We start from the raw sequence: 115,343 nt of genomic DNA, 5'->3' as shown, positions 1-115,343 counted from the left end.
AGATGCTACAATGAACCCTTTATTAACTGAAGAAGAGTTTCAAAAAGAAAAAGAAAAAGCTATCGAAGGCTTAAAATCTAGCGCAAAAAGTGTAGATGCAGTAGCTTCTCGTGTAGGTGGTGCTTTATCTTTTGGTAAAAAACATCCTTATGGTGAGTTTATTACAGAGGAGTCTTTAAATAACATTACATTAGATAATGTTCGTGCTTACTATCAAGAAAACTTTAACCCTAACAATGCATACTTAGTAATTGTTGGTGATGTAGATTTTAAAACCGTAGAAAAGCAGGTTAAAAAATTCTTCAAAAAATGGGATAAAGGTATCGATGTTACTAAAAACATCCCACAACCATACATAAACGTAAACGCTACAGAAATTAACTTTGTAGATATGCCAAATGCCGTACAGTCTAATATATCTGTAACTAGCAATGTAAAATTAGAAATGGGTGATCCAGACTATCATGCTGTTTTAATTGCAAACAAAATTTTAGGTGGTGGTTTTAACTCTTACTTAAACATGAACTTACGTGAGGCGCATGGTTATACTTATGGTGCACGTTCTAGTGTAGGAACAGACCGTTATGGAGCTGCCCGTTTTACAGCTGGAGCACAAGTTAGAAATGCAGTTACAGATAGTGCTGTTGTAGAATCTTTAAAAGAAATTAAAAGAATTAAAACTGAAAAAGTTTCTGCTGAAGATTTAAGAAATGCTAAAGCAAAATACGTTGGTGATTTTGTATTGGCTTTAGAACAGCCTTCTACAATTGCTAGATATGCTTTAAACATTAAGTTAAATAATTTACCTAGTGATTTTTACAAAACGTACTTAACAAAAATCAATGCGGTAACAGCAGATGATGTACAACGTGTTGCAAACAAATACTTTACTGAGCAAAACGCAAGAGTAATAGTAGTAGGAAAAGGTAGCGAAGTCGTTTCTAACTTAGAAAAAACAGGAATTCCTGTTAAATATTTTGATGCTTTTGCAAACTCTGTATCAAAGCCAGTTTTCTCTAAGCCTATTCCTGCAGGAGTAACAGCTCAAACTGTAGTAGACGGTTATATAAAAGCTATTGGTGGTGAAACTACATTACAAAATGTAACTACTTTAGTTCAAGAAATGAGTGCTTCTTTTCAAGGACAAAATATGGCAATGACTCTTAAGCAAAAAAGCCCAAACCTTATGTCTACAGATGTTAGCATTATTGGAATGGGATCTGTTTTTAAACAAGCTTTTAATGGTGAAACTGGTTACATGGCACAAATGGGAAACAAACAACCTATGCCTGCTGAAGCTATCGCTAAATCTAAGGCTAAAACAGCATTATTTGATGAATTAGGTTTAATGGCTAATTCTTCATTAAAAGTATCTTTAGATTCAATTGAAACTGTAGATGGTAACGATGCTTATGTTTTAGTAATTGAAGATAAAGATGGAGAATCTACTAAAAATTATTACGATGTAACTTCTGGTTTAAAAATAAAAAGTGTTTCTAAAGGAAAAGGTCCAGGAGGACAAGAAATTACTCAAGAAAGAACTTTTGGTGACTATAAAGAAGTAAGTGGTATTAAATTTCCACACGTAACTTCTGTACCAATGGGAGGACAAAATGTAGAGCTTAAAGTAACTACAATTAAAGTAAATGAGCCTTTAACAACAGCTGACTTTGAATAAGTAAAAAGCTATTTAATATCTTTATTAAAATCTGAAGTCGAAAGGCTTCAGATTTTTTTTGCTTAATATTTAGATTTAATTTGTTGCTTCTTTTTATTAGCCAAATACACTCCAATTAATATAATAGCAGAAGCAACAATTTGTATAATACTAAAAGATTCTCCATCTAGCAATCCCCAAGTTAAAGCGACAATTGGCATTATATAAGTTACCGAAGATGCAAATACAGGAGTCGACATTTGAACAAGTTTAAAAAACAACACCTTAGCAATAGCAGTACCAAATAAAGATAAAATAGCAACATATAAAATAGACATCCTAAATTCCGGTTGACTAAATGCTTCAGCAGAAAAGAATCCCGTAAAAAACAAAACTATAAGTCCAGGAATTACAATAGGTACATAGTTTCCAACAGCAATCGTTAATGGCTTTACATCTTGTAAATAACGTTTTATAATATTTACGTTAGCAGCATACATTAATGTTGAAGCAATTATAAAACCTGCAAATAAATAATTTTGATGTGGATTTAATTCGGCACCTTTTAATATTAACAAAGCCGTACCAATAAAACCAATTACAACACCAAATACCTGTCGCTTTGTAGAGGTAATCTTAAAAACAGCCATTCCCATTAAAATAGTATTTAATGGTACTAAAGAATTTAATACAGAAACTACAGCGCTATCTATTTCCGTTTCGGCAATTGCAAAAAAGAAAGCAGGAATAAAGGAACCTAAGAAACCCGAAATTACTATCCATTTCCAGTCTGCTTTTTTTATGGTCTTTATGGTTTTAAAACCTACAATAAATAAAAACAAACCTGTTAAAACTGTTCTTAAAGCTCCTAATTGATAAGGATCTAAACCTATTAACGCTTTTTTTATAAGTATAAAACTTGTTCCCCAAATAACAGACAATATAATGAGGTAAGTCCATTTCGATAGTTTCATATAAATAAGGCGTTTATTAGCTTATGCAAAAATCTAATTTTTAACGCAATAAATAGATATAATTGTTAATTTTGTAATTGATAACAGAATAATAAAAATCGATACTCATGAAACGAGCTGTTAAAAATTCTATCGTTAAAGAAATTATTAATAGTAAGCAGCATGTGACAATTAATAAACAATAAAAACAAACTCATGAAAAATTTAAAAAACATATTAGTAATTGCTATCATTACAATTGCAGCATTTAGTTGTAAAAACGAAGCACAACCAGAAGTTAAAACGGTTGAAACTACTGAAACTGCTGAAACAGAAGTTAAAGCTACAAAAGCAGAATTAGATCCAAATGCTACTTATGCTAAAGCAGAATTTAAAATTGAAGGCATGACTTGCGCAATGGGATGTGCAAAAACTATCGAGAAAAAGATGGCTAAAATGGAAGGTGTAAAATCTGCCACTGTAGATTTCGATAGACAATTAGCTATGGTAGAATACGACGAAGCTAAAGTAACACCTGTAAGTTTAGAAAACACAGTTACTAGCGTATCTGACACTTACAAAGTAAAAGATATGAATACTGTTGAATTTTTTTCTAAAGAAGAGAAAAAGGCATGCACTGCAGACTGTAAAAAAGACTGTTGTAAAAACAAAACAGAAGGTGAAAAAGTAGCTTGTGCTAAAGATTGTAAAAAAGCTTGTTGCACTAAAGAAGCTAAAGCATAGTTTCTAAGATTTATAATATAAAAAAAGCTTCAACATAAAGTTGAAGCTTTTTTTATTTAAAATTGCCACGTATTAAAAGTGATAAAAAGCATCTTCTAAATGCTCAATCTTAAATTCTTTATTCTCTTTTACAATAGCAATAATATCAAAACGCACTTCTACATCTAATTTATTTACGGTTACAAACTCATCTGCCGCATTTACCAAACGTTGAATTTGTTTTGGTTTTAAAAAATCTTGAGGATTACCAAATTCTATTGTTGAGCGCGTTTTTACCTCAACAATAGCTAATGTGTCTTTTATTTTTGCAATAATATCAACTTCGGCTTTCTGAAATGTATAGTTTCTCTCTAGAATTTCGTAGCCTTTTTTCAACAAGAAATCTACAGCAAGTTGCTCCCCCTTTTTTCCTAATTCGTTGTGTTGCGCCATAATTCCTGCGTAGGCAGGAATCTCATCCTACAAACTAAAATTTAATGTATTTATATTTTTCGTTTTATTATATGCAATAGCAATCTACTTTTCAAACTTAATTGTTGATTTTGTTTTACTCACTTCTAAATCAATCGTTCGTCCCATAATCATGGCACGATTATCTTTTTCGTGTCCTGCGGGCATTTTAAAAGCAATAGGAAAATCATAGGCGGATAAAGCATCTATAACAAGCTGCTCTACACTAGTTCCCCAAAGCGTAGTATTTTTTCTCATTCTACTCATACCGCCCACAATTACACCTTTACAGTCATCAAAATAACCAGCACGTTTTAAACTTTGTAACATACGGTCGATATGGTATTTATACTCTCCTATTTCTTCAATAAATAAAATCTTTCCTTTTGTATCAATACTTGTATTAGAACCTAACATAGTATGTAATATTGTTAAGTTCCCTCCTACTAATTGGCCAGAAGCTTTACCTTCTCTATTGTATTTAGATTCTTTTAAAGTGTAATTTATAGGTTTACCAAAAATTGAAGCTTTAAAAGTGTCTATGCTTTCTTTAATTTCTTCTTGATTTTTAGGTAAACTTACACACATAATAGCATGAATACTCTCCACTCCTTTAGTATTAATTTGGTTATGTAAAGCAGTAATATCGCTGTAACCAATAACCCATTTGGGTTGTTGTAAAAATTTTGAATAATCTAATTTATCAAGAATCCTCACTGTTCCATAACCTCCTCTTGCACTCCAAATGGCTTTGATATTCGGGTTATCTAAAGCTTCTTGAAAATCTTCGCAACGCTCCAAATCTGTACCTGCAAAATGGTTATCTCTACTAAAAACATGCTTACCAACAACAACATTTAATTGCCAACTTTCTAATAGTTTTTTAGCACGTGTAACTTCGTCTGCTCTGCTTTTTAAAACACCAGATGGTGCAACAATAGCAACAGTATCTCCTGCTTTTAGATAGGGTGGTTGTATCAATTTTGATGGTGTTTTTATGGTTGTGTTCTCTTGAGCCGAAACGTTAATACTTCCGAAGAAAAATAACACAGTAATAATTAATATTTTTTTTATCATAATGTAAATGTAACCGATATTTTACAAAATTAAAATGAAGTACTTATTAAAAAAAGTAGATTAGTCTCATAATATTGAATAAGAGCACTGTTCCATCACTTTTCTACTCAAATCTATAAAAAAACACTCCTTTTTATTAAATCCAAGGTTAAGAATTCAATTTTAAAAAAGGTAATGATTATTTTTGTTGTTAAATTACAAGAATTCATGTCGAAAGATCCTAAAAGATATACCATTACTGCAGCGTTGCCATACACTAACGGACCAATACATATTGGACATTTAGCTGGTGTTTATGTACCTGCAGATATTTACGCACGTTACAAAAGATTAACTGGAAACGATGTTGCTTTTATTTGTGGTAGTGATGAGCACGGTGTGCCAATTACTATTAAAGCAAAAAAAGAAGGTGTTACACCTCAACAAATTGTGGACAGATACCACGCTATTATAAAGCAGTCTTTTTTAGATTTCGGTATTACTTTCGATAACTATTCTCGTACTTCAGCTAAAATTCATCATGATACTGCATCAGAGTTTTTTAAGACTTTGTACGATAAAAATGAATTTGTTGAAGAAGTTTCTGAACAATTATATGATGCTGAAGCAAACCAATTCCTTGCAGATAGATTTGTAGTTGGTACGTGTCCAAAATGTGGTAACGAAGAAAGTTATGGAGATCAATGTGAAAAATGTGGAACAAGCCATAATGCTACAGATTTAATCAACCCAAAATCTGCAATTACAGGAAATGTACCTAGCTTAAAAGAAACTAAACACTGGTTTTTACCATTAAACAAACACGAAGCCTTTTTAAAAGAATGGATTTTAGAAGGACATAAAAAAGATTGGAAATCTAACGTTTACGGTCAATGTAAATCTTGGTTAGACGATGGTTTAAGACCAAGAGCGGTAACACGTGATCTTGATTGGGGAATACCAGTTCCTGTTCCGGGAGGCGAAGGCAAAGTATTATACGTTTGGTTCGATGCTCCAATTGGTTACATCTCTGCAACCAAAGAATGGGCTGCAAGAGAAAATAAAGATTGGGAACCATATTGGAAAGATGAAGATACTAAGCTAGTTCACTTTATTGGTAAAGATAATATTGTATTTCACTGTATTATTTTTCCAGCAATGCTTAAAGCAGAAGGTTCTTATATATTACCAGACAATGTACCAGCAAACGAGTTTTTAAATTTAGAAGGCAACAAATTGTCTACCTCTAAAAACTGGGCTGTTTGGTTACCAGAATATTTAATAGACTTCCCAGATAAGCAGGATGTATTGCGTTATGCTTTAACTGCTAATGCACCAGAAACTAAGGATAACGATTTTACTTGGAAAGATTTTCAAGCAAGAAATAATAACGAATTGGTTGCCATTTTTGGAAACTTTATTAACCGTGTAGTTGTTTTAACTAACAAATATTACGAAGGTATTATACCAACTCCAAGTGAATTATCTACCATAGACGAAGAAACTTTGGCAACAATAAAAGCGTTCCCAAGTGTTATAGAAAGTTCTTTAGAGCGTTACCGTTTTAGAGAAGCTTCTCAAGAATTAATGAACTTAGCGCGTTTAGGAAATAAATATCTTGCCGACGAAGAGCCTTGGAAATTAGTAAAAACTGACGAAGCCCGTACTAAAACAATTATGTATGTTGCTTTACAAATAGCATCGGCGTTATCAACATTATGCGAGCCATTTTTACCATTTACATCAACTAAATTAAAAAATATTTTAAATAGTGATGAGAACAAATGGGAAGACATTGCAACTAAAGAAATATTAATTTCTGCTGGACACCAAATAGGTAAAGGTGAGTTATTATTCTCTAAAATTGAAGACACCGAAATACAAGCACAGTTAGATAAATTAGAAGCTAGTAAGAAAGCGAACGAAGCTGCCAATAAAGTAGCTGAACCACAAAAAGACACTATTGCATTCGACGATTTTACAAAGCTAGACTTAAGAGTTGGCACAATTCTAGAAGCTGAAAAAATGCCAAAAGCTAAGAAACTTTTAGTTTTAAAAGTAGATACAGGAATAGATGTTAGAACCATTGTTTCTGGAATAGCAGAAAGCTTTACAGCCGAAGAAGTTGTTGGTAAAAAAGTAACTGTGTTGGTTAACTTAGCACCAAGAGCTTTGCGTGGTGTAGACAGTGAAGGCATGATTTTAATGACTGAAAACGCAGATGGTAAATTAGTATTTGTAAATCCCGATGATGCAAATGTTTCTAATGGATTAACAATAAGTTAATATATGTTTAGTAAACTATTTCCACTTCTATTTTTGCTCTTAATTAGCACAACCGTTTCTGCACAAAGAAATTGGATTGTTATCGAAACTGGTTTGCAAGGAGAATATTCAAACTTAAAAGATGCTTTGCCTATTATTGATAAAGAATCTGGAAATATTGCTTTCTTCTTAAGAGAAAAAAAGCAAATAACTGTATATTTATATAACCAAAATCAGGAATTAATTTCAAAAGTAGTTATAGACGATATTCCAAAAAAAAGCAGGAGTATCGTCGGTCAATCTATAGAAAATGATAGTTACACTCTCTACTTTAAACGTAATTCCTCATTAAAATTCGGGTATTTAAAAATTGATTTTAAAACTAATACTTTTAAATTGGTTGATGATTTAGATATCAATTTTGAAAAAGAAGAGTATGTAAATAGCTTTTCAGATAAGGATAAATTTTATATTCTAACATCAGTATATAAAACCTCAAAACTTAACCTGTACACCTTAGATAATAATGCTAATGTTACTAACAAAGAGATTAGCTTACCTGAAGAACAAATAAAGTCTGACACAGATTTAGCAGTCAATTTCAACAGTCTTATTTTTGCTTATGCTTCTGAAATTAAGAAAATTGACATTGGAGAGCCGCTGGCTTTAGAGAGTGTAACTGCTCAAACCAAAGTGTTTTATAAAGATGGTAAAATTATATTAACAAACAATTTCTTTGGAAAGCGCACTTATATAATAGACATTAATGTAACAGATGGAGCATTAAAATTTAATGCTGTAGAAAATTTAGGCTTTATTAAGGGTGAACTAAAATCTGGAATTAACTCTTTTATTTTCGACAACCACTACTTTAATGTGTATGCCACTAAAGATAAACTTCTATTTTCTGTTTATACTTATCCAGAAATGAAAATGCTTAAAAGCTATAAAGTTGGAAAGCATGAAACAATAGACTTTAAGAATACAAAAATGATTCAAAAAGTGGGAGATGGTAAATATGGTGTTCGTGTGTTAGAAAACACGTCTCAATATTTAAGAAAAATAGCCAACAAACACTTGGGAGTTGCAGTTTATAAAGACAGTAGTAACTATGTTGTAACTATTGGATCTAGCAAAATTGCTACTGGCGGAACAATGTCGGTTGTTGGCGGCCTGATTGGAGGAGCAATTGGTGGTGTTTTATTTTCTACTTTCGATAATTATAACAAAACAAAATCAATACAAATTAAATGCTTGTTTAATGAGCACTTTAACCATAATTCTAATTTAATTCCTGAAAATGGCTTTGATAAAATAAACGATTTCACAAAAGACTTTAGCCACTTAGATGCTCAATCTGTATTCCGTTATAAGGATGATTATGTTTGGGGATCTTTTAATTACAAAACAGGATTATACAGACTGTTTATCTTCGATTAAGCCTCAATTAAAACAGACCTAACTACCATTAAAACTGTTAGTTAAATATTTATTAATTGAGATTATATTAGCACTATTTATTTATTTTGATTGTACATTGTGTAACACAAAATCAAAAAACTAAACCATGAAAAAAATAATATTACTTCTAGTCGTTACAACCTTCCTATCTTGTGGAGGATCTAAAGTTGTGAGACAATCTCAAAAAACCATTAAAGGTCAATGGCTTTTAAATAACATTTCTTATAGCGAATCTGGTAACTTTAATGTTATGCTACTTAACGACGCTTCTAAAGAGTGTTTTGAAGGTAGTACTTGGTCTTTTATCCCAAACAACAACACTGGTATTTATACTATAAACAACCAAAACTGTACAACTGGCGAAAGAAACTTTGTATTCACAATACAAGAAGTTGACGAACAAACTGGCTTGTATGACTTTTTATTAAAGCCTACCGATGCTAAAAACAAATCTGAAACCAACCAAGGTTTTAGATTAAAACTAGCGCAATTGTCCGAATTTGATATGCAATGGCAACAAACCGTATCTGTAGATGGAAAACCATTTACAATTAATATGAATTTTTCTAAACAATAATAATCATGAATTTAACTATAAAAAAAGTAACAAGTATAGCATTAACTTTAATGTTAGCAATTACATTAACTAACTGTAGTGCTACAAAAAATGCAAATAACAAACAAAAAGGAGGCGTTATTGGCGCAGCTGGTGGAGCCATTTTAGGAGCTATTATTGGTAATAATGTTGGTAAAGGTGGTAACGGCGAATTAGGAGCTGTTATTGGTGGTGTTATTGGCGGTGGTGCTGGTGTTCTTATTGGAAACAAAATGGACAAGCAGGCTGAGAAAATTGAAAACGAAATTCCTGGAGCAACAGTAGAACGTATAGAGGATAAAATTGTAGTAACTTTTGATGAAGACAGTGGTGTATATTTTGATACAGCAAAGTATAATGTAAATACTGCATCTCAAGCGACTTTAAATAAATTAGTAACTATTTTTAAAGAGTATCCAGATACAAACATATTAGTAGTAGGCCATACAGATAGTGTTGGTAGCGAAGAAAACAACATGACACTTTCAAAAAACAGAGCCAATGCTGTAACAAATTTTATTATTAGCAACGGTATAAGTAATGGTAGATTAACAACAAACTGGTTTGGAGAATTACAACCAACTCACGATAATACTACAGCAGAAGGACGCTCTAAAAACAGACGTGTAAATATTGCTATTTTACCAAATGACAAAATGATTGAGGACGCTAAGAACGAGTCTGGAGAAAACTAAAATTCTTTTGCCTTTTTCTTCGGAATAAACCCAAGATTAAATATATTACAAGACCTTATTTTACTTAAAAAGATAAGGTCTTTTTTATGCTTTTAAAATACATATTATTACATACTAGCTTACCTGAATCTTCAGTTAAGAACACTATTAAATTACTTAACGAAGATTGTACAATTCCTTTTATTTCTCGTTACAGAAAAGAAGCTACAGGCAATTTAGATGAAGTTCAAATTGGAGACATTGTAAAATACAAAGAACTTTTTGAAGCCTTAGAGAAACGTAAAAAGGCAATTATTAAAGCCTTAGAAGAACAAGCTGTTTTAACTGAAGATTTAAAATTAAAAATTGAAAGCTGCACAGACTTAATAACGCTTGAAGACCTTTACTTACCGTTCAAGAAAAAACGAAAAACAAAGGCAGAAACTGCAAGAAAAAATGGTTTAGAACCATTGGCTAAAATAATAATGAGCCAAAATGCAAACGACGTAGAGTCTATTGCTTACAAATACGTAAAAGGTGATATTACCTCTGTTGATGATGCATTAGAAGGCGCAAGACATATTATTGCAGAATGGATTAACGAGCGTACAGACATTAGAAATAATCTAAGAAACCAATTAGAGCGACATGCTCAAATTTCTACAAAAGTGGTTAAAGCCAAAATTGAAGATGAAAAGGCTCAAAAATTTAGAGACTATTTCGATTGGTCGGAAAGCTTACAACGTATCCCATCCCATAGACTATTAGCTATTTTAAGAGCAGAAAACGAAGGTTTTATAAGAGTTAAAATTGAAATAGATGCTATAAAAGCATTAGAGAATATTGATAGAAAAATAATTAGAAGCAAAAATGGATGTGCAGACCAAATAGAACTTGCTATTTCCGATGCTTACAAACGTTTATTATTTCCGTCTTTAAGTAACGAAGCTTTAAGTAATGCTAAAGAAAAAGCAGACGAAGCTGCAATTACAGTTTTCTCTAAAAACTTAAAACAATTACTATTAGGTTCGCCAATAGGAGAAAAACGAGTATTAGCTATCGATCCAGGTTTTAGAACAGGCTGTAAAGTAGTTTGCTTAGATGCACAAGGCACTTTATTACATAACGACACTATTTATCCGCATCCTCCAAAAAGCGACAGTATTGGAGCTATAAATAAAATCGCATCATTAGTCGAGACCTATAAAATTGAAGCTATCGCCATTGGAAACGGAACAGCCTCTCGAGAAACAGAAGCCATTGTTAAAAAAGTACCGTTTAAAAACGATGTACAAGTATTTATAGTTAGTGAAGCTGGAGCTAGTATTTATTCGGCATCTAAAATTGCAAGAGATGAGTTTCCTGATTACGATGTAACCGTTAGAGGTTCTGTTTCTATTGGAAGACGTTTACAAGATCCATTAGCAGAGCTCGTTAAAATTGATGCTAAATCTATTGGTGTTGGGCAATACCAACATGATGTAGATCAGAATAAATTACAAAAACAACTGGATGTTGTGGTAGAGAATTGTGTAAATGCCGTTGGTGTAAACATTAATACTGCAAGTGTTCCATTATTAAGTTCTGTTTCTGGAATTGGACCCAAATTGGCCGAAAACATCTTTAATTATAGAAATGAAAACGGTGTTTACAAATCTAGAAATGATATTAAAAAAGTACCACGCTTAGGCGGAAAAGCTTTCGAGCAAGGTGCTGCTTTCCTTAGAATTAAAGAGGCTAAAAATCCTTTAGATGATTCTTCAGTGCACCCTGAAAGTTATAAAATAGTCGAAAAAATGGCTATAGACGAAGGTGTTACTATTCGAGAATTAATTGGTAACGAGGCCATTCTTCAGAAAATAAATTTAAAAAAATATTGTACAGAATCTGTTGGGTTATTAACGCTTGAAGATATTATTAAAGAACTTAAAAAACCAGGACTCGATATTAGAGAAACAGCTAAAGCGTTTAGTTTTAACCAAGATATTAAATCGATTACCGACTTACATTCCGGACAATTATTACCAGGAATAGTAAATAACATAACTGCTTTTGGTTGTTTTGTAGATGTTGGAATTAAAGAAAGCGGATTGATACACGTTTCTAACCTATCGGATAGTTTTGTAAAAGATGTAAATGAGCATGTGCATTTACACCAACAAATTACTGTAAAAGTTTTGGAAGTAGATGTTACTAGAAAACGAATACAATTGAAGCTACATAAAAAAAGCATCAACCCAATTTAAGGTTGATGCTTTTTTTTGAACTAATATTAAATAGCAATTAAGATGCTTTTTTCAAGCTTGCATTTATATTACTATTAATTATGCTGTTCCAGTTTTCTATTCTACGCATTTCGTAATCTTCGGTGTAGCCATCGTCTGTATTAAAGAAATGTAAGGTTACTTCTTCTTTTTTAAAAGAATGAAATGCAATTTTTAAATCTAAATATTCTAATCTTGTTACTTTATCCTTTCCTGTTTTATAGTTTGTAACTAATTCGCAAGACTTAATATCAGATAGTTTTAGGTTAAAAATCTTATGATTATCGTTATTAAACTGAATGTAGGTTAACATGTTATCGTCTTCTGCAAGACCAATAAACTTATTGTTCCAAACCTCCTTTAATTTATAATTGAACCCACTTAATTTAGTGATTTTTTCGGCTTTTTGTTTTGTTTTTGAAGTGTTGTTAAGTCCTTTGTAAACGAATATAAGGAATGGTACGAAAACGCTTGACACCACTAGTATTTCTATTAATGTGAATGATAATTTCATTGTTGTAATTTTTTGATTTAATGTATAGTAAATCAATACTAAATCTTTACGAAAAAGATTAGTATTGCAATAGTTTTAAAAAACTATTGCGCTTACGTAAACCAATGAAATGGGAAAATAATTTCTTTTGTAGTTAAGTTAACATCAATAAGTTCACTCGTTTTTTCATAAACTAAGTAACTCTCTTGCTGCTCTTTGCAAACTCCATTTACTAAACCTAATTGTTTAAAAAATGAAAGATTATCTTCTTGAGAAAGGTTAACCGTGAAATCTATTTGAGAATTTACAATTATACCTTGAGTATTAAAACCAGTACTAGTTTGCACTGTGTTTTGCGGCAAGGTATTTTTAATAGTAATAGCAGTCTCACTTTCTGTAAAAAAGGAAGTAGACAAGCCCAAAAGAAGAGCTATAACTATATACTTAAACTTTGCCATGTTAATACTTAAATTATTAATAAGTACAAAGTTATATTATAATTTGTTAAGGATATGCTAAACTTTTAGCTAAAATAATCCTCTAAAAATTGATCACCTCATTAGTTTAAGAACTTACTTACTAATTAAAAAAACTCAAGACCAAATAGTATGGTCTTGAGTTTTATTTATATAGCCTTAATTTATTAAGCAAAAATTATCTAGTCCAACATACATTTTTCCATAATCGGGAAATGGAATATGAGAATTGGTAATCATAATGTGGTTTATACCAGTTGCAGGAATAATTAAAGTACTAGTATCTATTATAAAAGTTGCAGTAGTCCATGCATTTGTAGTAGAAGATGTTATAGTTACTTCTCCTAAAAACACTGTATTAGTACTACCAAACAAATCTAGATTTGTAGGTGTATTAATACCTGTTGGAGTTGCTGGCAATGTACCAGAAATAGGATGATACACACCGTAAACACCTATTTTAATCGCATTTGAAGCAATTGATTCACTCATGTTAGCATAATCAAAAGTTAGTGTATAATTACCTGTATTAGCATTTATTGGTGCTGTTAATTCGTTAAACATACCTTCTCTATAAGTTGCACTACTTGATGTAGAGTTTTCAATCCACATACCTGCAAAAACACCGCTTGAAGGCGTTGGAGCCGCAAACGAAGAACTTCCAAAGTTTGTTGTTGCAGCATTAAATAAATCGGCTAGACTACCACTTTGCCATAAAGGTTTCCAACTTGTTGCTAAATCAATATCTTCGTCTACAGTTGCATTTGGGTTACCTGTTACAATTTCGAAATCTCCATTCTGTATAAAACCTGGACAAGTTCTTATTACAGGAAATGCTTCTATACATTCACAATCTTCGGTCACTGTTCCATTCAACACTCCTTGGCCAGAAGCATCGCATGCATCTCCAATATTTAATCCTAATTCTGGACATTCGTTTAATATTCCATAGGCGCAATCGTCTTCATTACTACATGAGTAAGTAAATAGTAAAATGGTAGTTATAGTTATTACTTTTAGTCCGGTAAAAAACAGAGATTCTAAATCTTTATTTTTTAATATTATATTTTTTGTGTTCATAGTTTTGTGTTTTAAATAAGCCAAGACTTCTTTAAGAATACGTTTTAAATCTATCTTGGCTTGACATTAATTAATAGCTTCTTTTTTTTCTTTTAGTTATTGAGGGCATATAACTTTAAATTCTGTTCTACGGTTAATTGTGTGTTCGTTCTCTTCACATATTATTCCATCTGCACAACGGTTTAATAGTTCTGTTTCTCCTGCTCCTCTAGCGATTAAACGATCTCTAGAAATTCCTTTTGTCATTAAATAGTTGATTGTTGATTCTGCTCTTTTTTGAGACAGCGTTTGGTTATAAGGGTTGCTGCCTCGAGAATCTGTGTGAGAAGACATTTCTACGCTTATTGTTGGATTATCTTGCATTAACTTAACAACATAATCTAAATCTGGTCGTGCTGCGGGAAGGATATCCCATTTATCAAGATTAAAAATAATGTTATCTAGTTTTATCGATTGACCGCATGGGTTAACACACATTTCTAAATCTATAAATAAAGATTGATTTCTATTGTAATCGCTAGTAGCAACCTCAACTTCATTAGAAAAATAGCCATCTTTATTACCGTTAAGTCCATAAGTTGAGGCTTGTTTTAAATGAAATATAAAAGCTCCAGAATTATCAGACAAAGTATTTTTTTGACCAGGTTTTATTTTATCTCTTAACTTAATATCTACACCTTGAATGCCTTCATTTGTATTACACTCGACCACATTTCCTTTTAGGATAAAGTTTAAATCGCCATATTCGATTACCTTTTGTATGCTATTACCCTCTTTTTTACAAGCAATAAATTCTGCTTTTTCAATTGAAGTTTCCTCTAAAGAAACATCGTATAATTTTCCTTTAACAATATAATCTGCTTCAGCTACATCATTAAAAACAACCACTCCGTAAGAATTTGTTGTACCAGATTGCACAATATTACCGTTTAGATCTGTTAAAACAACATCTGTAAAAGGCAATGTTTCGCTTGTATATTTATCTCTTGCTGTTACTGTTATACCACAACCACAAGTTGCACAACATCTTGGCATATGGTCTTCACCACAAACCTCGCAAACATCTTCCTTTACCTTTTTACTAAACTTATAAGTAATACCAGCAAAAACTCCCACTGAAGAAATATCGCAATCACAGGCTTCTTCTCTTAGGTTAAATCCACCTTGCTCTAAACGAACTCCAGGTTCTCCTGTAGGCCCTGTAAATGCAACGGTGTCATAATATGCCGCTGAGACACCTAATGTTGGGTCTACAAGCTCTTGCGCTCCAAAATGACGCATGTAATAAGCACCTGCATTAATTCCAAAATTATTACTTAGCATATAAGTAAAACGCACTTGCCCTTTAAAGGTAAAAACTCCAGAATCTTTATATCCTGCATGAAAATTTAATATCTCATTTCCTGGATTTGCATTTTCTAACAAAGTTCTTCCGACTTTAATAGATGCCAAACCAAAACGTGTATTAATTTCGGTCTTAAACCGTCCTGTTTTACTTCTAAACTGAGCATTTGGTCCTATACCATAGAAAACTCTTGTAATACCATCTTCAAAAAGATTAGTGGCGATAATTTGTGTTCCTCCAGCATCATAAAGATTATCTGTTTGGAATGTACTTTTTGGCTGGTTTTTAATATAATCAAAATCGAAACCTAGTCCGAAGGTATTCCAATAGTAATCTAAAGACAGGCCTAAATTTAATCCTCCTTTATAATCTATTGCAGGTGTATTATTTTTATAGGTCGGAAAGTCGTAACCAACTCTTGGTGATAGTTGAAAATAATTTGTGTGATTTTCTAATTGTTGTGCGTTAGTAGTAAACGATAAAGCGCATACTAATGCAACAACAAATAGTTTAATTGTGTTTCTTAAATTGTTCATCATTTTAGGTTTTAATTTGTTTATACATTTTTAGATAACTTTAACTGCTATTTTGTTACCTAGTATTACCAATTAATTTTAAAGAGAATTGCCTTAAGCACTTTTACACAACAAATATTACAGAAATAATTACCTATAGATAAAGGTGTTTAATAGCATGCTTTTTTTGATTCGATTATTGGTAATCTTTGGTATATAAACAAAAAAAGCCCACTCTAATGAGTGGGCTTTTTTATAGTAATAAAATATGTTTTATGCTGCTTGAAGAAGTATTAATCCCATTCCAAGGCAAATAAAAGGAAGCGCTATAAGCATAGACATATTAAACTTACGCGATTTCTTTTTATTAAACTTTGCATTCATAACTTTTCTAGTATTACCATTATAACTAATCCAGTTTTTAAAATGAATACCAATAGATAACATAACAAATAGAGTCCAAGCTTTTTCGCTAGACATAGTATCTACATGTAGTTTATTTAAAAAGGCTGCAAAAAAACAACCTAACACAAAGGCTAATGCAATTTGTAAAACTGATATATAAAACAAAGCAATAGTATTAGCTTTTTGCTTATAACGTTCTTTATATTTAGAGAACACGAAATGGAAAATTTGATCGAAAACTGTCATGGCTTATTCTAAAAAAACCAGCTCAACAGAGCTGGTTTTTAAAACTAATTATTATTAATTTTAGTTTGTTCTATTGAGGGCTTAATATTTTAACATTTCCTAAATCTATAGTTGTTGAAACCGTCGCATTATTACTATCATAAACAAATGCAATTACAGCATTTCCTGTTACAGCAGTAAGATCTACTAATCCAGTTTCATCAAATTCATTATCGAAAAAACCTGTGTTTTCAGGAAGAGCAAGAATTTCATCTGCTCCAATTTCTATCCACGTTGCAGCAGAAGGATTACTTCCAGCAACATAATCGTTAGAATAGTATGCTGTTAAAGGTGCTCCATTACTAAAAGCATCAGCAATTTGTAAAACCATTTGTTCATCGTCTTGAGCGTCAAAATTTAATGATGGAGATATTAACCAACTTACCATTTGAACTATTGAACCTCCTGAAAATGCAGATCCTCTTGCATAAAAATCACTACCAAAATCTCCTGCAAACCAAGATGTACTTCCAGATGTATTAAAAACTTCCCAACCTGTTAAACCGTCTGTGAAATCTTCTTCGAAAACGATATCAAAATCATTAATATCAAATGGATCACATCTTTCTTCATTAGTAAAATTAACACTTTCTACATTGTTAATAACTAATACATTGAAGTCGTCTCCAAAATCTCTAGAAAAAATAGCCGAAATATCACCTTTCCCAGGTGCTAAAGGAAATGATTTAAAATCTGCAAACGTACTAGTTTGTAGAGTAATTGTAGCACCTGATTCGCAATTTTTAATAGTTCTAAAACCATCGAATGAATCTGAAGCTTCGCCTGCATAACTATTAGTATTTTCTATTGCACTTTTAATAAACTGTGCATCAGTAATTTTTACTAATGTATTTTCATCCTGCTCTGATAAATCTGAAATGGCAACCGTTTTAGGTATAATTGTAGCAACTTCTGGATCTCTAATTACAAAATCTTTATATTCAAAAGCTTCCAATTGACCTAATGCATCTCCTGTTAACTTACCTAATGTTAATACACCACTAGATTCTCCAACAGCTAAACCATTAAGTTTTACGTATACTTTACGTCCATAATTATAAAAATTAGAAACATCTCTTACATTTATTTCAATTCTTAATCCTCTTCTTGGATCGTCTGCTAAATCATTTTCATCTGGTGAGTTTTGGATAAGAATTTCTTCAAAAAAGTTACCTGTTGCATCACTAGATACTACATAACCTTCTATATATAAAGGAGCATCAAATTCCCAAGTTCCAATATCATCTCCATTTGCTTCTGCATCCTCAAATCTTGAAATTACAGACGCAAAAGTTGTTCTAGTTCCTAATGTCGAAATATCTACTGCTGGTACTAATACTTCTGGCACAGTATAATCATCGTCTTCAACACATGAATTTACTAATAGCATGGTTACTAAACCAAATGCTAAAGCTAAAAATTTATTTATTTTCATAATTAATTGTTTTAATATAATATTTTTCGTTTTCTTTTTCTTAAAATCTGCAATACACATTTACAAAGTAGTTGATACCTCTACCATACCAGTATTTAGAACCAAATACTCTTGTATCATTACTACTATCATCTCTTAATTCTCTGTAGTTTGCATTTCTACCTTGTTCAAAACCACCAGTTTTGTATTCTTTATCTAATAGGTTACCTACACTAGCAAAAAAGCCAATGTACTTATCTCCTACTTTCCAAGATTTTCCTCCAACTAGGTTTACAACCATATACTCATCAAACTCTTCTTGTTTTAACAACTCACTAGCTACTTCTGGATCGTAATCTGTAAAAGCAATACCATCTGTATCTTGATAGAAGTTTTGAGTTCTAGTAATTGGACTAACGTCTACATATGCATTAGAAAAGAAGTTAGCAGTTGCTCCAAACCACCAGTAATCAGGATCTCTATATTCAAACCCTATAGATGCTGCGCGTTGTGGCCCACCTGCTAATTTATAATTCTCAAGGTTTGCTTCTCCAAAAGATACTGTTTGGCTATCTGCAGAAAGGTATAAATTTGGATTATTATCATAAGTATATTGTCCAAAAGAAGCAGCTCCTTTTAACTTAATAGTTGGTGTTAACTGAGCTTCAATACCTAATTCTGCTCCAATATGTCTTTTATCTACTCCTTGTAAAACTTCAGAGATAAATTCGCTTTCAACAGCTGTATTATTTTCATCTGTAAAACCTTGTACACCATCTGCGAAATAGAAAGAAATTTCATTTGCATCTTCAATTTTTGTATAAAAACCAGTTAATCTTGCTTTTACTATTGGAGAACGGAAAATGTAGCTAATATCTGCAGAAGAAATTTTCTCTTCTGTTATGCTTTCTGCACCAGGTATAGCTTCTAAGTTACTTACACCTACATAATCATGATTCGATCTTGAATTTGTGTATGTGTTTCTAATAGATGGAGCTTGTGTTAAATAACCTGCTTTAAAATCTAATAAATGTTTTCCTGTAATTTTATAAGTAAAACCTGTTTTTAAGCCAACGCCTGTAAACTCTAATTTATCACCTTTTCCATAAGAATTATCTTTCACAACAGTTCCAAAATTATCTAATTCTACATTAGCTTCATTTTGAAAGACACCTTCTCTTTGGTAATCTGTTTTTGTAATACTACCTGCTAAGAAAAAGTCTACCTTATTATATTTAAATTGAGCTTGCGCGTATGAAGACAACTCGTTAGCTTCTATTTTATAATGGTATCTAAATTTCTCTCCAACTTGAACTAAACGGTCTGGGTTTAATAAATCGAATTGAAAACCGTCAAAGTTATCAACGTTAGATGCTCCAACAGTACTTCCTAATAGATCAATAATTTCAGCAAAATTATCAGAATTTAATTTCTTATAGTTAATTGCTCCGTTAAAAATAATATTATCACTTAACTCTGTGTTAAAAATTGTATTTACAGTTAACTGTTTATCATCGTTTCTGTCTTCATATAAATTATATGCAGCTGCTTGTCCTGATAAATTTTTAGAATCGTTGGCTACAAATAAATCTGTCCAATTTATTTGCCCATCATTTATAAACTGTTGCTCTGCACCATACGCACCACTAAAATCTGCTCCATCGTCATCTGCTAAAAAATAACTTGGTAAATTTTGGTAATAGGCTGGACTTGGGTTTGCACCTCCTGAGTTATCAATACGACTGTTTCCCACCTTACCAAACTGGTACCCAACATTTGTATTTAAAGCTGTTTTAGATGAAATGTCCCAAGTATGATTTAACATTATAATTGGCTCTTCTACCTCTTTAATACGAGAATTCCTTTTTTCTCCATCTAAATATCCCCAATACTCATTGTACTTAATACCTTTTAAATCGTAAACTTCTTGCGTATTAGCAGAAGACTTACCTCTTCTGTTTGGTGCATATATTGAAGTAAAATTTAAGCTATGCTTATCGTTAATTTTCTTTTCAACTGAAGCGAAAAAGGAATTAGAGTCATATAAAGATGCATCTTGAAAACCTTCGTCTCCCCAACGTCTTCCAACCATAAGTGTGTACGCCCAACCGTCTTCCATTAAACCAGAAGCGTAACTTGCCATTAAACGGTTTGTATAACTTCTATTTGAAGATGAGTAAGTAATACGACCTCCTTTTCTGTAAGAAGATGCTTTAGTATTCATATTTGTTGACCCCAAAAGACCTCCAAAAGTATATGCTGATGGTGAAAGTCCTGAAGATAATTCTTGGTTACGAACAACGTCGTTTAAACCTCCCCAATTACTCCATTGTGGTCTTCCTGTATCGAACTTATTCATTTCAACACCATTAATCATTACAGCTGCATTATCTGAATCTAAACCTCTTACTCTAAAGAAAGAAGAACTAAATTCGAAAGCTGCTGTTCTTTGGAAAATATCTAAAGATGAAGATAATAAACCTGATATATTATCAGAACCACTAGTGTCATCATTTAATTCATCATCAGAAAGAGATATCGTAAACAAGTCTTGTTGACTACCTCTATCAACTTCAAGAGTCATATCTTGAATATCAACAATTTCACCTTCATTTACAACAATAGGATATCTTTTTGTCAAAAATCCTAATTTAGTGATTTTTAGCATTTGCTCACCAAAAGGAACTGCAGTGCTAAATTTAAACTGACCTAAACCGTCTGTAGTTTCAGTTTGCCCTGTTTCTTCAACAGTAATTGTTACATCTGGAAGAGGTTCGTCTGTAACAGCGTCTTTAACGCTACCTTTTACAACCGTTTCTTGAGCGAAGGCTGTAAACACAGAGAACATTCCGAATAAAAAAATAAGTAAATTTTTTTTCATACTAGAAATAATAGTTAATAATAGTTTACACATTAAATAATAGTTATTTAAGGCTTGCAAAGTTACATTATTTATTAGAAACATTTACCTTTGGCAAGAATTTTGAATGCACGCATAACATAAACATAACATTATAACTAATGAAGAATTTAAAACTATGGCTTTCAGTCGCACTTATTACTGCCTTTGTAAGCGCTAATGCTCAAGAGGATAAGAAATATAAAATCCATACTGTTGCTTTTTACAATCTTGAAAACCTATTTGATACTGTAAACGATACAGAGAAAAACGATGAAGCTAGTCCGATGATGGAAATTAAAGCAAATCGTGAAGAAATCTACAAAAAGAAGGTTCATAATATGGCACGTGTAATTTCTGATATTGGTTCTGAAACTACGGGAAACGCACCAGCAATTATTGGTATATGTGAGGTTGAAAATGTTGATGTTGTTGAAGATGTTGCTAACGATCCTTTATTATTATCTCACGATTATGGTATTGTTCATTTCGAATCTCCAGATAGACGTGGTATTGATGTAGGATTAATGTATCAAAAAGATTTATTTCAGCCTATTTCTAAAAGTTCTCATACTTTAAAAATCTATGATGATAATTCAAAGAAACGTGTCTACACTAGAGATCAATTATTAGTTTCTGGTAAATTAGATGGTGACCTTATACATATTATTGTAAACCACTGGCCTTCTCGTAGTGGTGGCGAAGCAAGAAGTCGTTCTAAACGTATGGCTGCTGCCAAACTTAACAAACACATTATAGATTCTTTACAAGTAATAGATCCTTACGCTAAAGTTATTACAATGGGAGATTTAAACGATGACCCTACTAATGCAAGCGTTAAAGATGTACTTAAAGCAAAAGCGAAGAAAAAAAATGTAGCAATAAAAGGTATCTATAATCCTTTTATTAATATGTTTAAAAAACAAGGACTAGGTACTACTGCTTATAGAGACGCTTGGAGTTTATTCGATCAAATAATGGTGACTAAACCATTAATTGAAACCGATTTTTCTTCTTACAGATATTACAAAGCAGGAATTTATAACAAGAATTATTTAAGTAACAAAAAAGGACGATACAAAGGTTATCCTCTTAGAAGTTTTGCAGACGGCGGCTTTACAGACGGATTTAGTGATCACTTTCCTGTTTATATCTTTTTAGTTAAAGAGATAAAATAAAAAATTACTCCATAAATTTAAAACGCCAACTAATTTAGTTGGCGTTTTTTTTATTACATTGTTTTATATGAAATACATTGTATTCCTTTTCTGCTCTCTTTGTTTTATTTCTTTATACGGACAAAAAACTGAAGAAATAACAATAAACAATAACACCATAAAATCTATTGTTATTGAGGATGATGCTATTTTTAAAATTAACATAAACTCAACTAGCATAAAGACTATAAAAATAACTTCTAAAATAGAAGGCGAGTATTCTAAAAGGACTCACATTTTAACCCAAATTAATAACGATATACTTACAATAACATCTGCCTACCCAAAGCTAACCAATAAAACAGACGACAAATTAAATGCACACAAAGTCCATTCTATTGAGATTGTACTTGAAGTTCCAAAAAACCTAAGTCTTTATATTAAAAGCGCAATAGCTTCAGCAAAAATTAGTGGCACTTACAAGAACTTGATTCTAGAATTAAATCAAGGAAATGCTCAAGTTTTAAAATTTATAGGAAATGCTACAATTAATACGCATAATGGTAATATTACTTTAGAAACTAATAATGCGAAAATTAAAGCAAAAACTAAAACAGGAATAATAGAAAGCGAAAAAATAACACAAGCTACAAACAAAATAAAAATAGCTTCTATTAATGGAAATATTAAAATCTATAAAACTAAAAATTAGTCTTATTTTAGCTTCAAACTATTGCGATGTCCTTAAAAAAAGCTTCCTTTTTAATTCTCATTATTTTACTAATCGATCAAATTAGCAAACTATACATAAAAACACATTTTCAGCTTCATGAATCTCTAGAGATTTTTAGTTGGTTTAAAATCTACTTTGTAGAGAATGATGGCATGGCTTGGGGAACCAAATTAAGCGACTTTGCTCCAAGTTTAATAAGTGATAGAACGGCAAAATTATCTTTAACAACATTTAGAATTTTTGCCATTTTAGGTATTGGCTATTGGTTAGTAAACTCAATAAAAAAACACCAATCTAAAACACTACTTTTAGCATTAGTTTTCATTTTCGCAGGAGCTTTAGGGAATATTCTCGACTCTGTTTTTTATGGCGCTTTTTTTAATGATAGCTTTGGACAAGTTGCTTCATTTATGCCTAGAGAAGGTGGCTACGACAACTTATTATATGGCAATGTGGTTGACATGCTTTATTTTCCAATGTGGCAAGGAAATCTACCTAATTGGTTACCCGTTTTAGGAGGTGAAAACTTTATTTTTTTCGAACCTGTTTTTAATATAGCAGATGTTGCAATTGCAACTGGATTTAGCATTCTATTATTCTTTAATAAAAAAGCGTTTCCTAAAAAGGAAGACAATGCTTAGAATTTATAAATATTTTGTGGAGTAACGCAGTAATCTAGTGCTATATCACTTTCTAAAACAGGAAAAACGGCGTCTTCAAGTTCAAAAAAAGACAATCCAATTTTAATAGTTTCTGGCTTACAACTTGCTAAAAAATTATCGTAAAAACCTTTCCCATAGCCTATTCTGTTCCCGTTTTTATCGCAAGCTAAAAGTGGCACAAATACAACCTCTATTTTAGAGTTATTAATTTCTATACCATCTACAGGTTCTGGAATATTGTATTTATTTAATTTAATCTTAGTTCCATCTGTTAATAGAAAATTTTGAAGAGACCTCGTTTCAAAATCACTTTTAGAAATCACTATATTTTTATCTTTCCCAGATAATATACTTAGCAAAAAATCTGTATTTATTTCTTTTAAACTCGCTATAGAAAGAAAAACATGATAGAACTCATAGTCCCAAATTTCTAATTCTAGTAATTTATTTGCAATTTCAAGACTTAAATCTTCAATTGCATCTTCAGTTAATTCCTTTCTAAGATTCTTATATTTCTGTCTTAATTCTAACTTAGTAACCATTGTTATTCTTTTACTAATTTAGTTGAAATATGAAAAAGTGCATCACCTTGATAAACAATTGGAGATTCGTTTACATTAATAATATATCCAGAATTAGAAGTCTTTACAAAATGATTAAACTTACCATAAGGATCTGTAATGTTCCCAATAACTTGTCCTTTTTCTACTTTAGAACCAATAGTGATTGAAGCCTTAAACATTCCAGAATAACTGGCGCGAATCCAACGGCTTTCATTTATAAAAATAACAGCTTTTTTAGGCTCTGAAACTTTAAATTTTCTTTGAAGCATTCCGTGAAAATTCAAAATACGTTTGGCTCCATTTACACCTGTATTTGTAACATCATTGTCTATATGAATAGATTTTCCGCCTTCAAAAAGAAGAATAGGCTTATTTAATTTATTACAAGTATTTCTAAACGATTTATTTACATTTTTAGAATATAAAACAAAAGGAGCTCCAAAAACTTTAGCCGCAATATCCATATCTGGATTACCTTCAATAATTCTTATTTGAGGTGCATTAAATCGCAGTGCTCCTCCGGTATGGAAGTCCATAATAAAATCGGCATGAGGTACAATTTCTGAAACCAAAGAATGTGCTACTCTACTTGCCAGAGAACCAGATTTACTTCCTGGAAACACTCTGTTTAAATCGCGACCATCGGGAAACTCGCGTTCCATATTAATAAAACCAAAAACATTTAAAACCGGAACACAAATTATGGTTCCTGTTTTTGGTTTGTTAATGCCTTTTGAAATAATCTGACGAACAATCTCTACTCCATTAACCTCATCTCCATGAATTCCTGCGGTAAATAAAACAACTGGTCCAGGCTTTTTAGAACGCTCAACAATAATAGGAATATCTACTAGTGTTCTAGTATGTAATTTTGCAACATTAAAGCTAATTTCTACGCTTTGCCCGGGCTTAATAGTTTCACCTAATATGTTTAAATCGTCTTTATTATCAATACTCATAATTAAACGTTTCGTTCAATATAACGAATAATAGTTGATGCAATATCTTTTTTAGTAGCAGCTTCTATACCTTCTAATCCTGGCGAAGAATTAACTTCTAAAATTAAAGGTCCGCGGGCAGATTGTAATAAATCTACACCACAAATACCTAAACCAAGAGATTTAGCCGCTTTTAAAGCTGCGTTTTCTTCTTCGTCTGTAAGCTCTATTATATTAGCACTTCCTCCTCTGTGTAAATTAGATCTAAATTCGCCCTCTTTACCTTGACGCTTCATGGCACCAACCACTACTCCATCTACTATAAAAACACGAATATCGGCTCCTTTAGATTCCTTTATAAATTCTTGGACTATAACACGAGCTTGCAATCCATTAAAAGCCTCGATTACAGATTCGGCAGCATTATTTGTTTCTGCTAATACAACACCTAACCCTTGTGTTCCTTCTAATAATTTAATTACTAAAGGTGCACCTCCTACATATTCTATCATACTTTGCACATCTTTAGCATAGTTAGAAAATACCGTTTTTGGCATTCCCAAACCAGCTCTAGAAAGCACTTGTAAACTACGCAACTTATCTCGAGACCTTACTAAAGCTTGAGACTCTATTGCCGAAAACACTTTCATCATTTCAAACTGCCTTACAACAGCAGTTCCATAAAAAGTTACAGATGCTCCTATTCTTGGAATAATTGCGTCACACTCTAAAGTTCTTCCTTTAAAAATAACTTTCGGATTTTTTTTCTCAATAATAATATCACACATTAATGGATCGATTACCTCTACTTCGTGCTTGCGTTTTTTTGCGGCCTCAACAAGTCGTTTAGTAGAATATAAATGAATGTTTCGGGATAAAATTATTATTTTCATTATTTTAAATTGGTCTATTATTATTATTCAAAAATAGTGTTATTTGATATATTTAGGATTATTTTATTTGAATGTCACTTTTCTTAACATAAGATAAGTTTTTTAAATTAACGTCTACTAGAAACTTTTTAGAAAGAAATTTTCTACCAATTAAAATAGGATATTTCATTTCAGATCTAGTACTTAAAGTAAGGTCTATTTTGTATTTTTTTTCAAAAAGGATAACAGATGTTTTTACAATGTATCGCTTTTGCACCATACCATTACTACTCTTTACTTTAGTTGTAGAGAAGTTTTTAAAAACTATAATCTTCTTATTATAATTTGGATGTCCTTTATCAAAAAACAAACATTTTAGCAAGTTATCCTCTTCCACAACTTGGTGACAATGCATAGAAGATGTAAAAGCTCCTGTGTCTATTTTAATATCTATATCAAATAAATCAAGCGTTGGAAAATCTACTTTATCTATTCTGCCTATAACTTTTTTGGGCATTTTTTTAACTTAAATTAATGCCGCAAAGTAACAAAAAACTTGGATTAAACTAATCTTGCAATCATAATTACTATCTAAAATATTTTTTAAGTATTATCTTTGGGTTAATGGATAATCCTTCGCTAGAAATACAGTTAAAAACCTTACCAAATTCACCTGGTGTGTACCAGTATTTTAATGCTGAAGGCACTATTATTTATGTTGGAAAGGCTAAAAATTTAAAAAAAAGAGTCTCTTCTTATTTTACGAAAACGCACGAAAATGGAAAAACCAGAGTTTTAGTAAGCAAAATAGTTAACATAAAACACATTGTTGTTGAAACCGAAACAGATGCTTTACTATTAGAAAATAACCTAATTAAAAAGCACAAACCACGTTACAATGTTTTATTAAAAGACGATAAAACTTATCCGTGGATTTGTATTAAAAACGAACGTTTTCCAAGAGTATTCCCAACACGTCGCGTAATTAAAGATGGTAGTGAATATTTTGGACCATACACAAGTATGAAAACGGTTAAAACCTTATTAGGTTTAATTAAAGGCCTTTATAAGTTACGAACTTGTAATTACAAGCTTTCTCACGAAAATGTAAATTCAGGAAAATTTAAAGTTTGCTTAGAATACCATTTAGGAAATTGTAAAGGCGCATGCGAAGCTAGAGAAACTGAAGCTAATTACCATAAAAACATAGAAGCTATAAGGGCCATTTTAAAAGGAAACTTTAAAGATTCGCTAGAACAATTTAAACTACAAATGCATTTATTTGCTGAAGAAATGCTGTTTGAAGACGCCCAGAAGATTAAAGAAAAAGTTGAAATATTAGAAAATTACCAAGCTAAATCGACCATAATAAATCCAAAAATTAGTAATGTAGATGTGTTCTCTATTGTAAGTGATGAAATCTACGGCTATATTAATTTTCTTCAAATATCTTATGGTTCAATAATACGCTCGCACACCTTAGAGATTAAAAAGAAATTAGACGAAACAGACAAACAACTACTAGAACTTGCTATAATTGAAATTCGAGCGCGTTTTAACTCAAACTCCAAAGAAATCTACGTACCTTTTTCTGTTGAAGTTGGAGATGAAATAAAAGTAAGCCTACCTCAGCTTGGAGATAAAAAGAAAATTTTAGACCTCTCTATTCGTAATGCAAAATATTATAGAATGGAACGTTTTAAACAAGTTAAGATAACAGATCCAGATCGCCACGTTAAGCGTATTATGGCGCAAATGAAAAAAGATTTACTTTTAGGCGAAGAACCAAGACATATTGAATGTTTCGATAACTCTAATATACAAGGTACCAATCCTGTTGCTGCTTGCGTGGTTTTTAAAAACGGAAAACCAAGTAAAAAAGACTACAGACATTTTAATATAAAAACAGTTGTTGGTCCAGACGATTTCGCATCAATGGAAGAAGTTGTTTATAGAAGATACAAACGCTTACTTGATGAAGATGAACCATTACCGCAACTAATAATTATTGATGGTGGAAAGGGACAATTATCTTCAGCTTTAAAAAGCTTAGACGCTTTAGGCTTAAGAAACAAGATTGCAATTATAGGAATTGCAAAACGTTTAGAAGAATTATTCTATCCAGACGATCCAATTCCACTATATTTAGATAAAAAAAGCGAAACACTAAAAATTATACAACAATTAAGAAACGAAGCACACCGTTTTGGTATTGAACATCACAGAAATAAACGAAGCAAACAAGCGTTAAATACAGAAATGGAAACCATTCCTGGAATTGGCGAAAAAACAATTATAGATTTACTAAAAGTTTTTAAATCTGCTAAAAGAATTGCTAATGCAAAGCTAGACGAGCTTGAAGAGGTTATAGGTGTTTCGAGAGCAGAAAAAATTTATAGTCATTATCATAAAACTGAAAACGATTAAATGAGATCATTTATCATCGCAATATCGCTATTATTCTTTTTAAACACTAATGTGTTTGCTCAAAAAGAATCATCAAAAGAGCCCAAAGTAGGATTGGTATTAAGTGGTGGTGGTGCAAAAGGCCTTGCCCACATTGGTGCCTTAAAAATTATAGATAGCTTAGGCGTACGTATCGATTATATTGCAGGAACAAGTATGGGCGCTATTATAGGATCTCTTTATGCTTCTGGATATTCTGGAAAACAATTAGACTCTATTTTTAAAAATGTAGACTTCGATAAAATATTAAATGACGAAATTCCAAGAGATGCAAAAACCTTTTACGAACGCGAAAATCATGAAAAATACGCCATAGTATTGCCATTCGATCATTTTAAAATGCATCTACCTTCTGCTTTATCTAGAGGTCAAAACACTTTTAATTTATTATCTAAATTAACATTACACGTTAATGACGTAGAAGACTTTAGCAAACTTCCTATTCCGTTTTTTTGCATTGCTACAAATATAGAAACAGGACAACCTGTAGTATTAGACAAAGGCAATCTGGCACAATCTGTAAAAGCTAGTGGAGCATTTCCTTCATTATTTGAACCCGTAACTATTGATGAACAATTATTAATAGATGGAGGCGTAACAAACAACTACCCTATAGACGAACTACGTGCAAAAGGCATGGATGTAATTATTGGCGTAGATGTGCAAGACGGGCTTGCTAACAGAAACGATTTATCTTCTGCTCCAGCAATACTATTTCAAATAAACAATTTTCGTACTATAAATGATATGAAGATTAAAGCACCCAAAACGGACATTTATATTAAACCTGACATTACAAAATTTAATGTTGTTTCGTTTGACGATGGCGCAAAAATAATTGAGAACGGAGAGATTGCAGCTAAATTGAAAATTTCTCAACTAAGTGAATTAGCTGGAAAGCAGACAAAAAAAACACCAAATTTTGTTAAGCTTAAAACACCAGATAGCCTTCAAATAAATCAGATATTATTTAAAGGCTTAAGTAATTACACTATTTCTTATGCCTTAGGAAAATTAAAATTTAAACAAAACGAAAAAATAAGCTATGACCATTTTATTAGTGGCGCTAATAATTTAGTCGGAACAAATAATTTCGACAGTTTTACATACAAACTAGTACCATCCATTAGTAATGAGAATGTTCATGGATACGATCTACACGCAGAAGTTAAAGAAACCAATAAGACTACTTTTTTAAAATTTGGTCTACATTATGATGGCTTATACAAAAGTGCTCTACTCGCTAATATTACGAAAAATCAAATTCTATTTAAAAGTGATGCTGCATCTTTAGATTTAATTGTAGGTGATAATGTAAGATATAATTTTGAATATTATATAGATAAAGGTTACTACTGGAGTGTTGGATTAAGCTCTAGGTATAACGAATTCGACAAAGCTGTCTCTGCTGCCGCTTTACTATCGGACCAAGACGTTACAGCTGCAGGTGTAAACAAGTTAGACATGAAAGTTACAGATGTTACCAACAAAATTTTTGTACAAACACAATACAAAAACGACTTAACACTAACACTTGGAGCACAACATAAACGTTACAAAATAACATCGGAAACTGTTTTACCATCTGCAAACCAGAATAAAACAACATTCGAGAAAAGCGACTATGTAGGTACGTTTGCAAATTTAAGGTTCGATTCTTTTGACAACAAATACTACCCTAATAGTGGTTTATACTTTAATAGTGATTTTAATCTATACCTATACTCATCAGATTACAACAAAAACTTTACTCAATTCTCAACAATAACAGCAAGTTTAGGGTATGCCCACGCATTAACCAATAAATTAAGTGCTCATGTTTCCACTGGAGCTGGAGCAAAAATTAATGGTAAAGACTATGCCTACTTAGATTTTGTCTTGGGTGGCTATGCTAACAACTTTATTAATAATTTTAAAACCTTTTATGGTTACGATTATTTATCTATTTCCGGAGACAGTTTTATTCAAGGCACAATAAATTTAGACTACGAAGTAATAAACAAACACCACATAACATTAGCCGCAAACTTTGCCAATGTAGAAGACAACTTATTTAGCTCAGAAGATATAGATTGGTTTTCACTTCCAGATTATTCAGGTTATGCTTTAGGCTATGGTATAGAAACTTTTTTAGGTCCTATAGAAGCGAAGTGCACTTACTCTCCAGAAACTAAGGAATCTTATTGGTTTTTCAATTTAGGATTTTGGTTCTAAAAATTACATTTTAATAACTCCAAAAAATTCACGATATTTGTTAATGATGAATCACTTTTGGCAAGACATATTAACCTTTTTAAAATTTCTTATTAAAAGAAATCCAGAGTAAACTATACTTTCCTTTTCCGCATTTAATAAAGTAAAAAGTCTAACTTAATACTTTAAATTTTTAATTCAAAAAAACTAAAAAAATGCCGTTTTATCACAAATTAGGAAACATCCCACATAAAAGACACACACAATTTAGAAAAGAAGATGGGTCTTTATATTCCGAACAACTTTTTGGAACCATAGGTTTCGATGGTATGAGCACAAACTCTTACCACGAACAACGTCCTACACAAGTAAAAGAAATAAAAAGACAATACAGTGTTGCGCCTAAAATTGCAAAGAAAAACCACATACAATCTTATCGTTTTAGAGGCTTTCAAGTAAAACCAGAAAATGATTATTTAGAAAGCAGAAAAGCTGTTTTAACAAATAGTGATTGTACAATAATTCTATCTGCACCAAAGTATTCTACAACAGACTATTTTTACAAAAATTCTGATGCAGACGAAATGATTTTTATCCACAAAGGCTCAGGAAAACTAAGAACACATCTTGGTAATCTAGACTTTAAATATGGAGATTATTTAATAATCCCTCGTGGCATAATCTATAAAATAGACTTCGACACCGAAGACAACAGACTCTTTATTGTAGAATCTCGCAGACCAATTTACACTCCAAAACGTTATAGAAATCATTTTGGGCAGCTGCTTGAACATTCACCATTTTGCGAACGCGATATACGCAGACCATACGAATTAGAAACCAATAACGAATCCGGAGATTTTTTAATGAAAGTTAAAAAACAAGGTGACATTTTCGATATGGTATACGCTTCACATCCTTTCGATGTTGTAGGCTACGATGGTTACAATTACCCGTATGCGCTTTCAATTCACGATTTCGAACCTATTACAGGTCGCATTCACCAACCACCTCCAGTACACCAAACCTTCGAAACCGACGCCTTTGTAATCTGTAGTTTTGTACCACGCATGTACGACTACCATCCGCAAAGTATTCCTGCGCCATACAACCACAGTAATATAGATAGCGACGAAGTATTATACTACGTAGATGGCGATTTTATGAGCCGTAACGATATAGACCAAGGTCACATCTCATTACACCCAGCAGGTATTCCACACGGTCCACACCCAGGAACAGCAGAGAAAAGTATAGGCAAAACTAAAACCGAAGAATTAGCAGTCATGGTAGATACCTTCAAGCCTTTAATGGTTACAGAAGAAGCCATGAAAATTGCCGACGAAGATTACCACAAATCGTGGTTAGATCATTAAAATTTGTCATTCCTGCGCAGGCAGGAATCTATTTAAAACAAAAAATATTAGAAGCTATTTCCTGCTTTACACTATATCTTTTTTGAGAAAAAACTAAAAAGGATGCCGTTTCAACTGCGAAGTAATCACTAAACTCCATATAAATAAGAGTCTTGTGAAGTAATCAGGGCTAAAATATTTGTAAGGTAATAGTAAAAACAATATAACAATACCAACTTATTAAGTTGGCTCTCTTTCAACCGAAAGAATAAGACATAAATATTATGAGTAAAAAAGAAGTAAAATCAGTAAACTACGGTTTAGAAAAAATATTCGAAGGCGCACAAGATTTCCTTCCGCTATTAGGAACAGACTACGTAGAGTTCTACGTTGGTAATGCCAAACAAGCAGCACACTTTTACAAAACAGCATTTGGTTTTCAATCTTATGCCTATAAAGGATTAGAAACAGGATCTAGAGATTCTGTTAGTTATGTATTAAAACAAGACAAAATCCGTTTAGTTTTAACAACACCATTAAACAGTAAGTCAGAAATCAACAACCACATCGTAAAACATGGAGACGGTGTAAAAGTTGTAGCACTTTGGGTAGAAGATGCCAGAAAAGCTTACGAAGAAACTACAAAACGTGGTGCTAAATCTTATATGGAACCAACCGTAGAAAACGACGAATTTGGAGAAGTAGTAAGAGCAGGAATCTATACTTATGGAGAAACTGTACACATGTTTGTAGAGCGTAAAAATTATACTGGAACATTTATGCCAGGATTCAAAGCATGGGAAAGTGATTACAATCCAGAACCAGTAGGTTTAAAATATATCGACCATATGGTTGGTAATGTTGGTTGGGGACAAATGAACGAATGGGTAAAATGGTATGAAGATGTTATGGGCTTTGTAAACTTTCTATCTTTCGACGATAAGCAAATTCACACAGAATACTCTGCTCTAATGAGTAAGGTAATGAGTAATGGAAACGGTCGCATTAAATTTCCAATAAACGAACCAGCAAAAGCAGCTAAAAGATCTCAAATTGAAGAATACTTAGACTTTTACGAAGGTTCAGGAGTGCAGCATATTGCAGTTGCCACAGACGATATTATTAAAACAGTATCACAATTAAAAGCTAGAGGAATAGAATTTTTACCACCTCCACCACAAGCATACTATGATGATATCCCTAATCGTTTAGGTGAACATATGGACATGATGAAAGAAGACATTAAAGAGCTTCAAAAACTATCTATTATGATAGATGCAGACGAAGAAGGTTATCTACTTCAAATTTTCACAAAACCAGTAGAAGATAGACCAACATTATTTTTCGAAATCATACAACGTATGGGAGCACAAGGTTTTGGAGCAGGAAACTTTAAAGCGTTATTCGAATCTATTGAGCGTGAGCAAGAAAAAAGAGGAACACTTTAAAATACAATATTTTAAATTATAAAAAAATACCACCTATTCTATAGATGGTATTTTTTTGTTTTATATTTTTGGAATAGTAATTGTAATCTTAAGTACATAAAGCAATAAGCGCTTTAAATTAAAGTGCATTACAATAACTCTATAACTATGAAAAAACTACTACTAATAATACTCGCAATTATTTCTTTAAACCTAGCTTCTGCTCAAGAAAGCGCTTTTAAAGATGGTGAATGGTTTAAATTTAAAATGAGCTATAGCAATTTCTTCAAGGCCGGAAATGCTACATTAGCAGTTAAAGAAACAGAACTGGATGGAAAACCTGTTTTTCATGTTGTAGGCAAAGGCTGGACAACAGGTATGATTAAATGGTTTTTTAAAGTTAAAGACCGCTACGAAAGCTATATAGATGTAGAAAAAATTATTCCATACAAATTTATAAGAAACATAGACGAAGGCGGACACAAAAAGAATATCGAAATAGATTTCAATCACGATAACAAAACCGCATTTGTACACAACAAAAAACACAACACAAAAAAAACCATTGCCACAAAACCTAATGTACAAGACATGGTTTCTATGTATTATTACTTAAGAAACAACATTAATATATCAACATTAAAACCTGGTGACGAAATTAAAACAGATATGTTTTTTGATGAAGAAAATTACGGTTTCAAACTTAAATACTTAGGAGAAGAAACTATAACAACAGATTTTGGTGAAATTGAAGCCTTAAAATTTAGACCATACGTTATGGCTGGCCGTGTGTTTAAAGAAGAAGAAAGTTTATCACTTTGGGTATCAAAAGATAAAAATAAAGTACCTTTACGTATTAAGGCCGATTTGGCTGTTGGCTCTCTAAGAGCAGACCTTGAGGCTTTTAAAGGACTTAAACACCCATTTAAAATTGTAGTAGATAATTAAATGAATATAGATCAAAAAATAACCGACCAGCTAAAAGATAAATACGAATCAATAGACCAAAATGTAAATACACATTTAGAAGGTTTATTACATAGTAAACCAATAGATTATTGGGATTACATTCAAACAGATGCACTTTTAAATCTCCAAGTACAACGTACTGTCTTTCCAGACGAAATGGTGTTTTTAATGTATCACCAAGTAAACGAATTATTATTTAAGATGATTCTTTGGGAAATAGATCAAGTAGCAAAAAAAGAAGATGTCTCTGCTGTTTTTTTCGAAGATAAACTTATGCGTATTAGCCGTTATTTCGACATGCTAACTTCTTCTTTTAATGTTATGAAAGACGGAATGGATGTTGCGCAGTATAACAAATTTAGACACACACTAACACCTGCAAGTGGTTTCCAAAGCGCCCAGTACAGAAAAATTGAATTTGCCTCTACAGAACTTATTAATCTAATTGATAACCGTTTTAGAAAAACCATCGACCGAAATACACCTTTCGAGCATGCTTTTGAGCATTTATATTGGCAGGCTGCAGGAAAAGATTATAAAACAGGAAAAAAAACATATACATTAACAGTTTTCGAAGAGAAATACAAAGACGAATTTATTAGATTTGCGGAGTTTACTAACACGCATAACCTATGGACAATTTTTAAAAAATTACCACAAGCTGTTAGAGACGATCAAGATTTAATTAAAGCAATGCGTCATTACGATTATACAGTAAATATTACTTGGGTAATGGCACATTATAACACAGCAAACCACTATCTTAACATTGGTGGCAAAGCAGTAGAAGCAACAGGAGGAAGCGAATGGGTAAAATATATGCATCCAAAGTATCAAAGAAGAATCTTTTTTCCAGATCTATGGAGTCAACAGGAATTAGAAGATTGGGGAAAAAATGTTTAATAGCATCTATATGCTTTATCTCTATATTAAGCTGTAAAAAAGAAGTCGAGAATAACAATGCTCTTGACACAGCGTTAATTGAAGAGCCAAAAGAAATTTTTGAATTCGGTTTTAATTTAGAAGATTATGTCGTTAAAAAAGATACAATAAAAAACGGTGATACTTTTGGGAAAATTTTAGAGCGAAATAACATTTCTTATCCTAAAATTTTTGAAATAACAGAAAAATCAAAAGATAGTTTCGATGTAAGCAGGAACTTACAATTAGGTAAACCTTACACCTTATTGTGTTCTAACGACTCTCTTCAAACTCCAAAATGTTTTATTTATCAACCAACAAAGGAGCGTTATGTTGTTATAGATTTTCAAGACTCTATTAAAACCTACACTAGTTACAAACCTATTAAGTATGTTGAAAAAACGGCTTCTGGAGTAATTACTTCAAATATTTCTCAAGCAATGAGTGATCAAGGTAAGCCATTCATGCTAGCTTTAAAGATGAGTGACATTTATGCCTGGACAATAGATTTTTCAAGACTTCAAAAAAACGATAAATATAAAGTTGTTTATACTGAAAAATATATAGACGATTCTATTTACGCAGGAATTCACGAAATAAAAGCAGCCTATTTTGAGCACAATAAAGAGCCTTTTTATGCTTTTGAATTTGAAACAGATTCTGTTTTAGGAATTCGCGATTATTTTAGTGACGAAGCAAAAAATTTACGTCGTGCATTTTTAAAAGCACCTGTAAGCTTTAGTCGTATTTCATCTAGATATAATCTTAAAAGACGCATTGCACATTATGGATATCGAGTAAAACCACATAGAGGAACAGACTTTGCTGCTCCAAATGGCACACCAATAATGTCTACAGCAAATGGAACTGTTACAAGATCTGGTTATGGCCTAGGTAATGGTAAATTTGTTAAAGTAAAACACAATGCTACTTATAGCACACAATACCTTCACATGTCCAAAAGAAACGTAAAAGTTGGCGATTTTGTAAAACAAGGAGAAGTTATTGGTTATGTTGGAAACACTGGTAGCTCGTCTGGGAACCACGTATGTTATCGTTTTTGGAAAAATGGAAAAGAAGTAGATCCTTTTAAGGAAAAACTACCTGAAGCTAAACCAATTTCCGATAGTTTAAAAATTGAATTTTTAGAATATATAAAACCTATAAAAAAACAATTAGAACTTTTAGATTATCCTAAAAAAGTTATAGAAACTGATAGTTTAAACACAGAATTTAAAGAAAACAAACTAATCTCATAGAAAACATAGAAAATGGCATTACCGGCAATTAACCCAACAACAACGGCTGCTTGGAAAGCGTTACAAGATCATTTTGACAGCGTTAATCAAGTAGATATAAAAGACCTATTCTCTTCAGATAAAGAAAGAGCAGATAACTTTAAAATTAGTTGGGAAGATTTTTATGTAGATTTTTCAAAAAACCGAATTACAGAAGACACCTTTAAACTTCTTTTAGACCTTGCAGATCAAGTTAAACTTAAAGAAGCTATTGCATCTTACTACTCAGGTGACATTATTAACAAAACCGAGAACAGAGCAGTTTTACACACAGCATTGCGTGGTAAAGAAAGTGATACCGTATTAGTAGACGGTAAAAACGTTATGCCAGAAATTTTTGCTGCTAAAACTAAAATGGAAACCTTTACTAACGATATAGTAAGAGGAAATAAAAAAGGGTATACAAATAAAGTATTTACCGATGTTGTAAACATTGGAATTGGAGGTAGCGATTTAGGACCTGCAATGGTAGTGGAATCTTTGCAGTTTTACAAAAACCATTTAAATACTCATTTTGTTAGCAACATAGATGGCGACCATGTTAGCGAGATATTAAAAAAATTAAACCCTGGAACTACACTTTTTGTTATTGTTTCAAAAACATTTACAACACAAGAAACCTTAACTAATGCTACAACAATTCGTAAATGGTTTCTTAAACATGCAAAACAAGAAGATGTTGCAAAACACTTTGTAGCAGTTTCAACAAATACCCAAAAAGTAAAAGATTTTGGCATAGATGAAGATAATATTTTCCCAATGTGGAATTGGGTTGGTGGACGATTTTCTCTATGGAGTGCTGTTGGCTTAACAGTAAGCCTTGCTGTTGGTTTCGAGAATTTCAATAAACTATTAAAAGGAGCAAACGCAATGGATCTTCATTTTAAAAATGAAGAATTTGACAATAACATTCCAGTAGTATTAGCTTTAATAAGCGTTTGGTACAATAACTTTTTTGGAGCAGAAAGCGAAGCTGTAATAGCCTACTCGCAATATCTAAATCAATTCGCTACCTACCTGCAACAAGGTATCATGGAAAGCAATGGTAAATCAATTGACAGAAATGGAAATAGAGTAAATTACGAAACTGGAACTTTAATTTGGGGAGAACCAGGTACAAACTCTCAACATGCTTTCTTTCAACTTATTCACCAAGGTACTAAATTAATTCCAGCAGATTTTATTGGCTTCGCCGAAAGTCTTCATGGCAATCAAGAGCACCAAGACAAATTAATTTCTAACTACATCGCTCAAACCGAAGCCCTATTAAATGGCAAAACTGAGACAGAAGTATTAAAGGAGTTAAAAACACAAAACTTATCTGATGCTGAAATAAAGGAATTATTACCTTTTAAGGTTTTTAAAGGTAACAAACCTACAAACTCAATCTTCATTAAAAAATTAACTCCGGAAAGCTTAGGAAAGCTAATAGCAATGTACGAACACAAGATATTTGTACAAGGAATTATCTGGAATATTTATAGTTACGACCAATTTGGAGTAGAACTAGGTAAGCAATTAGCAAGCACAATCTTAAAAGATATAGAATCGGGAGATTTCAAGAATCACGACACTTCTACCCAAAATCTTTTAGAATTTTTTAAAAATTTTAGATAATACTTGTTAAAAAGCTTGTTAATAGGTTTATTTTTTCAACATCTAAAAATCAAGCATTTAAACATATCTTCGCAAAGCGAAAATTTGTTAACATTAAGTTAATGTTAAAGGTTTTATTATACCTATTTTTGCAAAAAATTTAACATATATTAACTTTAATCTTACCAAATGAAAAGCACAATTAAAATGTTGTTTTTTGCAGTTACTATTTTAAGTTCTGCAATCACTATGGCTCAAAGTACTGTTACAGGAACTGTACTAGAACCAGAAAGTAATTTACCTTTACCAGGTGTAAATATTTTAGAAGCTGGTACTTCTAACGGAATATCTACAGATTTCGACGGTAATTTCAGCATTGTAACTAAATCTAAAGACGCAAAAATAATTGTGTCTTACGTAGGTTACTTATCTCAAGAGTTTACAGTAACTGGTAGCAAAGACCTTGGAAACATTACATTATCTCCAAGTGAATTTGGATTACAAGAGGTTAACATTATGGCGTCTGTAGCTGTAGACAGAAAAACACCTGTTGCAGTATCTACAATAAGAGCTGCCGACATTGAATTAAAATTAGGAACTCAGGAATTTCCAGAAGTTTTAAAATCTACTCCAGGAGTATATGCTACTAAAAGTGGTGGTGGTTATGGAGATGGACGTATTAACTTACGTGGTTTTCAATCTGAAAACGTTGCAGTAATGATTAATGGTGTTCCTGTAAACGATATGGAAAACGGAGCCGTATACTGGTCTAACTGGGCTGGTTTAGGTGATGTTACTAGCTCTATGCAAGTACAAAGAGGTTTAGGAGCTTCTAAGGTAGCTGTACCTTCTATTGGAGGAACAATAAACATTATTAGTAAAACTACAGATGCAGAAGAAGGTGGAAACATTTACACAAGCTTAGCTAACGATGGTTACAAAAAATTCGGTTTCACTTACTCTACTGGATTAATGGAAAATGGTTTTGCTGCTACAGTATCTGGATCTAAAACAGATGGTGACGGTTATGTAGATGGAACAGAATTTAATGCAGTTTCTTATTTCGTAAATATTTCAAAAGAAATTAACGACAACCACAAGTTATCTTTTACTGCGTTTGGTGCTAAACAGCGTCACGGTCAGAGACAAAACAGAAACACTATCGAAATCTATAAAGAAAGCGAAAGAGGAAGAAAGTTTAATCCAGATTGGGGATACAAAAACGGAGAAGTAACTCACGTTGAAGATAACTTTTACCACAAACCACAAATATCTTTAAACCACTACTGGACTGTAAATGAAAAAACATCTGTATCTACTGCAGCATATGCTTCTTTCGGATCTGGAGGAGGTGGCGGTACAGCCGGAGATGAAAGTTCTAAATTTAATTTAGGAAGTTCAGAATATAGAATAGGAAATTTTGGTCCTATTGATTTAGATAAAATTGTTGACGAAAACATCGCTAATGGAGCTAATGGTTCTACTGCAGCTTTAAGAGCTTCTAGAAACGATCATGTTTGGTATGGTGTTATATCTACATTAAAAACTGATTTAACAGACGAGTTAGTATTTTTAGGAGGTTTAGATTATAGAAACTACAAAGGAATCCACTACCAAGAAGTAACAGATTTATTAGGAGGACAATATTTAGCAGACGATAGCAATGTTAACAATCCTAATGCAGCATTACAGGTAGGTGATAAAAGAAGTTATTCTAATGATGGATTAGTAGGATGGTACGGAGCTTTTACTCAACTAGAGTACTCTAAAGATAAACTATCGACATTTGTATCTTTATCTGCTTCAAATACTTCTTATAAGAGAGTAGATTACTTTAACTATTTAGATAGTGACCCATTACAAGAGACTGACCGTTATAACTTTTTTGGTTACGGAGCAAAAGGAGGAGCTAACTACAATATTGATGATAACCACAATGTTTTCGCAAACGTAGGTTACTTTGAAAAAGCACCACTTTTTGATGCTGTATTTACTCAGTTTGACAATGAGCACATTATTGAAGATGCTGAAAACCAAAAAATTACAAGTTTCGAATTAGGTTATGGTTATAGAAGCGAAAAATTAACAGCTAACGTTAACATCTACAGAACACTATGGAAAGATAGATCTGAAACAGTATCATTCGATCAACCAGATGGTACATTTGCATCTGCTAATGTTTTAGGAGTAAATGCAGTACACCAAGGTATTGAAGTAGATTTAAAATATAAAGCTACAGAAAAATTAACTCTAACAGGTGTTGCTTCTCTTGGAGATTGGAAATGGGATAACAATGTAAAAGATGTTCAAATTTTTAACGATGAACAAGAATTAGTTGAAACTGTTAACTTGTTTATTGAAGATTTACATGTAGGTGATGCTGCGCAAACAACATTTGCTTTAGGTGGTAGCTACAAATTAGCTCCTGAAACAAGATTTATTGTAGATTACAACTACTATACTAACTTATATGCAGATTTCGATCCTAGTGATAGAAATGATGCTACATATACAAAAGATGCATGGGAACTTCCTGCTTACGGTCTTTTTGATACAGCACTTAGTCATGGTTTTGCCTTTGGAGGATTCGATGCTAAATTAACAGGAAGAATAAACAATATTTTTGATACTGAGTATGTTTCTGATGCTAGAGATGGTTCAAATTCTGATGCTCAAACATCAACAGTATATTATGGTTACGGTAGAACATTTAGTGTTGGACTGAAACTTAACTTTTAAAAAAAAACGAAAATGAAAAAAATAGTTTATTTATTAGCCATTATCGGAGCATCAGTTTTAACAGGATGTAATCCCTTAGAAGATATCAATAACGATATCGATTCAAATGCAAAAGCTATCGTTGGAAATGATGAATTTACATTAACAACTGAAGACTACGCAGCAATAGTTGAGCAAGGTGAAGATGAAGATGCAGATTATTATGAAACATTTGAAGCATTTAGCTCTGTTGATGATGCAAAAGACATGTTACCTTCTTTTTTAAGTAACAAATATCCTCTTTGGGGACAATCATCTTCTGTATTAGTTCACTATAACTTATACGATGGTAATCCTTCAGAAGTATCTTCTTTTGTAAATGCAGAAGCATACGTGTTAGCTTCTGAAGATTATACAATCGCAGGTGCCAATGCTTTTTATCAAGATGAAGATCCTGATGCAACAATAGAAGGTCTTTTATTAAATGAAATAACAGCTCCTGAAGCTGGAGATGTTGTTAGAGTTCAATACAAACAATTTACTGAAGAACCAGTTATTGGTTTTGCTCCAATTCAAGAATACAACTTTACAAATAGCTTAGATAGCTGGACTACAGAAGAAGAGTCTGGTGCAGATGCGGTTTGGACAGAAAATGCTGAATATGTACAAGGAAATGGATTCTTTAGTGGTTCGCAAGTAGCTAACGAAGAGTGGTTAGTTTCTCCATCAATTGATTTAACAGGTGAATCAAACTTAAAATTCCAAATTACACATTCAATTAAATACGCATCTGATCTTTCTTTACTTAAGATATTAGTATCTACAGATTATGTTGATGACGTAACAACTGCAACTTGGAATGAAATTACATTAGCTACAGCAGCATCTGAAGACACTTTAGATCCTTCTGAAGATTATGACTTTTCTGCTTACGATGGAGAAACTGTAAACATTGCTTTAAAATATGAATCTACAGATTCTGATGCTGGACGTTGGAGAGTAGCATCAATAGCACTTAAAACTACAGGTATTGAAGGAGACACATTAACAAAGTCTGATTATTACCAATATACTGAAGATGGAACTTGGGAAATTGTTAATGATGTAAAATATTTAACATCTGATGATTATGATTTCATGGGTGAAAACCAAGGACAACCAGGACAATATAACAACTTTAGCGGATCTTTATTAGCTAGCGATTACTTACCTGCATTCTTAAGCTTAAAGTACCCTTTTGCTCAAGAAGAAGATTCTATGTACATAATGTACAAGTATTATGGAGGAAGTGCAGTAGGAACTGTAACAAAAGGTAATTTATATACTGTTATCAATGGTGTATGGACACCAAGTATCGCTTCTTTACAGTTTGGATTTGATAATGGAATTTGGGTTCCAGATAACACTATTAAATACACTTTAGTAACAGCAGACTACTCATACATAGCTTCTCAATTATTAACTGAAGAAGGCTTTGAAGCTGCAGCAGGAAATTTAGATTCTTACGGTAACTTTAATACAGCATCAGGTTCTTCTGGTTGGAGTCCTGAAATGCTTGAAACTGCAATGGGAATATTATTAGATAACCTATATCCAAATGCGGAAGAGGCTCAAAAATATCTTTTAACATTCGATATTTATAATGCAGGAGGTGGAGTACAAGACTTACACCTTATTAAAACAAATGGTGAGTGGGTAACATTTAACTAATACCCAAACTACTATATTTATTAAAAACCGCTTCGTTAAGAAGCGGTTTTTTTATGCCTTAATTATTACTACATTTGTTTTATAACTAATTAAAATATTTACTATGATTAAAATGTTGCACTCTTACTGGGCTTATCTTGTTTTTTTAATGATGATAATTACCACTGTAAATGCTCTAGTTAAACACTTTGGAAAGAAAGAATACGAACCTAAAGATTTTAGAATAGCACTCTTTACACTTATAGTATCGCATATTCAATTACTTATAGGTATTGTATTATGGTTCTCACAGGATTATTTTGGAGAACTCTCTGTAACAGAAGTTATGAACAACAAAGCAATACGATCTAATGCTATTGAGCATCCTTTTGCAATGATTTTAGCGGTTGCTTTTATTACTATTGGCTATTCTAAACATAAAAAGAAGTTAACCTCAGCTGGTAAACTAAAGCCTTTAGCTATATTTTACACACTAGCATTAATTTTAGTTTTAGCAAAAATTCCTTGGAGTATTTGGTTTTAAAAAATAGACTAATAACAAAAAACGCCAACTTAATAAGTTGGCGTTTTTTTTGTTTTGATATATAGTAATTAACTTTTCTGTATGTTTTTGGCTTCTATACTTAAAGTTGCATGTGGCACTAATTCTAGACGTTTAGGGTTAATTAACTTCCCTGTAACTCTACATATACCATATGTTTTATTTTCTACTCTTATAAGTGCATTTTTAAGATCACGAATAAATTTTTCTTGTCTAATTGCTAAAGCAGAATTAGACTCTTTACTATTAACAGCACTACCTTCATCAAAGGCTTTAAATTGAGGCGAAGTATCTTCTGTCCCATTTGTATGGTCGTTCATATACGCACTCTTAATAAGCTCTAAATCACGTTTAGCATGCTCAATTTTATCTAAAATTATAGTTTTAAATCTTTCTAATTCGCTATCTGAATATCTTACTGTATTTTCTATTGCCATAACATTAATTTTTTTTGATAAATAATTTGGTCTCTATACTGTCGAATGCAATATCTATACCGTTATCTAATTGTTCTACAATCTCAAGGCTATCTGTTAATGTTTCAGCCTTAATATATTCTAAATTCGTTTTCACTGCTTTCACAATCTCTTCATTTTCTTGAAGCTGAACAGAAATACGATCTGTAACCTCAAAACCTGAATCTTTACGTAAATTCTGAATTCTATTTACAAGCTCACGAGCAATGCCTTCTTCACGCAATTCTTCAGAAATTGTTACATCTAAAGCAACTGTTAATGCTCCTTCACTTGCCACAAGCCATCCTTCGATATCTTGAGAAGTAATATCTACATCACTACGTTCTAAAGTAATACTTTTTCCATTACACTCGACATCAATCGTTCCGTTTTGTTCAATATTTTTAATATCTTCTGAAGTCATTTTTTGAATCTGACCTGCAATCAACTTCATATCTTTACCAAAACGAGGCCCTAAAGCTTTAAAATTAGGTTTAATTTGTTTTACTAAAATATCAGAAGCATCTTCTAAAAGCTCAACATCTTTAATATTAACTTCACTTTTAATTAAATCTGCTACTGCTAAAATTTCTTCTTTCTGTACTTCAGAACTTACAGGAATCATAATTTTTTGTAATGGCTGACGTACTTTAATTTTCTCTTTAGCTCTTAACGATAATACTAAAGAACATATTGTTTGTGCTGCTTCCATTTTACGCTCTAAGGCTTTATCAATAAAACGCTCATCGCTTTTTGGGAACTCTGCCAAATGTACACTTTCAAAGTTTTCAGAATGTGTTGTATTTGTTAAGTCTAAGTAAAGTTTGTCCATAAAAAATGGTGCAATTGGTGCTCCCAGTTTCGCTATGGTTAACATACAAGTGTATAACGTTTGGTAAGCCGATATCTTATCTTGTTGATAATCGCCTTTCCAGAAACGTCTTCTACTTAAACGTACGTACCAGTTACTTAAGTAATCTTGAGTAAAATTAGAAATAGCACGAGCCGCTTTTGTTGGTTCGTATTCTGCATAATACTCGTCTACTCTTTGAATTAATGTGTTTAACTCAGAAAGTATCCATCTATCAATTTCTGGTCTATCTTCTAATGCAATATCTGCTTCAGAATACGTAAACTCATCAATATTTGTATAGAGTTGAAAGAAAGAATACGTGTTATAAAGTGTTCCGAAAAACTTACGCTTTACCTCTTCTATTCCTTCTAAATCGAATTTTAAATTATCCCATGGATTTGCATTTGAAATCATATACCAACGTGTAGCATCTGCTCCGTAAGTGTCAAGAGTTTCAAATGGATCTGTTGCATTACCTAAACGTTTAGACATTTTCTGTCCATTTTTATCTAACACTAATCCGTTAGACACTACGTTTTTATACGCTACAGAATCGAAAACCATAGTTGCAATAGCGTGAAGCGTGTAAAACCAACCACGTGTTTGGTCTACTCCTTCAGCAATAAAATCGGCTGGGAATGCTTTGTTTTGGTCTATTTTATCTTTATTCTCAAAAGGATAGTGCCATTGTGCATATGGCATAGAACCAGAATCGAACCAAACATCTATTAAATCGCTTTCACGTTTCATTGGTTGTCCGCTTGCCGATACTAATACAATTTCATCAACAATGTTTTTATGTAAATCTATTTTCGCATAGTTTTCTTCAGAATTGTTTCCTACTTCAAAATCTGCAAAAATATCTTCAGCTAAAACACCAGCAGTAACTGCTTTTTTCATTTCAGCTTTTAATTCTTCAACAGAACCAATACAAATTTCTTCTTTACCATCTTCTGTTCTCCAAATTGGTAATGGAATTCCCCAATAACGAGATCGAGATAAATTCCAGTCGTTTGCGTTTGCTAACCAGTTACCAAAACGTCCTGTTCCTGTAGACTCAGGTTTCCAGTTAATGCTTGTATTTAACTCGTGCATTCTACCTTTTACATCGGTAACTTTAATAAACCAAGAATCTAATGGGTAATAAAGGATCGGTTTATCTGTACGCCAACAATGTGGGTAACTGTGCTTATATTTCTCAACCTTAAAGGCCTTATTTTCTTCTTTTAATTTAATCGCTAATTCAACATCTATTGAGCGTTCTGGAGCTTCACCATCTGCATAATATTCGTTCTTAACATACTTACCACCAAACTCTTTCATCTCTGGTCTAAAACGACCTTGTAAATCTACAAGTGGTACTAAGTTATCGTTCTCATCCTTTACCAACATTGGCGGGATTTCTGGAACTGCTTGCTTTGCTACCAAGGCATCGTCTGCACCAAAAGTAGGTGCTGTATGTACTATTCCAGTACCATCTTCTGTAGTTACAAAATCTCCTGCAATTACTCTAAAGGCATCTTGAGGATTATCGTTTGGTAAAGCGTATGGTAATAATTGTTCGTATTCAATACCAACAAGATCTTTACCTAAAAATTCTTTTACAACAAAATATGGTATTTTCTTGTCTCCGTCTTTATACTCTAAAAGCGCTGGTTTTTCTTCAACGCGTTTAAATTTTCCATCAAACTGTTTGTTAACTAAAGCTTTTGCCAAAATAACATTCATAGGTTTGAATGTGTATTGGTTATATGTTTCAACTAAAACATAATCAATTTTTGGTCCAACAGTTAATGCTGTATTACTTGGCAATGTCCAAGGTGTTGTAGTCCATGCAGTAAAATGGATATCGCCTTCATTTTGTAAGAAATCTGGCAATGTACTTTCTATAGCTTTAAACTGAGCAACAATAGTTGTGTCTGTTACATCTTGGTAAGCACCTGGCTGGTTAACCTCGTGAGAACTTAAACCGGTTCCTGCTTTTGGTGAATAAGGCTGAATAGTATAGCCTTTATACATTAGTTTTTTAGTGTATATTTCTTTTAATAACCACCAAACTGTTTCCATGTATTTAGGCTCGTAAGTAACATACGGATCTTCCATATCTACCCAATAACCCATTTTTTGTGTTAGGTTATTCCAAACATCTGTATAACGCATTACTGCTTTACGGCAAGCTGCATTATAATCTTCTACAGAAATGGTTTTACCAATATCTTCTTTGGTAATACCTAATTCTTTCTCTACACCTAATTCTATTGGTAAACCGTGTGTATCCCAACCAGCTTTACGCTTAACTTGGTAACCTTTCATGGTTTTATAACGTGGAAAAATATCTTTAATGGCACGTGCTAATACGTGGTGTACTCCTGGTAAACCATTTGCACTTGGTGGACCTTCGAAAAACACATAAGGTTCTGCGTTTTCTCTTGTAGTTACACTTTTTTCAAAAATGTTGTTTTCTTGCCAGTATGCTAAAATTTCTTCTGCAACGTTTGGTAAGTTAAGTCCTTTATATTCAGGGAATCCTGCGCTCATTTTTTCTAATTTCTTCAGTTCGTAATATCTTCTTATAAAATCAGGTTTAATAAAGCAATATAAGCTATTGCTAATCGTCAAATTACTAAGCATTTGACCTGTTTCTAATAAGAAAAGCGAAATTAAGGAATTTTAGTAAAAAAGAGGTTATAATTAATTAACAGAAATACGCTTCAAATCATTTAATCTTCAACAAAAATTTCATCGTCACACAAATCATTATAAAATTCAACAATTTTTATAGCTCTTTTTTTTGTGTATTTTTCGCTGTTTATTTTACTAACCAAACTCGGGCAGTCTTCGAAGAATTTAGTTGCTTCCTTGTTATAAAAACCATTATTAAGTTTAGTAATTAACTCTTGCTCTGGCTTTTTTATATAATAATGGTTTTTATTTTTTTTAGACACCTCTATATAAGAGCCTCCAAACTTATCGTCATTTGAAAATAACTCTCTTGTAATATAACGATAATAATCAATTGTTTTATAAAGGTTTACATTCCCTTTTTCAATGACTTCTAGTAATAATGGATAAGACAAATCTGCTTTTAAATATTGATACTCACACATTACATCTTTATCAAAACCGTGAAATGTTATAGCTTTTACCATGATATCCTTCCATTCATCAGGATCGTCTTCTAAGGTTAATCTAAACAGTATTATCCAATTATCTTTAATACTTGCGTACCCTTTTAATGATGTTCCATCTCTAAAAAACAAGGTTGCTTCTTGGTCTTGGGCAAGTGCTAAGTTTAGCGTTAAAAAAGACAGTATAAAAAAGAGTTTATTCATAATTCTTATTTAATAAACAATAATAAGAAATATGTTTTTAGCTATTAATACTATTACATAAAAATATCGATTTAATTAGAATTAATTATAGCTTTTTTAGTAATAACAAAATTTGTAGACTTTATATTAAAAATATAAGTTCCTGTTTGTAATTGTATTGGAATTTCAATTCTATTAATTGAAGTATTAACCTCTTGTTCTAATACTGTTTGACCTAGCATATTTATTACCTGGACAGTATTTATCTCCTTGTTTGAAGGATTAGAAATTGTTAAAACTGAATTGTTTTTTACAAATACGGTTAAATTATTATTCTCTTCAAATTCATCGGTTGACAAACTCGTAGGATCTTGTGTAAACACAATACTAAATCGATTTGTAATTTCTCCTAAATCTACAGTTGTTGTATACTTAGCTTCTCTAAGATTATGATATGTACTACCGTCTTTTAAGTAAATGTCTAATAATGGATCTACATTTTCTAAAGCATCTATACCTATTTCTATAATACCTCCATTTACAGTTTTAACTGTTAGTGGTAGCGCTGTTGTAGGTAGGGTTTCATTTGTTCCTTGTATTAAGAATTTATCATTTGCAAATTCCCAATACATATCTTCACTATTACTTTCGTTTATTTTTCCATCGTACCCCCAATTATAGTCGATAGTAGCATTCTCATCAATAGTTAAAAGAATTTGTCTATTATAAGTTTCTGGTGATTTAAAGCCAAATCTAAACTTAGGTCTTAAATCTTCTATAGCAGAATCGTTATTAGTATTGGTAGACTTATTAGTGCTATTTTTAAAAAACCATGAATTTATATTTCCTGTTTCTTTAACAAAAACTCTTTGATCATTTTCAAATTTAATATCTCCAGAACTTGAGCCCTCTACAAAGAAACCTTGACTTACAGGTACGTAACGTTGTGGAGTCTTTATACCAGTCCCTCCCGATCCATCTGTTCCTCCTGTTGTATAGTCATGCTGAATTGCAGGAACTCCTCCAGAGAGATTATAAACTCCATAACCGCCTTGATACTCTAAGGTATTATGTGTTCCTCCTGCAAAATGCTCCCAGAAATAAAGTTCTCCTGTAAGGTTAAGGTTATCTAAAATAAAAGCATTAGCGTCTATTGCTGAAGCGTATGGATTACCAACTAAATAAGTGTTATTTGCACTTATTGGCAATAATATAGTAGCATTATTTGGCTTACCTGTAAAAGTATAATTTTGCTCATTTGAAACAGCTCCAGTTCCTGGTCCTTTCATAGAATAACCTTCTCCTACTTTTAAACTACCAGTTTCAAGTACATGCTCCCAATTATAGTAGTCTGTTGCAAGATTACCATATTTCCATAACCAGTAACGAGCTATTTTAATAGGAGAACTAGTATTATCACCATTATAACCACCAACAAAATCAATTGGTACTGGATTATTAGAATCTGTTCCATCCATCATTACACTCTCTATAGTGTAACTTTCGTTTCCGTCGACTGTTGTATCTGGATTGCTAGAATGTACTGGAGATGAAAAATAATTATAAGTATACAAGTTTTCTGTTCCTTGCTGGTCTCTTTCTAGTTTACCATTAGTACCAACTATTAAATCGCTCTCGTTTGTTTGAATTAATTGAGATTCATTTTCTAAATCTATAAACCCATTTAATTCTAAATACCAAGTGTTTTTAAGTTCATTATCTGCGATTTCTAGTTCTTGATTTGCATCAACAAATAAACCTAATGTTGTATGATTTACAGCAGTATTTACATTGTTTTTTATATTTACAATAGACCAATCTTTATTGTTTACTTCATCTGTAATATCCCAAACATTACCATGAAGCCATGTTGCTGTTGTTGACCAATTTCCATCTACTATCGTTTGATAAGGCATTGGAGCTGTTTGCTCTTGAACGCTTGTAATATTATGAAGTTCTAAGTTATTATTATTTTCGGAATAATCAGATGTTGTATTACTAATTATGTTAGACATTGGGTAATATCCTTTTAAACGACTCCATAATACCTTTTCTGAAGTACTAAAATCTTGAATATTTTTTGGTATAACAGTACCTCTTAAAACTCCTGAGTTATTCTCAATTTCTTGATATACCATTTGTTTTATTTGATCGTTTGTTAATGCAGAATCAAAAATTCTAACTTCATCAATATCTCCTTTAAAATGACCAAAACCAGCTGTGCTTGTATTTGTTGGATATCGTCCTATTGTAAATCCTCTTTGTGAATAAATATGAGGAGTTCCATTAAAATTTTTAGTTAAAAGTTCAGAATTTAATCTTGAATCTGTTGTTGTACCAACCAATTCTCCATTTAAATACAATTTAACTGTTTGGTCTGAAGAATTAAATACTCCTGTTAAATGATACCATAGATCATTTTCTAATTTAATACCTAATGACGAATCTGGCTGAACCTGTATATTAGAAGGATAGTTACTAGAAGCTGTTACTTGATCTTGAGTAATAACATAAAAAGCAGGTGTCCTACCATTAGTTACGTATAACCTCATATTTTCCTGACCTGCAACACTATATAAATTTGGAAGGTTCCCACTTGAAGTATGACCAATTTTTACCCATCCCATAACTGTTCCTGCTGTCCAGTTTTCTATGTAAGGTGCTGTATCTAAATAATCATCTATTCCATCGAAATCGATAGTTGCTGAAGATGGTGGATTAACATTAAAAACATCTCTATAATCTAAATCACCAACTGTAAATAAATCTCCATCTGCATCTGGTAAAACTGCTAAATTAGTTGGATCGTCTATCTCATCGTTATAATCTAAATCATTAACATTAGATCCTTCAAAAGAATCATCTAAACCATCTAAATCTGTATCTACACCACTTGCTACATTAGCCATTCCATTTTCTTCAATATCCAACATTTGATCGTTGTCTGAATCTAAATCTAAATAGTCTGGAGTACCATCTCCATCTGTATCTTCTATGTTTACAAAGCCTTCTCCATAATTATCGTCAACTCCATCATTATTTGCATCTATCATTGATGCACCATTACCACTTGGAGCAATATAACCTATTGTTGTTTGAGCTTCTACATTATCTGGAATACCGTCATTATCACTATCTATGTCAATAAAATCTGGGATATTATCTCCATCTAAATCATTACTACAATTTAAGCCATAACCCGTTGCATACAAAAATGTAGGTCCTTGAACTTTTTGTGTAACCTTAACAGTATTTGTTGCAGACGAATTCCATGTTATTGTATTAAACTGTGGATGAGATGGGTCTATAATTAAATCTTCTAATATTGAAGTTGCTGTACGTTTTCCCTGAATAGAAACTTCTCCGTTTGGAGATATAAAAATTCTTAATGAAATGAATAACGGATTACTATTATTATAATTTATTGACCAAACATTAGAATTACCAGACTGACCATATAAAGAATTATCTGAAGCAAAACGTACTAAAGACTCTCCAGTTGTATATGCCCACGTATTATCAAACTGAATTTCATCAGGCACTAATTTGGTACCGTTTATAATTAAATTAAAACTATTGTCTATCGAAGAAATATCAATTACATAACCACCTGTTGAAGCAGTCAAGTTAAAGGTTTGAGTGTTTCCGTTTGTAACAGAAAAAGCACTAAATTCTACTCTTCCACATTCGTCAAAGTCTAGTATACCATCATTATCATCATCAAGATCACAACTGTTATTTAACCCATCTCCATCTGGATCATTAGTAGTTGCTGTACCTAAAATAGCACCATCTACACAATAATCAATTAGTGTTCCGTCAAAATTTCTACAATCATTATCTAACATTAGAGTTTGTGAACAGTTACCATAAGCAATACAAGCTTTAGAAACATTTGCTAACTCTGTAGAGTTGTTAAAATTTTGATACACATTAGCTTTAGCAGCAGGATTAGTACCTGGATAATACTCCAAATCAAGGTTTGGGCCTATTGTACCACTATTAAAAGTAGCTTTTTGTCCAAATCTTATATATCCAAGTTTAGAGTTACTGGTTGGACCTGCAAAAACGCCATTTGTAACATTAACAGCACTTTTAATTGTCATTTCTCCTTCATTATAAAGATAATCAGAACTTGAAGACATATTCATACCAGAATTAAGATCCATAGTTGCATAATTTTCTAACATACCTCCATTAAAGACAATAGTCCCCGATTCTGTTATAAAAAGTCCAGTATTAATTATCTTTCCTCCATCTAAATCAAATCCTTGTTCTGTAGTTACATTACCACAATTACTAAATATAACATTAGACTTAAAAACAAAACTTAGTCCTATATTCAAATCACCTCTATTTCTAAGGTTAGTTGCACCTTCTAATACTATGTCTTTATTAATATTGAAAGTCCCAAAATTTTCAATGAAATTATTAGCAGAAGGGCTATCAAATTTTAAAGCTCCCATTTCTATTAAGCCATAATTTACAATACTATTAGCTCCTGAACTATTCAAATCAAAATCTACATTTCCAGAGGATCCAGTTTTTAAATATCCCGTTGCCGAAACAAATAAATCTAGTTCACTTTTAAATTCAACAGGTTGAAAAATAATAAAAGAACCCTGTACATCAATATCTACGCTGGTATTTATCGTTGTTACTATAGTACCATTTATAGTTACTGTTATACCTGGTGCAATACAAACCGAACTATTATCATGAAAAGTAACATCGGTAAGTGTTGCATTTGCTGTAAAACAAGTTTTAGTATTACTCGCAAAAACAAAATTGCCTGTTGTAGGACCTACAACATCACAATTATTACATTGTGAGTAAATATTATTTATCAAAAAGAAGAAAAGTACTAAAAAAGCACTCTTAAGTAGTGTTGTATTCATAGGTTAAATCATTAATTTCCAATAGACTTGGGGAGTCAAAGGTAAAAAGCAACCACAATATTAGTTTAAATAACAAATACAAACATTTATTATTCGATTAAATACATAAATTACCGTTTAGTTTATGCATTAACGCATTTTTAAACTAAAAACGACCAACTACCTGATTTAATAATTATTAAGTTGGTTTCGGCAACTTAATTTGCTTAGACACTTTTACACAATAAAGTCTACCAAATCTTCAATTTTAGAAATTAATTGAATTTTTATCTCTGTATCTTTAAGTGATATTTTATTATATTTTGAAACAAAAATAGTTGAAAAACCAAGTTTTTCTGCCTCAAGAATACGTTGTTCCACACGTTGAACTGGACGAATTTCTCCAGACAAACCAACCTCTGCTGCAAAACAATAATTTGAAGGCAATGCTTCGTCTTCGTTTGAAGATAATATAGAAGCTACTACTGCTAAATCTATAGCCGGATCATCTACGTTAATACCACCTGTAATGTTTAAAAATACATCTTTTGCTCCTAAACGAAAACCTGCTCGTTTTTCTAAAACTGCTAAAAGCATATTTAATCGTTTAGCATTGAATCCTGTTGCGCTACGTTGCGGTGTTCCATAAACAGCAGTACTTACCAAGGCTTGTACTTCTATCATTAATGGTCGCATACCTTCTAAAGTTGCTGCAATAGCATTACCTGAAAGTTCTTCGTCTTTTTTAGAAATTAAAATTTCACTAGGATTACTTACTTCTCGCAAACCTGAGCCTTGCATCTCGTATATACCTAGTTCATGAGTGGAACCAAAACGGTTTTTTTGAGCTCTTAAAATTCTAAAAACATGATTTCTATCTCCTTCAAATTGCAACACAGTATCTACCATGTGCTCCAATATTTTAGGTCCTGCTATATTACCATCTTTAGTAATGTGACCAATTAATATAACTGGTGTATTGGTTTCTTTTGCAAACTTAATTAGCTCTGTAGTACACTCTTTTACTTGAGAGATACTTCCGCTAGAAGATTCGATATAATCGCTATGCAATGTTTGAATAGAATCGATAATAACAATATCTGGCTCTAAAGCTTCAATTTGTTTGAAGATATTTTGCGTTTTAGTTTCAGTAAGAATATAACAACTGTCGTTATTAGGATTTATACGCTCAGCACGCATTTTAATCTGTTTCTGACTTTCTTCACCTGAGACATAAAGCGTTTTATATGGTAGTTTTAAAGAGATTTGAAGTAATAATGTACTCTTTCCAATTCCTGGTTCTCCTCCTAAAAGTGTTAATGAACCTGGAACAATACCGCCACCTAAAACACGATTAAACTCGGCATCTAAAGTATCTAACCTTGCTTCTTTACTTGAATCAATTTCTTTAATTCTTAAAGGTTTAGAAGCTCGCGATTTTGTGTTTGAAGGTGTTTTCCAATCGCTCTTTTCTGGTTTTTGAATAACTTCTTCTACAATAGTATTCCACTCTTTACAAGCTGTACATTGTCCTTGCCATTTAGAATATTGCGTGCCACAACTTTGGCAAAAAAACGTAGTTTTAACTTTAGCCATAACTGGTTTTGTTTTACAACTGTATTAACAGCAAAAACACTTTTATTTAGTTAGTTATTTCTTCCGCGAAAGCGAAAAACATATTTATTTAGTATCCGAAATCAGCTTTAATTTGTTCTGAAAGCTCTAAAACATGATCTTTAGTAATACCTCCAATTTCTTCTAAGATGTAAGCAGACTGGTATGTTTTCATAGCTTTTTTTGTAGATCCGGTTTCTTCGTAATAACGTCCTAAATAATAGTTTCCTAAAAGTGTATTTGGATAATGTTTTCTGGCTAACTTTCCTAAAGGCTCGAAATACTCAAACTTTTTAGACTTATTTATTGCTGCCGCAATAGCTCTAAAATCATTTACTAATATTGTTTTATCTATCCCGAATAAATCGTCGATAGCAGCATATTTTTCTTCCAAATAATCTACCGGAGATGTTTCTAGTTTTAAAATAGTGTCTTTATATTCTTGTTTAGATATAGGCTTAAAAACAAAGAAAATACTTTCTAAAGCTTTTGGAATAGCGTATGCAGGAAGAGAATAATGTGTTGGACCGTCGAAATTATCGAAAGCGCTAAGCACGTTTTTATTATCTATACTTTTAATTGCTTTATTTAAAGCTTCTGTTTTAGTTCTAACATCTTTAATATCATTGTTAGACGTTGCTAAATAATAGAATGTTTTAGTTTCAACACCTGATAGTTTTTCGGTTAAAAACATTTGCATATCGGGAGCTAATTCTGGACTTAAACTTACATAAGCATTAAATAAAGGTATTTCTTTAAATAAATAATAATTTATAAAGTTTGCTGTAATACCATGTCCTACTGCTACTTTAAACTTTTCTGTTCTATATGTTTTTTCTATGTAAGGCATTAATTCCATACCTATAAAATCGAAAAAAGCTGCTCCTGTTTCTTCTGGCAAAGAATTTAATAGAGAGTACATAGTATCGCTATCTCTCTTATCGAATTGATTAATTCCAACCACTATAGCTTCTGGAATATCTTCCCAATAAGATGCGTATTCTACATTTCCTGCAACAATTTCGAACATGTAATCACCATCTAAAACAACAACTACTGGATAGCTTTTATCACTGGTATTGTAACTTCTTGGTAATTGAATTTTAACTTCTCTAGCTTCACCTAGTTTTTCGGAATTAAAATTTTTATAAGTGACTTGTGCACCAATAAATTGTGCAGAAAAAAATATAACGAAAAGGTATAATATACGTTTCATAGTAGTATTTATAAAATTAAAATGCAATGTACAAATTATTTCTTTCGATTGTAAATAGGGAGAAATAATAGTGATAAACCTCCTAAAATGATAATCATTACCGTTTGCGAAGTCCACATAATCCATCCAAATGCACGACTTGGGTCTTCTGGCAAGCTAAATAATAAAAAGGCAATAACTATAGCTTCTGGATAAGAACCAATACCTCCATTTGTGGCAGCTATACTAAAACTCGCCAAAATAAAACCTATTAAAACAGCTCCAAAAGGAATAGGATTTAAACCTTGTATTGCATAAGTTGTGACATAGAACATAAGCACATACATACTCCAAATAAAGATAGTATGAAATATGAATGCCCATTTTTTCTTCATTTTAAAAATACTTAAAGCGCCTTCTATTAAACCATTTACAAAGGTTTTAATTTTTATTGCTAACGCAAATGTGCTTCGTTTTATATAGAAAATAAAAAATAAAGCAGCAATGACAAGTATTAAAAAAGCAAAGATAATTTTGGTAGGATTAAACTTTTCGGTTAAAAAATTATAGATAAAATCGAACTCTAAAAACAATGTAATAGCTATAATTACTAACATCATTAAAAGATCTGCAATACGCTCTGCTACAATGGTTCCAAATCCTTTTTCGAAAGGGACACCTTCGTAATTAGTAAGTATAGATGCACGCGCTACTTCTCCAGCTCTAGGTATAGTATAATTTATTAAATAGGTGGCAAATACAGCCATTATACTATTACCTAATTTTATTTTATAACCTAAAGGTTCTAACATAAAAAGCCACCTGTATGCTCGAGATAAGTGACTTAATAAACCAAAAAAAACACCCAATAGGATGTAGGTGTAATCAGCTGTTTTAAAGTAACCTAAAAGCTCTTGAAAAGATAGTTTTGATAGCGAATACCATATTAAAAAAACTCCCAATAAAATTGGGAGCGTGATTTTTAATATTTTAAGTATTGATTTACTCATTTATTATTTCAACAAATTAGTTGCTTCGTCTGGAAACACTAATGAGGGCTTAAATGTTTTAGCCTCTTCTATGTCCATAAAACCGTAAGTAATTAATATAAGTACATCTCCAGGAGAAACTAATCTTGCCGCTGCACCATTAAGCGTTATTTCTCCACTGTTTCTTGGTCCAGGAATGGCATAAGTTTCTAATCGAGCTCCGTTATTATTATTTACAATTTGAACTTTTTCACCTTGTACAATATTAGCGGCATCCATTAAATCTTCATCAATAGTAATACTACCAATATAATTAAGGTCTGCGCCTGTTACTTTTACTCTGTGAATTTTTGATTTTACTACTTGTATTTGCATGGTGCAAAGTTAATTAATTAAGTGCTAAATTATCTATTAATCTAATATCATCTGCATAAGCAGCAACAAACGCACGATACGTTTTAGATTTAGACTTTCTTTTTACTGTTTTTAGAGTTGCAATATCGGCAATAATAAAGTATTCAAGTTCTAAGAATTTGTTTTTTGCAAATTGTTTCTCTACCCACTCTGTTACTTCTTTAGCACTTTTTGTGCCAAATTTTTCTTTGGCAGCGGTTAGTGTTTTAAAAATAAAAGGTGCTGCATTTTTATAATCTGGTTTTAGTCTCTCGTTTCTAGAACTATAAGCTAAACCATTATCTTCTCTATAAATATCACAACCTTTTACAGTAACGGGAATATTATATTTTTGAGCAAGTTTTTTTATTATTGCCAGTTGCTGAAAATCTTTTTCTCCAAAATAAGCAATATTAGGAGTTACAATCTCGAAAAGTCTTTTAACAATAGTACCAACACCATCAAAATGGCCCTGTCTAAACTTACCTTCCATTTCGAATTCTAAGCCATCAAAACTAAAATGTTCAGATTTTGTATTCCCTTCGTATATATCATTAACACTTGGAGCATAAACCAGAATTTTATTAGAAACCGTTTTTAAAAGCTCAACATCACGCTCTAAAGTTCTTGGGTATTTTTTTAAATCCTCTTCATTATCAAACTGCGTTGGGTTTACAAAAATACTAACCACACAAAGATTATTTTCTTGCAATGCTCTTTTTACCAAAGACATGTGTCCATTATGTAAAGCTCCCATAGTTGGCACAAAACCAAAGGTTGTTCCTTTTTCCTTTTCCTTAGAAATGAGGACTTGAATTTCAGATTTATTAGTGCAAACAATCATATTTAATATAAAATTAACGGTTGCAAACATAATATATTAGTCGCAAACTGCATAAAATTTTGTACTTTTGCGTGTTTTTTAATTTCATTTTTTAATGTTGAATTACTTTTTAAGTGTTTCAGCCTAAAAGAAAAAACAGAAAAACCAGAACATAAATCGAATAAAACTAACGTATGAAAGATAAGAGAATATTATATGTGTCGTCTGAAGTAGTACCATATTTACCAGAAACAGAGATTTCTTCAATGTCGTTTGAAACTCCAAGAATGGTAAACCAACAGGGAGGACAAATTAGAATATTCATGCCTAGATATGGAAACATTAACGAAAGAAGACATCAATTACACGAAGTAATAAGACTTTCTGGAATTAATTTAGTGATTAATGATTTAGATATGCCACTTATTATTAAAGTTGCATCTATACCAAAAGAGCGTATTCAGGTTTATTTTATTGATAATGATGAATACTTTAAAAGAAAGGCAACGTTAACTGATGAAGACGGAAAATTGTTTTCAGATAATGATGAACGTGCCATTTTCTTTGCTAAAGGAGTAATTGAAACTGTTAAAAAATTAAATTGGTCTCCAGACATTATTCATGTGCATGGATGGCTTGCTTCTTTACTACCACTATACTTAAAGCAGTTTTATAAAGACGAACCTCTATTTAACGAAAGTAAAATTGTTACCTCGGTATACAATCAAAGCTTTGACGATACGTTAAATAAAGACCTAATTAATAAAGTAGCTTTCGATAACATCGATAAGGATGCAATAAAAATGCTAGAAAAGCCTACTTACAATAATTTAATGAAGGTTGCTATAGACAACTCAGATGCTTTAATAATTGGCTCTAACGAAATCCCTAAAGAACTAGAAGATTACCTAGCAAAAGCAGACAAGCCTGTTTTAGATTATAAAGAAAAAGATGAGTTTGCTGAGGCATACACAACTTTTTATAATGAAAGTGTTTTATAATACACGAAGAAAAATATTTTATGAAAAAAATGATTAAAAGCCTCAAGTCTGTCGCCCTACTTGGCTTAATTTTAGTAATTTCTATATCTTGTGATAACGATTTTACTAATATAGAAAGTAATATTCAAGGTATAAAAAACTTTGAAGCTACAAGTAAATTATTCCCATTTACAGCAAAAACTCAAAATTTCACTCCTTTTTCTGGAGGGTTAAATGATGAAAAAGGTGTACAAACAAATAATTTAAATGGAAAAGTTTTTGGTGTTTACAAAAACCCAACTAATGGTTTTGGTGCAACTGTAGCTAGTGTTATTTCTCAAGTTGCACCGTTAACATACAACCCTGATTTTGGTAACATAAATAGAACTATCGAATCTGTTTGGCTTAACATCCCATATTATTCTACTCTAGAAAGCACAGATGCCGACGGTGATAACACTTACACTTTAGACTCTATTTACGGTGATACAGATCAAGAATTTAAATTATACATCTATAGAAGTAATTATGTGCTTAGAGATTTAGATCCAAGTTCAGACTTTGAAACCACACAATCTTACTTTTCTAATCAAGGAGATTTATTTGAATCTGTTTCAACAGCTGCAGATTTAATTTATACTGATGAAAATTTCAAAATAAGTGCTAGTGAGCATACAGTTTCTGAAATAATTGATGGAGAAGAAGTTATTGAGCGTATCACTCCAGGAATTAGACTAAATCTTTTAGACGCTGGTCCAAATTCTAGTAACAACAATGTTTCTTTTTGGGAAAGTATTTTCTTTGACAATCAAGATAGCGAAATATTAAGTACGCAAAGTAATTTTAAAGATTTCTTTAGAGGCTTAATTATAAAAGTTGTTCCTGTAGACGAAACAAACCCTAACGGAAGTTTAACTTATTTAAATTTCGATTCAGGAAGTATAGTTTTCGATTACACAAATCTTGAAGAAGAAAATGCAGAAGCAGCAGGAGAAACTTACGATACAACAGAATACACTTTAGAATTTAATGGTAATATTGTAAATACATTTAATCAAATTAATGCAGTTGATCATGACGGTGATGAAGACAACCTATACCTACAAGGCACAGATGGATCAATGGCTGTAATAGATTTATTCTCTGGAGACATACAAAATGAAGACGGTGATTTAGTCCCTTCTCTTGATTATTTTGTTAGCAAAAATGGCAAATGGTTAATTAACGAAGCTAACTTAGTATTTTATGTAAACAAAGACCTTGTAGAAGGAGACGAACCTGATCGAGTTACACTTTACGATCTTAAAAACAATGCTCCAATTATAGATTATTTCTTAGATGGAACAACTAACACTGCGCAACCTGAATTTTCAAAAATTTTGTTTTCAGAAACACTAGAAAGAGATTCCGAGGATAATGGAGTAAAATACAAGATTCGTTTAACATCACACATTACAAATATTTTACAAAACGATTCTACGAATGTTAAATTAGGATTGTTTCTAGTAAATAATATTAATGTGACTTCTGGATCTACAATTCAAGGAGTAAATAATGATGATGACGATAGCACATTAGACATGATACCTAGTACAAGTATTTTAAGTCCTAAAGGAACAATTTTACATGGATACAGTGACAATGTCGATACGCCATTAAGAGCAGAGTTTGAAATTTTTTACACAGAACCAGAAAATTAAATATATATGTGTGGTATAGTTGGCTATATAGGCAAAAAAGAAGCGTATCCTATTATTCTTGAAGGATTAAAAAGACTAGAATATAGAGGTTATGATAGTGCAGGAATTGCTTTGTACGATGGAGAAAACATAAAATTATCTAAAACAAAAGGTAAGGTAGCAGATCTAGAAAGTAAGATTAACGAAGGAATGCAAACTAGTGGATCTGTAGGTATAGGTCATACACGTTGGGCTACACATGGAGTTCCAAACGATGTTAACTCTCACCCTCATTATTCTAATTCTGGTGAGCTAGTAATAATTCATAACGGAATTATTGAAAACTACGCTTCAATAAAAAAAGAACTTATAAAAAGAGGATACACTTTTACTTCTGACACAGATACAGAAGTATTAATAAACCTTATCGAAGATGTAAAAAAGAACGAAAAAGTAAAGCTAGGTAAAGCTGTACAAATAGCACTTAACCAAGTTATTGGTGCGTATGCTATTGCCGTTTTCGATAAAAATAAGCCAGACGAAATTGTAGTAGCTAAATTAGGTAGCCCACTTGCAATTGGTGTAGGAGAAGATGAATTTTTTATTGCCAGTGACGCAACACCTTTTTTAGAATACACAAAAAAAGCAATATACCTCGAAGATGAGGAAATGGCTGTTGTGCGTTTAAAAAAAGGAATAAAAATTAGAAAAATTAAAGATGATTCTTTAGTTGCCCCTTACATTCAAGAGTTACAACTTAACTTAGAACAAATAGTAAAAGGTGGTTACGATCACTTTATGTTAAAAGAAATACACGAACAACCTGAAGCTATAAAAGACACTTATCGCGGAAGGATGTTAGTAAAAGAAGGCATAATAAGAATGGCCGGTATAGATGATAATCTTGAACGCATAATTAATGCAAACAGAATTATTATTATTGCTTGTGGTACATCATGGCATGCTGGTTTAGTTGCAGAATATATATTCGAAGACTTAGCTAGAATCCCTGTTGAAGTAGAATATGCATCAGAATTTAGATATAGAAATCCTGTAATTACAGAAAAAGATGTTGTTATTGCTATCTCACAGTCTGGAGAAACTGCAGATACTTTAGCAGCTATTAAATTAGCAAAATCTAAAGGTGCATTTGTCTTTGGTGTTTGTAACGTTGTTGGTTCATCTATTGCAAGAGAAACACACGCGGGAGCTTATACTCATGCTGGACCTGAAATAGGTGTAGCATCTACAAAAGCTTTTACTACACAAATTACTGTACTTACATTGATAGCTCTTAAGTTAGCTAAAGAAAAAGGTACTATTTCTAAATCCGATTTCCAGCTTCATTTACAAGAACTAGAACTTATCCCGAGTAAAGTAGAAAAAGCTTTATTACAAGACGAACATATAAAAACAGTAGCTCAAACTTATAAAGATGCAAAAAACTGTTTATATCTAGGTCGTGGTTATAATTTCCCAGTAGCATTAGAAGGTGCTTTAAAATTAAAGGAAATTTCTTATATTCATGCTGAAGGTTATCCAGCTGCAGAAATGAAACATGGACCTATTGCTCTAATAGATGATCAAATGCCAGTTTTTGTAATTGCTACAAAAAAAGGACACTATGAAAAGGTAGTAAGTAACATTCAAGAAATAAAATCACGTAAAGGAAAAATTATTGGTATTGTAACAGAAGGAGATGAAGATGTAAAACATCTTGCTGACCATGTTATTGAGGTACCAGAAACGATAGAGTCTTTAACACCGTTGTTAACTACCATTCCTTTACAATTGTTATCTTATCATATAGCAGTAATGCTTGATAAAAATGTAGATCAACCTAGAAATTTAGCTAAGTCTGTTACAGTAGAATAACACCTGTTAATACTATTTTAAGAGAATAGGCCTAAATTATCAAATACTTAAAAAACACCGTTTTTTTTATCATTAGTATAAAAAAAGACGGTGTTTTTTTTTATATTTTTATTATGCACGCATAATTTTTGTTAACTTTTTTTTAAGATATAGTTAAAAAACGTATATTGGCTTATATTAAATTAACTAAATCTAAAAAATGAGAACAAACTTATCAATTGTATTGTTGCTGTTTTGCGCGTTTGCTTTTGCACAAACCACAATAAGTGGTACTGTTATGGACAATAATGGAACTCCAATTCCTGGCGCAAATGTTATAGTAACAGGAACATCTTCGGGAAATGTAAGTGATTTTGATGGTCAATTTACATTAAAAACAGATAGTAATCCTCCATTTTCTGTTCAAGCTAGTAGTGTTGGTTTTTCTACAGAAACAATGGATGTAACTTCTAAAAATCAAACATTAAATTTCGTTTTACAAGAAGGTAGCGTTCTTGACGAAGTGGTTCTTTCCGCTTCTAGAACTCCAGAACGTATTTTCGAATCTCCTGTAACGGTTGAACGTTTTGGTCTTAAAGAGATTAAAAACACAGCTTCTGCAGATTTTTACGGTGGATTAGAAAACCTTAAAGGTGTAGATGTAAATACTAATAGTTTAACCTTTAAATCTGTAAATACACGTGGTTTCGCAACATTTGCAAATACAAGATTTATGCAATTAGTAGACGGAATGGACAACTCTACTCCTGCTTTAAATTTCCCAATTGGAAACTTAGTTGGTATGGTTGAAACAGATGTGCAAAGTGTAGAATTGCTGCCTGGAGCTTCTTCAGCTCTTTATGGTGCAAATGCATTTAATGGTGTTTTATTTATGAGAAGTAAAAATCCATTCGATCATCAAGGTGTTAGAGTTTCTTTGAAAAGAGGTATTACTTCTCAAGAAGCTGCAGGAGATAATGCATATACAGATGTTGGAATAACAATGGGACATAAGTTTTCAGAAAAGTTTGCTGCAAAAGTAAATTTTGGATACTTAAAAGGTACAGATTGGCAAGCAACTAGTGAAATAGATAAAATTGATCCAAATAGAACTCGTGCTAATACTAACTACGATGGTATTAACGTTTATGGAGATGAAGTTTCTACAAACATTAGAGCTGCATCAGGACTTGGTTTTATTCCAGATGTTGAAGTAAGTAGAACTGGTTATAATGAAAATACTTTAACAAATTATAATGCTGAAAGTATAAAAGCAGATTGGGGACTCTACTATAGACCAATTGAAGATAACAGTTTAGAAATTTCTTACGTTGGAAAAGTTGGTACAGGTACAACAATTTATCAAGGAACCAATAGATATAACATTAATGGCTTCTTTCAACAACAACACAAATTAGAGGTTAAGAATGATAATTTCTTTGTTAGAGCTTACGAAGTTTCAGATAAAGCTGGTGATTCTTATGATATGGTATTTACCGGAATTAACATTAACAGGTCATGGAAAAGTGATGAAGATTGGTTTGGAGATTACATAGGTAATTATGCAAATATAGAACTAGCTGGAAACCCTCAAGGTTTAACAACACAACAAAAACACGATGCTTCTAGAGCTGTTGCAGACGAAGGTCGTTTTTTACCAGGATCTACAGAGTTTAAAAATGCTTTCAATAGAATTATTAAAGATCCAGATTTAGCTACAGGTTCTCAATTTAGAGATGCTTCTAAATACTTCCACAGTGATGCTAATTACAACTTTAGTCATTTAGTAGATATTGCAGACATTCAAGTTGGTGGTTCTTATAGAAAATATAATTTAAATTCTGGAGGAAGTATATATACAGATTTAGATGGTCCGATTGAATATTCTGAATATGGTGTTTATACTCAAATACAAAAAGATTTAGAACTTAATAATGATATGAAATTAAAATTAACGGCTTCTGGACGTTATGATAAGTCTGAATTATTCGATGGTTTTTTCTCTCCAAGATTATCTGCAGGTTTAACACTTAATAGAGATCATAATATCAGAGCTTCTGTTCAAACAGGATTTAGAAACCCAACTACTCAAGATTTATTTATAGGTCTAGATGCAGGTAGAGCAATATTAGTAGGTTCAGCACCAAGCAACTTAAATAGATATGTTAGAACTTTCGAAGTAAGTACTGCTGCGCAAGGAACAAACCCTGCTCAAGGTGGATATGGCCAACCTGCAACAATTACACAAACAGGTGCAGCCGCTTATAATAATTCTTATTCTGCTAGCTCTGTACAAGATTTCGCTAACACTCAAGATGTAAACTCTTTAAAAGTTGCAAATCCAAACATTATTAAGCCAGAACAAGTAACTTCTATGGAAATTGGTTATAGAGGTAAATTCGATAAATTAATTGTAGATTTTAGTACATACTACAACAAGTATCAAGACTTTATATCTCAAGAAGTTGTTATATCTCCTTACTATGGAGTAGTTGGAGACGGTGCATTATCTGCAGGAGCAATTGCTAATGGTGATTACCAAGCATACAGTGCTTACACAAACTCAGATATAGATGTAAATTCTTATGGTGCATCACTTGGTTTATCTACTAAAGTACTTGATGGTTTTGATTTAAGCGGAAGTTATACGTTTACAAAACAAGATTTTGATAGAGCATCTAATCCAGATTTTCAAACAAACTTTAACACACCAGAACATAAATTTAAGGCTTCATTTGGTCATACAGAGGTATTTACAAACTTCGGTTTTAATGTATCATACAGATTTAGCGATGATTATTTCTGGGAAGCAACTTTTGGAAATGGTATTGTACCAGAATTCCATACAGTAGATGCACAAATAAACTATAAAGTACCAAGTTTAAAATCTGTAATAAAAGTAGGAGCTACAAATCTTACAGGTAGCGAGTATTTTACAGCGTTTGGTACAGGATTTATAGGATCTATGTACTACGCATCATTAACAATTAATAACTTATAAAATGAAGACATTTAAAAACTTAAAATATATAGGGCTTCTAGCAATTGCTGTAAGTTTAACAGCCTGTAATGATGAAGAAGATTTTGAAGAATTCTTAGATGAGCAACCACAACCTACAGTAGTATTACCAGCATTAAACGCAGGTTCTGTAGACTTTTCAAACTATGTTGCCCTAGGAGCTTCATTTACAGCAGGATTTACAGATGGTGGTTTATTTATTGCATCGCAAGAAAACTCTTTCCCAAATACACTAGCAAAACAATTTGCTAATGCAGGAGGAGGAACTTTTACGCAACCTTTAATGTCTGACAATTATGGAGGACTAGCCCTTGGAGGTTCAAGAATTCAAGATCCAAGATTAGTTTTTGGAGGAGCAGGACCAATTCCTTTAGAGGATGCAATAGGCCCAGTAACTGTAGGGACTGATTTATTATCACCTCCGACTGGACCTTTTAACAATGTTGGAGTACCTGGCGCAAAAAGTTTTCATATGATTGCTCCCGGATATGGTAATTTAGCAAACTTATCTGCAGGGTTAGCAAATCCATATGCAGTAAGATTAACAGGAGCAACACCAGATGCCTCAATGTTAGAATTAGCTGCTGCTCAAAATCCAACATTTTTTACACTAAGTGAAGTTGGTGGTAATGATGTATTAGGCTATGCAACTACAGGTGGTGACGGTACAAACCCTATTACACCTAATGCAACTTTTGATTTTTCATTAAACACAATTGTAAATGCTTTAACTTCTAATGGAGCTAAAGGAGCTATTGGTAACTTGCCAGATATTACAAGCTTATCTCACTTTACAACTGTACCTTTCAATCCATTAGATCCAACAGATTCAAGTTTTGGTCCACAAATCCCTTTATTAAACTCAATATTTGGAGCATTAAACCCAATATTTAATGCTGTAGATCCTGCGAGAGCAATTGTTTTTTCTGAAACAGAAGCAAGCGCAGTAGTTATAAAAGATGAAAGCTTAGCAGATATCTCAGGAATAATTATAGCACAATTAAATGCTAGCCCAACATTCCCTGCTTTTATAGCTCAATTTGGGCTACCACCAGCAGCTGCACCATTAGTAGCAAACCTTTTGGGGAACACTTATGGACAAACAAGACAAGCAACCGCAGAAGATTTATTTGTATTACCTAGTTCTAGTGTAATAGGAACCGTTAACACTACTAATGTAGGAGTATTAATGGGTCAAGGTTTACCTCAAGCATTGGCTGGACAATTTTCTGTAGAAGGTATAACTCTACCTTTAGAAGACAAATGGGTATTACTACCTTCAGAACAATTAGAAATAGCTAATGCTACAGCAACTTACAACGCTTCAATTTCAGCTATTGCTTCTGCAAAAGGATTAGCTTTAGTAGACTTAAATAGTATTTTAACACAAGCAACTACAACAGGTGTTCAATTTGATAGTTACAATTTGGATACAAGATTAGTTTTTGGTGGTTTAGTAAGTTTGGATGGTATTCATTTAACAGCTAGAGGTTATGCTTTAATGGCAAATTCTTTCTTAGATGCTATTGATACCACTTACGGTTCTAACTTTAGAGCTTCTGGAAATGTTGCTAAGGCTGATGATTTTGGAGTAAACTACTCTCCTCAGTTATAATAACAACAAAAAAACAACATAATATAAAACGCCTTCTTATTGAAGGCGTTTTTTTATACATAAAAAGCTTGGGAAACAACTTTTATTTTAAATTAAATCCCCTATCTTTGCACGCGAAAACCGAAGGTGTTTTCAAACAATTAAATCGCATAATATTAAATAGATAAGTAATGTCAAAAGTTACAGGTAAAGTTGCACAAATAGTAGGTCCAGTAATCGATGTAGAATTCGGAGCTGGTGCTGAACTTCCAAAAATTTACGATTCATTAGAAATTAAGAAAGCTGATGGTTCATTATTAGTATTAGAAGTACAATCTCACATTGGTGAAGATACAGTACGTACTATTGCTATGGATTCATCTGATGGTTTAAGTAGAGGAACAGAAGTTAATGCTACAGGCGCTCCTATTCAAATGCCAGTTGGTGGTGATGTTTACGGACGTTTATTTAATGTTATTGGTGATGCTATCGATGGTTTAGGAGATTTACCTAAAGCTGGTGATGCTGGTTTACCAATTCACAGAAGCGCACCTAAATTTGAAGATTTATCAACTTCTACAGAAGTATTATTTACAGGTATTAAAGTAATTGATTTAATTGAGCCTTATGCAAAAGGTGGTAAAATTGGATTATTTGGTGGTGCCGGAGTAGGTAAAACTGTATTAATTCAGGAGTTAATTAACAATATTGCAAAAGGACACGGTGGACTTTCTGTATTCGCAGGAGTAGGTGAAAGAACACGTGAAGGAAACGATTTACTTCGTGAAATGTTAGAGTCAGGAATTATCAAGTATGGTGATGACTTTATGCATTCTATGGAAGAAGGCGGTTGGGATCTTCAAAAAGTGGACAAAAACATAATGAAAGAGTCTAAGGCTACTTTCGTATTCGGACAAATGAATGAGCCACCTGGAGCACGTGCACGTGTTGCATTATCTGGTTTAACAATTGCTGAATATTTTAGAGATGGAGCAGGTGAAGGACAAGGAAAAGATGTACTTTTCTTCGTCGATAACATATTCCGTTTTACTCAAGCTGGTTCAGAGGTATCTGCATTATTAGGTCGTATGCCTTCTGCCGTAGGTTACCAACCAACATTAGCAACAGAGATGGGAGCAATGCAAGAGCGTATTACTTCAACTAAAAGAGGTTCTATTACATCTGTACAAGCGGTTTACGTACCTGCAGATGATTTAACAGATCCAGCACCAGCAACAACATTTGCTCACTTAGATGCAACAACAGTATTATCTCGTAAAATTGCAGAGCTAGGTATTTATCCTGCGGTAGATCCATTAGATTCTACTTCAAGAATTCTTACTGCTGATATTTTAGGTGATGAGCATTACGATTGTGCACAGAGAGTAAAAGAATTATTACAACGTTACAAAGAATTACAAGATATTATTGCTATTCTTGGTATGGAAGAATTATCTGAAGAAGATAAAATGGCTGTAGGTAGAGCAAGACGTGTACAACGTTTCTTATCTCAACCTTTCCATGTAGCAGAGCAATTTACAGGTCTTAAAGGTGTTTTAGTAGATATTAAAGAAACTATTAAAGGATTTAATATGATTATGGATGGTAAGTTAGATCATTTACCAGAAGCAGCTTTTAACCTTAAAGGTTCTATTGAAGAAGCTATTGAGTCTGGAGAGAAAATGCTTGCAGAGGCCTAAGCCAAAGCAAGTGCTGAATTTATTTCAGCATCTTATTAATATAAATGAGACTTCTGTTTACACGGAAGCTTTTAAATAAAATTTAAAAGATGTATTTAGAAATTGTATCACCAGAAGCAACTTTATTTAGTAGTGAAGTAGACGCTGTAACTGTACCAGGATTAAATGGAGAGTTTCAGATGCTTAATAATCACGCAGCAATTGTAGCTGTTTTAGCAGAAGGAACTGTTAAAATAAACACACATACACAAAGTCATCTTGTTTTTGATGATTTACATGGTAGTGTTATACCGCATGCTGATGACAATAAGGTTTTAACTTTAAAAATAAAATCTGGAACATTAGAAATGAAAGATAATAAGGCAATCATTTTAGCTGATTAATTTATTACTCACAATAAATAAAAAACGCGAAACTTATGTTTCGCGTTTTTTTTATGCTTAATATTTTGAATAGTATCTTTAAATCTTATTTGTATAAGTTTATTTCTTCCACTCTAAACTCTCCATAATTCTCATAATATCCTTTTGTAGATAATTTGCTGCAGGCAGAATAGAATCGTAATTAGGTTTCGCGTAAAAATAAAGAGATCCTGTTATAAAATGATTAATACTATCGGTTACATAAAACTGTGATTGTGAAGCTGCATTACCACCAACATCGTAAAACATTCCATAAACTTTACGTTCTGGGTTTTCGTAAACAATACCATCTATAACATCGGCTTTTTGCGTATGCTCTTGAGTAAAATTTTGCGCGTTTATAAGATATGTCCTTAATAACTTTTCATTGTGTTCTAGAGCCTTATAAGTAATATAAATCGTCCCTTTAAGGTTGGGATATTCTATATTAATACCATAACTGGTAGTTTCTCCTTTAAGTGTTTTAGTTTTTAGGTTTTTACCTAAAGCATTACGATCGAAAGTAAAAGGCATTTTTGTAATATCTTCCGTTTTGTAAATAGCTTCTGGATATTCTAATGCTAAATAAGCCTTAGGTTTTGGTTTAGGATCTTCGTTACAGGAAACTAATAATCCTAATGAACAAATTGCTAAAACAATATTTTTATAGTTTATTTTCATAAAAATTAGTCTGTGAAATATATAGACTGTTTTAAGGTATAGTTATTTTAACTCTTTTAATTCTTTTTTTATCTAAAGCTTCAATAGTAAATACGTAATCTTCAAAAAGTATTTTACTTGCTTGCCTAGGAAAACTACCTGAAATCTGTAGAATAAAACCTGCAAGCGTTTCGGCTTCACCTTTATTATCTTCAAAAACAGTTTCTTCTTCAAGTTTTAAAATCTTGTAAAAATCTTTTAATGCCGTTTTACCTTCAAATACATAATTATTATCGTCTAGTTTAGAATAATGTACGTCTTCATCATCAAACTCATCACTAATATCTCCAACTATTTCTTCGATTATATCCTCTAAAGAAACCAGACCAGAAGTACCACCATACTCATCTACAACTACAGCTAAATGCACTTTCTTTTCTTGAAATTCCGTCATCAAGTCGTCTAACTTCTTATTTTCAGGCACAAAAAAGGGCTCTCTAAGTAAAGTGGTCCAATCGAACTCTTTAGTTTCTACATGAGGCAATAAATCTTTTACATATAAAATACCTTCAATAGTATCTACATTATCCTTATAAACAGGAATTCTAGAATATCCATTAGTAGTTATTTCATGGATAATTTCGCTATACTTTTGGTCCATATTTAAAGCAAAAATATCTAATCTAGGTCGCATAACTTGCTTTGTATCTGTATTACCAAAAGACACAATACCTTTTAAAATTTTATGCTCTTCTTGCGTAGTATCCTCATCGCTAGTAAGCTCTAATGCTTGAGATAATTGATCTACACTAAGGTTAGATTTTTGTTTACCAAGTTTACTATGTATACCAAGTGTTATTGCTCGCATTGGTAAGCTTATTGGAGAAAAAACAAAATCTAATACTTTTAACGGATAAGCCATAAAAGAAGCAAATTTTAAATTATTTCTACTTGCATAAACTTTAGGTAAAATCTCTCCGAAAAGCAAAATTAAAAAGGTTACAACAACAACTTCTAAAACAAATTTAACAACAGGATTAGAAATCCCTTGAAACATAAAATTCCCTAGAAATGCAAAGAGAATTACAATAGCGATGTTTATAAAATTATTGGCTACTAATATAGTTGCTAATAACTTTTTTGGCCGTTCTAATAGTTTACTAATAATTTGAATAGCCTTACTAGACTGCACATCTTCTTGTTCTAAATCTGCTCTTGTTAATGAAAACAATGCGACTTCGGCTCCAGAAATTAATGCCGAAAAAAACAATAACACAAACAGTAAAATAAAGCCAGAGATTGCAGAAAAATCTATAGCTAAAAATTGTATAAATAAACTCGTGGGTTCAGGGTCCAATGGTTACAAATTAAGATTAAAATGGTAAATCGTCATCACTAGCAGCTTTACCTGCTTGTTCTGTATTATTCTCCACCTGTTTTTGTGGCTCTGCTGGTTGTGGAGCAGCAGCAGCTTGACTGTCTTTTTTAGTTGTTAAAAAAGTGAATTCGCTAGCTTGTATTTCTGTACTGTAACGATCGTTACCAGATTCGTCTTGCCACTTTCTAGTTTTAATTCTACCTTCAATATATACTTTATCGCCTTTAGTAAGGTACTTTTCGCAAATTTCGGCAGCCTTATTTCTTAAAACAATATTATGCCATTCTACGTTAGTAACACGCTCGTTAGTAGTTTTATTTGTGTAAGTTTCGTTTGTTGCCAACGGAAATCTACCTACACAACCTCCACCTTCGAAATAATGCATTTTAACTTCATCTCCTAAATGTCCAATTAACATTACTTTATTTAACGTTCCAGCCATATTCTTATATAATTACAGTGCAAAATTACATTTTTACTATTGATAAACTTAAATTTAATAAAAAAGAAAGACTAATTTAACTTAAAACACTAAAAATTAAAGTTTTCAATAAAATTACCTATTAATATAGGCACAGGAAAATCTTTTATACTTTCTACTGAAACACCTTCTGAGAGCTTTTGGTCTGTACTAACAATCCAAAACTTTGTATATAGATGCTGATGAGAAAGTTTATGCACAATATCTTTCTCATTATATAAAGACACACTAAACTTTTTATTTTTTAATTCTGAGAAATCTTTTAAACTATTTTCAACTTCTGACACTTCTGAAGGCTTCAAGGTTTCAATTAAAGGAAATTGATATAGATTTTGCCAAATGCCTTTACCTTCACGTTTTTCAAGAATTGTTTTTCTATCTGAAGATAACAATACAATAAAGTTGAAGTATTTTTTCTTAACCTTTAAGGTTTTCAGCTTGACTGGCAAATCGGTTATTATACTTTTTTGAAGCGCTACACACTTGCTATTAAAAGGACAAATAGTGCAATCTGGACTTTTAGGCTTACATTGCCTAGCACCAAATTCCATAATTGCTTGATTAAAAGTTGCAGGATCTTTTTTATCTATTAACTCTTGAGCTAAAGCTTTAAATTCCTTAAAACCTTCTCCTTTATTAATAGGAGTAGAAATTCCATAAATTCTTGATAAAGCGCGATAAACGTTTCCATCTACAACCGCAGTAGTTTCATTAAAACAAATAGAAGCAATTGCACTGGCAGTATAATCGCCAACTCCTTTTAATTTTATTATCTCTTTATAAGTACTAGGAAATTGCCCATTTAATTCATTTACTATATATTTAGCCGAAGCATGTAAATTTCTAGCTCTTGAATAATAACCCAGTCCTTGCCAAAGTTTTAAAATTTGGGATTCTTCTGCGTTAGCTAAATCAAAAACCGTTGGGTAATTAGTGGTAAATGCGACGTAATATGGAAGACCTTGGGCAACTTGTGTTTGTTGTAATATGATTTCGGACAGCCAAATAAAATAAGGATTTGTAGTGTTACGCCATGGTAAATCTCTTTTATTAATTGAGTACCAGGTAATTAGTTTTTTAGTTATGTTCATTTATGGAATAAGATTCGCAAACAAAAGTAATTCTTTATAGCATTAAATTTTAATGAATTAGGTTTGAAATATTGAATATTTAATTCCTATATTTGCCAACCCTTAAGAATAGTAATAACACAAACAAGAGAAAGACAATGACTAAAGCTGATTTAGTATCAAAAATTTCTGAGAAATTAGGAATTGAAAAAGGAGACGTTCAAGCAACTGTAGAAACATTCATGGAAGAGGTTAAAACATCTTTAGAAAGTGGTGACAATGTTTACTTACGTGGATTTGGAAGTTTCATTATAAAGAAGAGAGCTGAAAAGACTGGTAGGAATATTTCTAAAAATACTACTATTAAGATTCCAGCACACAATATACCAGCATTTAAACCTGCAAAAGTTTTTGTAGAAGGTGTAAAAACTAATGTTGACGTAAAGTAATTACAACATAAAACGAATTATTAATTTAAAACCAGACATCTTATGCCAAGCGGTAAAAAAAGAAAGAGACACAAGGTTGCAACGCATAAGCGTAAAAAGAGAAGACGTGCTAACCGTCACAAAAAGAAGAAGTAATTCAAAAAAGTAGTTTTTATAACTACTTTTTTGGTTTATTAAAAACAACGTTCTTTGAAAACGAACTTAACTATTATCACGTAAGACCTTGCGTGTAGTCTAAGTTCTTCGGATTTTTATTAAAAAATCCTGTGAATGTCTTATTTATTTAAGACATGATGTATGGCTAAATTTTGCCAAACAAAATAATGTATAATCCATCTGTTATACCTAGTGTATAATAGATTAAAATTAACAGTATGAATAAAGAATTGATTATCAGATCTAATTCTGACGGTGTTGATTTTGCCTTATTAAAAGATGGAAAACTTATTGAATTACATAAGGAAGAAGATAGTAACAACTTTGCTGTTGGTGATGTGTTTATTGCCAAAATACGTAAAGCTGTTCCTGGACTAAATGCTGCATTTGTAAATGTAGGTTACGAGAAAGATGCATTCTTGCATTATCACGATTTAGGGCCAAAAATATCTTCTCTCTTACAATTCACAAAACGTGTAAGCACAGGTAAATTAAATGATTTCTCATTAAAAGATTTCCCATTTGAGAAAGATATTGACAAAGACGGCAAGATTGCCAATGTTGTAAAGTCAAATCAATCAATGTTAGTACAAATAGTAAAGGAACCTATATCTACAAAAGGCCCAAGAATAAGCTCTGAGCTTTCTATTGCTGGTAGATATATAGTTTTAGTCCCTTTTAGCGATCGTATTTCTATTTCTCAAAAAATAGAAGACAAAGCAGAAAAAGACAGACTGAAACGTTTGGTAAAAAGTATTACACCAAAAGGTTTTGGAATTATTGTGCGAACAGTAGCCGAAGGGAAAAAAGTAGCCGAATTAGATAAAGATTTACAAAATTTGTTAGGTCGTTGGACCACAATGTGTAAAAAGCTACACAAAGCAAATCATCCTTCTAAGGTACATGGAGAGTTAAACAAAGCCTCTTCAATGTTAAGAGATATTTTTAACGACTCGTTTACCGGTATTCAAGTTGATGATGAAGCGCTTTACAATCAAATTAAAGATTATGTGCAAGAAATTGCACCAAAAAAAGAATCAATAGTCAAGTTACATCAATCTAACACTCCTATTTTTGAAAAATTTGGAGTCGATAGACAAATTAAAACTGCCTTCGGGAAAACAGTTTCAATGGCTAAAGGTGCCTATTTAGTAATAGAGCATACAGAAGCTTTGCATGTTGTTGACGTAAACAGTGGAAATAGATCTAATAAAGCTAATTCCCAAGAAGAAACAGCCTTAGAGGTTAATATGATTTCTGCTACTGAAGTTGCCAGACAGCTTCGCCTTCGAGATATGGGAGGCATAATTGTAGTCGATTTTATTGATCTTAATAAAGCTGAAAACAGAAAAAAACTCTTTAATCATCTTCGTGATGAAATGAAAGATGACAGAGCTAAACACAAAATATTACCTCCAAGTAAATTTGGATTGATTCAAATTACAAGACAAAGAGTAAGACCTGAAATGAATATTAAAACCAGAGAGGAAGATCCTAATGGTGGCAATAGTACTGAAGAGGTTGAAGCTCCAATTGGAATATTATCTAAAATCAATCATGATTTAGAGGTATTATTAAAAAAAGACTATGGTAAGGTGACTTTAAACACACATCCTTTTATAGCAGCCTTCTTAACAAAAGGCTTTCCATCTATTCGTTCAAAATGGTTTTTTGAACACAAAAAATGGGTTAAAATACAACCCAGAGATGCTTACACATATTTAGAATATCATTTTTTTGATAAAAATGGTGAACCAATAAAATAAAAAAAGTCGCAACTTACGTTGCGACTTTTTTTGTTTATATACTAAAATGAATATTAAAATTAAAGACATAAAAAAACCAGAGAAATTAACTTCTCTGGTTTTTACTTTATAACGCCATGTTAATAATATAGAATACTCTATAAATAGCTTTAAATTATATTTTAACTAGCTTTTTAGCGCTTGACACAGAATTTCCATCACTTATTCTTACAAAATAAACTCCTGCGTTTAAATCGTCTAAATTGTTAATGGTAATTGTTCCTGATTGATTACCTGAAATGGCTTCTTTTCTAATTATTCTACCATGAATATCGAATAAAGTAATTGTTAAGTCTTTTATTGAAGAAGGCTTGTTTATCTTTATTTGAGAGTTAAATGGGTTTGGAGAGATATTAAAAACCTCTAAACTAAGCGCGTTAACACCAAGTGACTCTTCAATAATATTAACTGTATAATCCTCCACTTCACTATCTTGACCAGCCTCAACAACATCTCCACAAGATCCTGATATAGTGTAATATTGTCTAGATGCCACTCTCATTCTAGTAGACCCTACAAGAACACCACTAGGTATTAAAAAAGAATTGGATCTTGGAGATGCTTCTGTGGTTCCTACTGCATCATCCCAAACTTTTTCGTTACTGTCGTCAAAATCTCCATCTTGATTATAATCTATCCAAACTGAAACTCCCGAAGCGTTGTAACTTGTTGAAACTTGCATACTGTAGGTTTCTCCTTTTTTTAAATCTACAGGTGATAAAGATGTATAATCTGTATAAGCTACATTAGTACTAGAAGATGAATTAATAGAAGTACTATTTTCTCCATTTAATAACACATTACTTATATGCCCAGCAGCAACACCTTGTGCATCACAATATGTAATTGCTAATGTTGTAAAATTAGTAACAGTACTATATGCAGATTGTGTACCACCACAATCGCTTAATACTTGAAATTCATAATTTGTAGATAAGGTTAAACTTGTTAAAGTTATACTATTTACAGATGTAGTTTCGGTTAACCATGTGCTTGCTCCTACCTCCCTGTACCTAACCTCGAAAATTGTATTACCTAAGTTATCCCAAGATATATCTGCAGAAACATTAGAAGGAACTACACTAATATTCGACGGCACCTCTAGCGCATTAATTATAACGTTTTGATTTGCTGTAACTACGTTACCATTATCGTTAAAACTCCATTCTACTATATTAGTACCAGAACTATACGTTGTAGGATCTGTAGTTGTACCTGTAAGCACAGTACAATTGTTAGACATAACCTCTGGTGCATCTACTGTAATTGAGCAATAGCTAACAACATCTTCTAATGTTGGACTAGCAATAGGATCTGTAGACAATGGACCAACATACTCTAATTTAACAATAACACCTGGATTTGTAATAGTTACAAAACCTCCTGATGATGGACCAGATGTACCTCCAGAATTATCTGTAACAGCATAAATAGTTAAACCATCTGGAGAAATAGCAATATCTCTGTAACGATCATCAGATGAATGAAGCTCCTCGTAATAATCACCCACTACATCATTTCCATCTGGTGTTAATTTTGCTCTAAAAATAGTTCCTCTTTTTAATGAAGGAATTAATAAAGATCTATCCCAACAAGGAATGTTTCCTGTTTCGTGAATATCTATACTTGAAGGTGCAATACTTGGCCAAGATAAAAATCCTCCTGATGGATCTACATCTGTTGTACTATTATACGTCCCTATTGGAGGTTGAAAATCTGAAGGAGGACCACTAGGAAAAGACTCGAACTCTGTAAACGCAGTCACTCCATTTGGACAATTGTGATCGCTAAAATCACCTGCATTACATCCACCTCCTAAAGAAGACCAGTTACAATATGCATAAGCCATATTATCATAATAACCAGCAATTTCTGGCCAACCATAATTTTTTCCTGCAATAACCTTATTAAGTTCATCATCTACTTTTGCTCCATGTTCAGAATTATAAAGTGTACCATCTTGAGCAAAAATAATTCCTTGAGCATTTCTATGTCCATAAGTATAAACATGACTTTGTACACTATTGAAAATAGGATTATCTGTTGGTATAGAACCATCTGTATTAATACGTAATGTTTTACCTGGGTAACTATCAAAATCTGTTGCAGATGTTGGTAACACTTGAGCTAAAATTGGATCGCAAGCATTATCAAATTGATTAGCGCCTTGATCACCAATAGTATAATATAATTTTAAATCTGGGCCAAAAATTAAACGTCCAGAGTTATGATCTGCACTTCCTGGCATACCTTCAACAATAGAACCATTTACGTTTCCTGTACTTGAATCTTCGGTTAATAATCCTGTAACACTATTATAAAGTAATCTAACAATTCTTGTTTTTAAAGTACCTGCATCGTCATAAGTATAAGATGCAAAAACGTAATTGTTTGTTACTGTATTAATATTGTTATATAAATCTGGATGTATAGCCATACCCATTAATCCTCCTTGCTTAGATGTTGTAATTCTAGAGCTAAGATCTATCATTGTAGAGATAGTACTATTTGCTATATTAAAATTCACTATTTTTTCTCCTATTCGTTCTGTTATCCAAAGATTATCATCTGGAGCATAAGTTATTTCCCATGGGAAATCTAAAGCATTATCACTAGTAATGTTAGTAACAGTCCAATCTGGACCATCGGTTGTAGGAGTTTGCGCATTTATAAATGCTAGGCAAAATATTGCCATAAAAAGTAAAGTTTTTTTCATACTCTGTTTTAATTATTATTTAGAATTAATTACCACTTTTTTAGTTATTGTAAAACTAGTAGACGTTAACTTGAAAAGGTAAGCTCCCGTTTGTAAACGCATTGGGATATTTATTTTACTATCTGAAGTATTAACCTGAGATTCTAAAACTATCTGACCCAACATATTAATTACTTGAATATTATTTATCTCCTTATTTAAAGGGTTGTTAACTGTTAAATTACCATTGCTAGCAAACATAGTTATACTATTATTTTCCTGAAATTCTTCTACAGATAAAAGTGCCGGATCTGGTGTAAATACAATCTCAAAACGACCATCTATAACACCCGACTCTACAGTTACTGTATATGCTGCATTTCTAAGATTGTGATAGATATCATTATCTTTTAAATAGATATCTAAAGTTGGATCTACGTTTTCAAGTGCATCAATTCCAATTTCAATAATTCCTCCATTTACTGTTTTTACGCTTAATGGTAATACTGTTGTATCGGTTGTTTCATTTGTACCTTGTATTACAAATTTATCATTTGCAAAACTCCAAAACATATCTTCAACATTGTCGTCATCAATTTTAGCATCGTATCCCCAATCGTAATCTATAGTTGTATTCTCATCTACAGTTAAAAGAAGTTGTCTTTTGTATGTTTCTGGGGATATAAAACTAAATCTAAATTTAGTCCTTAAATCTTCTATAGCATAATCTTCATTAGTAGTATTATTACTATCATTTCTAAAGAATATAGATTCAGTATTACCTGCTTCTTTAACAAAGATTCTTTGATCATTTTCAAATTTAATATCACCAGTACTAATACCTTCTACAAAGAAACCTTGACCTACAGGAACATAACGACCAGGTGTTTTAAGACTTTGCGCTCCACCTGCTTCATTTCCTCCTGTTAAGTAGTTGTGCTGAATTGCAGGAACTCCTCCAGAAAGATTGTAGAATCCATAACCTCCTTCGTACTCTAAAGTATTATGAGTTCCTCCTGCAAAATGTTCCCAAAAATAAAGTAGCCCACTAAGGTTTAAATTATCTAAAATAAAAGCATCTCCATCCAGTGCCGATGCATATGGGTTACCAACTAAATAAGTGTTATCTGTTGTTATTGGCAGTAGTATTGTACCATTGTTAGGTTTACCCGAAAAAGTGTAATTTTGTTGATCTGTAACTGCTCCTGTTCCAGGCCCTTTCATAGAATAGCCTTCTCCAACCTTAATATCTCCAGTCTCGAATACTTGTTCCCAGTTATAGTAATCAGTAGCAAGATTGCTATATTTCCATAACCAAAAACGAGCCGTTTGAATTGGTGAAGTCGCATTATTTCCATCATAACCTCCAATAAAATTAATAGCTACTGGATTAATAGGATCTGTTCCATCCATCATAACATTACCTACAGTATAAATTTCATTTCCATCTACTGCAGCGTTTGTATCACTAGAATGTACTGGAGAAGAAAAGTAGTTATATGTATATAAATTCTCTGTTCCTTGTTGGTCTCTTTCTAGTTTACCATTAGCTCCTAATACTAAGTCACTTTCGTTAGTTTGAACTAACTGAGACTCACCTGCAAGATCAATAAACCCATTTAATTCTAAATACCAAGTGTTTTTAATTTCGGCATCTGTATTAACTTCAAACTCTTTACCTGCTTCTACAAACAAACCTAATGTTGTATGGCTTGTATCTGTATCTACATTATTATTAATATCTACAATAGACCATGCTTTATTATTTACTTCGTCTGTAATATCCCAAACATCTCCATGAAGCCATGTTGCTGTTGTAGACCATGCTCCATCTATTACTGTTTGGTAAGGTAATGGTGCTGTTTGAAAGTAAATATCTTTAATATTGTAAAGTTTAGCTCCTGTTATTTGATCTATAGCTGGTGTTACTTTATTATCTGTAATATCTCCTTTATAGCCATCCATTTTATAATAACGTAATAAGTTACCTCCAATAGCATTAGCTGAAATATCTTTAGGTATAATTTTACCTTGATTAAAATTTTGGGTTTCTTCTAATTCTTGATAAACCGTTCTTTGTATTTCTTCTTCTGTTAAAGCGATATCGAATACTCTTACTTCGTCTATTTCTCCATGAAAGTAATTTGAATCTGTGTTAGCAAGTCTTCCTATAGTAAAATTAGATGTATCATTATTAACACCTCCAGAACCTGCTGGACTTCCTTGCGCCTCTCCATTTACATATAAAACAGTTTGAGAGCCGTTTGTTGTTGCAGCAACATGTACCCAAATAGCATCTGTAACAAAATCTGTCGATGTTAAAATAGCAGCACCATTTAACATTACAGTAACTGAGCTGTCTGAATCATTAACAATCAAATAAAAATTATTTTGACCTGCTACAATTCTATTAGTATTTAAAGTGTTATCTCCTTCAGATTTTATCCAAGCAGTAATTGTTGCATTTCCGTTAGCAGTAACATTAGCATCTTCTACGTAATCATTTCTTCCATCGAAGAAAAGGCTATACGAATTATCTAAATCTCTAGGCCCACCAAATAAATTATCTTCACTATCAAATGCGCTTAAAAGCCCATCGTTGTCTGCATCTATATTACCATCTACAATACCATCATTATCTGTATCTAGTGCATCATAAAGTGTATTATCTATATCATTACCATCTGCAGGATTATTAGCTGCATCATTACTATCTACATCTAAATAATCTGGTACTCCATCTCCATCTGTATCTAAAGGATACTGGTAACCGTTAGTACCAAGTCCATGATCATCTGCATCTCCATCATCATCATTACTATCTATTATAGCTAAAACGCCGTCTCCATCGAAATCATCATTATTTATTCCGGTACTAATATCTGAACCATCTCCAACTCCATCGCCATCAACATCTATATCTCCATTGCCATCATTTTCTACAGCATCAAAAATAGAATCGTTATCTGAGTCTAAATCTACATAATCTGGAGTCCCATCATTATCTGTATCTAAAGCAGTTGCTGTTTCATATATATCGCTCATTCCATTACCATCTGTATCTGCTCCCGGGCCAATTAAAGCCACTCCATTAGCATCTAAATCTATATCTGCTCCTAAAAAAGGAGGTCCATATTCGTAAATATTAGGAATCCCATCGTTATCATTATCTAAATCGAAAACATCAGCGACACCATCTCCATCTAAATCACATAATGATTGTGTAATATTAATATCATCTATCGCTAAATCGTTACCTAATCCTCCTGGAGAATTGTTAACAAACTGAATTACAAATTCAGACTCATTAATACTGAGTGAAGTACCAAATTCTTTCCAAACAGAATCTACACAATTATTTCCTGAAGTACATCTTGTAATATCACCAGTATCGAATGATGCTAACACCGTAGAATAATCTGAAGTTAAAAAATTAATTGTTATATTAGGGTTTATTCTTGGTAGCTCTCCACCTGAAAATCTATTATCTGCATTATCTATATTAATAGCCCAAAAACTATAATTAATAGGTACGTTTGGTAAAATACCCGAAACTGCTGTTTCATAAAAAACACCCGGATCTACATCACCATTAAATATTGCCATTCTACCGTTTGTATCTCCTGGCGTATGGTCTTCTCCTTTATACCAAGCATAATACCCAAATGTTGCGATGTTTTCTCCATTGGCAGTAACAGCATTATTAGTTGCATCTCCATTGGTTATTGAATAATGTACCGCATATTCTCCATCATTTAAATTTACATCGGCATCACACTCTTCTCCTGTTTGTCCATTTATTCCATCTTCATAACAATACGATGTAGTTACACCGTCTGTATTACCATTAATTGCAATTCTATTTATTCCTGAACCAAAAGTTTCATTTAAAAATTGTGTTTCTACAACTGATGCGTTACTATACATTAAACATTGTAATTGCTCCTCACTATCAGAGATACCATCATTATCATCATCAACATCTATATTATTAGATATTCCATCTCCATCTGTATCTGGATATAACTCTGCTCCTTCACCTATTATAGTATATGTAAATGGGTTTTCATCGGGATCATTACTGTCTATAACAACAACTGCCGTTATATTACTAGTAATAGTACTTGGGTCGAAACTTACAGAAAATGTTTCGAAACCTCCTGGAGCAATTGTTGTTCCTGCTACAGGCTGAGCTGTTACAGTAAAATCTGTACTTGAACCTAATTGCAATGCTACAGGTAAAGCACCTAAAATTAAGTCGTTAGAACCGCTATTAATTATTTTAAAAACTCTTGTTTTAGCTCCTCCGTTGATATCGTAAACTCCAAAGTCTGTAAAACTAGAAAACGTTGTTGTTGTTTGTCCGTTTACAATCTCTGTATTATTACCAACTACAGTAATATCTTGTGGAGCAAATGGATCTAGAGAAATTTTTACTTTATAATCTTCAAAATCTTCAACTACACCTGTTGTTCCACAAGGATCTCCTGGAGACCAATATTGTCTTAAACCAATACGCATGGTTGTTACTCCAGATACTGCTGTTGCAGGCACAATAAAAGACTGTGCTGCGAATGGATATGGGTTTTGATTCTCTTCACCTCCTCCAGCACCGCCAGAACGGTAAACACGTTCACCATCATCGAAAATATCATTTTGATTAAAATCTATATAAGCCACCCAACCTGAACGATGATTATATGAAAACAAATTTTCATTACCTTCTATTAAAATAGAAATATCGTAAGCTTCTCCGTAGTATAAATCGGCAGCTGGTATATTTGTATAATCCTGATATCCTCCACCATCTCCAGAATCATAATTAATATCTACCGTTTCTCCTGGCAATGTAACATTGGTAATATAACGAACGCCATTAGAACTAGACACAGGTGTACAATACGCTCCAGAACTTAATGTTACAAAATTATAAGTTGTAGAATAAGAAGATTCTGCTGCACCACAAGCACTTGAAACTTCTACATCGTACTCTGTTAAATCATCTAATCCTGTTATATTTGCAGTATTAGTAGTTGCTGTTATACTGGACCAAGTTGTAGTACCTGTTTTTCTATATCTTATTATGTAAGTTTCTTCACCTAAAAAATCGTCCCAACTAATTGTTGCTCCAGATTCTGTTATTGTAGAGATTGCAATATTATTAGGTGGTACTAATGCTTCAATAATAACATTTTGAGTTGCTTGTACTGTTTCTCCAGGACCATTATTATAAACCCAAACAATTGAACCACTACTTGTAAATGTAGTTGACCCAGATGAAGAAGTTAAAAAAGTTGGTGTAATTAAATTACATCTAAAAGATAAATCTGCAGGTGTTGGTACCGTATAACTACAATATGCATTTACATCTGGCAGTGTTGGTGCTACCATAGTACCCGAATAATTATTTACTGTAACAGTAGAAATACATGTATCTGTTTGGCCTTCGTTATCGGTTACTGTTAATGTTACATCTACAGGAGTTCCTACATTAGTACAATTGAAAGTGTCAATATCTATAGAATAACTTACAATAGTTCCATCATCTGACGAAGGAAAAAGCATATTATCTACATCCGTAGATACTATAGTTGCGTCACCATTTGAATCTAATTCTATTGTTATGTCTTGGCAATTTGCTACGGGTGGATTTGATGTCGCTACTATATGCGTTAAAAAAGCATCATCTATGTAAATTATTTCGTTACCTCCCGATGAATCAGCAATTAATTCTATATCAAAACTAAAACTTGTTGAGCCATTAGGTATAGATAAAACATAAGCGTTTGCAACACCTGTTCCATTGTTTACATTAGAACCAAAGTTAACTTCACCATTACCACCTTGTATTAATGTAACTGTTGTAGGAACACCATCTATATAATATATTAAGTCTGCTCTATCATTTGCGCTTAAAGCATTATTAGATGCATACCCAAATGAGAACTCAACATTTGTTAGACCTGTTATATCTATTTGATCAAATTCTACTTTCTCTAAATCTTCATAGTAATCTATAATTTCTAGGCTTCTAGTAGGACTAATAAATTTATCTGTAGTGTAACGAATTTGACCATTATTAATAGTGGCCGTAAAATTCCAATTATCACCTCCATTATTAACACCTTGTCCTCCGTTATTAACATTAGTATAACCGGTAGCTATAAACTCATTTTTAACAATAGTCGTTTGAGAAAATACTTGAAATACAAAAAAACATAAAAAGACACTCAACATAAGTGTCCCATAATTAGTTTTATTTTTAGTAATCGCGTGTCTATTAAAAACCGAAAAGCAGATTGATTTCATAATTATTTATTTAGGTACGTTGTTTTTAAAACAGACTATTAATTAATGTGTTATAAAAAACACTTACGCAAATAATTATAATCTAGTTTCAAAAAACTAAGCTAAAATGCGTATTTAACAGACCAATATGTAAATATAGTCAAAAAATAAATTACAAAATCGACGAAGTGCAATTAAAACAGATTAATAACATATTTCGAATTGCTTTTTAACAAATCGAAAAATAATTTTGAAAAAATTAAAAACAAAAAAAGACGCAACATACGTTGCGTCTTTTAAAATAAAAATTATTATAACCTAAGTTATTTAGTTCTTGTTAATTACTACTTGGTCCACCACTCATAATTCTAAACTGAGTTCTACGGTTTAATTGGTGTTGGTCTTCTGTACAATTATCACCACAATCTACTGCTAATTCTCTTTCGCCTTTTCCAGCTCCTGAAATTCTTATAGCATCTATACCTTTAGAGATTATATATTGCACTGTAGTTTTTGCTCTTCTATCTGACAAAGCATCATTATAACGGTCTGATGCTCTTGTATCTGTATGAGATGTTGCATAAATAACCATGTTTGGATACTTTTTCATCGCTTGCACTAAGTTATCCAACTCAAAAGCAGCTTTAGCTGTAATGTTAGATTTATCGTAATCAAAATAGATTGGGTTTAAGACAACACGTTCTACTTCAATAATTTTTTCGATTGGATCTAATGCAATCTCTACTGCTACCTCTTCTTCATTACTACCTTCTATAGACAATTTATTACTTTCGTAATCTGCCATTGTTACTTGTAGCTCTGTTTCTGTATCACATTCTACAATGTATTCTACTACTCCTTCTGCGTTTGCTGTTTTAGTAGACAAGATATTACCTTTACTATCTACTAAAGATGCTGTTGCTCCCGCTAAAGGTGCTTTTGTTTTGTTGTCTAATATTGTAGCTATTATTTGTACATCGCAAAGTGGTTGTATTTTTTTTATCGCATAAATATCATCATCTCCTTTTCCACCTTCACGGTTTGAAGACACAAATCCTTCTCCTGTTTCTTCGTTCATTGAAAATGCAAAATCATCTCCGTTAGAGTTTATTGGTATTCCAACATTTCTAATTGGTGCTAATTTATCGTCAATCTCTTTTGTGTAGAATACATCCATACCACCAAGACCTAAATGACCTGTTGAAGAAAAATAAAGTGTATTATTATCACTTACATGTGGAAACATTTCATGACCTTCTGTATTTACTTTCTGTCCCATATTTACTGGAGAGCCTACTTGTCCGTTATCATCTATAGTTGCTTTGTAGATGTCGTATTTTCCAAAACCACCTGGCATATCACTTGCAAAGTATAATGTACTTCCGTCTGGGCTTACGCTTGGGTTTTTTATAGAATAGTTTCTACTGTTTATTGTTAAAGCTTCTATGTTAGAGAATTTATCTCCACTTTTAGTTGCTTGAAACATATGTAATACACTGTACTTTGTGTTAGATACTGAATCCTTCTCGTAGATGTTTTCGTAAAAACTTTCTCTTGAGAAATATACTGTTTTTCCATCTGGAGAGAATGACATAAGACCTTCGTGGTATTTTGTATTCATTTTATCTCCTAACATTGTTTCCTCTTGATAAGATCCATCTTCAGCTTTTGTAAAAGAATACATATCTAAAAACGGTTGCTCATTCCATCCGTAATTTTTTCTAGAATCGTTTCTTGCTGAAGAGATGTATAATTTTCCATCTTTAATAGTACCTCCAAAATCTGATACAGCCGAATTAATATCCATATTCTGAACATTAAACTTCTTACCACCTTTTAAAATTTTTGGTAAGTAATCTGGATTAGATAAGAACATAACTGCTCTATCGTCTCCTGGGCGCATAGAAGCAAACTTTTTCATTTGAGCATTAGAGATTTCGTACTTTCCGTTTGCTTTTAGCATTTCAGAATACTTATAAATCATTTCTGGCTCTTGAGAAGTTTCTAAGGCTTTTGCATACCACTTTTCTGCTTCTACAGTATTAAATATATTGTAATTAGATTCTGCTAAACGTCCATAAACGTAAGCGTCTGCCTCTCCTTTTTCTGTTAACTTAGTATAGTCCTCTATCGCCTCTACAAATTGATATTTCTCAAAATGTTTATCAGCTTTCTTTGTTGCCTTAGTTTGCGCTGTAACGCTAAAGCTAGTTAGAATGACTAGTGTTATAATTAATTTTAAATGTTTCATCTGGTCGTGTCTTTTGTGTTAGCTTATGTGGTTTAGAAATAACGTGGTGAACGTGATACTTTTTTTGGTAAATCGATATCGAAGTTTATAAAGATCTCGTGAGAAGCATCTGTAACTACGTTTAATTCTGATTGAATAGCATCGTAAGCATAACCAATTCTCATTGATGGTGAAACCATAAAGTTTACCATACCACTAAAAGAATCGTCCAGTCTGTATCCTGCGCCTATTTCTACTACATCGTACATGAATAGATTTAGGTTTACATCGTAACTTATTGGTGCATCGAAAGCAAACTTCATTAAAGCGTGTGGCTTTAATTTAAAGTTTTCTGATAAATCAAACACATATCCTGCAGCTGCAAATAAATGTTCACTTTCAGATCCTATTTTTCTACCATCTCTATCTAAATGTGTTCCATTTAAAATGTTAGGCATTGAAGCAGATAGATACCAACGGTTAGGTTGGTATAAGTATACACCTGCACCTACATTTGCTGTAGTCTCATTAACATCTTGAGAGAAAAATGGATCATCAGCATCTATAGTTTCTACACTTGTTAATCCAATATCGTGGAAAGTAGCTCCGGCTTTTAAACCGAAAGCTAATTTTGTAATGTTTCCTACTGGTAAAGTATAAGAGAAATCTACATAAGCATTGGTTTCTCTTACTGGTCCAACTTCATCATTAATTAACGATAAACCTAAACCTACTCTGTTTCCTACCGGAGAATGTATAGATAAGGTTCCTGTACTTGGTGAGCCTTCTAAACCTACCCATTGGCTGCGGTATAATGCACCTATGGATACACTTTCGCTTGATCCTGCGTATGCAGGATTAATTACATTCATGTTGTACATGTATTGCGTGTACTGCGGATCTTGCTGCGCTTGTACGCCTATAACTACTAGGAATACTATATATAGTATGTTCTTCATCTGTATTATTATTGGTTTCTAGTTGGTTCGATTATTTGTTTTCTCTGTTGACGTATACCCAAGCAGCTTTGCTTTTGTTTCCTTGGTAATCCATTACATAGTAATAAGTTCCTACTGGTAACTCATCGCCATCTGAAGATTGACCATACCACTCGTTTGTATAATTAGTCTTCTCGTAAACCTTAACTCCATTTCTATTAAATATTGTTAAGATTTGAACATCAAAACTACTTAAATCAAATGTATCGTTTAATCCATCGCCATTTGGAGAAATACCTTGTGGTATTACACAAGATTCTAATTCGTAGACGGTTACTTCTTCAGTTGATGTACATTGAGCACCGGCTGCATTAAATGTTACCATTATTTCGTAATCTCCTGCTAAAAGCACTGTGTCTAAAGTAAGTCCTGTTTCTCCAGGAATTACAACTCCTTCATAAAACCATTGTATAGTAACTTCAGATTCTGTATAATTATCTGCAGTTGGCGCTAATATTATAGGTGCATTAGCATTAGGACATACCTCGTAAACGGTACCAGCATCAAAAGTAGTACTTGGAACATCTTTTACTATTATATTAAAAGTTGTTGTCTTATAACAATCTGATGCTGCATTATTTTGTATTCTAACAAAAATTGTTTGTGTACTAGAAGTATTAGAGTATGGAGATACTAGTGCATTTACTCCTGCATCAGCATCTGCTTGAGATGCGTGATAAGTAACTACAAATACCGTTGGATCTTGACCATTAAGAACAACTGAAGTATTTTGCTCAAGGTCGAATTCTTCAACACCATCTCTAGATTCGTCATCACATAACTCTAAATCATTTACACCAGTAATATCAGGAAGCGCTCCTAAAACAACCAATTCGAATGATGTATTAGTACTTGCACAACCAGATCCAGATCCTACTGAATCAACATCTTCTACTCTTACAAAAATTATTGTACCATCTGCAGCAGAATATGGCGAAACTAAAGCGTTATTACCAGTCTGTGCATCGTTTAAAGTTGCATGATATGTTACTAAGAAGTCGTTTGGGTCTTGACCTGGAGCATTTAATATAATGCTTGAAAGTCCATTTAAATTAAAGTCTTCTACTCCATCACCAGATTCATCATCACAGGTTGTAATTGATACTTCATCTTGAGGAACAATATTTACTGTTGCTGATTGATATAAATTAACAACTACCGTTTTAGTATCGTTACCCATACATTGATTATCGTAAGCAGTTACAGCATAAGTATTAGATTCTGTTACTGTAATTGAAGAACTTGTTAAAGTTGTATCTAAAATACCGTTTACATACCACTCGTAAGCATCTGCAAAAGGAGAATCTGCTTCTAAAACAATAGAATCAAATCCACATAAATTAGCTATAGATGGTGTAGTTTCATCGTTATCTTCGTCAATAAACACCGCATCTGCACTAATTATATCTACCTCTATTTCACCACTTAAAGTTCCTGCATTTGGATCTGGGTTATTAGGATCTAAATTTGTCTGGTTTATTTGTATAATTCCAGGATCTTGATCAAAATTAGTAATAAGAACAATATAAATATCTCCTGCCACGGCACCAGTAATTATAAAATTCTCTACAGCTGCTGCAGAATAACTACATGCAAAAACTGGTGTTGAAGGATAATCACCTCCTGAACAGTAATCGTCTCCTGCACTAAATGGTCCCCAAACTGCAAAATCAACATCTAATTCATCTCCTATAGGGTTTCCTAAAGCGTCAAATGCCGTGTTCTGAACCATTTCTATATCTATATCTCCCGAAGTACCAATTTCAACAATACTAAATGTTGGATTAGGAGAAGAACCTAAACAATCTATTGAACCAAGACCTGGAGTAATACCAATAGTATTAAAGGTATATAAATCATCTCCTCCTGGACAAAGATTTTCTGTTGTATCACATGTTATATTTGCTGGTGCTTCGTATGGTGTAATACATATATCGAAAGTTGTTGTTTCTGCATTTGAACCGCCAGAAAATATTCTTATATAATATGTGTTACCTATTGTTAAAGCAGGTGTAACACTTGCTAATTCAGCATCAGTACATGCTATTTCTACTAATGTTCCACAGTCTCCTTCATATAATGCATGGTCTATATTAAAGGTATTACTTCCTTGTATATTTGCTAAAGCTATAAGTTGAAATTCGCTTGTAGCTACAAATTGAAACCAAACATCATCATCTGTATCACCACCACATGTAGGATTAGGAACTCCTGAAGGTGTTGCTTCTAATAATGTTCCTGGTGTACTAACCTCACATAAAAAACTATCGTTTACAACAGCTACTGTTGCGTTACCACAGTTATCATTTGATGGAGGACAAGCTGCTAATTGTAAAGCAGAACTTGTAATTATACAATTTACGTCTTGATCATTACTTACTGTAAAAATAACATCGACATTAAAAGGATAAGGTCCAAATTGAGTTATTCCTGTTGCAGAAACTGATACAGCTGGATTACCTTGGTTATCTTCTATAGAAACTGAAGTTGCGTCTCCTAAAGATGTTACGTCTACATCTACTAAGAATTGATCACCATTAGCACAATCATCAACTACTTGATAAGTTGCTGTTGGGTTTATACAAGTTGCACAAGACACAGTAATATCTAAAGGATTAATGGTAGTACTACTTTGACAACTAATAGAACCATCTGATGCTATTGTGAAAGAAATAGTATCTCCTGTTGATTGAAAAGTTAAACCTCCTAAATCACCTCCGTTAGTATCATTAAATAATTCTGTACCATCAGTATCATAAACAACTAATTCATCACAACATGATTCTACATTTCCAGAATTAATTGTAAAGTTTAATGCCGAGCCATCTGTACTAGTAAATGTAAATACGTTAGTATCGTTACTGTCGTAACAATAGTTAATGTTTTGTGGCCCTACAGCACAATCCACCGCGAAGTTAAGTTGCACATCTGTATTAAAATTATAAGGTCCAGCCCAAACGCTTTGAGTTCCACCACAATCTGCTAGTACATATACTTCGTAAGCAGCAAGTCCAGATAAGCCAGTAGCCATAAATCCTGGCGTATTAGTTACTGTTCCTGGTCCTGTTGGAGCGCCAGTTCCAGCTGGTTGTATTACGTATTCCCATTGTGTTTCTCCACTGTTTGCTGTCCAAGATACATCTGCTGTTGTATCTGTTATATTAATTGCAACAATATTACTTGGTGCAATACAGAAACTACCACAAGTTTCTACTGTAATTTGGTCTAAAGCAATATCTCCTTCAAAACCAATACCTGTAGCTCCATAGCTAAATTCTAAATAAACTACTTGTCCTAAATAAGCATCTAAATTGATTCCTATAGGCACCCATGCTTCCGCATCTGTAGATTGGTAATCTCCAATCCAAGTATATTCTGTAGTAAATGGTCCCGTAGCACTTGTTCCTACATTAACATTTAATGTTCCAATATCTTCTCCAAAAGCATGCATAAAGAATGCTAATTCTGCTCCATCTGTTGCTGTAGTTAAATCTATAGCCGGTGATATTGCTGAAGCTATATCAGATGCATTTCCAGAAGCTTCATATTCTAAATGCGCTCCTGTATTTCCATCGAAAGAATTCGCTGGTCCTGTTCCTCCTGAGTTCCCTCCTGCATTTGTAATTCTCCAGTTACCATTTGAACCATCGAAACCTGTTCCTGTCCAACCTGCTGGATCAACATTTGCGGCATCCCCAAAAGTTTCTGTATATATAGTAGATGATGTTCCACTTGCACAACTAACACCTACTGGTGCTGGCGGTGGCGTGTTTAATGTTGTAAAGTTTACTGGGCCAAAATATTGACTCTGTCCACTACCACAATCTGCTAGTATATAAAATTCGTATACTGTACTTGAAGTAAGAGTAGTCACTAAAGTAGGATTTGTTGTAGTAACAGTTCCTGCTCCTGTAGGAGTTCCAGTTCCTGCTGGCTGAACAACATATTCCCATTGTGTTTCACCATTATTTGCTATCCATGAAACATCTGCAGTTGTATCTGTTATATTAGCTACAACAATATTACTAGGCGCAATACAGAAGTTACCACAAGTTTCTACTGTAATTTGATCTAAAGCCATATCGCCTTCCCAGTCATTACCTGTAGCTCCATAGCTAAATTCTAAATAAACTACTTGTCCTAAATAGGCATCTAAGTTAACTCCTATAGGCACCCATGCCTCTGCATCTGTAGCTTGATAACTTCCAACCCATGTATACTCTGTAGTAAATGGTCCTGTAGCACTTGTTCCTACATTAACATTTAATGTTCCAATATCTTCTCCAAAAGCATGCATAAGGAATGCTAACTCTGCTCCATCTACTGCTGTAGTTAAGTCGATTGCTGGTGATATTGCTGAAGCTATAGCTGATGCATTTCCAGAAGCTTCATATTCTAAATGTACTCCTGCATTTCCATCAAAAGAATTCGCTGGTCCTGTTCCACCTGAGTTTCCACCTGGATTTGTAATTCTCCAGTTACCATTTGAACCATCGAAACCTGTTCCAGTCCAACCTAATGGATCTACATTTGGAGCATCTCCAAAAGTTTCTGTAAATATGGTTGATGATGTTCCACTTGCACAACTAACCCCTAATGGTGCTGGTGGTGGTGTGTTTAATGTTGTAAAATTTATTGGCCCTACCCAAATACTGTTACCATCTGCTCCTGTACAATTTGTTCTTACATAAGCTTCATAAGCTGTACTTGGTGTTAAGCCTGTAACATTGTATGGCATATTATTAGTTGTAGAAACACCTGTATCTGTATCTGCTGGTGTTCCTGTTCCTGCAGCTTGCACTACAATTTCCCATGCTGTTCCAATTCCCGCTACCCATGAAACATCGGCAGTAGACTCACCTAATGTCGTTGCTGTTAGACCTGTTGGACTTGGGCATGTTACATTAAAAACCGATACATCATCGAAAGCTACTCCTTCATCAGGAACAGATCCATCTGATCCAAAAGCAAAACGCAATATTACACTAGATTGCCCAGCTAAACCTGCTAAGGCATTATTAGCTGTTACCCAACCATTAGAACCTCCGCCATCTCGTCCAGTCCATCCTATTTGCTGACCTCCTGGATTTCCGTTTATAGTTCCATCGTTGTACCAGTTACCTGCATCTCCTAACGCCCCAACATTTACCCATGTTGTTCCTCCATCTATTGAAGATTGTAAAACTGTACCATCCCAACTATTTTCTGACTCCCACCAAATACTAAAAGATATAGCAGGTGCTGCTAATGCTGAAAAGTCAAAAACAGGACTAGTAACTGTTGATGATTCTGAATTATTATAATTTCCATTTAAATTTGTTGCCCAAGAATTTGCTCCCGAAGCCGCACTATTTATAACTGCAGAAATCGGTGTTCCCAAAGCCCATGTTCCGTTTGTTGCATTATCTGCAACCCATCCTCCATCTCCCGATTCGAAATCCTCAGAATATGGATAAGTAGTAATTTGTGCATTTACATTGAACCCAAAAAGTATGGTTGCAAACGCCAATAAAAGTGTAATTTTTTTCATCGTTGCTAATTTCTATTAGTATAAGTAATGTACTAAACTAAATAAAAATTTAATCGTAAGTTCTATAAGTTTCTCTTTATAGATTAAATACATTTATTCACGATTAAAAGTGTTAATTTAAAAAATGTTCGATCTCTTTGTTTTTAACATACACAGCTATTTTCTTACATTTTATGGTGCAGGATTTGGTATTGTATTATGGATAGCATTAATAGCATCTAATAGTTCTTTACTTAAATCTATATTTATACTATTAATATTTTCCTTAAGCTGTTCTAAATTTGTTGCTCCTATTATATTACTTGTTAAAAACTCTCTTTGATTTACAAACGCTAATGACATTTGAGCTAAAGACATATTATTAGTTTCGGCCAACTTTAAATATTGCTGTGTAGCTTTTGTTGCTTCTTCACCACTGTACCTTGCAAATCTTGGAAACAGTTTTAATCTTGAATTTTCTGGTGCTGCATTTTTAATGTACTTTCCAGACAGCACACCAAATGCCATTGGAGAATAAGCTAGTAACCCTACATTTTCTCGCATTGATATTTCGGCCATATCTCCTTCGTAAACTCTATTTAAAAGTGAATATGCATTCTGGATTGTTACTGGTCTTGCCAAATTGTTATTTTTAGACTCCTCCAAATAACGCATAGTTCCCCAAGCTTTCTCGTTTGATAAACCAATATGACGAATTTTACCTGTTTTAATAACAGCATCTAAACTTTCCAAAACTTCTTTAAAATTGTCTTCCCACTTATCGTTTGGGTTGTGTTTATAATCTCTAACTCCAAAGGTATTTGTTTCTCTTTCTGGCCAGTGTAACTGGAACAAATCTATATAATCTGTTTGCAATCTTATTAACTCGTTATCTACAGCCTCTTTTATACTTTGCTTACTAAAACCTGTGGTTCTAATATGTGCAGTATAATCTCCGTTTCCAGCAATTTTAGATGCTAAAATTACTTTTTCTCTATTTCCTGTTTTTTTTAACCAAGTACCAATAACCTTACTTGTTGCACCTTGCGTTTCTTTGGTGGCAGGCACAGGATACATTTCGGCAGTATCTATAAAATTTACACCTTGATCTATTGCGTAATCTAGCTGCAAATGTCCTTCGGTTTCTGTATTTTGGTTTCCCCAAGTCATAGAGCCTAGGCAAATTTTACTCACTTTTATATCTGTGTTTGGAAGTTTTGTGTATTTCATAGTTTTAATAAATAGTAATTTTTCTATAAATATAAAAAAGACCTTTCTTTAATAATATAAAGAAAGGTCTAAATGTTTGTTAAGGTATATTCTCGTTTAGAAAATATCTGCTGGTAATCGCGTTAAGGATGGAGGCATTGTTGAAGCTCCTCGCAGAGAGCGACTGCCGAGAGCCTGACCGAGGCAATGCTTTTTTTTTTAGCATTGTCTTGGTAACGCCCAAAAATTAAATTTCGTTTAACAACTTAGAAATCTCATCTAATTTTGGAGTTAAAATAACTTCTATACGTCGGTTTTTGGCTTTCCCTTCTGCGGTATCATTACTTGCAATTGGCAAAAACTCTCCGCGTCCTGCGGCTGTAAGATTTTCTGGATTTATATTATTGTTTTCTCTAAGAATTTCTACAATTGCTGTTGCTCTTTTTGTAGATAAATCCCAGTTCCCTTTAATTTGACCTGAACCAGAATAAGGTGCATTGTCTGTATGACCTTCTATTAAAACGGCAATTTCTGGATTATCACCCAAAACGTTTCCTAATTGTTTAACCGCCTTTTTACCCTCTACACCTACTGCCCAACTTCCAGAGTTAAACAATAATTTGTTTTCCATTGAAACGTACACTTTTCCGTTACGTTGCTCAATGGTAAGACCTTTTCCTTCGAAATCTGTTAATGCGTTTGAAATTGCATTTTTTAAACTAGTCATTGCTGCATCTTTTGCTGCGATAACGCTTTCTAATTCTGCAACTCTATTAGATCGTGCTTCAAGTTCTTTTTTTAATTGTTCTAATCTCGCATTTTCTGAAGCTAATGCTTGCTCCTTTGCTTCTAACTGAGCCAATAGTTCTCTATTTTTTTTAGAATTGGCTGCAATTGCAGATGAGCTATTAGATTCTAAAGCGTCGTAAGATGCTTTAAGGTTTTTGTGTTCTTTAACTAGTGCCTTATAGTTGGCATCTAAAAGATTTTTATCAGCCGTTGTACTATCGAAATCTTCTTTCGTAAATTTCAGTTCGTTATCTGCTTTGGTTTTAGCTTTTAGTAAATCGTTATAATCGTCTTGTAAGCTTCTATTCTCTTTTTTTAATGCAGCGTATTTATCTTCTAAATTTTTATAAACTTTTGGAGACACACATGATGTTGCTACGAGTAATAATAAGGCTATGACTGTGAATTTGTTTTTCATCTTTGGGACTGTTTTTATTTTTTATGCGTTTAAGTTTTCTAATTCTACTAGTATAGGACAATGGTCACTATGTTTAGCTTCTGTTAGTATAACGGCTCTTTTTATTTTTTCTTGTAACGGTTTTGTAACCATTGCATAATCTAGGCGCCATCCTTTATTGTTTGCTCTAGAATTTGCTCTATAACTCCACCAGCTATACTCTACTCTTTCTGGGTTTAAGTATCTAAAAGAATCTACCAAACCACTCTCAATAAAATCGCCTATCCATTCGCGTTCTACCGGTAAAAACCCTGAAACGTTTTTCATTTTTGGATTATGAATATCTATTGCTTCGTGACATATATTATAATCTCCACAAACAACAAGATTAGGCACCGTATCTCTTAATCCTGTTATGTACTCTTGAATTTCCGCCATATAATTAAGCTTGAATTCAAGCCTTTCTATATTGGTTCCAGAAGGCAAATACATACTCATTATAGAAACACCATCGTAATCTGCACGAATATTTCTACCTTCAAAATCCATGGTTTCAATACCTGTACCGTACTCGACATGGTTTGGTTCTGTTTTACTTAAAATAGCAACACCACTATATCCTTTTTTTTGTGCGCTATACCAATAATTGTATTTATAACCTGCTTCTACAAACAACGACAAATCTAATTGCTCTTCCATAGCCTTAGTTTCTTGCAAGCACACAACATCTGCATCTGCACTAATTAACCATTCTATAAAACCTTTTTTAATTGCAGCACGTATTCCATTTACGTTATAAGAGATTATTTTCATGTATTTGTTTTTATTTTTTTTCAACTATTTCATGCTATTTGTTATTAAGTATAAATACAGGATAATAACGTTTTAACATGGTCGTTTCATTATATATTATTGTTATTTCTGCTAAAATAAATAATGCGTTACTTTTACAACATTAAATAACTCCTAAATTAAACATAAACTATTAACAAAATATATTGCTTTGTTTTTAGTTTAACTACCATATGAAGTTTACCGCTACTCTTTTTATTTTTTTATTTGGAATTGCTGCTTTCTCCCAAGATCGCAATGCTAATTTTAGGCAAAAAACTGTAGCTAAAGCCGAATCGATTACCATAGACAGTGTAAGCATAAACCCAAACAACTTCTCTGTTAAACTTAAAGACTCTACAATTATAGATAGTACTTATTATTCTGTAGATTTCTCTAAAGCTATTTTAGCTTTTAAAAAACCGATTATAGCCGACTCACTAGTTATAAACTATCTTAAATATCCAGAATATCTTACGCGAGTTTATCAGCAATTTGACGAAGCTATTATAGTCGAAAACAATGATAAAGCTAACAGACTTTACAAAATAAAACAATCTAACACAGAGAACGATTTCAAACCTTTTGATGGCTTAACTACTAGCGGAAGCATTTCTAGAGGTGTAACCATTGGAAACAACCAAAACTCTGTATTAAATAGTGAGCTAGACCTACAAATTACTGGAAAACTAAACGATAAAGTTTCCCTTCGCGCCTCTATTCAAGATGCAAACATTCCTTTACAGGAAACTGGCTATTCTCAAAGATTAGATGAATTTGATCAAGTTTTTGTGGAGATTTTTAGCGACCGATGGAATATAAGAGCTGGAGATGTAGACTTAGAAAATAACGATTCTTATTTTGCTGAGTTTTCTAAACGCGTTCAAGGTCTTTCGTTAAGAGCAAAATTAGGAGAAGAAGATGCCGAAACTAAGCTTTTTGCAGCAGGTGCTTTAGTTCGTGGACAGTTTACTACAAGTCAATTTACGGCACAAGAAGGTAATCAAGGACCTTACAAATTACAAGGTCAAAATGGTGAATTGTTTGTATTAATTGTCTCCGGAAGTGAAACTGTTTATGTTAATGGTATTATAGTAGATCGTGGCGAAAACGAAGATTATATAATAGATTACAACGCTGGCGAAATTATATTTAATTCTACATTTCCTATAACAAGCGAAATGCGAATTACTGTAGACTACCAATTTAGCGATAGAAATTACTCGAGACTAGTAGCTTATGCAGGAGGTAATTACGAGTCTGAAAAATTTAAAATTGGAGCTTCGGTATATTCGGAAAATGATGCTAAAAACAATCCTTTACAACAAAATTTATCTTCTGACCAAGTTAATGTTTTAACCGAAGCTGGAGACGACAGAACACAAATGGTAGCGCCTTCTAGCGTTCAAGAAGCCTTTAACGAAAATCGAATTTTATACAAAAAAGAGATTGTAAATGGTGTAGAAATCTTTGAGTTTTCTAACAATGCAGACGATACTTTATTTAGCGTTCGCTTTACAAATGTTGGTGATAATTTAGGTAATTATATAATAAGTAACATTAATGCAATAAATACTATTTACGAATATATTGCGCCAATTGGCGGAACTCCTCAAGGTGATTTTGAACCTATTATACAATTGGTTGCGCCTGTAAAACTTCAAGTTGCAGTGGTTAACGGAAGTTATACACCATCTGAAAAAACAACTATAAATTTTGAATTTGCAGGAAGTAAAAACGATTTAAATTTATTTTCTAGTTTAGATGATAACGATAATAATGGCTTCGCAGGAAAACTTAGCATTAACCAATCTATTATTAAACAAGACAGTTTGTGGAATTTAGATGCTTTTGTAGATACCGATTTTATTCAAGAAGAATTTAGAAATATTCAAGGCTTATACAATCCAGAATTTAATCGCGATTGGAATATTAACGCAACAACTTCTAATGGATTGAACTCTAATTTTGGTGACCAAGTTTTGTTTACTGCCGGAACAAGAGCTTTTCATGATAAAAAAGGAAGAGCTAATTATTTGTTCGAGCATCTTGGTTTTTCTAATAATTTTAATGGTAATAAACATACAGTAAATGCTAAATTATTTCTGAAGGAAAAACTAACGCTAACAACAAACACAAGTCTTTTAAACAGTAACGCCACAGAAACAACCTCAACTTTTTTACGTACTTATAATGAGGCACGTTACAACCTTAAAAAGAGTTGGATTGGCGGAAGACTCTCTGCTGAAAACAACGAACAAAAAGACGTTGTAACTAATGAATTTACAGAGTTAAGCCAGCGTTTTAAAGCCTACGAAATCTTTACAGGAATTGGAGACAGCACTGGTGTTTTTGCGGAAATTGGTTACAAATACAGAGTAAATGATAGTTTACGAGACAACAACTTACAGCGTGTTAACCAATCTAACACCTACTATTTAAACTCTAGATTAATAAAAAACGAGCGTACAAACCTGTCGTTATTTGCTAATTACAGAACTTTAAAAAATACTGATGAAAACCTAGAAGACGAACAATCTATAAATTCTAGATTATTATTTAGTCAGCAGTTTTTTAAAAACATAATAAATTGGAATACCGTTTTCGAAACCAATTCCGGAACCTTAGCCCAACAAGATTTCACCTATGTAGAAGTAGAACCTGGTCAAGGTGCTTACACTTGGAACGATTATAACGGTAACGGCATCCAAGAATTAGAAGAATTTGAAATCGCTCAGTTTCAAGATCAAGGTTTATATATAAGAGTATTATTACCAAACCAAGTTTTTATAAAAACACATCAAAATAGGCTAAGTCAAGCATTAACTTTAAATCCAACGAACTGGATAAACGAAGACAATAAAAGCAAAAAATTCTTGTCGCATTTTTATAACCAAAGTAGTTATTTAATAGACCGAAAAATTAAACGCGAAGGCAATGCTTTTAATATTAATCCGTTTGAGAGTGATGAAGATAACCAACTAGGGCTTCAGCTTAATTTTAGAAACGTGTTAAGTTATAATCGTGGTAAACAACATTACACAACCTCTTATACGTATTTAAGTAATCAATCTCGAAATGTATTATCTGTAGGCTTTATTGCTAATAGTTTAAAAAGTCATCAATTAAATTTCAATCATAAATTTGCCACAAGCTGGCTTGCTAATTTTCTTGCCGGTTTCGATAAAAATGATAGCGAAAGTGAAAACTTTGTCTCCAAAAATTTTAATATAGATGAAGAGCGCTTCAATCCAAAATTATCTTATTTATTAAACGACAATGTACGTTTCGATGTCTTTTATCAATACACAAACAAAGGAAATACGATTGGTGATTTAGAAACCTTAAATCAACAAAAATATGGCTTCTCTTTTGCCGTAACTAAAAACGTAAAATCCGCAATTTCTGGAGAGTTTAATGTGTTTTCTAACGCTTTCGAAGGCAATGCTAATTCACCTGTAGGCTACCAAATGCTTGAAGGCTTACAACCAGGAAAAAACCTAACTTGGAGCTTATTAGCGCAACAAAAAATTACTAAGTTTTTAGATTTAAATTTGACTTATTATGGTAGAAAAACCGAGACTAGTAAGACTATCCATACTGGCAATGTACAGTTGAAGGCTTATTTTTAATACTCTTAACATTTCTAATCTAAAAAATAGAATACCTTTACATCGTGAAATTTATTGCAATCATATTATCTATTTACTTAACAGGTCTTACACTTATACCGTGTAACGATGTGGCAATAGACAATAGCAATACTTCTCAAGATACTTACGTTTCTAGCGATCATGGTACAGATAACCATACTCAAGATTTGTGCTCTCCTTTTTGCACTTGCCAATGTTGCCATATAGAAATTATATCATCTCAACCAATAGATTTCGTTTTCTCAAAAATAGAAGAGACTAGAAAAATGCCTTCTTATTTCGAAAACATAAGTAGAGACCATATACACAGTCTTTTACAACCTCCTCAATTTAATTCTTAAATATCTGAATCTTTTCAGGCCTTTTTTACTCTATTTAATAGAGTAAATACACATTTTATTTACAGAATTAAATCAAAAATCATAATGATTAATAAACTTATTGACTTTTCAATCAATAACAAATTTGTTATTGCATTGTTTACGCTAGCACTTATAGTTGGCGGCATATATAGCATACAAAAAGTACCCGTAGATGCTGTTCCAGACATTACAAACAATCAGGTACAAATAATAACACAAGCGCCAAATTTAGGAACCGAAGACATCGAGCAGTTTGTAACTTACCCAATAGAATTAGCTGTTGCAAACCTTCCAGAAGTAAAAGAAATTAGATCTATTTCTCGCTTTGGACTCTCTGTAGTTACTATTGTTTTTAGCGACGACTTAGATACTTACTTACCAAGACAATTAGTTAGTGAAAAACTAACCGAAATTAAAAGCCAAATACCCGAAGGTTTCGGAACGCCTTTTATGGGACCAATTTCTACTGGATTAGGCGAAATTTACCAATACACATTAGAAGTAGATCCGGAATTTAAAGACAAATATTCTTCTACAGACTTACGTACTTTTCAAGATTGGATTATTAGAAGACAAATGGCAATGGTTCCTGGTGTAGTAGAAGTTAATGCTTTTGGAGGACATAAAAAACAATACGAAATTGCTATAGATCCTAATACTTTAAAATCTATGAGCCTCAGTATTAACGACGTTTTTAACGCTTTAAAAAACAACAATCAAAATACTGGAGGTGCATATATCGAAAAAAACCACCAAGCCAATTTTATTCGTGGCGAAGGTTTAGCAAGAACAATTACAGATATTAATAACATTGTTGTTGCTAATAAAAACGAACTTCCTATTACTATTAAAAACATAGCAACAGTTAAATTTGGTAACGCCATACGTTATGGTGCATTAACAAAAAATGGAGAAGGAGAAGCTGTTGGTGGCATGATATTAATGCTAAAAGGATCTAACACAAATGAAGTTATTAATAATGTAACCTCTAGAATTGAAGAGATACAAAAATCGCTTCCAGAAGGTGTAACCATTAAACCTTTTTTAGACCGAAGTAAACTTATAGAAAGTACAACCTCAACAGTAGAAAGAAACTTAGTTGAAGGTGCATTAATTGTAATTTTTATTCTAATATTTTTCTTAGGAAACTTTAGAGGCGGTTTAATTGTTGCCTCAACCATCCCACTATCACTATTATTTGCTTTTATATTAATGAACATTTTTGGTGTTTGGGCAAACTTAATGAGTTTAGGTGCTATAGACTTTGGAATTATTGTGGACGGAGCAGTTATTATTGTAGAAAGCACTGTTTTCTTAATGTATCAACGTATTAAAAAAGGACAAACAATTAATCAAGAAGAACGCGACAAACTAACCTACAGTTCTTCTTCTAAAATGATGAACACCGCCTTCTTTGGTCAATTTATTATCTTAATTGTTTTCCTTCCCATTTTAGCATTAGAAGGCATTGAAGGTAAAATGTTTATTCCAATGGCACTTACATTCAGTTTTGCTATGATTGGAGCTATGATACTTTGCTTAACATACGTACCAATGGTAACGGCTTTATTTTTAAAAGTTCCAGAAAATAAAAAACTGACTTGGGGAGACAAAACTGTTATTTGGTTAGAGAATATCTACGAAAAAAGTTTAGCTAAAGCCTTAAAAGGTTCTAAAATTATTATCATTTCTTCTGTTGTTTTATTAGCTGTCTCAGGTTATCTATTTTCTAGAATGGGTGGTGAATTTATTCCGCAGTTAGATGAAGGTGATTTGGCTTTTCATGCTATTTTAAAACCAGGAAGTTCGCTTACAGAAACGATTTCTACAACTACAAAAATTGAAAAAATTGTAAAAGAAAACTTTCCAGAGGTTGAAGATATAATTAGTAGAATTGGTGTTGCAGATGTACCAACAGATCCAATGCCTATGGATATAGCAGATGTGTTTGTTATTTTAAAACCACAAAGCGAATGGACAACCGTTTCTAGCAAGGAAGAATTAATTTCTAAAATGAAAACACGCTTAGAATCTATTCCTGGTGTTAATTACGAATTTACCCAACCCATAGAAATGCGCTTTAACGAACTAATTACTGGAGTTCGAGAAGACATTGCCATTAAATTATATGGAGACGACTTAGAGATTCTATCTAAAAAAGCCGAAGAAATAGGAAAACTAGTTGCTAATGTAGATGGTGTTGCAGACATGAAAGTAGAAGCTACTTCTGGGCAACCACAAATAACCATTCACTATAATAGAGCTAAAATTGCGCAGTACGGTTTACAAATAAACAACCTTAATACACTTATTCAAACCTCTTTTGCTGGTGGAGTTGCAGGAACAATTTTTGAAGGTGAAAAACGATTTGATTTAGTAGTTAGAGTGAAAGACGAATTACGACAAGATTTAAATCATGTTAAAAATCTATTTGTAAGCCTTCCAAACGGCTCTCAAATTCCTTTAAAAGAAGTTGCCGAAATAAGTTTTAAACCAGGACCAATGCAAATAAGTCGAGACAATACAAACCGTCGTGTGTATGTTGGAATAAATGTTCGTGGTAGAGATATTAAAACACTTGTTGAAGAAATACAAACAAAAATAGACAACGAAATTAATCTTCCAACAGGTTACTATGTTCGGTATGGAGGTGCTTTCGAAAACTTAGAACGTGCTACTAGTAAACTAAAAACTGTAGTACCAATTTCTCTAGGCTTAATTTTTGTCTTAATCTTTTTCGCCTTAAAATCGATGAAGCAAACTTTAATGATTTATGTCGCAATTCCGTTTGCTATTATTGGTGGCATATTTTCATTAATTTTAAGAGACATGCCTTTTAGTATCTCTGCAGGTGTTGGTTTTATTGTCCTTTTTGGAGTTGCTGTTTTAAACGGATTAGTTTTAATAAGCGGATTTAACGAGCTTAAAGAAGAAGGTGTTACAGATATTAACGAGCGTATTCGTATTGGAACGCGCAGACGTATCCGACCTATTTTACTAACTGCTTTAACAGATATGTTAGGCTTTTTACCAATGGCTTTATCATCGTCTTCTGGTGCCGAAGTGCAGCGTCCGCTAGCAACAGTAGTTATTGGTGGTTTATTAACCGCAACACTACTTACATTGTTTATAATACCAATTTTATACCGCTGGATAGAAACAAGAGATGAAAAAGCAGAAAGCATAAATGAAAACTACAAAACAGTTATAGCTTCACTATTGGTCTTCTTTGGCGTATTTAGCCTTAATGCACAGGTAAATCAAACCATTTCTATAGACGAAGCAGTAAATATGGCTATAAAAAATTATCCATCATTAAAAGCTTCAAAATTAAATATTGATAAAGAAGAAGCTCTAAAAACTACAGCTTGGAATTTTGGAGACACTAATATTTTTACTTCAGGAGAAGAAATAGGAAACAACAATCCTGCTACCTACACAAGACTTGGTATTGGTCAAACTGGTATTGCAATTTTTGAAGGTCCTGCTAAAAGCAAATTAGCAAAGCAAAATATTGAGTTAGCAAAAACCAACCTTCAGTTAAACAGTTTGGAGTTAAAGCAAAATGTAAAAAAGGCTTGGATAAATGCTTATGTTGCAAAAAAGACCTATCAATCTTATGCAGCTATAGATTCTGTTTTTTTTGGCTTAGAACAAGCTCTTGAGTTAAGATATGAAACCGAAGCTATTTCCCAATTAGAATATAGCTCGACTGCAAACCAAGGCCGTTTAATTACTATACAAAAGCAAGTTGCACTTAACAAATATAACATGGCTTTACAAACCCTAAACCAGTGGTTGTTTAGTGCTATTATATTCGACGTAGAAAATACAGAAATTACCGCTTTAGAAGATGAATCTACTATAATTGATGAGTCCTTGACATCACATCCGTTACTTAATTACTGGGACAACCAAACAGCAATTGCTAGCGCACAGACAGCTGTAGAAAAAGCAAGTTATCTCCCTAAATTTTCTGCGCAATATGGTTTTCAAGAAATTAACGGACAGTCAGGTTTTAGTAGTTTTCAAATAGGTATTCAAATACCATTAATTTTTAATTCTGTAAAAGGAAAAACTAAAGCTTCAAAAATAAATTCTGAAATTATTAAAGAAAAAAATCGGGTTAAGAAAAGTTTACTTGAAACTAATTATATCAATCTCGTTGCTCAATTCAAACAAAACAAAAGCAACTGGGAGTATTATAAAACCGAAGCTTTAAAACTAGCAATCCAACAACGAAACGGAGCTACATTATCTTACAAAGAAGGCGCGATGGATTACATTGCATTTATACAAACCATTAAAGAAGCTGTACAATTAGAAATTAATACTTGGCAGATTTTTAAAGACTATTTAGACAGTAAAACTAAGTTAGAATACTATACAAATAAAAACTAATGACCATGAAAACACCATATAAAACACATATAATTATTGCTATAACACTAGCGCTTTTTAGTTGTAATAACGGAAATAAAACGAACAAAGCGGATGATCATGAAAATGAAACTACAGAAAAACACGACGATCATTCTAAAGACGATTCTCATGATGAAGACAAGCCACATTCTGAAGAAATTATACTTACCAATACGCAGATTAAAGATTTAGAAATTAGTGTTGATACTATTTCTAAACGCAACATGTCTGGCTACATTGAAGTTAACGGAAGCTTAGGCGTACCACCGCAAAACGAAGCAATAATCACCTCTATTTTAGGTGCTAATATTAGCAAAATAAAAATAATTGAAGGAGACAAAGTAAAAAAAGGACAAGTTGTTGCTTACATAAGCCACCCAGATATTATTACTATGCAAACAGATTATTTGCAAACAGTTAATAAGCTTACTTTTTTAGAGCAAGACTTTAATAGACAGCAAAAATTATACGATGCAAAGGTTGCTTCTGGCAGAGATTACCAACAGGCTAAATCTGCTTTTTCAAGTGCAAAAGGACTCACAAAAGGTTACGAAAGTCAGTTGCATTTATTAGGCTTATCTCCTAACAGCGTTAAAGCTGGTAACATTTCTCAAATCGCTCCTGTAAAAAGTCCAATCGATGGCTATGTAGAAAAGGTATTTATAAAATCTGGTCAATACGTTTTACCACAAACACCACTTATGGAAGTTGTAAATACAGAACATATACATGCCGATTTAATGGTTTTTGAAAAAGACATTAGTAAGGTTAAAAATGGACAAACCGTGAAAATTAATGTAGAGTCTTTAGGAAACAAAGAGCTCTCTGCTACAATCTACTCTGTAGGAAAATCTTTTGAAGAAGGTCCAAAAGCGCTTCATATTCATGCTGAGATTAAAAATAAAAATGGTAATTTAATTCCCGGAATGTATGTTACAGCAAGAATATTAACTGATAATTCTACTGAAAACGCATTACCAGAATCGGCTATTTTTGAAGAAGGTAATACCAACTACGTTTTTACGGCAAAGCAAGAAGGAGACCAATGGGCTTTTAGTCCTGTAGAGGTTATTGTAAAAAATACTAGTAACGGTTATTCTGCTTTTCGTTTTAAAGAAGAACAACCTAAAAATATTTTGATAGCACAAAATGGAGCTTATTATTTAGTAGCAGAAATGAAAAAAGGTGAAGCAGAACATTCACATTAATACATAGTTTTATGGAAGAACACAAACACACCAAAGCCGAACATAATCACAATCATTTTTTAGGAAAAAATACCGAATTGTATTTTTCAATAGCAAGCGGTTTGTTTTTAGGACTCGGTTTTACACTTTCTTATTTATTAACTAAAACAGAATGGGTAGCTTTAACTTGCTACATTTTTGCTTACTTTTTTGGTGGTTATTTTATAACTATTGAAGCTTATAAAAAAATAAGCAAAGGTGGTTTTGATATCGATTTTTTAATGATTGCCGCAGCTATTGGAGCTGCCTACATTGGCAGTTGGGCAGAAGGCGCTTTGCTCTTATTCTTGTTTAGTTTAGGCCATGCGTTAGAACATTATGCGATGAATAAGGCTAAAAAATCTATTGAAGCCTTAAGCGATTTATCACCAAAAATAGCATTGGTTAAAAAAGGAAATCAGCTTATTGAAACACCAATTGAGAGTTTACAAATTGGAGATACAATTGTTATAAAACCAAACACTAAAATTGCTGCAGATGGTGTAATTATAACCGGAAATAGTAGTATAAATCAAGCACCTATTACTGGAGAAAGTATGCCAGTAGACAAAACAGCAATTGCTAGTTTAGACAAATTACCAGATTTTAAACATATCGACAAAAAGCATATTGCGTTTACAGGAACTATAAATGGTGATAGCACTATTGAAGTACATGTTTTAAAACTAAGTCAGGATTCTACAGTTGCACGATTAATTAAAATGGTAAGCGAGGTTGAAACCCAAAAATCACCAACACAACGTTTAACCAAAAAATTCGAAAAATGGTACGTCCCAATTGTACTAATTGTAGTCATTCTTTTATGTTTTGCCTACTTAATTATAGACGAAAATTTTAACGAAAGCTTATACAGAGCCATTACTGTTTTGGTAGCTGCAAGCCCATGTGCCTTAGCAATATCTACACCAAGCGCAGTGCTTAGCGGTATAGCAAGAGCTGCACAAAAAGGCATTTTAATTAAAGGAGGAAAAGCGTTAGAAGATTTAGGAAGCATTACCACCATTGCGTTTGATAAAACAGGAACGCTTACCGAAGGAAAGCCAAAACTAACAAACGTTATTGCTTTAAATAATTTTGAAGAAAATGAATTTCTACAAATTGTTTTAGAAGTTGAAAGCTTGAGTAATCATCCTTTAGCAAAAGCAATTGCAAAAGACATTAAAAAGCTTCATAACTTAAGCTTTAAAGGGATTGCTAAAAATATTGAAGCCATACAAGGAAAAGGGATTACAGCGGCTTACAACAATGCTAAGGTACTTATTGGTAATCTGAAATTAATGCAAGATGAAGGTGTCATAGTTGAAGATACAGTAACCTCAAGAATGGACAGTCTTTTACAACATGGTCACACCGTTATGTTGGTCGCTCTTAAAAACGAAGTGATAGGTATAATTAGTGTTATGGATACTCCTAGGCAAACAGCAAAAAGCACATTAAAAAGACTTAAAGCTATTGGTATTAAGCGCATGATTATGCTTACTGGAGATCATCAAAATGTTGGTGATGCCATTGCAAAACAAATAGGTTTAACAGAAGCAAAAGGAAACCTATTACCTGAAGATAAAGTTACAGCTATTAAAAATTTATTAGCAACAGATGGAAAAATTGCAATGGTTGGAGATGGTGTAAATGATGCACCAGCGATGGCATTAAGCACTGTTAGTGTTGCAATGGGAGCTGCTGGGAGTGATGTCGCTTTAGAAACAGCAGACGTTGCTTTAATGTCTGATAAAATAGAAAACTTACCATTTGTAATTGGATTAAGCAGAGCATCTAAACGCATTATAAAAGAGAATATTTTTATAAGTTTAGGTGTTGTAGCCATACTAATGCCTGTTACAATTCTTGGATTAACCAATATTGGTGTAGCAGTCTTATTTCATGAAGGCTCGACAGTTGTTGTAGTATTAAACGCTTTGCGTTTATTAGCCTATAAGAAACATTTATAAATCTAGATTTTCTACGCAACCTTTTCCTATTTTTAGTATCTAATAATGGTATGACTTTTGATAACTTATTCATTTTAACCAATCTATTTTATGAAAAAAACATTAGTATTATTCGCTTTATTATTAACATCTTTTTATGGACTTTCTCAAGAAGATGTAGAATCGACCTCTAAAAAAAATGAGATTTCGTCTAACCTTTTTGATCTAGTTATAGCAGGATCTTTTAATATTAATTATGAACGTTATTTTGAAAAAAATCAATCACTTTTTATTGGCACTACCTTTTTTGACACATACGCTTATTATGATTCTGGGTATTTAAAAGACTCTAATGCTTTTAGTCTTAAAGTAGCTTACATAATCTATTTTTCAAAGAAAAAAGACCATGCAGGATTTTTCTTTTATCCACAAGCAAAAATTAGAACAGGAACAGTAACTGTAGACGATTATTACTATTATGATTATGTAATTGACACTAATGTAGCACAGGAATTCTCTTATGATGTAGATGGATTTTCTTTAGGTTTTGGTATTGGTCATAAATGGGTATTTAATGACACCTTTACTTTAGGTATTAATGGAGAAATAGCAAGAAACCTTGGTAGTTTTGATGATGATTACTTAGATAATGTAGAACCTAGATTTGGAATTAACTTTGGAATTAGATTCTAAAAAAATAACAAAATACTAAAAATGCCCAAACTAAATAGTTTGGGCATTTTTTATTTTAAGGCATCTGCTTTCGCATGAATTTTACATTTTCATTAACCACTCTTTTACATCAACTTCTTTTTTAATGATGTCTTTAAGCTCTGAAATAGCAACACGTCTTTGATCCATTGTGTCTCTATGACGGATAGTAACTGTTTTATCTTCTAACGTTTGGTGATCTACTGTAATACAAAATGGTGTACCATTTGCATCTTGACGACGGTAACGTTTACCAACGGCATCTTTCTCATCATAAAACACGTTAAAATCCCATTTTAAATCTTCAATAATTTCTTTTGCTACTTCTGGCAAACCATCCTTTTTAACTAAAGGAAAAACGGCTGCTTTTACAGGCGCTAAAACTGCTGGTAATTTTAAAACGGTTCTTGTAGTATTGTTTTCTAACTCTTCTTCCATTAAAGCATTAGAAAATACTGCTAAAAACATACGATCTAAACCAATAGAAGTTTCTAAAACATACGGTGTGTAACTTTTATTTTCTTCGTGATCGAAATACTGTAATTTCTTACCAGAAAACTCTTCGTGTTGTTTTAAATCGAAATCTGTACGCGAGTGTATTCCTTCTAATTCTTTAAATCCGAAAGGAAATTTAAATTCTATATCTGTTGCAGCATCTGCATAATGTGCTAATTTTTCGTGGTCATGAAAACGGTAATTATCTTCTCCCATCCCTAAAGAAAGGTGCCATTTCATTCGTGTTTCTTTCCACTTATCAAACCATTCTTTTTGTGTTCCTGGTTTAATAAAAAATTGCATTTCCATTTGTTCAAACTCACGCATTCTAAAAATAAACTGTCTTGCAACAATTTCATTTCTAAATGCTTTACCTGTTTGCGCAATACCAAAAGGAATTTTCATTCGTCCTGTTTTTTGCACATTCAAGAAGTTTACAAAAATACCTTGTGCTGTTTCTGGACGTAAGTAAAGATCCATTGCCGTTTCGGCACTTGCACCTAACTTTGTACCAAACATTAAGTTAAACTGCTTAACATCTGTCCAGTTTCTGCTTCCACTTAATGGACAAGCTATTTCTAACTCTTCAATTAATGCTTTAACATCTACTAAATCTTCAGCTTCAAGAGATTTACCTAAACGTGATAGAATACCATCAATTTTTTCTTGATAACCTAAAACACGAGGATTAGTAGCTATAAATTCATCTTTATTAAAAGCATCTCCAAAACGTTTGGCTGCTTTTTTAACTTCTTTATCAATTTTCGCTTCAATTTTAAGGCAATAATCTTCAACTAAAACATCTGCACGATATCTTTTTTTAGAATCTTTATTGTCTATTAACGGATCGCTAAAAGCATCTACGTGCCCAGAAGCTTTCCAAGTGGTTGGATGCATAAAAATTGAGGCATCGATACCTACAATATTATCATGCATTTGCACCATGGCTTTCCACCAATAGTCGCGAATGTTTTTCTTTAACTCTACACCATTTTGTGCGTAATCGTAAACTGCACTAAGTCCATCGTAGATTTCACTACTTTGGAATACGTAACCATACTCTTTTGCATGAGAGATTACTTTTTTAAATTGATCGTCTTGATTTGCCATAGCTACAAAAATATAAAACCGTTCCAAATTTGGAACGGTTTATTTAATAATATTAATGGATAATTTTTATTTTAATTCAATAGTCGTTCTGCCTAATTTATTTCCTTGATGAAATATACTAATAAAATACATTCCTTTTACTAGCGTTTCGCTTCCTTTTTCTATTAAAGCACAAACCTCTAAATCTTTATTATTATACGCTACTGTTTCTACATCAGAATAAATTAAAGAGGTATTACCAAAGTTAACTGTCCCCTTATCTGCAATAACATTCATTTTAGAATCTAACACTTGTATGTATAATGACTTGTCTCCTTTAGCCAATAATTCATTTTTTAGCAATGTAAAGCACACTTGAAATTGATTTGTTCTACTTGCTCTTTTAGTATCTATTACCTTATTAGAAGACGAAACTCTTTTAACACCTTCTGCAACGATATTTGTAATTTTAAACTGCTTTGCGATTTCTAAATCTTCTTTTAAATTTATATTTCTTTTTGAAAGCGTTTTATTTTTAGTCTGCAACGTATTCGCGACTCCTTTTGTCTCGTCTAAATTAGCTACAATACTATCTGTTACTAATTTAAGCTCGGCATTTTCAGACTCTAAAGAATCAACCATTGAAAGTAATAGTAGATTCTCTTTTTTTAGCACTTTAATCTGTGCCTTATACTTAGAAATTTCACTGAAATTAAGATCTATTTGCTTAACAGAATCTAAAATTTTTATGATTTTATATTTTGTTTGCTCTAACTGTTTTCCTATCGATTCATTACTTACATCTATAGCATTGTAACTTGAAATCATTTCGGATAATTCACTTTGAACAAGATGTTTTTCTTGCTCAAGAAAAGCATTACTTTCTTTAGCGTTATAATAACTTGTATAGCCCAAAGCACCTATAACAATTAGCGCCACTGCTAAAGAACCTATAATTATTTTATTGTTAAATATTTGAGGGTTTATTATCATTTTATTCTACTAAATAGCAAGCGAATTTTTAGCGATGTAGATTCTTAAAATAGTTCTGTTTTAATATTTTAAGAGTATTGATTATGGGTTAAACAATTTTTAAAACTTAGGTTTGGTTACACAATTATAGCTATTATTATTATTGATTATTAAATTGTTAGCGTATTTTCGATGAAATACAAAATTATTTCTTCTACAACATGTTTAGAGCTCTTATAAACCTATTTTTTCCTAAAGTATGCTTAACGTGTCAACTACAATTAGTTGACAACGAAGAGCACTTATGTACAGATTGCAGACACTCTTTACCACTTACCAATTTTCATTTAACTCAAGATAATTTTATTGCAAAACTATTTTATGGAAGAGCTAAAATTAAAACTGGCACAGCTTTACTCAGGTTTGAAAAAAAAGGAATAACACAAAAACTTATACATCAATTAAAATATAAAGAACAGCAGCAAGCAGGCTCCTTTTTGGGTGCTTGGTTAGGCACAGAACTTGGTAAATGTGAAGATTATGCTAACATAGACATTGTTATTCCAGTGCCACTACATAAAAAGAAATTAAGAAGTAGAGGTTACAACCAAGTTACTAAGTTTGGAGAAGAAATAGCGATAGCTTTACAAGCTGAATATGTGGATAATGTATTACTTAAAGTTACTAATACTAAATCTCAAGTTACTAAAAACAGGTTCTCGCGGTGGACAGGTAAAAACGATACTTTTGCATTAGCCAACACTCAAAAAATAGCTGGAAAACATATTCTTTTAGTCGACGATATTATTACTACAGGAGCTACTTTAGAAGCCTGTATGTTAGAACTAAACAAAGTCGAAGGTTTGAAAATTAGCATTGCCACAATGGCAATTGCTTAACAGTATTAGTATAAAAAGTTAAATTCTTTATAAATACACGCTTTAAAAAAGCGACTATTTATGTTACTTTATAAATATGTTGTTATTTTGCAAACAATTACAATAGCTATGCAAAACAGATTTTACAATATTTTATTTTTTATTACAATTGCATTAATAATTGCTAGTTGTGCCAATAGAGGTACGCCAAGCGGTGGAGAAATAGATGTTGCACCTCCGGTTATTGTAAAATCTGTACCAGAAAATTATACTACTAATTTTAATGCTAAAGAAATTAGAATTTATTTTGATGAGTATATAAAAACTAAAAACTTGTCTAAACAACTTGTTATTTCTCCACCAATGAAAACACAACCAGACATTACACCTCTAGGTTCTGCAAGTAAATATATTACTATTAAAATTTTCGATACATTACAACCAAATACTACTTATGCTTTTAATTTTGGGAATAGTATTGTGGATAATAACGAAGAAAACCCATTTAAATATTACAGATATGTTTTTTCTACTGGATCGTATATAGATTCTCTTTCTGTTAAAGGCGTTATTAAAGATGCATTAGTTTCTGAAGTAGATGATTTTGTTTCGGTTGCTTTATATGAAATGGATTCTACATATTCTGATTCATTAATATATAAAAGAGAACCAAATTATATCACCAATACATTAGATAGTACTACTAATTTTAAAATTGAAAACGTAAAGGCTGGTAAATATATGCTTCGTGCCCTAAAGGATAAAAATGGTGATAATAAATTTCAGCAAAAAACTGAAAAAATAGCATTTTACGAAACACCAATTACGCTACCACAAGACACCGCTAAAACTTTTGAACTTGAATTATTTAATGAAGCTCCAAACTACAGAGCTGCAAAGCCAAGCTTAGTTGCTGGCGAAAAAATAATTTTTGGATACGAAGGCGATTATAAAAACACCAAAATTGAATTACTATCTAAAGTTACCGATAGCTTTAAAGGACGTTATTATAAAGATGAAAAAACCGATTCGCTTTTCTATTACTACAACCCAAAATTAAAGGTCGATTCTCTAATTTTTAAAGTCACCAACCGTAAAGTTATGGACACGTTTACAGTAAGAATAAAAGATAAAGAACGTGATTCTTTAATAGTAAGTGCTAATCCAAAAGGTGCAATAGGTGTAGAAAAAGACTTCTTTATAACATCAAACATTCCTTTTGAAAGTATTGACGAAACAAAAATTGCAATTCGTGACAAAGATTCTGCTTTAGTAGATTTTAAAACAGAATACGACACATTAAAAAATAGCTATGCTCTCAAATTTAATAAAACGGTAGACAACCAATATAAAATACAAGTACTTCCAAATGCTTTAACCGATTTGTTTAATAATACTAACGACACGCTTAGTTACAACGTTAAGACACAGAACCAATACAAGTATTTTAACTCTAGAATAATACTTGTAAATGCAAAATATCCTGTAATAGTTCAACTTACCGATTCTAAATTCGAGGTTGTTGCAGAGCAATACATTGATAAAGCACAACCTGTAGATTTTAATTTTTTAGATCCTCAAAATTTCTTTTTACGTGTTATTTACGACACTAACAAAAACGGGAAGTACGATACTGGAGATTACTTAAAAGGTATACAACCAGAACGTGTTAGTTATCATCCTGATGTTATTGAAGCTGTAGCTGGTTTCGACGAAGTAACAACTCTTAAACTGTTAGATTAAAAGTATCCTTATCGTTTAGAAAACCTAGATGTCTTCGGTTTTTTTCTATGTGAGATTTATTTAATGTTATAATTTCTGTTGCTTCTTTTCCGCTATTATCGCTGGTGAGTTTTTCGCCTAAAGCATCATAAACTGCGGAATGTCCTGGATATTCAAAACTATTACCATCAAGCCCTACTCTATTTACACCAATACAGTAAGTCATGTTTTCTATTGCTCTTGCTTTTAACAAAGCATCCCAAGCTGCAATTCTTTGTTTTGGCCAATTAGCAACATAAAGCAACACATCGTAATTTTCTGTATTTCTAGCCCAAACTGGAAAACGAAGATCGTAGCATACTTGCGGACAAATATTCCAGCCTTTATACTCAATAATTACTTTTTTAGTTCCTGCTGTAAAGACTTTATCTTCACCTGCGAGTGAAAAACTATGTCTCTTATCGTAATGTATTATTTCACCATTTGGTTTAACAAAAAGGAGTCTATTATAATATTTAGAATCTTCTAAAACAGCAACACTACCAACAATAGCTGCTTGCTTTTGCTTGGCTAAATCTTGCATCCAACTAACGGTTTCACCTTGCATGGTTTCTGCAATAGCTTGAGCGTTCATGTTAAAACCAGAGGTAAACATCTCTGGTAAAACAATAAGGTCTACGGTTTCAACTATAGCTTCTATTTTAGTTTGAAAATTAATGCGGTTTTGTACCGCATTCTCCCAAACTAAATTAGATTGTATAATTGCTATGTTTAATGTATCAGCCATAACTAAAGTTTACCTAAACGTTTTTCTGCTTTTGTGATATTGCTTCTTAGTTTTTCGAATTTTTTCTCCCATTTTTCATGATCGTCTGGAGAAAGCTTCCCTTTTCTTTTAAGCTTTTCGAATTTTTTATTTTGAGACTCGTACTTGTCTTTTGCTTTGCTTAAATTCTTCTCGGCAGATTTCACCTTATCCTCGGCTTTTTCTTTCTTTTTTAATTCTTTTGCAATTGCTCTACGTTCTTTTTCGGCTTTTTTAAGGGCTTTTTCTGTTTTCTCTTGATCTTTCTCAGCCTTCTTTTCTGCGTCTTTTATTTTCTTTTCTTCTCTATCTTTTGCTTTTTCAGCATCTTTTAATTCTTTCGCTACTCTTTCTTCTTCATCCTTAATTTTCTTAAGCTCATCTTCCTTTAACTCAATAGCATCTGAAGCTTGCTTTGCTTGTTCAAAAATCACTGCTTTTTCTTCTTCAGTAAAAGAAGTAGAAACATCTTCTCCATCTAAAAGGATTTTACTCTTTTTAACTTGGTAAGTCTTACCATTATTTAAAACTTCTTGTGCACTAATAGTAAAGCTTAATCCTAAAAAGAAAGCTAGTAAAATTACTTTTTTCATTATTTATATATTTTAAAATTTTTAGTTGTAATTCAATAATCAAATATATTGCCAAATAATAGTATTGCTATATATTATTAATAATTTCTGCTGCTTTTTTTAGTGTATCGTCTGTTTTGGCAAAGCAAAATCGTAAAACTTTATCGTCTTTTTTATTATTGTTAAAAACTGATAATGGTATTGACGCCAACCCATGCTCTATTGTTAATCGTTTCGCAAAATCGATGTCGCTTTCTTGGGTAATTTCAGAAAAATCTAACACTTGAAAATACGTTCCTTTTGCTGGAGTAAACTTAAAACGAGAGTCTTTAATTAGACTTAAAAACAAGTCTCTTTTAGTTTGATAGAATGCTGAAAGGCCTAAATAATTATTAGGTTCTTTTAAGTAATCTGCTAATGCTTTTTGTGTAGGATGGTTTACACTAAATACATTAAACTGATGCACTTTTTTAAACTCATCCATTAATACTTTTGGTGCGCAACAATAACCAACTTTCCACCCTGTATTGTGGAACGTCTTACCAAAAGAGGCTGTTATAAAACTTCTCGCTTTTAAATCTGGAAACTTACAAGCGCTTTCATGTTCGAGACCATCATAAATAATATGCTCGTAAACTTCATCACTCAAAACAAT

Annotated in this window: 78 protein-coding genes (2 of these 78 running past the window's edge); 38 read left to right on the top strand and 40 right to left on the bottom strand. The window is 32.4% G+C overall.

Annotated features, from left to right (window positions below; translation table 11 throughout):
• Window positions 1–1,678: the 3' portion of a pitrilysin family protein gene (locus Q0935_RS06645; RefSeq protein WP_299383647.1), read on the top strand. The gene continues 410 nt to the left of window position 1, outside the view; the window shows 1,678 of its 2,088 coding nt (coding positions 411–2,088); its start codon lies beyond the left edge, outside the window; the stop codon is at window positions 1,676–1,678.
• Window positions 1,679–1,740: 62 nt separating this feature from the next.
• Here the strand turns inward: Q0935_RS06645 and Q0935_RS06640 are convergent, their stop codons facing one another.
• A complete protein-coding gene (locus Q0935_RS06640) occupies window positions 1,741–2,631 on the bottom strand; it encodes an EamA family transporter (RefSeq protein ID WP_299383645.1) in 891 nt (296 codons plus the stop codon).
• 195 nt (window positions 2,632–2,826) lie between these two features.
• On the opposite strand from Q0935_RS06640, the gene Q0935_RS06635 reads away from it, so the two are divergent.
• On the top strand, window positions 2,827–3,354 hold the full coding sequence (locus tag Q0935_RS06635; RefSeq protein WP_299383642.1) for a cation transporter: 528 nt from the start codon (window positions 2,827–2,829) through the stop codon (window positions 3,352–3,354).
• Window positions 3,355–3,426: 72 nt separating this feature from the next.
• On the opposite strand, the gene Q0935_RS06630 is transcribed toward Q0935_RS06635, so the two are convergent.
• Both Q0935_RS06630 and Q0935_RS06625 read right to left on the bottom strand, forming a co-directional pair.
• A complete protein-coding gene (locus tag Q0935_RS06630) occupies window positions 3,427–3,786 on the bottom strand; it encodes a YraN family protein (protein ID WP_299383639.1) in 360 nt (119 codons plus the stop codon).
• 84 nt (window positions 3,787–3,870) lie between these two features.
• A complete protein-coding gene (locus tag Q0935_RS06625; protein ID WP_299383634.1) occupies window positions 3,871–4,881 on the bottom strand; it encodes an LD-carboxypeptidase in 1,011 nt (336 codons plus the stop codon).
• A 207-nt stretch (window positions 4,882–5,088) separates the two neighbouring features.
• Here Q0935_RS06625 and metG point away from each other — a divergent pair, with 207 nt between their 5' ends.
• From metG to Q0935_RS06600, 5 genes are all read left to right on the top strand, one after another.
• Window positions 5,089–7,146: a methionine--tRNA ligase gene (gene metG / locus Q0935_RS06620; protein ID WP_299383858.1), complete on the top strand. Its 2,058-nt coding sequence runs from the start codon at window positions 5,089–5,091 to the stop codon at window positions 7,144–7,146.
• 3 nt (window positions 7,147–7,149) lie between these two features.
• Window positions 7,150–8,565, top strand: a complete 1,416-nt coding sequence (locus Q0935_RS06615; protein WP_299383631.1) for a hypothetical protein — start codon at window positions 7,150–7,152, stop codon at window positions 8,563–8,565.
• 127 nt (window positions 8,566–8,692) lie between these two features.
• Window positions 8,693–9,163, top strand: a complete 471-nt coding sequence (locus Q0935_RS06610) for a lipocalin family protein (protein ID WP_299250022.1) — start codon at window positions 8,693–8,695, stop codon at window positions 9,161–9,163.
• Between the two features lie 5 nt (window positions 9,164–9,168).
• Window positions 9,169–9,876, top strand: coding sequence for an OmpA family protein (locus tag Q0935_RS06605; RefSeq protein WP_299250025.1), 708 nt, complete (start codon window positions 9,169–9,171; stop codon window positions 9,874–9,876).
• Between the two features lie 86 nt (window positions 9,877–9,962).
• Window positions 9,963–12,101, top strand: a complete 2,139-nt coding sequence (locus Q0935_RS06600; protein ID WP_299383628.1) for a Tex family protein — start codon at window positions 9,963–9,965, stop codon at window positions 12,099–12,101.
• Window positions 12,102–12,138: 37 nt separating this feature from the next.
• Here the strand turns inward: Q0935_RS06600 and Q0935_RS06595 are convergent, their stop codons facing one another.
• From Q0935_RS06595 to Q0935_RS06565, 7 genes are all read right to left on the bottom strand, one after another.
• A complete protein-coding gene (locus Q0935_RS06595; RefSeq protein WP_299383625.1) occupies window positions 12,139–12,633 on the bottom strand; it encodes a hypothetical protein in 495 nt (164 codons plus the stop codon).
• Window positions 12,634–12,725: 92 nt separating this feature from the next.
• On the bottom strand, window positions 12,726–13,070 hold the full coding sequence (locus Q0935_RS06590; RefSeq protein WP_299383622.1) for a hypothetical protein: 345 nt from the start codon (window positions 13,068–13,070) through the stop codon (window positions 12,726–12,728).
• A gap of 177 nt (window positions 13,071–13,247) precedes the next feature.
• On the bottom strand, window positions 13,248–14,168 hold the full coding sequence (locus Q0935_RS06585) for a hypothetical protein (protein WP_299383618.1): 921 nt from the start codon (window positions 14,166–14,168) through the stop codon (window positions 13,248–13,250).
• 96 nt (window positions 14,169–14,264) lie between these two features.
• Window positions 14,265–16,052 (bottom strand): OmpA family protein, encoded by a 1,788-nt coding sequence (locus Q0935_RS06580; RefSeq protein ID WP_299383614.1) that lies wholly within the window; start codon window positions 16,050–16,052, stop codon window positions 14,265–14,267.
• Between the two features lie 249 nt (window positions 16,053–16,301).
• Window positions 16,302–16,679 (bottom strand): hypothetical protein, encoded by a 378-nt coding sequence (locus Q0935_RS06575; protein ID WP_299250042.1) that lies wholly within the window; start codon window positions 16,677–16,679, stop codon window positions 16,302–16,304.
• A gap of 70 nt (window positions 16,680–16,749) precedes the next feature.
• Entirely contained in the window at window positions 16,750–18,153 is a 1,404-nt protein-coding gene (locus Q0935_RS06570; protein ID WP_299383611.1) for a DUF5689 domain-containing protein, read from the bottom strand.
• A 40-nt stretch (window positions 18,154–18,193) separates the two neighbouring features.
• The gene (locus tag Q0935_RS06565; protein ID WP_299383607.1) at window positions 18,194–21,013 is read right to left on the bottom strand and encodes a carboxypeptidase regulatory-like domain-containing protein; all 2,820 of its coding nucleotides are present in this window, start codon (window positions 21,011–21,013) and stop codon (window positions 18,194–18,196) included.
• A gap of 140 nt (window positions 21,014–21,153) precedes the next feature.
• On the opposite strand from Q0935_RS06565, the gene Q0935_RS06560 reads away from it, so the two are divergent.
• The 3 genes from Q0935_RS06560 to Q0935_RS06550 all read left to right on the top strand — a co-directional run bounded on the left by Q0935_RS06560 (window position 21,154) and on the right by Q0935_RS06550 (window position 23,562).
• Entirely contained in the window at window positions 21,154–22,209 is a 1,056-nt protein-coding gene (locus tag Q0935_RS06560; RefSeq protein WP_299250048.1) for an endonuclease/exonuclease/phosphatase family protein, read from the top strand.
• A 67-nt stretch (window positions 22,210–22,276) separates the two neighbouring features.
• Window positions 22,277–22,900: a hypothetical protein gene (locus tag Q0935_RS06555; RefSeq protein WP_299383604.1), complete on the top strand. Its 624-nt coding sequence runs from the start codon at window positions 22,277–22,279 to the stop codon at window positions 22,898–22,900.
• Window positions 22,901–22,926: 26 nt separating this feature from the next.
• Window positions 22,927–23,562 (top strand): lipoprotein signal peptidase, encoded by a 636-nt coding sequence (locus Q0935_RS06550; RefSeq protein WP_299383600.1) that lies wholly within the window; start codon window positions 22,927–22,929, stop codon window positions 23,560–23,562.
• On the opposite strand, the gene Q0935_RS06545 is transcribed toward Q0935_RS06550, so the two are convergent.
• From Q0935_RS06545 to Q0935_RS06530, 4 genes are read right to left on the bottom strand one after another with little or no spacing between them, the layout of a single operon-like run.
• Window positions 23,559–24,125: a 5-formyltetrahydrofolate cyclo-ligase gene (locus Q0935_RS06545; protein ID WP_299383597.1), complete on the bottom strand. Its 567-nt coding sequence runs from the start codon at window positions 24,123–24,125 to the stop codon at window positions 23,559–23,561. The genes Q0935_RS06550 and Q0935_RS06545 overlap by 4 nt on opposite strands.
• Before the next feature lie 2 nt (window positions 24,126–24,127).
• Complete coding sequence (locus Q0935_RS06540; protein ID WP_299383594.1) at window positions 24,128–25,105, bottom strand: succinylglutamate desuccinylase/aspartoacylase family protein; 978 nt, start codon at window positions 25,103–25,105, stop codon at window positions 24,128–24,130.
• 2 nt (window positions 25,106–25,107) lie between these two features.
• On the bottom strand, window positions 25,108–25,977 hold the full coding sequence (rimK, locus tag Q0935_RS06535; protein ID WP_299250058.1) for a 30S ribosomal protein S6--L-glutamate ligase: 870 nt from the start codon (window positions 25,975–25,977) through the stop codon (window positions 25,108–25,110).
• 58 nt (window positions 25,978–26,035) lie between these two features.
• Window positions 26,036–26,473: a RimK/LysX family protein gene (locus tag Q0935_RS06530; RefSeq protein ID WP_299250060.1), complete on the bottom strand. Its 438-nt coding sequence runs from the start codon at window positions 26,471–26,473 to the stop codon at window positions 26,036–26,038.
• A gap of 107 nt (window positions 26,474–26,580) precedes the next feature.
• Here Q0935_RS06530 and uvrC point away from each other — a divergent pair, with 107 nt between their 5' ends.
• The 11 genes from uvrC (at window position 26,581) to Q0935_RS06475 (ending at window position 43,132) form a co-directional block, all read left to right on the top strand.
• Window positions 26,581–28,383 (top strand): excinuclease ABC subunit UvrC, encoded by a 1,803-nt coding sequence (gene uvrC / locus Q0935_RS06525; RefSeq protein ID WP_299383591.1) that lies wholly within the window; start codon window positions 26,581–26,583, stop codon window positions 28,381–28,383.
• The gene (locus tag Q0935_RS06520; RefSeq protein ID WP_299383587.1) at window positions 28,384–30,636 is read left to right on the top strand and encodes a patatin-like phospholipase family protein; all 2,253 of its coding nucleotides are present in this window, start codon (window positions 28,384–28,386) and stop codon (window positions 30,634–30,636) included.
• 194 nt (window positions 30,637–30,830) lie between these two features.
• Complete coding sequence (locus tag Q0935_RS06515; RefSeq protein ID WP_299250065.1) at window positions 30,831–31,991, top strand: homogentisate 1,2-dioxygenase; 1,161 nt, start codon at window positions 30,831–30,833, stop codon at window positions 31,989–31,991.
• A gap of 263 nt (window positions 31,992–32,254) precedes the next feature.
• On the top strand, window positions 32,255–33,418 hold the full coding sequence (gene hppD / locus Q0935_RS06510; RefSeq protein WP_299383583.1) for a 4-hydroxyphenylpyruvate dioxygenase: 1,164 nt from the start codon (window positions 32,255–32,257) through the stop codon (window positions 33,416–33,418).
• A 147-nt stretch (window positions 33,419–33,565) separates the two neighbouring features.
• On the top strand, window positions 33,566–34,345 hold the full coding sequence (locus Q0935_RS06505; RefSeq protein ID WP_299383580.1) for a DUF3108 domain-containing protein: 780 nt from the start codon (window positions 33,566–33,568) through the stop codon (window positions 34,343–34,345).
• Window positions 34,346–35,269, top strand: coding sequence for a tryptophan 2,3-dioxygenase family protein (locus tag Q0935_RS06500; RefSeq protein WP_299250071.1), 924 nt, complete (start codon window positions 34,346–34,348; stop codon window positions 35,267–35,269).
• On the top strand, window positions 35,227–36,546 hold the full coding sequence (locus Q0935_RS06495) for a M23 family metallopeptidase (RefSeq protein ID WP_299383577.1): 1,320 nt from the start codon (window positions 35,227–35,229) through the stop codon (window positions 36,544–36,546). Before Q0935_RS06500 ends, Q0935_RS06495 begins: the two co-directional genes overlap by 43 nt.
• Window positions 36,547–36,558: 12 nt before the next feature.
• The gene (pgi, locus tag Q0935_RS06490) at window positions 36,559–38,202 is read left to right on the top strand and encodes a glucose-6-phosphate isomerase (RefSeq protein ID WP_299383572.1); all 1,644 of its coding nucleotides are present in this window, start codon (window positions 36,559–36,561) and stop codon (window positions 38,200–38,202) included.
• 168 nt (window positions 38,203–38,370) lie between these two features.
• A complete protein-coding gene (locus tag Q0935_RS06485) occupies window positions 38,371–40,920 on the top strand; it encodes a TonB-dependent receptor (RefSeq protein WP_299250077.1) in 2,550 nt (849 codons plus the stop codon).
• A 12-nt stretch (window positions 40,921–40,932) separates the two neighbouring features.
• Window positions 40,933–42,609, top strand: a complete 1,677-nt coding sequence (locus Q0935_RS06480; protein ID WP_299250079.1) for a choice-of-anchor J domain-containing protein — start codon at window positions 40,933–40,935, stop codon at window positions 42,607–42,609.
• Window positions 42,610–42,703: 94 nt separating this feature from the next.
• The gene (locus tag Q0935_RS06475) at window positions 42,704–43,132 is read left to right on the top strand and encodes a hypothetical protein (protein WP_299383853.1); all 429 of its coding nucleotides are present in this window, start codon (window positions 42,704–42,706) and stop codon (window positions 43,130–43,132) included.
• 68 nt (window positions 43,133–43,200) lie between these two features.
• Here Q0935_RS06475 and Q0935_RS06470 read toward each other — a convergent pair whose 3' ends face one another.
• The 9 genes from Q0935_RS06470 to panC form a co-directional block, all read right to left on the bottom strand.
• Window positions 43,201–43,587: a TraR/DksA C4-type zinc finger protein gene (locus tag Q0935_RS06470; protein WP_299250081.1), complete on the bottom strand. Its 387-nt coding sequence runs from the start codon at window positions 43,585–43,587 to the stop codon at window positions 43,201–43,203.
• Window positions 43,588–43,591: 4 nt separating this feature from the next.
• Window positions 43,592–46,996, bottom strand: coding sequence for an isoleucine--tRNA ligase (gene ileS / locus Q0935_RS06465; protein WP_299383567.1), 3,405 nt, complete (start codon window positions 46,994–46,996; stop codon window positions 43,592–43,594).
• Window positions 46,997–47,178: 182 nt separating this feature from the next.
• Window positions 47,179–47,790, bottom strand: coding sequence for a hypothetical protein (locus Q0935_RS06460; protein ID WP_299383563.1), 612 nt, complete (start codon window positions 47,788–47,790; stop codon window positions 47,179–47,181).
• A 71-nt stretch (window positions 47,791–47,861) separates the two neighbouring features.
• Window positions 47,862–52,667: a LamG-like jellyroll fold domain-containing protein gene (locus Q0935_RS06455; RefSeq protein ID WP_299383560.1), complete on the bottom strand. Its 4,806-nt coding sequence runs from the start codon at window positions 52,665–52,667 to the stop codon at window positions 47,862–47,864.
• Between the two features lie 216 nt (window positions 52,668–52,883).
• Entirely contained in the window at window positions 52,884–54,242 is a 1,359-nt protein-coding gene (radA, locus tag Q0935_RS06450) for a DNA repair protein RadA (protein WP_055434678.1), read from the bottom strand.
• 88 nt (window positions 54,243–54,330) lie between these two features.
• Complete coding sequence (locus Q0935_RS06445; protein ID WP_299383556.1) at window positions 54,331–55,476, bottom strand: alpha/beta hydrolase-fold protein; 1,146 nt, start codon at window positions 55,474–55,476, stop codon at window positions 54,331–54,333.
• Between the two features lie 35 nt (window positions 55,477–55,511).
• A complete protein-coding gene (locus tag Q0935_RS06440; RefSeq protein ID WP_299383553.1) occupies window positions 55,512–56,465 on the bottom strand; it encodes a lysylphosphatidylglycerol synthase transmembrane domain-containing protein in 954 nt (317 codons plus the stop codon).
• Between the two features lie 3 nt (window positions 56,466–56,468).
• Window positions 56,469–56,819 carry an aspartate 1-decarboxylase gene (gene panD, locus Q0935_RS06435; protein WP_055434675.1) on the bottom strand — a complete coding sequence of 117 codons (351 nt, stop codon included), beginning with the start codon at window positions 56,817–56,819 and terminating at the stop codon, window positions 56,469–56,471.
• 13 nt (window positions 56,820–56,832) lie between these two features.
• Window positions 56,833–57,681, bottom strand: a complete 849-nt coding sequence (gene panC, locus Q0935_RS06430; protein ID WP_299383546.1) for a pantoate--beta-alanine ligase — start codon at window positions 57,679–57,681, stop codon at window positions 56,833–56,835.
• A 173-nt stretch (window positions 57,682–57,854) separates the two neighbouring features.
• Here panC and Q0935_RS06425 point away from each other — a divergent pair, with 173 nt between their 5' ends.
• From Q0935_RS06425 to Q0935_RS06395, 7 genes are all read left to right on the top strand, one after another.
• Window positions 57,855–58,661 carry a glycogen/starch synthase gene (locus tag Q0935_RS06425; RefSeq protein ID WP_299250098.1) on the top strand — a complete coding sequence of 269 codons (807 nt, stop codon included), beginning with the start codon at window positions 57,855–57,857 and terminating at the stop codon, window positions 58,659–58,661.
• A gap of 29 nt (window positions 58,662–58,690) precedes the next feature.
• Entirely contained in the window at window positions 58,691–60,340 is a 1,650-nt protein-coding gene (locus tag Q0935_RS06420) for a DUF4270 domain-containing protein (protein ID WP_299383542.1), read from the top strand.
• Between the two features lie 6 nt (window positions 60,341–60,346).
• Window positions 60,347–62,194, top strand: coding sequence for a glutamine--fructose-6-phosphate transaminase (isomerizing) (gene glmS, locus Q0935_RS06415; protein ID WP_299250102.1), 1,848 nt, complete (start codon window positions 60,347–60,349; stop codon window positions 62,192–62,194).
• A gap of 199 nt (window positions 62,195–62,393) precedes the next feature.
• Entirely contained in the window at window positions 62,394–65,174 is a 2,781-nt protein-coding gene (locus Q0935_RS06410; protein ID WP_299383538.1) for a TonB-dependent receptor, read from the top strand.
• 1 nt (window position 65,175) lies between these two features.
• Complete coding sequence (locus Q0935_RS06405; RefSeq protein WP_299383534.1) at window positions 65,176–66,807, top strand: G-D-S-L family lipolytic protein; 1,632 nt, start codon at window positions 65,176–65,178, stop codon at window positions 66,805–66,807.
• Between the two features lie 170 nt (window positions 66,808–66,977).
• Window positions 66,978–68,486, top strand: a complete 1,509-nt coding sequence (atpD, locus tag Q0935_RS06400; protein ID WP_055434668.1) for a F0F1 ATP synthase subunit beta — start codon at window positions 66,978–66,980, stop codon at window positions 68,484–68,486.
• 89 nt (window positions 68,487–68,575) lie between these two features.
• A complete protein-coding gene (locus tag Q0935_RS06395) occupies window positions 68,576–68,869 on the top strand; it encodes a F0F1 ATP synthase subunit epsilon (protein WP_299250110.1) in 294 nt (97 codons plus the stop codon).
• Between the two features lie 99 nt (window positions 68,870–68,968).
• On the opposite strand, the gene gldD is transcribed toward Q0935_RS06395, so the two are convergent.
• The 4 genes from gldD to mutY all read right to left on the bottom strand — a co-directional run bounded on the left by gldD (window position 68,969) and on the right by mutY (window position 72,497).
• Window positions 68,969–69,568, bottom strand: coding sequence for a gliding motility lipoprotein GldD (gldD, locus tag Q0935_RS06390; protein ID WP_299383528.1), 600 nt, complete (start codon window positions 69,566–69,568; stop codon window positions 68,969–68,971).
• Between the two features lie 31 nt (window positions 69,569–69,599).
• The gene (locus tag Q0935_RS06385; RefSeq protein ID WP_299383525.1) at window positions 69,600–70,904 is read right to left on the bottom strand and encodes a gliding motility-associated protein GldE; all 1,305 of its coding nucleotides are present in this window, start codon (window positions 70,902–70,904) and stop codon (window positions 69,600–69,602) included.
• A gap of 16 nt (window positions 70,905–70,920) precedes the next feature.
• On the bottom strand, window positions 70,921–71,367 hold the full coding sequence (locus tag Q0935_RS06380) for a single-stranded DNA-binding protein (protein ID WP_299383523.1): 447 nt from the start codon (window positions 71,365–71,367) through the stop codon (window positions 70,921–70,923).
• An 89-nt stretch (window positions 71,368–71,456) separates the two neighbouring features.
• A complete protein-coding gene (mutY, locus tag Q0935_RS06375; protein WP_299383520.1) occupies window positions 71,457–72,497 on the bottom strand; it encodes an A/G-specific adenine glycosylase in 1,041 nt (346 codons plus the stop codon).
• A gap of 137 nt (window positions 72,498–72,634) precedes the next feature.
• Between mutY and Q0935_RS06370 the strand changes: the two genes are divergently transcribed.
• Together Q0935_RS06370 and Q0935_RS06365 are read left to right on the top strand one after the other, a co-directional pair.
• Complete coding sequence (locus tag Q0935_RS06370) at window positions 72,635–72,925, top strand: HU family DNA-binding protein (protein ID WP_055434662.1); 291 nt, start codon at window positions 72,635–72,637, stop codon at window positions 72,923–72,925.
• A gap of 374 nt (window positions 72,926–73,299) precedes the next feature.
• Complete coding sequence (locus Q0935_RS06365) at window positions 73,300–74,847, top strand: ribonuclease E/G (RefSeq protein ID WP_299250121.1); 1,548 nt, start codon at window positions 73,300–73,302, stop codon at window positions 74,845–74,847.
• Window positions 74,848–75,001: 154 nt separating this feature from the next.
• Here the strand turns inward: Q0935_RS06365 and Q0935_RS06360 are convergent, their stop codons facing one another.
• From Q0935_RS06360 to Q0935_RS06325, 8 genes are all read right to left on the bottom strand, one after another.
• Window positions 75,002–77,602, bottom strand: a complete 2,601-nt coding sequence (locus tag Q0935_RS06360; protein ID WP_299383516.1) for a PQQ-dependent sugar dehydrogenase — start codon at window positions 77,600–77,602, stop codon at window positions 75,002–75,004.
• A 15-nt stretch (window positions 77,603–77,617) separates the two neighbouring features.
• Entirely contained in the window at window positions 77,618–83,890 is a 6,273-nt protein-coding gene (locus Q0935_RS06355) for a LamG-like jellyroll fold domain-containing protein (protein ID WP_299383513.1), read from the bottom strand.
• Between the two features lie 316 nt (window positions 83,891–84,206).
• Entirely contained in the window at window positions 84,207–86,120 is a 1,914-nt protein-coding gene (locus Q0935_RS06350; protein ID WP_299383510.1) for an OmpA family protein, read from the bottom strand.
• Between the two features lie 32 nt (window positions 86,121–86,152).
• Entirely contained in the window at window positions 86,153–87,058 is a 906-nt protein-coding gene (locus Q0935_RS06345) for a type IX secretion system membrane protein PorP/SprF (protein WP_299249042.1), read from the bottom strand.
• A 31-nt stretch (window positions 87,059–87,089) separates the two neighbouring features.
• The gene (locus tag Q0935_RS06340) at window positions 87,090–92,627 is read right to left on the bottom strand and encodes a gliding motility-associated C-terminal domain-containing protein (protein ID WP_299383506.1); all 5,538 of its coding nucleotides are present in this window, start codon (window positions 92,625–92,627) and stop codon (window positions 87,090–87,092) included.
• Window positions 92,628–92,798: 171 nt separating this feature from the next.
• A complete protein-coding gene (locus tag Q0935_RS06335; protein WP_299250131.1) occupies window positions 92,799–93,836 on the bottom strand; it encodes an aldo/keto reductase in 1,038 nt (345 codons plus the stop codon).
• Window positions 93,837–94,062: 226 nt separating this feature from the next.
• Window positions 94,063–95,022, bottom strand: a complete 960-nt coding sequence (locus Q0935_RS06330) for an OmpA family protein (protein ID WP_299250133.1) — start codon at window positions 95,020–95,022, stop codon at window positions 94,063–94,065.
• Between the two features lie 21 nt (window positions 95,023–95,043).
• On the bottom strand, window positions 95,044–95,814 hold the full coding sequence (locus Q0935_RS06325) for an exodeoxyribonuclease III (RefSeq protein WP_299250135.1): 771 nt from the start codon (window positions 95,812–95,814) through the stop codon (window positions 95,044–95,046).
• 212 nt (window positions 95,815–96,026) lie between these two features.
• On the opposite strand from Q0935_RS06325, the gene Q0935_RS06320 reads away from it, so the two are divergent.
• The 6 genes from Q0935_RS06320 to Q0935_RS06295 all read left to right on the top strand — a co-directional run bounded on the left by Q0935_RS06320 (window position 96,027) and on the right by Q0935_RS06295 (window position 108,137).
• Window positions 96,027–99,464 (top strand): hypothetical protein, encoded by a 3,438-nt coding sequence (locus Q0935_RS06320; RefSeq protein ID WP_299383501.1) that lies wholly within the window; start codon window positions 96,027–96,029, stop codon window positions 99,462–99,464.
• 44 nt (window positions 99,465–99,508) lie between these two features.
• Window positions 99,509–99,826 (top strand): DUF6660 family protein, encoded by a 318-nt coding sequence (locus tag Q0935_RS06315; protein WP_299383498.1) that lies wholly within the window; start codon window positions 99,509–99,511, stop codon window positions 99,824–99,826.
• A gap of 84 nt (window positions 99,827–99,910) precedes the next feature.
• The gene (locus tag Q0935_RS06310) at window positions 99,911–104,248 is read left to right on the top strand and encodes a CusA/CzcA family heavy metal efflux RND transporter (RefSeq protein WP_299383494.1); all 4,338 of its coding nucleotides are present in this window, start codon (window positions 99,911–99,913) and stop codon (window positions 104,246–104,248) included.
• A gap of 5 nt (window positions 104,249–104,253) precedes the next feature.
• The gene (locus Q0935_RS06305) at window positions 104,254–105,477 is read left to right on the top strand and encodes an efflux RND transporter periplasmic adaptor subunit (protein ID WP_299383490.1); all 1,224 of its coding nucleotides are present in this window, start codon (window positions 104,254–104,256) and stop codon (window positions 105,475–105,477) included.
• Between the two features lie 11 nt (window positions 105,478–105,488).
• Window positions 105,489–107,465, top strand: coding sequence for a heavy metal translocating P-type ATPase (locus tag Q0935_RS06300; protein WP_299383488.1), 1,977 nt, complete (start codon window positions 105,489–105,491; stop codon window positions 107,463–107,465).
• Window positions 107,466–107,555: 90 nt separating this feature from the next.
• Entirely contained in the window at window positions 107,556–108,137 is a 582-nt protein-coding gene (locus tag Q0935_RS06295; protein WP_299250146.1) for a hypothetical protein, read from the top strand.
• 81 nt (window positions 108,138–108,218) lie between these two features.
• On the opposite strand, the gene Q0935_RS06290 is transcribed toward Q0935_RS06295, so the two are convergent.
• Window positions 108,219–109,760: a glycine--tRNA ligase gene (locus Q0935_RS06290; RefSeq protein WP_299250148.1), complete on the bottom strand. Its 1,542-nt coding sequence runs from the start codon at window positions 109,758–109,760 to the stop codon at window positions 108,219–108,221.
• A 66-nt stretch (window positions 109,761–109,826) separates the two neighbouring features.
• Window positions 109,827–110,732, bottom strand: coding sequence for a hypothetical protein (locus tag Q0935_RS06285; RefSeq protein WP_299250150.1), 906 nt, complete (start codon window positions 110,730–110,732; stop codon window positions 109,827–109,829).
• A 200-nt stretch (window positions 110,733–110,932) separates the two neighbouring features.
• On the opposite strand from Q0935_RS06285, the gene Q0935_RS06280 reads away from it, so the two are divergent.
• Both Q0935_RS06280 and Q0935_RS06275 read left to right on the top strand, forming a co-directional pair.
• Entirely contained in the window at window positions 110,933–111,610 is a 678-nt protein-coding gene (locus tag Q0935_RS06280; protein ID WP_299250152.1) for a ComF family protein, read from the top strand.
• A gap of 108 nt (window positions 111,611–111,718) precedes the next feature.
• Complete coding sequence (locus Q0935_RS06275; RefSeq protein ID WP_299383484.1) at window positions 111,719–113,332, top strand: Ig-like domain-containing protein; 1,614 nt, start codon at window positions 111,719–111,721, stop codon at window positions 113,330–113,332.
• Here Q0935_RS06275 and Q0935_RS06270 read toward each other — a convergent pair.
• From Q0935_RS06270 to Q0935_RS06260, 3 genes are all read right to left on the bottom strand, one after another.
• The gene (locus Q0935_RS06270) at window positions 113,316–114,098 is read right to left on the bottom strand and encodes an amidohydrolase (RefSeq protein ID WP_299383480.1); all 783 of its coding nucleotides are present in this window, start codon (window positions 114,096–114,098) and stop codon (window positions 113,316–113,318) included. The genes Q0935_RS06275 and Q0935_RS06270 overlap by 17 nt on opposite strands.
• A gap of 2 nt (window positions 114,099–114,100) precedes the next feature.
• Window positions 114,101–114,709 carry a hypothetical protein gene (locus tag Q0935_RS06265; RefSeq protein ID WP_299383477.1) on the bottom strand — a complete coding sequence of 203 codons (609 nt, stop codon included), beginning with the start codon at window positions 114,707–114,709 and terminating at the stop codon, window positions 114,101–114,103.
• 67 nt (window positions 114,710–114,776) lie between these two features.
• Window positions 114,777–115,343, bottom strand: the end of a protein-coding gene (locus Q0935_RS06260; protein ID WP_299383474.1) for a methionine aminotransferase. Its footprint extends 576 nt past the window's final position; the window shows 567 of its 1,143 coding nt (coding positions 577–1,143); its start codon lies beyond the right edge, outside the window; it ends in the stop codon at window positions 114,777–114,779.

It is taken from the genome of uncultured Lacinutrix sp., assembly GCF_947500605.1.
Lineage (GTDB): Bacteria > Bacteroidota > Bacteroidia > Flavobacteriales > Flavobacteriaceae > Lacinutrix.
Note: the sequence above shows the minus strand (reverse complement) of the source record. Positions and strands in the feature narration are given on the sequence as shown.

What these genes read in the sequence shown, in the direction of transcription:
- Q0935_RS06555 (WP_299383604.1), top strand. Translation starts at nt 22,277, where the DNA reads ATGAAATACATTGTATTCCTTTTCTGCTCTCTTTGTTTTATTTCTTTA.
- Q0935_RS06325 (WP_299250135.1), bottom strand. Translation starts at nt 95,814, where the DNA reads ATGAAAATAATCTCTTATAACGTAAATGGAATACGTGCTGCAATTAAA.
- Q0935_RS06405 (WP_299383534.1), top strand. Translation starts at nt 65,176, where the DNA reads ATGAAGACATTTAAAAACTTAAAATATATAGGGCTTCTAGCAATTGCT.
- glmS (WP_299250102.1), top strand. Translation starts at nt 60,347, where the DNA reads ATGTGTGGTATAGTTGGCTATATAGGCAAAAAAGAAGCGTATCCTATT.
- Q0935_RS06305 (WP_299383490.1), top strand. Translation starts at nt 104,254, where the DNA reads ATGAAAACACCATATAAAACACATATAATTATTGCTATAACACTAGCG.
- Q0935_RS06360 (WP_299383516.1), bottom strand. Translation starts at nt 77,602, where the DNA reads ATGAAAAAAACTTTACTTTTTATGGCAATATTTTGCCTAGCATTTATA.
- Q0935_RS06505 (WP_299383580.1), top strand. Translation starts at nt 33,566, where the DNA reads ATGAAAAAACTACTACTAATAATACTCGCAATTATTTCTTTAAACCTA.
- Q0935_RS06565 (WP_299383607.1), bottom strand. Translation starts at nt 21,013, where the DNA reads ATGAAAAAAAATTTACTTATTTTTTTATTCGGAATGTTCTCTGTGTTT.
- Q0935_RS06590 (WP_299383622.1), bottom strand. Translation starts at nt 13,070, where the DNA reads ATGGCAAAGTTTAAGTATATAGTTATAGCTCTTCTTTTGGGCTTGTCT.
- Q0935_RS06380 (WP_299383523.1), bottom strand. Translation starts at nt 71,367, where the DNA reads ATGGCTGGAACGTTAAATAAAGTAATGTTAATTGGACATTTAGGAGAT.
- Q0935_RS06480 (WP_299250079.1), top strand. Translation starts at nt 40,933, where the DNA reads ATGAAAAAAATAGTTTATTTATTAGCCATTATCGGAGCATCAGTTTTA.
- Q0935_RS06560 (WP_299250048.1), top strand. Translation starts at nt 21,154, where the DNA reads ATGAAGAATTTAAAACTATGGCTTTCAGTCGCACTTATTACTGCCTTT.
- Q0935_RS06495 (WP_299383577.1), top strand. Translation starts at nt 35,227, where the DNA reads ATGGAGTCAACAGGAATTAGAAGATTGGGGAAAAAATGTTTAATAGCA.
- rimK (WP_299250058.1), bottom strand. Translation starts at nt 25,977, where the DNA reads ATGAAAATAATAATTTTATCCCGAAACATTCATTTATATTCTACTAAA.
- Q0935_RS06585 (WP_299383618.1), bottom strand. Translation starts at nt 14,168, where the DNA reads ATGAACACAAAAAATATAATATTAAAAAATAAAGATTTAGAATCTCTG.
- Q0935_RS06500 (WP_299250071.1), top strand. Translation starts at nt 34,346, where the DNA reads ATGAATATAGATCAAAAAATAACCGACCAGCTAAAAGATAAATACGAA.
- mutY (WP_299383520.1), bottom strand. Translation starts at nt 72,497, where the DNA reads ATGAACATAACTAAAAAACTAATTACCTGGTACTCAATTAATAAAAGA.
- Q0935_RS06445 (WP_299383556.1), bottom strand. Translation starts at nt 55,476, where the DNA reads ATGAAACGTATATTATACCTTTTCGTTATATTTTTTTCTGCACAATTT.
- Q0935_RS06310 (WP_299383494.1), top strand. Translation starts at nt 99,911, where the DNA reads ATGATTAATAAACTTATTGACTTTTCAATCAATAACAAATTTGTTATT.
- Q0935_RS06595 (WP_299383625.1), bottom strand. Translation starts at nt 12,633, where the DNA reads ATGAAATTATCATTCACATTAATAGAAATACTAGTGGTGTCAAGCGTT.
- Q0935_RS06630 (WP_299383639.1), bottom strand. Translation starts at nt 3,786, where the DNA reads ATGGCGCAACACAACGAATTAGGAAAAAAGGGGGAGCAACTTGCTGTA.
- Q0935_RS06425 (WP_299250098.1), top strand. Translation starts at nt 57,855, where the DNA reads ATGAAAGATAAGAGAATATTATATGTGTCGTCTGAAGTAGTACCATAT.
- Q0935_RS06605 (WP_299250025.1), top strand. Translation starts at nt 9,169, where the DNA reads ATGAATTTAACTATAAAAAAAGTAACAAGTATAGCATTAACTTTAATG.
- atpD (WP_055434668.1), top strand. Translation starts at nt 66,978, where the DNA reads ATGTCAAAAGTTACAGGTAAAGTTGCACAAATAGTAGGTCCAGTAATC.
- Q0935_RS06520 (WP_299383587.1), top strand. Translation starts at nt 28,384, where the DNA reads ATGAGATCATTTATCATCGCAATATCGCTATTATTCTTTTTAAACACT.
- hppD (WP_299383583.1), top strand. Translation starts at nt 32,255, where the DNA reads ATGAGTAAAAAAGAAGTAAAATCAGTAAACTACGGTTTAGAAAAAATA.
- Q0935_RS06300 (WP_299383488.1), top strand. Translation starts at nt 105,489, where the DNA reads ATGGAAGAACACAAACACACCAAAGCCGAACATAATCACAATCATTTT.
- Q0935_RS06295 (WP_299250146.1), top strand. Translation starts at nt 107,556, where the DNA reads ATGAAAAAAACATTAGTATTATTCGCTTTATTATTAACATCTTTTTAT.
- Q0935_RS06330 (WP_299250133.1), bottom strand. Translation starts at nt 95,022, where the DNA reads ATGAAAAACAAATTCACAGTCATAGCCTTATTATTACTCGTAGCAACA.
- Q0935_RS06395 (WP_299250110.1), top strand. Translation starts at nt 68,576, where the DNA reads ATGTATTTAGAAATTGTATCACCAGAAGCAACTTTATTTAGTAGTGAA.
- Q0935_RS06335 (WP_299250131.1), bottom strand. Translation starts at nt 93,836, where the DNA reads ATGAAATACACAAAACTTCCAAACACAGATATAAAAGTGAGTAAAATT.
- ileS (WP_299383567.1), bottom strand. Translation starts at nt 46,996, where the DNA reads ATGAGCGCAGGATTCCCTGAATATAAAGGACTTAACTTACCAAACGTT.
- Q0935_RS06545 (WP_299383597.1), bottom strand. Translation starts at nt 24,125, where the DNA reads ATGGTTACTAAGTTAGAATTAAGACAGAAATATAAGAATCTTAGAAAG.
- gldD (WP_299383528.1), bottom strand. Translation starts at nt 69,568, where the DNA reads ATGAAAATAAACTATAAAAATATTGTTTTAGCAATTTGTTCATTAGGA.
- Q0935_RS06600 (WP_299383628.1), top strand. Translation starts at nt 9,963, where the DNA reads ATGCTTTTAAAATACATATTATTACATACTAGCTTACCTGAATCTTCA.
- Q0935_RS06635 (WP_299383642.1), top strand. Translation starts at nt 2,827, where the DNA reads ATGAAAAATTTAAAAAACATATTAGTAATTGCTATCATTACAATTGCA.
- Q0935_RS06540 (WP_299383594.1), bottom strand. Translation starts at nt 25,105, where the DNA reads ATGAGTATTGATAATAAAGACGATTTAAACATATTAGGTGAAACTATT.
- Q0935_RS06440 (WP_299383553.1), bottom strand. Translation starts at nt 56,465, where the DNA reads ATGAGTAAATCAATACTTAAAATATTAAAAATCACGCTCCCAATTTTA.
- Q0935_RS06610 (WP_299250022.1), top strand. Translation starts at nt 8,693, where the DNA reads ATGAAAAAAATAATATTACTTCTAGTCGTTACAACCTTCCTATCTTGT.
- Q0935_RS06290 (WP_299250148.1), bottom strand. Translation starts at nt 109,760, where the DNA reads ATGGCAAATCAAGACGATCAATTTAAAAAAGTAATCTCTCATGCAAAA.
- Q0935_RS06575 (WP_299250042.1), bottom strand. Translation starts at nt 16,679, where the DNA reads ATGACAGTTTTCGATCAAATTTTCCATTTCGTGTTCTCTAAATATAAA.
- Q0935_RS06420 (WP_299383542.1), top strand. Translation starts at nt 58,691, where the DNA reads ATGATTAAAAGCCTCAAGTCTGTCGCCCTACTTGGCTTAATTTTAGTA.
- Q0935_RS06410 (WP_299383538.1), top strand. Translation starts at nt 62,394, where the DNA reads ATGAGAACAAACTTATCAATTGTATTGTTGCTGTTTTGCGCGTTTGCT.
- Q0935_RS06485 (WP_299250077.1), top strand. Translation starts at nt 38,371, where the DNA reads ATGAAAAGCACAATTAAAATGTTGTTTTTTGCAGTTACTATTTTAAGT.
- radA (WP_055434678.1), bottom strand. Translation starts at nt 54,242, where the DNA reads ATGGCTAAAGTTAAAACTACGTTTTTTTGCCAAAGTTGTGGCACGCAA.
- Q0935_RS06320 (WP_299383501.1), top strand. Translation starts at nt 96,027, where the DNA reads ATGAAGTTTACCGCTACTCTTTTTATTTTTTTATTTGGAATTGCTGCT.
- Q0935_RS06455 (WP_299383560.1), bottom strand. Translation starts at nt 52,667, where the DNA reads ATGAATACAACACTACTTAAGAGTGCTTTTTTAGTACTTTTCTTCTTT.
- Q0935_RS06340 (WP_299383506.1), bottom strand. Translation starts at nt 92,627, where the DNA reads ATGAAAAAAATTACACTTTTATTGGCGTTTGCAACCATACTTTTTGGG.
- Q0935_RS06370 (WP_055434662.1), top strand. Translation starts at nt 72,635, where the DNA reads ATGACTAAAGCTGATTTAGTATCAAAAATTTCTGAGAAATTAGGAATT.
- Q0935_RS06270 (WP_299383480.1), bottom strand. Translation starts at nt 114,098, where the DNA reads ATGGCTGATACATTAAACATAGCAATTATACAATCTAATTTAGTTTGG.
- Q0935_RS06470 (WP_299250081.1), bottom strand. Translation starts at nt 43,587, where the DNA reads ATGGCAATAGAAAATACAGTAAGATATTCAGATAGCGAATTAGAAAGA.
- Q0935_RS06275 (WP_299383484.1), top strand. Translation starts at nt 111,719, where the DNA reads ATGCAAAACAGATTTTACAATATTTTATTTTTTATTACAATTGCATTA.
- Q0935_RS06355 (WP_299383513.1), bottom strand. Translation starts at nt 83,890, where the DNA reads ATGAAATCAATCTGCTTTTCGGTTTTTAATAGACACGCGATTACTAAA.
- Q0935_RS06640 (WP_299383645.1), bottom strand. Translation starts at nt 2,631, where the DNA reads ATGAAACTATCGAAATGGACTTACCTCATTATATTGTCTGTTATTTGG.
- Q0935_RS06550 (WP_299383600.1), top strand. Translation starts at nt 22,927, where the DNA reads ATGTCCTTAAAAAAAGCTTCCTTTTTAATTCTCATTATTTTACTAATC.
- Q0935_RS06515 (WP_299250065.1), top strand. Translation starts at nt 30,831, where the DNA reads ATGCCGTTTTATCACAAATTAGGAAACATCCCACATAAAAGACACACA.
- Q0935_RS06345 (WP_299249042.1), bottom strand. Translation starts at nt 87,058, where the DNA reads ATGAAGAACATACTATATATAGTATTCCTAGTAGTTATAGGCGTACAA.
- Q0935_RS06280 (WP_299250152.1), top strand. Translation starts at nt 110,933, where the DNA reads ATGTTTAGAGCTCTTATAAACCTATTTTTTCCTAAAGTATGCTTAACG.
- panD (WP_055434675.1), bottom strand. Translation starts at nt 56,819, where the DNA reads ATGCAAATACAAGTAGTAAAATCAAAAATTCACAGAGTAAAAGTAACA.
- Q0935_RS06265 (WP_299383477.1), bottom strand. Translation starts at nt 114,709, where the DNA reads ATGAAAAAAGTAATTTTACTAGCTTTCTTTTTAGGATTAAGCTTTACT.
- Q0935_RS06365 (WP_299250121.1), top strand. Translation starts at nt 73,300, where the DNA reads ATGAATAAAGAATTGATTATCAGATCTAATTCTGACGGTGTTGATTTT.
- Q0935_RS06530 (WP_299250060.1), bottom strand. Translation starts at nt 26,473, where the DNA reads ATGCCCAAAAAAGTTATAGGCAGAATAGATAAAGTAGATTTTCCAACG.
- Q0935_RS06615 (WP_299383631.1), top strand. Translation starts at nt 7,150, where the DNA reads ATGTTTAGTAAACTATTTCCACTTCTATTTTTGCTCTTAATTAGCACA.
- metG (WP_299383858.1), top strand. Translation starts at nt 5,089, where the DNA reads ATGTCGAAAGATCCTAAAAGATATACCATTACTGCAGCGTTGCCATAC.
- pgi (WP_299383572.1), top strand. Translation starts at nt 36,559, where the DNA reads ATGGCATTACCGGCAATTAACCCAACAACAACGGCTGCTTGGAAAGCG.
- panC (WP_299383546.1), bottom strand. Translation starts at nt 57,681, where the DNA reads ATGATTGTTTGCACTAATAAATCTGAAATTCAAGTCCTCATTTCTAAG.
- Q0935_RS06625 (WP_299383634.1), bottom strand. Translation starts at nt 4,881, where the DNA reads ATGATAAAAAAAATATTAATTATTACTGTGTTATTTTTCTTCGGAAGT.
- Q0935_RS06580 (WP_299383614.1), bottom strand. Translation starts at nt 16,052, where the DNA reads ATGATGAACAATTTAAGAAACACAATTAAACTATTTGTTGTTGCATTA.
- uvrC (WP_299383591.1), top strand. Translation starts at nt 26,581, where the DNA reads ATGGATAATCCTTCGCTAGAAATACAGTTAAAAACCTTACCAAATTCA.
- Q0935_RS06285 (WP_299250150.1), bottom strand. Translation starts at nt 110,732, where the DNA reads ATGATAATAAACCCTCAAATATTTAACAATAAAATAATTATAGGTTCT.
- Q0935_RS06460 (WP_299383563.1), bottom strand. Translation starts at nt 47,790, where the DNA reads ATGAATAAACTCTTTTTTATACTGTCTTTTTTAACGCTAAACTTAGCA.
- Q0935_RS06570 (WP_299383611.1), bottom strand. Translation starts at nt 18,153, where the DNA reads ATGAAAATAAATAAATTTTTAGCTTTAGCATTTGGTTTAGTAACCATG.
- Q0935_RS06350 (WP_299383510.1), bottom strand. Translation starts at nt 86,120, where the DNA reads ATGAAACATTTAAAATTAATTATAACACTAGTCATTCTAACTAGCTTT.